The sequence below is a fragment of the Collinsella aerofaciens genome, assembly GCF_964283865.1.
Lineage (GTDB): Bacteria > Actinomycetota > Coriobacteriia > Coriobacteriales > Coriobacteriaceae > Collinsella.
The window spans coordinates 115070-204921 of sequence record NZ_CAXYLS010000004.1 but is presented as its reverse complement, the minus strand read 5'-3'; the positions used below and the strand labels follow the sequence as shown (position 1 = coordinate 204921).

Genomic DNA, 89852 nt, shown 5'->3' with positions numbered 1-89852 from the left:
GGGTGGGGGAAGGGGTGGGGAAAGGTGTTGAAAAATGGGGCGGTTCCCCATATTATTAATGACGTCGACAGGCGGGGTGGTTCCCCGCGTACGTGCCATCTGAGTAACCGAGGGGAGGGCGCACATGGGAATGACTGGTGCATACGAGCGCAATCTCGATGCAAAAGGTCGTCTGTCCCTGCCTGCACCCCTTCGCGAGGAGCTTGGAGAGCACGTTCGCGTGTTCAAAGCCCTGGATGTCGATGCTCTGTACGTGTTCTCTGCCGAGGCCTTCGATAAGTGGGTCGAAGGACTCTTCGCGGGTCGTGAGGGCCACGAGGGTTTTAACCCGCGTGACATTAATGACCAGAAGCTCATGAGGGCGATCAACAAGCGCACCACGTCGATGGACGTGGACAGCGCCGGTCGTATCGGTCTTTCCGAGTCTCTCCGCAAGCAGGCGAACCTCGACCGCGAGGTCACGGTTGTGGGCAACTACGACCACCTTGAGGTTTGGGATCGCGCCGCGGCCGATGAGGACGATGACGATGAGGCCCTGCTGGACCTCTTCTTCTCGTAAGGGCAAGGCACGGGTAACGGATGGAGCGTGGGATCTTGACACAAGAATATCGGCATGAACCTGTCATGCTCGGCGAAGTGCTTGAGTCGCTGCGGCTAAAGAGCGGCTCCGTTGTCTGCGATTGCACCCTTGGCGGTGCCGGCCATTCGGTAAAGATGGCTGCGCAGGTGGGGGAGACGGGTCTTTTGCTCGGCGTCGATCAGGACGACATGGCCCTCGAGGCCGCTGGCGCCCGTCTGGACCGCGAGGTTCCCGGCGTTCCGCACCAGCTGCTGAAGGGCAACTTCGGCGACTTGGACGAGCTGCTTTGCTCGGCCGAGGTGCCCGGGGTCGATGGCTTCCTGTTCGATTTGGGCGTTTCGTCACCGCAACTCGATATCCCTGGAAGGGGCTTTTCGTATAACGAGGACGCCCTATTGGACATGCGGATGGATCCGGGTAATAACACCTTAAACGCAGCTGAGGTCATCAACACCTATAACGAACACGACCTCGCTCGGATTCTACGCGTCTACGGCGAAGAGAAGTTCGCCTCGCAGATCGCGCGCGAGATCGTGCGCCGCCGCGAGCAAGAACCGATCGAAACCACCGGCCAATTTGTCGAGATCATCAAGGCGGGTATCCCGGCTGCCGCTCGTCGGCATGGCGGACACCCGGCCAAGAAAAGTTTCCAGGCCATTCGCATCGAGGTCAATCACGAGCTCGATGTGCTCGAACGAGGGCTTGATGCCGCCACCAGGTGGCTCAACCCGGGCGGACGTATCTGCGTCATCTCATATCACTCGCTCGAGGACCGTATCGTAAAGAACCACTTTAAGGAGATGAGCCAGGGGTGCACGTGTCCGCCGGAGATTCCGGTGTGCGTGTGCGGCAACGTGCCGATACTCAAGGTCATCACCCGCAAACCCTTGGTTGCACAGCCTGATGAGGTTGAGCGCAACCCTCGGGCGAGATCAGCCAAAATCCGCGTGGCGCAGCGTCTGTAGGCGCGACCGCGTGATATTGGACCTCCCGCTCGCACCATAAACGAAGCTTAAACACACTACCAACGTACTCGGGATGGGAGGCGGCATATCATGGGCTACAACACTTCAAGCGCAGCACTCGCCTATGATATGAACGCCATGCCCGCCTATCGTGAGACGCCGCAGGCCCCCGTTGCTCCCCGTGAGCAGCGCACGCCGCGCTTTGATGTCTACACGGGCGCGGGCCGTCAGGCAAACCAGGCGGTAAGCCCGGTTTTCATGAGCGTTCTTAAAACGTTTTGCATCATTGCGGCTATCTTCATGACGATCGGCGTCGCCCGCGTGGCGCTCGCCGGTGTTACGGCCCAGGTGCTCAACAGCAACGCCGAGCTTACCAATACGCTCGAAAAGGCGACCGATGAGAGCTCCGACCTGGAGGTCATGCATTCGGTCTATGGCGCCGACACGCGCATTCGCGACCTTGCGGGCGCTTATGGCATGGTGGAGCCCAGCGAGAGCGTTACACTTGACTTTTCGCAGGATGCAGCCGCGGGCGCCAACGCGACCGCGACCGCTCAGTAGCAAGACGGTAGCTGAGTATGACAAATGACTATCGCCGCGGTTCCGATGGGGGCCGCGGTTCTGGACGTCCCTCGTCGCGGGGACGTTCTGGTTATCAAGGAACGGGTCGGCAATCTTACAACGCCGGGCAGTCCCGTGGCAACGACCCGGCGTCGCGACTTCGCGGCTCGGGCGGCCCTCAAGTGCATAACACCAGGTCGCGCAAGAGTTCGTCGACCGAATGGCTCACGGGCACGCCTCTGCCTCGCCGCAAAGCCGTCATGGGCTTCATTGGGCTTGGCTTGGGCTTGGGCGTCTTTCGCCTTGGCGACTATCAAATTGTCGAAGCCGATAAACTGCGCGAGCGTGCCGATGCGCGCCGCCTGCTTGCGCAGACCCTCTATGCCAAACGTGGCACCATCTACGACCGCAACGGTAACGTGCTGGCGTCGTCGGCCGAATGTCGCAACATCGCCGTGAACCCCCAGCTTGTCGAGGATGTTGACAAGACGGTGTCGGCGCTGGTCAAGGCAACTGGAATCGATAAAAAGACCTGCCGCAAGCTCGTTGAGTCCGATGGAACCTGGGTGTATATCAAGCGCCAGGTGGACGAAGACGACGCTGCGGCGCTGGAGAAGAAGAACCTGCCCGGCGTGCTTTTTGAGCAGGCCATGAAGCGCGTATATCCATACGGCAATCTGGCATCGCAGGTGCTGGGTGTAGTGAATGTAGACAACGACGGCTTGACGGGTCTCGAAAAGCAATACAACAAGCTTCTGACCGGCACGAACGGTTCTCTCGTACGCGAGCGCGCGAGGGACGGCAGCTATATCGCGGGCGGTGCCTATAAAAAGGTGGCTGCGGTCGACGGCGTTGATATCGTGACGACGCTCGACGTCAATATCCAGCGTGCGGCCGAGGATGCCCTGGCAGAGGCTGTCGAGAAGACAAAGGCCAAGAACGGCTCGGCGCTGGTCACCGATCCTACGACAGGCGAGATCTTGGCAGCCTGCTCGTATCCGACCTACGACCAGACCAATTTGGAAAACGCCAAGACCGAGGATATGAACCTGCGCCTGGTCACCGACGCCTACGAGCCCGGCTCGGTCTTTAAGACGCTCGTGGCGGGCGCCGGCTTCGACTTGGGCGTCGTGCGGTCGAGTACGTCGTTTGAGGTGCCGGCGAGCATCAAGGTGGGCGACGATACCGTCACCGATGCCGACAAGCGCGACTACGCCATGACCATGGATGTGCGCGAGATGATGCGCCGTTCGTCCAACGTGGGATTTGTCCTGGTGGGGCGCAAGATCGGTGCCGACGACTTTGCCGCCTATGTGGACAAGTGGGGCATCGGTCACAGCTCGGGTGTCGATTTTCCGGGCGAGAGTCTGGGCATCGTCAAGGAGCGTGACCAGTATGACGGCGCCACGCTGGGCTCGATGAGCTTTGGACAGGCGCTGTCTGTCTCGCCGATTGAGATCGCACGTGCCGTGGGCGGCATCGCCAACGGCGGCGTGATGATGACCCCGCACTTCTATAAGTCCAGCAAAGGCGACGAGAAGGACTGGGGCGAAGGCGAGCGCGCGATTTCGGAGGATGCCGCATCCCAGGTGACATCGTGCATGCAGACGGTCGTGTCGGAGGGAACGGGCGTTGGCGGCGCGGTTGACGGCTATGACGTGGCGGGTAAGACCGGTACGGCCGAACGCGCCGACGAGAACGGCGGCTACCTCAAGGAGAACTACATGTCGTCCTTTATGGGCTTTGCACCGGCACAATCGCCCAAGGTGCTGTGTTATATCACGCTCGACGGAACGCCGAGCGGCTCAGATGCCGCTGCGGTGCCGTTCCAGTCCATTATGGCCAACGCGCTCGACGTGCTGGGTATCCCGCACACGAAGTAGGGGGTTACAATCTTTGGGGCGTGGTTTGTTGTCCCATATGAGGGGTGTTCACATGCCCTGCACCACGCATGCGCGGCGCTGGGATACAATACGCCGATAGCATTATTTAGGTTTACAGGGGAGCTGCAATGATAGAGATCGCCGTCAACAACCTCGCGGCCGCAACAGGGGCCCGAACCGTGACGGGAGAAGTCGATCGGGTATGCCGCGGGTGCGTTATCGACTCGCGCCAGGTCGAGGAAGGGACGATTTTCGTCGCCTTTCCCGGTGAAAACGTCGACGGCAATGATTTTGCTTCCCGTGCGGTCCAGTCGGGTGCCGGCGCCGTCGTGATGACGCGTGAGCCCGAGGCCGAGCTGGTCTCGCTGGCGCAGGACAAGGGCTGTGCCATCTTGCTGACCGATGATCCCGAGGAGTTTCTGCTGCGTTTGGCGCATGCGTATCGCCTGGAGCTTGGCTGCCTGGTCGTTGGCATTACCGGCTCTATCGGCAAGACAACGACCAAGGACGTGCTCGCCGCGGTGCTCGCCAAGCGCTATCGCGTTTGGGCAACCAAGGGTAACTACAACAACCTGATCGGTATGCCGCTCACGGTGCTGGCGGCCCCTGCCGACACCGAGGTTCTGGTGCTCGAGATGGGCATGAACCATTTCCACGAGATTGAGCGCATGTCTCAGTCCGCCAATCCCAACCTTGCCATCGTGAGCAAGATCGGCACCTCTCATATCGGCATTTTGGGCAGCCGCGAGAACATCGCCCGCGCTAAGGCCGAGATTGTACAGGGCATGTGCGCCGCCGGCGACTATTTGCCGCTGCTGGTTTTGGGCGGCGAGGACGATTTTACGCCGTTCATTCGCGATACGTTCGCCCAGCCTGCTGGTATCGACGTGATGCTGGCCGGTGTCTCTGACGATGATGAGGTCCGCGCCCGCGACGTTCGCGTTGATGACGAGGGCCGTCCGGTCTTTACGCTCGATTTTGGTCAGGGCGAGACAATCGATACCATGCTTGCCATCCCCGGCGTGCAGTCCGTTCCTAATGCCGTTAAGGCCGCCGCGGTTGCCTATCGCCTGGGCGTGACGCCCGAGCAGATCGATGCTGCCTTTAGGGGCCTCACGATCACCGGTCACCGCCAGGAGATCAAGCGCGCCAAGAGCGGTGCCCGCGTCATCGATGACTCCTATAACGCCAGCGCCGAATCGATGGCAGCCGGTCTCGACCTGCTGCGCTCGCTTTCGTGCACGGGGTCTCGCATGGCGATCCTGGGCGAGATGGGCGAGATGGGCGATGAGGCTCCTCGCATGCATGAGCTCGTGGGCGCTTATGCCGCCGCCAAGAAGCTCGACATGCTGGCGTGCGTGGGTGGTGAGCTGGCCCAGCTTATGGCCGATGCCGCACGCATGATGGGCATGGACGAGGACCGCATCCAGGTGTTCTCCGATTATCAGCAGGTGCTCGACCGCATGGGCGGCGCGCTTGAAAAACATGATGTTGTACTGGTCAAGGGTTCCCGCTTTGTTGAGCTCGACCGCTTTGTGGAAGGTGTGTGCTAGCCCATGTTCGGCAATCCCTCGTATCCAACGTATCAGGCTTTTTTGGGGCTTGGCATCGCCGCAGCCATCGCGCTGCTGCTCATGCCGTGGTGGATCAAGCTGCTCAAGGTCGAGGGTATCGGCCAACAGGTTCGTGCCGACGGCCCCAAGCGTCATTTGGTTAAGCAGGGAACGCCCACCATGGGTGGCGTTGTCATCCTCGTCGCGATCTCGCTGACCTGCCTGCTGATGGGCAAGCTCACCACCGAGCTCGTACTCGTGCTGCTCGCCACGCTGGCGACCGGCGTGCTGGGCCTGATCGACGACCTGACCTCCGTTACGCATGGGCGCTCGCTCGGTCTGACGCCCCATGCCAAGATGATCGGCCTAACCATTATCTGTGTCACCTTTACGGTACTTGCCGTCAACTGGTGCGGCGTCGCCCCCGAGATTCGTTTTCCCGGTGGGTTGACGATCGACCTTGGCGTGCTTTCGACCACCATCTGCGGCTATTCGTTCCCGTGGCTCTATATTGTCTTTTGCTGGTTGATGATTGCCGGTCTTTCTAATGCCGTGAACCTGACCGATGGCCTTGACGGTCTTGCTGGCGGCACCTCCATGATCGCCATGCTCGCCATGGCTGCCATGGCGTTTCTGCACGGAGACGTGAACCTGTCCATCTTCTGCACCGCGTGTGCCGGTGCCTGCTTGGGCTTTCTGTGGTTCAACTGCTATCCGGCGAGCATCTTTATGGGTGATACCGGCTCGCTTGCTCTGGGTGCCGCGTTTGCCTGTACGTCCATCATGACTAACACCGAGGTCGTCTCCCTCATCATCGGCGGCCTGTTTATCGTTGAGACCCTGTCGGTCATGATTCAGGTTGTCTACTTCCACTTTACGCACAAGCGCGTCTTCCTTATGGCGCCCATCCATCATCATTTCGAAAAGAAGGGTTGGGCCGAGACCAAGGTCGTCATCCGTTTTTGGATTATCGCTGCGGCATTTGGTGCCGTTGGCCTTGCTCTGTTCTTCCAGTTGGGATAGTGGTCTTTCATGCCTCTTGCTGAAGTCTTTAGCCTGCTCGTTTTGGGTCAGGGCAAATCCGGTCTCGATGTCGCCCGCTGGGCGCTGGCACATCCCGAGCGCGTAAGCGCCGTTACCGTGTATGGCGGCGGCACCTCTGAGCCCAATGACGCCACGCGTGCGCTCGAGGCTGCTGGTGCGTCGTTTGTCTATGGGACCGAACAGGTCGAGGGCGCCTATGACGCATGCGTGACGTGCCCGGGCATCTCGGAGTTCTCGGGCTTCTTTAAGGCCGGGCGCGAACATGCCGCCCAGATTATGGGTGAGCCAGAGTTTGCCTATCGCCTGTCGCCCGATAACTGGATTGCCATCACGGGCACCAACGGCAAGACGACCACCACGTCGCTGACCGATTATCTGCTCAAGGCTGCCGGCGAGGCCAGCGTAGCTGTCGGCAACATCGGCGAGCCGCCGGTCAACGAGATTGACGGCCGAGCCCGCAACGAGTGGTTTGTGGCTGAGCTCTCGAGCTATCAGATTGCTACGACCACCGAGCTCCACCCTCGTGTGGCGGTGCTGCTCAACATCACTCCCGACCACTTGGGCTGGCATAAGAGCCATAAGAACTATGCGCTTGCCAAGATCAAGCTGTTTGACAATATGGTCGATGACGATCTGGTGGTTGTCGACGTCGAAGACGCCGGCATTCACGAGTTCGATGAGTACATCTATACGCCGGGTCGCCGCATCTGCAAGGTCGCTTTTGACGAGCCCGAGGGTGCAGACGCCGCCTTTGTGCGCGACGGCAAAATGGTCGTGCGCCTGAAGGGCGTCGAGACTCAGCTTGTCGCCACGTCCGAACTCAAGATCTCGGGCCATCACAATGTTATCAATGCCCTGTGCGCTGCCACGGCTGCCCTGGCAGTCGGTGCCGATGTCAATGGTGTCTGCCGCGGTCTGGCCTCGTTCCAGCCGCTCGAGCACCGCGTGGAGCCGTGTGGCGAGATTGACGGCGTGCGCTACGTCAACGATTCCAAGGCGACCAACACCGATGCGGTCGAGAAGGCGCTGACGGCATTTCCCGATGACGACGTGATCTTGCTGCTCGGCGGCCACGATAAGGGCACGCCGCTCACGGACTTCGCGCGCGTTGTTATGGATAACGTACGCTCGGTCGTCTGCTTTGGCGATGCGCGCGAGCGCTTTACCGCCGCTATGGACGAGGCCGATGTCGATGGCGATGTGGATATTGCCCAGGCGGATGACCTGCGCGATGCCGTGGACGTCGCCCGTTCGCTGTCGAGCCGTGGCGACGTGATCTTACTTTCTCCTGCCTGCTCTTCGTTCGATGAGTTCTCGGGCTATGAGGAGCGCGGCCGCGTGTTTAAGGACTATGTGGCGCAGCTTGCCGCTGCGGCGAAATCGCAAATGGAATAGGGGTTGCCGGTGAGAGAGGAGAGCCCCCGACAAGGTATGAGGAGGCCCGACTCGGACCGTGCTTCCTCGCGGCGTAGCACACCGCGTTCCGGTCGCGGCGGGCAGTCGTTTAGCGAACGCTATATTGCCGGCGTTCCCGCCCGCATCATGCGCCCCCGTCTGATATTTATGGCCTGCCTGTTTACTTTGGTGTGCTTTGGTCTGCTGATGGTGTACTCGGCGTCTTCGGTCGAGGCGCTGCACGAGAATGGCTCGGCGACGTTTTTCCTGGGTCGACAGGCCGCGTTTGCCGTGGTTGGTGTTCTGGCGCTGATTGCCATCGTGCGCGTTTTGCCGGACAGCTGGTTTGGGGAGGATGTGCTTAGGATCTTCCTTATCGGCATGATAGGGCTACTGTTTCTGGTGTTCTTGGTGGGCAGCGGCAGCCGTGGCGCCACGCGCTGGCTCAACATCGCCGGTATTCAGTTCCAGCCTTCCGAGTTTTTAAAGCCATTTGCCATTGCGTATTCGGCCATCATGCTTGATCGCTTCTTTTCGCCCGGTGGCAACATAAACGAATTCCTTCGCAAGATGGGCATCTACCTGGGTATTTCGCTCTTTCTGATCTTTATCCAGCCCGATTTCGGTACTGTCCTGATCATCCTGTTGACCCTCATGTGCATGGCGTTGTTTGCGGGTCTCGACCCGAGATTTATCATCGGCGTGCTAATCTTCGGCATTCTCGTGATCGTGATTGCACTTGTCGCAGAGCCGTACCGTATGGTGCGTATTCAGGTTGCCTTGAACCCTTGGGCTGACGAGTATGGTGACGGCTATCAGGCCACGCTTGCCATCATGGCCTTTGCCTCGGGCGGTCTGTTCGGCCGTGGCATCGGCAACTCAACCATGAAGTACTCGTATCTGCCCGAGGCGCACAATGACTACATCCTGGCCATCATTGGCGAGGAAGTCGGCTTTGTCGGAACCGTGCTGTTCTTCTTGGTGTTTGCGATGCTGATCTACTCGGCGTTTCGCATTGCCGAGCAGGCGACCGATCGTCGGGGCGCGCTTATGGCGTCTGGCTCCGCGGTCATTCTCGCGGTGCAGTTTTTGATTAACGCGCTGGGCATCCTCAACGTGTTTCCCATGACGGGCAAACCGTTGCCGTTTATTAGCTACGGCGGTTCGTCGATTATTGTGTCGCTTATGCTTGCCGGGTTGATCCTGCGCGTTTCGTACGAGAGCGCCCGCCGCGATGAGTATGACCGCCGCCGTGAGAGCTTTGCCGTTATGGACGAGAGCACCGCCGGCGTGGCCCATGTGCGCGGTGAACGACCTTCGCGTAGCGGCTTTACCGTTCTGGATGGTTCTGCATCCGAGCCGGCAGCTCGTCCACGCTCGCGAACGGCTCCGCAAGGTCGTCCGCAGCGCCCCAGCCCTCGCAACGCGGGCGGCGGATATAATCGAATCGATTTGAACTCGGACCCGTCGGCGCGTCTGCGCACCGACGACCAGGGACCGCGTGTACGAAGGGACTACCATGACCGATAAAATGACCGTTGCTATTGCAGCCGGCGGCACGGCAGGACACATCAACCCCGCGCTCGCCTTGGCCGAAGAACTGCGTGACCGTGGCCACCACGTTGTGTTCGTGGGCCAGTCGCGCAAGCTCGAGGGTCGTTTGGTCCCCGAGGCTGGGTTTGATTTTGTGCCCATTACGGTCACGGGCTTCGACCGCTCCCGTCCTTGGACGGCGCTGACCTCGCTGTGGCGTGTCAATAAGGCCAAGCGTGCGCTCGCCAATCATTTCTCAAAGGTCGGCAAGCCCGATGCCGCCATCGGTTTTGGTGCCTATGTCGAGGTTCCGCTGTTGGGGTGGTGCAAGGGCGCAGGCGTTCCGTATCTGCTGCATGAGCAGAACTCTGTTCCGGGCCTGGCCAACAAGATGATGAACTCCCACGCCGCCCGCGTGTGCATCTCGGTGCCGGCAGCGCGTTCGGTCTTTGAGCGCGAAGGTGACCCTGACCACGTGCTCATGACCGGCAACCCCGTACGTCGCTCGGTGATCGAGGGCGATCGCGATCGTGGCCGCAAGGCACTTGGCGTTCCCGAGGACGCTACGCTGCTGCTCGTCTTTGGCGGTTCACTTGGCGCCCAGCACCTCAACGAGCGCGTGACTTCGCTCAAAAACGAGCTGCTTTCGCGCAAGAACCTCTATGTGTTGCATTCGACGGGTGCCGACGGCTTTGAGGAGACCGAGCGCGCTTTGGCGCTGACGCCCGAGGAGGCGAAGCGTTACCGCGTCCAGCCTTACATCGACAACATGGGCGATATGCTGGCTGCTGCCGATTTGGTGCTCTCGCGTTCGGGTGCATCGAGCGTGGCCGAGATCGCTGCGCTCGCCGTGCCCTCGGTGCTCGTGCCGTATCCGCATGCGACGGCCGACCACCAAACCACCAATGCTCGTTATCTGGTCGACGCCGGGGCCGGCGTGCTCTGCGCCGATGCCGATATCGACGGTTCTGCCTTTGCCGATGAGCTGCTGCACCTGGTCGATGACGCGGCGGCGCGCGACGCCATGCGTCAGGCGGCGCGTGGTCTGGCTCAGGATAGAGCCGCCGCTCTTCTGGCGGATGCGGTAGAGGGTTTGCGTTAGTTAGACGGGATATCTTCGGTCGCCCTCGCGCTGATGCGGTAGGTGCGGTACAGTTAACGGGTTACAGGCAGTGTTTACGCAAGGAGTACACGAGCACATGGCTGATTCCCAGACTGCAACCTCCGCGCCCGAGTTTAAGAGCGCCCACTTTATCGGTATCGGCGGCGCCGGCATGAGCGGCATCGCCCTCGTTCTGCACGAGCGCGGTTATGCCGTTACCGGCTCCGACCTTAAGACGTCACGTTATATCCGCCAGCTTACCCGCGCTGGTGTGAAGGTGCATGTGGGCCATGAGGCCGCCACGATCGACGAGGTCAAGCCCGACGTGGTTGTTGTCTCCACCGCTATTCCGGAGTCCAACCCTGAACTCGTGCGTGCTCGCGAGCTTGGTATTCCCGTGTGGCCCCGTGCCAAGATGCTCTCTGCTTTGGGCCACGGCTACACCACCGTCGCTGTTGCCGGCACGCATGGCAAGACCACCACGTCTTCGATGTGTGCCACCATGCTCGACCGCATGGGTCTGGATCCGAGCTTCCTGATCGGTGGCATCGTTGAGGGCTATGACACGAACGGCAAGAACGGCTCGGGCGACTACTTTGTCGCCGAGGCCGACGAGTCCGACAGCTCCTTCCTGTTCCTGAACCCCAACGTAGTCATTGTGACCAACGTCGAGGCCGACCACCTCGATCACTACTCGGGTATCGAGGAGATCGAGGCAACTTTCGCCAAATTCATGAGCCTGGTGGGCGAGGACGGCACCGTCATCGTCTGCGGTGAGGACCCGCATCTGGTCGAGCTCGCCAAGTCGACGGGCCGTCACGTGCTTTCCTACGGCTTTGCCGAGAGCAACGACATCGTCTGCATGCACCCGGATGTCAAGGGCATCCAGAGTGACTTTATCGTTCGCTTTGAGGACGGCACTGAGCGCGCTGTGGAGATCAAGAGCAATCCCGGTCGCCACAACATGCTCAACGCCACGGCGGTGCTCACCGTCGCCCATGTCCTGGGCCTTGACATCGACGCCGCCGCCAAGGCGCTCTCGAGCTTTGAGGGCGTCCGCCGTCGCTTTACCCACGTGGGCGATATCGATGGCATCACCGTGGTCGATGATTACGGCCATCACCCCACCGAGATCAAGGCGACGCTTGCTGCCGCTTCGTCGCTGGGTTACAAGCACGTCGACGTCGTGTTCCAGCCGCACCGCTATTCGCGCCTGCAGGCCCTGTGCGACGACTTTGCCGATGCATTTGCCAATGCCGATAAACTGCTGCTGATTGATGTGTTCTCGGCTGGCGAGATGCCCATTCCGGGTGTCACCTCTAAGATGCTCGCCGATACCGTGCGCGCCAAGCATCCTGGCAAGGAGGTCGTGTACTGCTCCAGCCGTCTTGAGCTCAATCAGGAGCTCGAGCAGATGGTGGGCGAGGGCGACCTGCTGCTCACCATGGGTGCCGGCGACGTTACGACCGTCGGTCCCGAGTTCATTGAGTATCTGACTGCCAAGAAAGACGCTTAAGTCTAATGGGTCTGTTTAACGCCGTCATGGCGCTCTCGGGCATGATCGACACGGATGTGATCGAGGACGAGCGCCTTGCGCGTCATACGAGCTATCGTATCGGCGGCAAGGCCGACCTCTTTGTGACGTGCCATAGCTATCATGCCCTCCGCCGCGCCGTGGCGGTGCTCGATCGCGAGCAGGTGCCGTGGGTCATCATCGGCAAGGGCTCCAATCTGCTGGTTGCCGATGGCGGTTATCGCGGTGCCGTCATTTCGCTCGGACGTGAGTTCCAGCGCACGGTTGTTGCCGATGACGGTTGTACGCTGACGGTCGGTGCGGGCGTGATGTTTGCGCGCCTGGTCAACGATGCCCTGTCGCGTAGCCTCTCGGGCCTTGAGTTTGCCGTTGGCATTCCCGGTTCGGTCGGCGGTGCGATATCTATGAATGCCGGCACGCGGACCGAGTGGATTGGCTCGCTGGTTGAGGATGTCGTAACGTTTGACCCGGCATCCGGTATCAAGCATTATGCGGGGTCCGAGATCTCTTGGGGCTACCGCGAATGTAGCCTTCCCCGCAATGAGATCATCCTCGAGTGCGTGCTCAAGCTTAAACCGGCGCCCAAGGCCGACATTCGCGAGCGCATGGAGCGGTACCTTACAAGGCGCAAGCGTACGCAGCCCATGGGTCGCGCATCCTGCGGGTCTGTCTTTCGCAACCCGCCCGATGCGAGTGTGGGCAAGCTTATCGAGGATTGTGGATTAAAGGGTTTTTCGATTGGCGGCGCGGAAGTTTCGCCCGTTCACGCTAATTTTATCGTTAATAACGGAACTGCCTCGGCCGATGACGTTGCCGCGGTTATCAGACATGTGCACGGAAAGGTGAGGGAGGCGTATGGCATCGAGCTCAGACCGGAAGTTAAATTCCTCGGCTTCTAGAGCATCGAAACCCACCTTCCGCCGCGCCGGAGGGCGTTCCGGCGCGCCTGCCAAACCTCAACGCAATACCGTCGCGCACTCTAAGTCTGTCGGGCATGCTCGACAGACCAGTCGTCCGGTCGTCGGCTCGCAGCTCGGTAATCGTCCGGCCGCAAAAAAGTCCTCGCGTCCCTCGGTGACGTCAAAGCCTGTTATGGGCGCCAAGCCTGCCCGTCCCATGGCAGCTCCCAAGCCCTCGACGGGAACTAAAGCGGCGCGTCCAGGTCTCACGCTGGGCGCATTGAAACCGCGCTCGCTGACATCGGTGCCGGCTACCGCCAAGAAGCCTTCGAGTAAAAAAGGTTTCAACCCGTTATCTTCACTTGGAGCGATGGCAAATAAAACATCAGACGCCGCTTCTGTCGTTACAGGCAAAGGCAAAATCGTGGGCGGCGTTCTGGCCGTCTTGGCCGTGCTCGTCGTCGTTGCCATCGTGGTGATCAACTCTGGACTGTTTACTGCCACTGATATTCAGATTCAAGGCAGCGAGCATGTGACGAAGCACGATGCTATCCAGCTGATCGACTTGCCCGAGGGAACGTCGCTTTTTAACGTCGATCCCGACCAGATTACCGAGGATCTCAAGCAGAACCCGTGGGTTTCGGGCGTGGATGTCCAGCGCCAGTTTCCCCATACGCTTATCATCACGCCGACGGAGCGTAAAGTTATCGCCATTGCGTATATCAGCTCCGACGACCTTGCCTGGGCTATCGGAGACGATGACACCTGGATCGCCCCGCTGTCGACGTCGGTCGAAGTGGACGACCAGGGCAACGTCATCACGACAGGGCAGGGCTCAAATACCTTGACCGGAATCGATGCCGCGCTGGCGCTCGCCAAGCATTATGGCGCGGTGTTGTTGACTGATGTCTCGGCGGATGTCGCTCCGGTTTCCGGCCAGGCGGTGAACTCCAAAGCCGTTAAGGCCGGCCTGGATTATGTGCGTGGTTTTTCGAGCGAGTTCTTGGGACAAGTCAAGGATATTTCCACGCCTTCGGTCGAAGCCATCTCGGCAAACCTCAATAACGGCATTGAGGTGTCGCTGGGCGATTCGGACGATATCGCCAAGAAGGAACGCGTAGTCACCAAGTTGCTTTCGCAGGTAGAGGGCGTAACGTATATCAATGTGCGCTCTCCGGGCAACTACACATTTAGGAATGCTCCGACCTCGTAGCGCTGGTTGATGCTTTGTTGAGGGGCCATACCACGCCGTTTATCTGGTTTGTTTGGTTTTCACGGTCAATTATTTGACTGATACGTTCATAATGTGCAAACATAATACGGTTTACCTTTGCATTTACTTTCAACCTGAAGGTTAATGTGCGCAGGGGTCGACCCATGCTATGGCTATAACCTTTGTTCGGAGGACCGACATGCACGAGACAGAGATCAACAACTACCTTGCCGTCATTAAGGTGGTCGGCGTCGGCGGCGGCGGTACCAACGCGGTCAATCGAATGATCGAAGAGGGCATCCGCGGCGTCGAGTTTGTTGCCATCAACACCGATGCTCAGGCACTCGCGATCTCTGATGCCGATATCAAGGTGCACATCGGCACCGACCTTACCCGCGGTCTGGGCGCCGGCGCCAATCCCGAGGTTGGCCGCAAGGCTGCCGATGAGTCCCGCGACGACATCGCCGAGGCGCTCGCTGGCGCCGACATGGTGTTTATCACCTGCGGCGAGGGCGGCGGCACCGGTACCGGCGCTGCTCCCATCGTTGCCGATATCGCGATGAACGAGGTCGGCGCACTGACCGTCGCCGTCGTGACCAAGCCCTTCACCTTCGAGGGCCGCAAGCGTAAGAAGAGCGCTGAGGAGGGCATCAAGACCCTCTCCGATTGCGTCGACACCATGATCGTCATTCCTAACGATAAGCTGCTCGACATCGCCGAGAAGAAGACCACCATGCTCGAGGCCTTCGCGATTGCCGATGGCGTCCTTTCCCAGGGCACCCAGGGCATCACCGACCTCATCACCGTCCCCGGTATCATCAACCTGGACTTCGCCGATGTTAAGACCATCATGAAGCAGGCCGGTACCGCCATGATGGGTATCGGTACCTCTTCTGGGGATACTCGTGCCGTCGACGCTGCCCAGCAGGCCATCTCCAGCCCGCTGCTCGAGAGCTCCATCGATGGTGCCACGCGCGTGCTGCTCTCCATCGCCGGTTCCAAGGACCTGGGCATCCAGGAGATCAGCGACGCCGCCGACGTTGTCGCCAACGCCGTCGACCCCGAGGCCAACATCATCTTCGGTACCGTTGTCGACGAGTCCCTGGGCGATCAGGTGCGTATCACCGTCATCGCTACGGGCTTCTCCGACTCCAACGTCAACCGTCAGGATGAGCTCTTTGCTGCTCAGCAGTCTCAGAGCAAGGCCGCTGCCTCCGCTGAGCCGCAGCGCACCGCTCCGGCTGCCAGCCCGGCTCAGGCCGCTCCGACCCGCAACGTCGGTGGTACCGAGCTGCCCAACTTTGGCAACGACCAGTTCGAGCTTCCCGACTTCCTGAAGCGCGGTAGCTTCTAGTTCGTTTTTCTCAACGACCTGCACGGGGTGTGTCCATTTGGATGCACCCCGTTTTGTTTCTCGTTTGTAAACGAAAGCCTCCAATCTCCTTACGTTCCCTTTACGTTTGGTCCCTACCGCTGCGGGTATCCTTTTAAGGAAGTATGACAGCCGTATAAACGCGGACTGCGCGGCGACGCCGCGGTACTTGTGTTATTAGGAGGCTTTAGTATGGCAGCACGTGCGGACAACGTTTCGCGTGTCGACCATGATGGAGTTACGTTGGTGGAGGGCGCGACATCCGATGTCCGCTTTGCCTTTACCGAGCGCACCGGTGGCGTTTCTGAAGATGCGTACTCCTCGCTCAACCTGGGCTCGCATGTAGGCGATGACCCCTTTGCTGTTCAAGAAAATCGTCGTCGAGCGCTCGAAGCTATGGGCGCCACTGAGTGCGAGCATAATCTGCTCGTGCCCAATCAGGTACATGGTGACCATATCGTTACGGTGACTTCGAACGGCGCCGACGATCTTGAGGCTGTTCGCGAGCAGATTGCCGAGGGCTGCGATGCCATCGTCTGTACGGCCCATGACGTGCCCGTGCTGCTCTGCTTTGCCGACTGCGTTCCCGTGGTGCTGGTGGCCCCTGGCGGATTTGCCGTGGTGCACTCCGGTTGGAAGGGCACGATTGCACGTATTTCTGCCAAGGCGTGCCAGGCGCTTTGCGATGCTGCCGGCTGCGATGCGAGCGACGTTTCCGCCTATATCGGCCCCCATATCTTGGCTGACGAATATGAGGTATCCCAGGAACTCATGGATCGCTTTGCCGTCGAGTTCTCTTGCATCGATGCGAGTGCCTCTCGCATGCTCGATCTTTCCGCTGCCATTTGTGAGGCGCTGGTAGATGCCGGTGTGGACGCGGATAATATCGTGGATACCCAGCTTTCGACTGTGCGTCAGAACGACCGCTTTTATTCCTACCGTAACGAGGACGGCACCTGTGGGCGCCATGCTGCGATCGGCGTGATGCTATGAGAAAGATCGTATCGGTCCTGAGCGCCGCTGTGCTTACGCTTACGCTGTGCGCCTGTTCTTCGGGATCTTCTACCTCTTCCATTACCGTGGCCGGCTCCACGACCTGCCTTCCTATCGCCGAAATTGCGGCAGAGGGCTTTAAGGAGGAGACCGGCATCGACGTGCTCGTTTCCGGTTTGGGCTCTTCCGCTGGCATCGAAGCCGTCAGCGCTGGCACGGCCGATATCGCCAGCTCCTCCCGTGGACTCAATGCCGACGAGCAGGATCTGGGCCTGACTCCCATCGTCATTGCCCACGACGGTATCGCGGTCATCGTGAACGAAGACAACCCCGTCGATAACCTCTCGACCGAGCAGCTCCGCGATATCTATGCCGGCAAGATCACCAACTGGAAAGAAGTCGGTGGCGAGGACCTGAGGATTCAGGTTATCAACCGAGATGAGGCGTCTGGCACGCGTGAAGCCTTCCGCACCATCGTGATGGACGGCACCCCGTTCGATCGCCGCTCCGCCGTTCTTTCGGGCACGGGCCAGGTGCGCGACGTGGTATCTCGTTCGCGCGGGGCTATCGGCTACATTTCGCTGGGCTTCGTCGATAGCCTCAACGCCAAGACCTCGGTCAAGGCCGTCTCGGTCAATCATGTTGAGGCGTCCGAGAAGACGGTTGCGAGTGGCGGCTATCCCATCTCGCGCGACCTTTACTTCTTTGTGAAGGGTGCGCCTTCGCAGCAGGCGCAGGATTACATCGACTACGTGACGTCCGAAAAGATGGACAAGCAGATTCGCGAGGCGGGCTTTATTCCCGTCACCAACGACGAGAAGGGGAGTGAGTAGCATGGAAGCACAGGAAAACTCCCAGACTGAGCAGAATGCTCAGGCGCCCAAGAAGCGCGAGCTGGCGCTCGTATCGCGCAGCACCTATATCAAGGAGAAGGCGCTGCAGTGGATTTTCTTTGCCTGCGCGTTCTTGGCGGTTGTTACCGTCATCCTGATTTTTGTCTTTACCACGTACTCGGCGCTGCCCGTCTTTACCGACATCGGTCTGGCGGACTTCTTTAGCTTTACGTGGGCGCCCTCTGAGGGCCACTACGGCATCGTGTCGCTGCTTGCCGGCTCGGGTCTGGTGACCGTCGGTGCGCTCGCCATGGGTGTGCCCCTAGGCGTGGGCACGGCCGTGTATCTGGTCGAGATCGCCAGCAAGCGCGTGCGCAAGCTCATCAGCCCTGCCGTTGACCTGTTGGCCGGCATCCCTTCTATCATCTATGGCTTCTTTGGCATGATCATCATCCGTCCGTTTATCGCGCAACTGACCGGTGGTCTTGGTTTTGGTGCGCTGACGGCGTGGTTCGTGCTTGCCATCATGATCGTCCCTACCATCACCACGCTCACCATCGATGCCCTCAATTCCATTCCCATGGGTATTCGCGAGGCATCGTATGCCATGGGTGCTACTAAGTGGCAGACCATCTATAAGGTCGTGCTACCTGCCGCCAAGCTGGGTATCGTGGATGCCATCGTGCTGGGTATGGGCCGTGCCATCGGCGAGACCATGGCCGTGCTCATGGTCGTGGGTAACGCCCCGGTTATTCCCGACAGCATTGCGAGCCCCATCTCGACGCTCACGAGCCAGATCGCGCTCGACATGAGCTATTCCTCGGGTCTGCACCGCTCGGCGCTGTTCGGCATGGGCGTGGTCCTGTTTATCATCTCCGCCACGCTGGTGGGCGTCGTCCGTCTGATTTCCAAGAAGAAGAGGGGGTAGGCTATGTCCGATTCCGTTGACACGACGGTCGATACGACCTCGTCGCGCGAGCGCATCAAGCGTGCCCTTTCCCATGGCAAGAAGGGCCGCATCAACAAGGACCTGTCCAACAAGATCATGCTTGGCGTGTTCCGTGCCGCGGCATACATCACCACGCTGGTGCTTGTCGCTATCATTGCCTATGTGGTCATTAACGGCCTGCCGCATATCTCGCTCGACTTTATCTTCGGTTGGCCCCAGGGCGTCAACGCCGAGGGCGGAATTTGGCCCACGATCGTCTCGACCGTCTATGTGACGGCGCTCGCCATGCTTATCTGCACGCCGATTGCTGTGCTGGCAGCCGTCTATCTGGCCGAGTACGCCAAGCAGGGCAAGGTCGTCGAGCTCATTCGCTACGCTGCTGACGCTTTGGCCTCGGTGCCCTCCATCGTTATGGGCCTGTTTGGCTACGCCTTGTTTGTCGAGGCCATGGGCCTGGGCCTTTCGATGGTCTCGGCCGCTCTGGCGCTCGCGCTCTTGATGCTTCCCATTGTCATGCGCACCACCGAAGAGGCCATTCGCGCCGTCCCGCGCTATATCCGTTGGGGCGCGTACGGCCTGGGCGCCACCAAGTGGCAGGTTGTCTCCAAGATTGTGCTTCCTTCTGCCTTTGGCCGTATTGCCACGGGCATCGTCCTCGCCATCGGCCGCGCCATTGGCGAGACCGCGGTGGTGCTCTACACCATGGGCCAAGCCATCAATCTGCCTATTTCGCCGCTCGATTCCGGCCGCCCCATGACGGTTCACCTGTACCTGCTTGCCAACGACGGCATCAACATGAACGCAGCCTACGGCACCGCGCTCTTGCTGATGGTGATCATTCTGGCCTTCAACCTGTTTGCGCGCTTCCTGTCGCGCAAGCGTCGCTAGTTAAGGAGTCCCATGTCCGTTTATCAGTCCGCTCCCACGCTGGAGCAAGCGGCCATTACGGCCAAGGATTTCAACTTTTGGTACGGTGACTTTCATGCGCTGACGGGGCTTGACCTCAACATCGCCAAAAACGCCATCACTGCCTTCATTGGCCCTTCGGGCTGCGGCAAGTCGACGTTTTTGCGCTGCATCAACCGCATGAATGATCTGATCGAGGGTACGCGCGTCGAGGGCACCATGACGCTCGACGGCAATGATATCTATGCCGAGGGCGTCGACCCGGTCGACCTCCGTCGTCGCGTGGGCATGATCTTTCAGCAGCCCAACCCGTTTCCCAAATCCATCTACGAGAATGTCGCCTTTGGCCCTCGTCTACAGGGTGTGACTAGCAAAAGCGACCTCGATGACATCGTGGAAGAATCGCTCAAGCGCGCCAACCTCTGGAAAGAGGTATCCAATCAGCTCAACAAGGATGGTTTGGCGCTCTCGGGCGGTCAGCAGCAGCGTCTGTGCATCGCGCGCGTGCTTGCGGTGCAACCCGATGTTCTCCTGATGGACGAGCCCTGCTCCGCCATCGACCCCACGTCCGTCTCTAAGGTCGAGGATCTGATGGCCGAGCTGGCGCCCGAGATGACGATCATCATCGTCACGCATTCAATGCAGCAGGCAGCTCGTATCAGCGACTACACCGCATTCTTCTTGCAGGAAGTTGCCGGCGAGCCCGCCACGCTCATCGAGTATGGTCAAACCGACGCGATCTTCACCAGCCCGGTGGACTCGCGGACGGAAGACTATATCACCGGCCGCTTTGGCTGATCGGTGCGACTAGTCCCAAGCCGATCGGACCTAGTCCGGTGCGTATTCACTGTGCGGGCGGCATGACCGCACCCAACTGATTGGAGTGAACCATGCGCAAACTGTTTTCCCGTCAGCTCGTCGAGGCCCGTCACGAGATGCTGAGCATCTATGAGGCCGTCGATCTGGCCCTCCACGATGCCGTGAAGGCCTATGTGACCGACGACCGCAAGCTCGCCACCAAGACCAAGAAGCGCACGCTTTCGATTGACGCGCGCTGCGCCAACCTGGAGGCCGTCTGCTACAACCTGATCGCCACGCAGTCACCGGTCGCCTCCGACTTCCGCCTGCTTCAGACGATCATCTACGTCGACTTTAACCTGCAGCGCATGACCGATAAGGTCCGTCAGATCTGCCGTGCCACGCGTCATATGATCAAGGCCGACATCTCGCTGCCCAAGGAGCTTGTCGGCACGGTTGAGGCCGAGGCTGAGGCCGTCTACCAGGTGCTAGGCTCGTCGCTTTCTGCGCTCGTCACCAACGACATGTCCATCATTTGCAACCTGGCCGTCGAGGACGAGCCGGTGCACGCCGCCTACGAGAAGTTCTTCCGCACCTTTAACCGTATGGATACGGGCGACTTTATGGACGACGACAGCAACTATGACGACCTGCGCCGCGCCATCATGGTTTCGCGCTACCTCGATCGCATCGCTTCCATTTCCATCGATGCCGCTTGCCGTCTGACCTTCCTGTTGACTGGTCAGCGTATGAACGCCGGCGATATCGCCCGTGTGGACGAGGATGAGCTCGAGAGCATGCGCGTGCCTTCGGGCGAGGGTGTTATCATGAGGCCCGCCGTCGACGCGCGTTACGTTGCCAAGGTGCCCGCCAACGAGGTCAGCGAGGGTCTTCGCTACCTGCTCGATCATCTTGAGGACGAGGACGATGGCGAGGACGACGAGGAGTAAGTAGCCCCGTTCGTCGAAAGATTGTAAATACCTAAGTGAGCGCGGCCTTGCACATGCGGGGCCGCGCTCTTGCGTTAGCATGGGACTACTTGTTTGGCTGTCAGCGGAGGCGATTGGCAATGGATAACTATTTGGATTTGATGCGCGCTCGCCGCGAGCAGATTCTGGAACGTTTTTATGCGGCGCTCGATCGCGCGGGCCGCCCCCACGACGCCGCGCGCCTCATTGCCGTGTCCAAGACCGTTGGTGTCGATGAGACTGTTGCTGCCATCCAGGCGGGGTATCGCCATTTTGCCGAGAACCGCCCGCAGGAGCTGGTTCGCAAGCTCACGGGTCTGGCGGAGCATCAGGAGCTGCCCGAGGTGCGCTTCGATATGATCGGCAACCTGCAGACCAATAAGATCAATGCGGTGCTGGGCTCAGCCGAGCTGATTCACTCGGTGGGTTCGCTGCATCTGGCACAGGCGATCTCGAGCCGTGCTGTCCGCAAGATTGAGGCAGGCGAGCTCGCCGGCCCCCAGCGTGTGCTCATCGAGGTCAATGTGAGTGGTGAGGAGTCGAAGGGAGGCTTTTCGCCCGATGAGATTCGCGCCGCCGCGGGTGAGCTTGCGGAACTTGAGGGAATTTGCGTACAGGGGCTTATGACTATGGCGCCCCGGGGGAATAAGGATGTGGCACGCCGCACCTTTGCGGGGCTTCGTGAGCTGAGGGATGAGCTGGAGGCGGCGCATCCCGATTTGAACCTGCCTGAGCTTTCCTGCGGCATGAGCGAGGACTTTGAGCCTGCCCTTGAGGAGGGCTCTACGCTCGTTCGCCTGGGCAGGGTAGTATTTAGCCCGGAGTTTGCAGTAAAATAAGGCTCTGAAGTGCGCACTGATTATCGGGGCGCCTGCACTAAACCGCGAGAGGACACAACCATGGGCTTCCTTGACGAGATTAAAAATAAGATGCACCTGGGCGGCCAGCAGGGTTACGACCAGGGTTATGGCCAGGACGACGACTACGGCTACGATGACGGCTATGACGATAGTTATCAGGGCAACGGCTACAGCGGTGCTTCGGGCGAGGGCTTCTACACCCAAGACGAGCCGAGCAACGGCCTGCTTGGTCAGACGCGCCGCGGTGAAGCTGAGTCGGTTGCCGTGTATACGCGCTCCGGTCAGCTGGTCGGCGATGACTCCCGCCATGCCACGACGTATAACCCGCCTTCGCGCTCGCAGGACAGCGTTGCGAGCGGTTATCGTCCTGGTGCCTATGACACGCCGTCGAGCTACGCCGAGAACACCCGCGCCCGTGCCGCCGCTGCACCCGCGCCTGCACCGAGCGATGCCTCGGCCTATGCGAGCAATATCATCAACGCCACGCCGCAGCTGCCGGCCTATGTCCTGCGCCCCGAGAGCTATGACGACGTGGAGACCGTGGTGCGCCGCGTTCGCACCAAGCAGCCTGTCGCACTGATTTTTGTTGGCGTTCGCACCGAGGTCGCCAAGCGCGTCCTGGACTTTAGCTATGGCTTTGCCTGTGGCCTGGGCGCCACGGTCAAAGAAGTGGGCGATCGCGTATTCATGGTGCTGCCCGCCGGCTGCGAGGTTAAGGATTCGGACCTCAAGAAGCTTCGTGCCGACGGCTACCTTAAGTAAACCCAAGACGAGGAGATTCTCATCAACATCTACACCATTGTCCAGCTGGTCAACACGCTGTTCAACTTCTACTCCACGCTCATCGTGGTCTATTGCTTTATGACGTGGATTCCCATGAAGCAGGGCGGCCTGCTGCAGGATATCGCTGCAGTGCTCGATAGCGTCTGCGGCCCGTGGCTCAACCTCTTTCGTCGGTTTATCCCGCCGATGGGCGGCGTTGATTTTTCGCCGGTCGTTGCGATTATTGCGTTGCAGTTGGTGCAGAGGCTGATTCTGCAGCTTCTTATAGGTATACTCGTATAGAACTGACTTAGTAACTTACGTCGGGCGTGTAGCGCCGAGGCGATGAAAAAGGAGACTTGTTATGGCTATTACCCCTGCAGACATCCAGGCTCAGACTTTCTCTGAGGCCAAGCGTGGCTACGATCCTGCCGAGGTCGACGTCTTCTTGGAGACGCTGTCCTCCGAGGTTGACGCTATGCTTGCCAAGATCGTTGATCTTAAGGGTCGCCTGACCGCCACCGAGCAGCAGCTTGCCGACGCGCAGGCTCAGCTTGCCCAGGCTCAGGATGCCACCGCCCAGGCCGTTCCTGCCGCCCCCGTGGCTGCTCCCGCCCCTGACTTCTCCGCTCAGGAGCGTCAGATTTCCGCTGCTCTGATCGCTGCCCAGCAGACCGCTGAGACCATCGTCAACGATGCCAACGAGAATGCTGAGCGTATCCGCAACGAGGCTGACGCCAAGGCCCGCGAGGTTATCCGCCAGGCCCTGACCGAAAAACAGGCCGAGCTCGAGGAAATCGATCGTCTTAAGGCTTCCCGCGAGGAGTTCAAGGCCGAGTACCTCAAGCTCATCCAGCACTTCATGGATGATGCCCAGAACTCCTTCCCGGCCGACCTCATGGCCTCCACGCCGGTCGGTTCTGCCGCTTCTCCTGCGGTGACTGTTCCCGCCGAGCCGCTGCCCGTCGCTGACCCGGTTGTCCCCGTGGCCGATCCTTTCGCCCCGATCGACAACTTTGCCGCCGACGACCTGGACTAACATTCGGCCTACAATTTAGTGCCTAGAAAGGACCCGCAGCTTGCGGGTCCTTTTTTATGACTGTGCCGGGGTGCGTAACATAAAAAACCGAGCCCTGCACATAGTGGCGCAGAACTCGGCGAACGGGTGAGCGGTCAAGGGTAGGTTTTAAGGCATGTCCCAATAATCTACTTGAGGAGGAAGTTGGAGAGGGGAATGGTGCGGGCCTCGCGATGCTCGGGATCGGCGATGTGGTCGGCGGGATAGCCACAGACGAGCATGTGATAGGGATAGACGCCCTCGGGCAGGTTGAACTGCTCGCGGGCTAGCTCGGGCTTAAAATGGCATACCCAGCACGTTCCCAGACCTTGCTCCTCGGCCTCCATCATCATCTGATCGCAAACAATCGAGGTGTCGATGGCACTCGAGTTCATCTGGTCATAGGGGCGAACCCAAGCGTCGCCGGTAACGCTGCAAATAAGGAAGACAAGCGGAGCCCCAAAGATGGACCCATCACGAGCAAACCGAGGCTGACAAGCAGCAGCCTTCTCCAACAGCTCAGGCGTATCCAGCACCATCACACGGGCTGGATGATTATTACAAGCAGAAGGAGCAATACGCCCAGCCTCAACAATGGCATCCACAACAGTTTGCTCAACAGAACGATTCTCAAACTCGCGACAAGAATACCGAGACCGAGCCAGATCCAAATAAGACATACAAGCCCTCCAACAATTAAAAATCAAACAAACCCAAAGTAACCCAAACAGTACCCAAAGCAGCAATCAGCCAAACGCTCATCAAGGGCCAAAGTGTCCGAACGGGTACCAAAGGTCCCTTCAGCCAAACCCCCGTCGCGCTAAATCTATCAGCCAAAGTTCCCAATGGTGGTGCATAAGGGAGCGGGCCCGGCCACTAATAACCTTTTGAACGACTCTGCTTGCAGCCGGAGTGAAAAAGGTTATTAGTGGCCGGGCCCGCGACCGGTGGGACATGTACCCCCAATTAACTGTTCTTCATGACAATCGAATCCACGACATCGGCCACATTCTCGCAGCAGTCGGCGCAGTACTCCAGAAAGGCGTACACGTCACGCCAAGCGATGACCTCGAGCGGGTCCTTGCCGTTAACGTGCAGGTTACGCATGGCGTTGATGTAGAGTTCGTCTGCCTCGGACTCGATGGTGTTGATCTGGATGACGAGCTCGCGCAGCGTTTTGGACTTGCGGTAGTTGGGAAGCTCGACCATAAGGTCCTTCATGGCGCGGCAGGCATCGGTTACCTTGTGGGCGATGACGATGGCGTCGGGATGGATGCTCTGAATGTTGGTGAAGTAGACGCGCTGCACGACGCCCTCGATGCGGTCGAGCACGGTGTCGAGTGAGCAGCTCATCAGATCCAGATCCTCGCGTTCGAGCGGGGTGATAAAGGCGGTGAGCAAGGCGTCTTCGAGCTCATGGTGCTTCTTGTCTGCCGCATGCTCAATCGCGTGCATCTCCTCGAGCATGTCGTGGATCTGCGCGGGGTCAAAGTTCTCAAAAATCTTGGTGAGCAGCTCGGCGGCCTGGACGGCAAGGTCGGCGCAGGCGACGTAGTTGTCAAAGTAGAACGAATCGGGTTTCTTTGCCATGAGTGGGTCCTTTCGAGGCGAAGACGGGTGGGCGAAGTTTTGCGGTCCGGATGGACGCTCGGTGTGGCTAGAGGAACATCATGAACAGCTTGGCCATGACAAAGCTGATGAGTCCGCAGGCGGGGAAGGTGAAGAACCAGGTGAACATCATGTCCTTGACCACGCCGAAGTTGATAGCCGAAAGGCGCTTGACGGCACCGACGCCCATGATGGCGCAGGTCTTGATGTGGGTGGAGGACACGGGGATGCCGGTAAGGGTGGCAAGCAGCAGGTTTGCGGCGCCCGCGAGGTCGGCGGAGAAGCCCTGGTACTTTTCGAGCTTGACCATGCTCTGGCCGACGGACTTGATGATGCGCTCGCCGCCCACACTGGTGCCGATGCCCATGGTGGCCGAGCACAGCAGCATGATCCAGATGGGGATGCCGGCGTCGCCGACGCTAGTCTGGCCGTTGGCGAAGGCGACACCTAAAAAGAGCACGCCGATGAACTTCTGTCCATCCTGCGCGCCGTGCATAAAGCTCATGGCCGCAGCACTCGCGATCTGAGCGTATTTAAAGAAGACATTGGCACGTCGCCTGTTGGCGGCGGCGAAAAGAATCGAGACGAGTTTGCACAGGATCCAGCCCATGACAAAGCCCAGACCGATGGAGAGCGCCAGGCCGTAGATGACCTTCATCCACTCGTGGACGTTGACGCTGTTCGCGCCGCCGAGGGCGATGGCAGCACCGGTCAGGCCGGCGATAAGGCTGTGGCTTTGCGAGGTGGGGATGCCAAAACGCGACGCTGTGGCGCCGTAGACGACGATGGAGAAGAGCGCCGCGCAGAGGCACGCGAGTGCCATGGTGCTGTTTCCGCCAAAGTCGACGATATGTGAGATGGTGTTGGCGACGCTCGCGTTAAAGTGCGTCATGATGAGCACGCCCAAGAAGTTGAATGCGGCGCTCATGAGGATGGCGGCGCGGGCGGGCATGCAGCGCGTGGTGACGCAGGTCGCGATGGCGTTGGGCGCGTCGGTCCATCCGTTGACGAAGATGGCGCCGAGCGCGAGGATCACGGTGACGGCAAGGACTGGGTTCGACACAAGCTGGCCGAGGAAGGTTGAGAACGTTACGTCCATATATGGGCTTTCTCGATATTTGCAGACTCGTTACAAAAACATGATAAATCGTATCACCTCCTGCGGGTTTCTTTACGGAGTTCTGATGGGAGAAGTGAATTTTTTGGTACTAACATTGAATATTAGCCCTGTTGACCGTGGTCGTTCTTTTTGCTAACACGCCATACGGACGCGTGCGTTCGCTCCGACACTCCAAAACCACAGTCTGTTCGCTTTACAACATGCAAACATGCGTTCGATAATAGGGCCATGGAATATCGACAGACAGACGGCAAAACTCGGCGCGTGCACAAGCAGTATGTGGACGTCGTGGCTCGCATTCTCGCGGGCGGACAGGTTGTGCCGGTTACCGTCTGCTGGGTTGACGGTCGCTGCTTTACGATTGACGAGATTGTCTCGTCCACCGGTTTTGGCCTGACGGTTCACGGCATTCGTACGGCAACCTATAAGGTACGTTTTGGCGGACATGCGACCGAGTTGTATCTAGAGGACCAAACGCGTGAGCGGGCGGACGGCTCGCAGGCGCACGTGATGCGTTGGTGGGTCTGGGCTTTTGATCGTACGCTCGAGGGCGAGCGCCGCAGGTAAGAGCGCGCGGCATTCGGGTACAATGGCAGGAATCTTGTCACCTACGGCGCTGTTGTGGCGCTTTTTGAAAGGACGAAGTATGAACGATATCCAGGGCTATCAGAACGGCCCCGTCGAGACCGGCGCAAGTCGCGCCAAGGAGATGTCGCCGCGCGCGTACAATCTCGCCATATCTGCCCTGATCTTCTTGGGCTTTTGCGCCATGGGTGCCGGCGCCTACTTTACGAGCACCATGTCGTTTGCGCGCATGATGATGAGCGGCGCCGCCCTGCCACTGGTCTTTGGCTCGTTTATTTTAACCATCGTCGGCATGGTCATGATGTCGGCTGCTGCGGGCAAGCAGTCCGTGGGTCTGTCCCTTGTGGGCTACGTAATCTTTGCGAGTACCTTTGGCCTGACGGCGTCGTTTGGTCTTGCCAACTACGACCTGCCTACCATTAACACCGCCTTTATCGCCACGGCCGCCATCACCTTTGTCTTTGGTGCGCTGGGCGTGACGTTCCCCAAGTTTTTCCAGCGCGTATATGGCATCGGCTTTGGCGTTCTGCTCGCCACTATTCTGGTTGAGATCGTGCTGATGTTCATGGGCGTCTCGCAGACCATCACCGACCTGATCGTGATCGTGGTGTTCGCCGGCTTCATCGGCTACGACACCTATGTGGCAACGACGGTGCCGCCCACGCTGCCCAACGCCGTGCTCATGGCATCCAACCTGTTCGTGGACATCATCAACGTGTTCCTGCGCATTCTGAACATCCTCGGCCGTCGCGATTAAAGCGCGGCATTGCGATGCTTCCTGCTGGACACGGTAAAACGATGCGAAAGGCGGTCCTTCGGGGCCGTCTTTTTTGTGCGCGGCGGGGTATCATGGATGGGAAAAGCCGATAGCGGCAGCGACAGGAAAGGTGGCCACGTATGGCAGACGTCGACAACAGGAACCGTAACCGCAGGTCCAACCGAGCGGGTCAGCCCAATCCCAAGCGCGAGGCCCGTGCCAAGGCCGCCGAGCGTCACGTGGCAACTGTGTCCGAAGCGTGCGCCAAGGATATCGAGCGTTCGCTTGCCGGTGTTCGCGAGTTTGACGGTATGCCTGCCGGCTTTGTCGCGGCGATGAAGGCCAAGGTTCAGAGTGCTGTGGCTCCCGAAGAGCAGGTCGCCGAGGACGTCGAGAACGCGGAGACTGCCGAGGTCGAGGCGGCGCCCGAGACCGAGGCGGCGCCCGAGCCCGTCGAGGAGCCTGCCGAGGAAATCGCCGAAGCTGAGTCCGCGCCTGCTGAGGAGCCCGCTCCGGTCCTGCCCGAGGTCACTGTGCTTGATGCCTCCGCCACGCAGGCAATCCTCGATAACGGTCGCGGCTATGCGCAGTTCTGCGACATGGCCGTGCTCGCCTTTGCCTCGTTTACCAATCCGGGCGGTGGATATATTCAGGGTTATCTGGGCCAGGAGGCCACGCTGTGCGCCGATTCGTATCTGTACAACGTTCTCGATAGGCAGCGTAAGTGGTACGGCGAGAACCGTCGCCGCAACATCAACTGCGAGCTCTATCGTAACCGTGCCCTAGTGGTGCCTGCGGTGCGCTTCGACCGCAACCACGTGCATGCATACGCCGACGTGATCGTGGCCGCCGCGCCCAACGTTAAGCGCGCCCGCCAGGAGTATCGCGTGAGCGACGATGCTCTGCTGGATGCCCTGCGCGACCGCATTCGCTTTGTGCTCGCCATCTGCGACGAGTTGGGTCGCGAGAAGCTCGTGCTGGGCGCATGGGGCTGCGACAACAACGGCTTTGATGCCGAGGCCGTGGCCGAGCTCTTCCGCAAGGAGCTCGCATCGGGCGACTTCAAGGTCAAGCAGGTCTTCTTTGCCGTGCCCTCTACGCGCTGGGACGAGGACTTCGCCAAATTCGAGCACGTGCTGGCAAACTTCCCCGAGCGAAACGAGGAGTCCTATGCTCAGGTTGCCGCCCGCGCCGCAGCCGCCCGTGCCGCCGAGCAGGCTCAGGCCGCTGCCGAGGATGACGAGGATGACGACGACTGGCGCAAGTACCTGTAAACGGTGCTCGTGATGCGATATACCGAGCCGACGGGAGAGGCTGCTCCTGTCGGCTTTTTATTGAGTGGGGAGCTTACGATGAAAAACGTTCTGTGCTTTGGTGACAGCAACACCTATGGTTACGATCCGACGGGCATGCGCGACGGTACCGCGGTGCGCTATGCGCAGGATGTGCGCTGGTGTGGCGTGGTCCAACGTGACTTAGGCGAGGGCTGGCATGTAATTGAAGAAGGCCTCAACGGCCGCACGACGGTACGCGACGACATGTGCCATCTGGACACTAACCTCAACGGCATTCGCGCGCTTCCGATGCTGCTCGAGGCTCATAAGCCGCTGGACGCCATTGTGATCATGCTGGGCACCAACGACTGTAAGACGGTCTTTAACGTGACAGCTTCCGATATCGCCCGTGGCGCCATGGCGCTGATTCGCGCCGTCCGCGCGTTTCCGTGGACCGACGCTGCGCCTTGCCCGCGCATCCTGCTGATGGCTCCTATCAAGATCAAGCCGCAGATCGCCGATGTATATATGACCGATTTTGACGAGCGTTCCGTCGAGGCATCTGAACATTTTGGCGAGTACTATGCGCACGTGGCCGAGCAGTTTGGCTGCGACTTTTTGAATGCCGCCGAGTTTGCCGAGCCGGGCGATATCGACTATCTGCATATGATGCCCGAAAGCCACGAGAGCTTGGGACATGCCGTGGCAGCCAAGCTCAAAGAGATGCTCGGTGAGTAGCACGGCCCCAAACCACCACAGAGTTCCCCTTGCGGGGGCTTGTTTCGTTTGTTTGTCTTGATCTGTAACAGTTCCAAGGCCGAAAACGGGCTAGATGTTACAGATTAAGATTATTTAGGTCGATATCGATTGTTTGTCTTGATCTGTAACATCTAGGGTCGATTTTGCCGAGTTACTGTTACAGATCGAGATGTTTGTGGGAGCCACCGCAAAGGTGCCTGTCCCCTTTGCGGCGGTTTTGGGCTGCGAATCTTAATATTGCCACATGTGGTTGACGGGGCCGGAGCCTTTGCCCATGTTCAGGCCGGCGGCCAGAGCGCCTGTCAGGTATGCCTTGCCGGCGTTGACGGCATCGGCAAGATCCATGCCCTGGGCCAGCGCGCAGGCGATGGCGGACGAAAGCGTGCAGCCGGTGCCGTGTGTGTTGTCGGTCTCGATGCGCTTGTGGCGGAACCACGTGGTGAGCGGATCGCCCAGATGGTTGCCCTCGTCATCGAGTGGCGCGGGTTCGGCCAATACATCGTTGGCCTCGTTGACAAGATGCCCACCCTTAACGAGGGATGCGCAACCAAAGCGGCGGGTGAGGAGCATGGCAGCATTTTGCTGTGTGCGCTCGGAGTCGACCTCGTAGTCAAGCAGGGCCATGGCCTCGGGAATATTGGGCGTGATGACGGTTGCTAGTGGGAACAGGCGGCGGGTGAGCGCCTCGGCGGCATCTTCGGCAATCAGCCGTGCGCCCGAGGTGGCTACCATGACGGGGTCGACGACCACGTTTGTCGCGTTCCAGGCGCTCAGGCGGTCGGCGATAACCTCGATAATTTCGGCAGAGGAAACCATGCCGATCTTGACGGCGCTGGGGCGGATATCGTCAAATACGGCGTCGATCTGCGCAGCGACGATATCAGGGGAGATATTCTGCACGGCGGTGACACCGAGCGTGTTTTGTGCGGTGATGGCGGTGATGGCCGTCTCGGCATACAGGCGGTGCGCCGTGATGGTCTTGATGTCGGCCTGAATGCCGGCGCCGCCGCTGGAATCGGATCCTGCGATGGATAGAACGGCAGGTACCTTACTGCGATCCATGTTCGCTCCCTTGTTCGGTCGGAATCAAATGGGTCTTTAAGCCAGCATTATAAAGATGCCCGGGCCGGCTCTATGACGAACCCGGGCGAGCGATGCAATCTTTACGCAAATGTAAGCAAATGTTCACACGTCAACAATTGACGAACACCATGTTACCGATTGTGGCTCCGGTGACGAGTTAGTCCTCCATGCCGAGGTCGATCGTCGTGCCTTCGAACACCTTGTTAACGGTGCGGACGGCGCACATCTTGCCGCACATGGTGCAGGTGCCCTCGGTGGCGGCGGGGGATTCTTCGTAGCGTTTCTTGCCGGTGACCGGGTCGAGAGCACACTTCCACATGGCATCCCAGTCGAGCTTGCGGCGTGCCTGGCCCATCTTGTCGTCCATGTCGCGGGCGTGCGGCACCTTCTTGGCGATATCGGCGGCGTGCGCGGCGATCTTGGTGGCCATGAGGCCGTCGAGCACGTCCTTGGCGTCGGGCAGGCACAGGTGCTCGGCGGGCGTCACGTAGCACAGGAAGTCGGCACCGGAGCTGGCGGAGATGGCGCCGCCGATGGCGGCGGTGATGTGGTCGTAACCCACGCCGATATCGGTCACCAGCGGCCCGAGCACATAGAACGGGGCATTGTGGCACAGGCGCTTCTGCAGTTTCATGTTGGCGGCGATCTCGTCGAGCGCCATGTGACCCGGGCCCTCGACCATGACCTGGACGCCGGCGGCCCAAGCGCGCTTGCACAGCTTGCCCAGCTCGATCATCTCGGCGGTCTCGGTGGCATCGTTGGAGTCGTAGAGGCAGCCCGGGCGGCAGGAGTCGCCGAGCGAAATCGTCACGTCGTACTCGTGGCAAATCTCGAGCAGCTCGTCAAAGTACTCGTAGAAGGGGTTTTCGTTGCCGGTGACCTCCATCCAGCCAAACAGCAGCGAGCCGCCGCGGCTCACGATGTTCATCAAGCGGCCGGTCTCCTTAAAGGTCTTGGTGACCGACTTGTTGATGCCGCAGTGGATGGTCATAAAGTCCACGCCGTCCTCGGCGTGCGCGCGCACGACCTCGAACAGGTCATCCTTGGTCAGCTTGACCAGCGGCTTTTCCATATAGCCGATGGCGTCGTACATGGGGACGGTGCCCACCATGAGCGGTGTCTCGTCGATGAGCTGCTGGCGGAACTGGCGCGTCTTGCCCGAGTTGGAAAGGTCCATGATGGCGTCGGCGCCAAAGTCCTCGGCGATCTTGACCTTCTTCCATTCCTCGGCGGCATCGGCCTTGTCGCCCGAGATGCCCAGGTTGACGTTGACCTTGGTGGACAGACCCTCGCCGACACCAAAGGCGCGCATGCCCTTTTTGATATGCACGATGTTGGCGGGAATGGCGATGCGGCCGTCGGCCACGCGCTCGCGGATGTACTCGGGGTCGCGATGCTCGCGCTCGGCAACCTCCTTCATCTGCGGTGTGATCTGCCCGGCGCGGGCGAAGTCGATTTGCGTGACGAGCTTGGGCTCGGTCTGTGTGCTCATTGGCACGGCTCCCTTCGTTGGCATTACCCATATCAGGTTTGCGGGTCAGGGCGGGCGCGCCCAATCTCAGCCTGCCGTCTTGTCCTGCAAGCTCCCCGTTTATGTAATGGGCTCAAGTATAGCTCGAATGGGTACGATTGGCCTAACGAGCGTGCCTGTGGGGAGGCGAACATGGAAGACAAGCATCTATATCGAGAGACGCAATGGGATGTATCGGCCGAGGAAAGCCGTGCGCACCATGGCCTTGTCGCGATTGGTTTTGCGGTGCTTGCCGTGCTGGTGATTGCCTTTTGTATCTGGACGTTTGGCGGTCACGGCGGCGCTGCATGGGAGTTCGAGGCCGACGATGCCCTGCCGATCATGACAGTGAAGGTTACGGGCGGCAATACCGTTGCCGCGCCGGGCGACTATTGGTATTCGCGCGATGGATTTGTCCAGCTTCAGCTGAGCGGTGGGTCTATTCCTGGTGAGGAAATCGAACGCGTGACGTATGATGCGGCGCTCAAAACGCTGACGGTGAAGCTCAAGAATCAGGGCGACGTGCCTACGACTATGGATATCGCGCTGACGGAATGGCGCTTGGAGCCCCCATCGGGTGTTGCGGTGTCCGAGGTAGAGCACGTTAAGATTACCTACCAAGATGGCTCGACAAACGAAGTTGCCAAAGCCGACGGCTTGGCGGAATAGACGCCGTGCCTAGGCAGCACATTCAAAAGTAGCGGTGGTCCTACAAGGTCTGTTCGTTCAGGAAGACCAAAGTGTTCTTATTTGAAAGCTCGGGAAAGTGACGATAACCAACGTCAAACGCGGTGAGCCCGCTTACATCCTCGAGCTTGTTTTCTGCCATCCAGCGCACCATGGAACCACGTGCCTTTTTGCTGGCGGTCGAGCGCTGGATGGGCTTGCCGTTGCGGATGCCTTCGCCAAAGAGGCACGTGACGACCGTGGCGTCGCCCGCGAGATGGGGCAGAACGGCTTTGGCGTACTCTACGCTGGCGAGGTTGACGATCGTGGTGTTTGAGCCTGCCGGGGCGATAGCCCGCGCGAGCTTGTCGCTCCAAAACGCATAGAGGTCTCGGGCATCGTCAACGGCGAGCTTCGCGCCCATCTCCAGCCGATATGGTTCGACGGCATGAAAGGGGCGAACGCACCCGTAGAGGCCAGAGAGGATCCACAGGTGGCTTTGCAGCCATGCGAGCTGCGCGGAATCCATCACCTCGGGCGCCATGCTCTGGTATTGAATGCCGTGGTAGGACATGACGGCAGGGGAGAGGTGACAGGCGAGTGCGGGATTGTCGAGATCGCCGTTTTTCAGGATGGGCCCGAACTCATGCAGGGTGTTGAGGCAAGGCCCCAGCAGTTTGTCACTCACGTTCCATAGCGCCTGCAGGCTGTCGCTGCCTTCATTCCGCTCGATATCTAGCAGTGCGCGGTGGAGGCGAGCCGTCTCGCGCGCAAAGGGTGGAATGCCCAGGACTTCAAAAGCATCTTGGGCCGCGCGCATCTGCTTGGCGGGCGAAATGACGACCTGCAGCATGGACTCTCCTCTGCCAAAAAGGAAGTTGCGGTGGAATCGGTCTGTTTTGGCCGTTTATGGGCCAGTTTAGTCTGTATTTCACCGCAACTGATGAAGGGTTGGTTACGCGCGCTCGATGAAGGCCTTGTAGCCGCGATAGGCCTCGTAGATATCGGCCTTGTTAGCGACCTCCCACAGGGCGTGCATGGACAGGACGGCAACGCCAGAGTCGATGACGTTCATGCCGTACTTAGCCATGATGTATGCGATGGTGCCGCCGCCGCCCGCGTTGACGCGACCAAGCTCGCAGGTCTGGAAGTCCACGCCGGCCTCGTCCATGATGTCGCGGATGAGGGCCACATACTCGGCGTCGGCGTCGTTAGAGCCGCCCTTGCCGCGGCTGCCCGTGTACTTGTTAAAGCACAGGCCGCGACCCATAAAGGCTGCGTTCTTGGTTTCGAACTTGCCGGCGTAGCCCGGGTCGAAGCCGGCGGACACGTCGGAGGAGAGCATGCGGCTGCGGGCGAGCGCGCGGCGCAGGGCCAGCGGGCTATCCTCGCCGGCGAGCGTCATGATCTCGGCGACGGTGTTCTCGAAGAAGCGGCTCGTCATGCCGGTGGCACCTACGGAACCGATCTCCTCCTTGTCGACGATGAGTGTGATGCTCGTGCGCTCCACGTTGGCGACGTTGATCTGGGCGAGCATGGACGGATAGGCGCAGACACGGTCGTCGTGGCCATAGCCCAGAATCATGGAGCGGTCGAGGCCCATGTCACGGGCGGGGCCGGCGGGCACGACCTCGATCTCGGCGGAGAGGAAGTCCTCCTCCTCGACGTCGTACTGCTCCTTGAGGATATCCAGGAACATCTGCTTGACGGGCTCCTTGGGGGCATCCTTGTCGTCCTCGTCAAACTTGACGGGGCGGCCGCCCACGATCACGTCGAGGATCTCGGCGTCGACGGCGTCCTTGGCGGGCTTGGCCATCTGCTCGCTCGAGAGGTGGATCAGCAGGTCGGAGATGGTAAAGACCGGGTCGTCGGCCTTGTCACCGATGTTGATGTCGACGGTGGTGCCGTCCTTTTTGCAGATGACGCCCACGAGTGCGAGCGGGGAAGCGACCCAGTGGTAGCTCTTGACGCCGCCATAGTAGTGCGTGTCGAGATAAGCCATGTCGCCGGCCTCGAAGGCGGGGTTCTGCTTGAGGTCCAGGCGCGGCGAGTCCACGTGGGCGCCCAGGATGTTAAAGCCCTGCTCGAGCGGGGCGGTGCCCAGGTTGACGAGCATGAGGTCCTTGCCGTGGTTGGCGGCGTACACCTTGTCGCCGGCCTTGAGCGCGCGGCCCTCGGCGATCACGGTCTCCAGATTGACGTAGCCCGCCTCCTCGGCCATCTTGATACCGGCCTTGACGCACAGGCGCTCGGTCTTGTTCTCACTCAAAAACTGCTTATAGCCGCGGCAAAGCTCCTCGAGCTCCTCGATCTGCTGTGGCGTGTACTTTTTCCATGCGCTGGGACGCTCCATGACGCAGGCTCCTTTCGGATCGATCGTGCTGGTTGATGTACCGTGAGCCATCGTATCACGCGCGGGCCCGCGGCGGCAGGGAAGCCTGATGTGCGGTGGCCGCGGGGCGGGGAGCGTGTAAACTGGTGTGAGCAAACCGTGCCCAGCCCAAAGCGAGGTATTCAATATGTCTGAAAAGCGCCGTACCTTTGCCGTCATCGACGGCAACTCGCTCATGCATCGCGCCTTCCACGCCGTGCCGCCGACCATGAACGCGCCGGACGGTCGCCCCACCAACGCGATCTTTGGTTTTCTGAACATGTTCCTCAAGATGATCGATGCCTTTAATCCCGACGGCGTTGTCGTGGCGTTTGACAAGGGCAAGCCGCGCGTGCGTATGGAGATGCTGCCGCAGTACAAGGCGCAGCGCCCGCCCATGGACCCCGACCTGCACGCGCAGTTCCCCATGATTAAAGATCTGCTTGCCGCGCTCAACGTGCCCATTTTGCAGTCCGAGGGCTGGGAAGGCGACGATATCCTGGGAACCATGGCGCGCCTGGGCGAGGAGGCCGGCTGCGACATGCTGCTGGTGACCGGCGACCGCGACATGTATCAGCTCGTGACCGAGCACGTCAACGTGGTCTCGACTCGCAAGGGCCTGTCCGACGTGGCGATCATGACGCCCGAGAGCGTGGACGACCTGTATCACGGCATCACGCCGGCGCTCGTGCCCGATTTTTACGGTCTGAAGGGCGATACGTCGGACAACATTCCCGGCGTACCGGGCATCGGCCCCAAAAAGGCGAGTGCGCTCATCGCGCAGTACGGCAGCCTTGACGAGGTCATCGCGCATGCTGACGAGGTCAAGGGCAAGATGGGAGAAAACCTGCGCGCACACATCGACGACGCGCTGCTGAGCCGTAAGGTGGCGACCATCCGCACCGATGCGCCCGTCGAGCTCGACTTTGACGAAACATCCTTCCCAGCGTTTTCTGCCGATGAGGTTTCCGCGGCGCTGGGTACGCTTGGTATCACCGCCATGCAGAACCGTTTCTTGGCGCTGATCGGCGGCGAGGGTGGCGCTGCTGCCAGCACGTTTGAGATTCCCGCCGTTTTGCGCGCAGCCGCCGGCGATGCTGGCGCGCTTGGTGCCGTTGCGGCTGAGGTCTCCCGCGTGATTGATGCCGGCGAGTGGGTCGCCGCCGTGGTGGACGATGACAAGGAAGAGGGCGCGCTCTTTGGGCTGACGCGCACGCTGTGGTTGGCGACGTCCAAGGGCCTGTTTGCGCTCGAGGAGGGCGACAGCGGTGCGGCGGCTGAGGTTGAGGGCTTCAACTTCGCCCACGGCGTGATTGCCGGCGTGCTCGCGCGTCTGTTTATGGAAGGCCGTGTGGCGAGCCCGGATATGAAGGCGCTTTTGCATGAGCTTTCGCCCATCGATTCTTCTGAGCTCGAGCTCATGGATCCGCTGGCAGTCGATTCCACGCGCATCTTCGATACCGTTGTTGCCGCCTACCTGTTGGATTCCGACCGCTCCGAGTTTGACGAGGTGTATCTGGCCGATACGTATCTGCAGATGGCGCTGCCTGCGGCGCGCGGCGCAGAGGGTGCTGGCGAGGACGCTCCTGCGCCCGCCGCTCGCACGGCGGCCTTGACGCTGGCGCTGGTTGCACCGCTGCGTGACCGCATGGCCCGCGAGAACGCCGCCAACGTGTTCGATGGGATCGAGATGCCGCTCGTGCCGGTGCTTGCCAAGATGGAGCGCGCGGGCATGCTCGTGGACCCCGACCGCCTGCACAGTCTGTCCGAGGGCCTGGCGACCCAGATTGCCGATGTCGAGCGCAGCATTCGCGACCTGGCCGGCGACGAGACCTTTAACATCGGCAGCCCCATGCAACTCTCGCACGTGCTGTTTGATGTTATGGGACTTCCGACCAAGGGCCTCAAAAAGACCAAGCGCGGCTACTATTCGACCAACGCCAAGGTGCTGAGCGACCTTGCCCACGACCACGAGATCGTGCGCCTGATTTTGGACTGGCGTGAGAAGTCCAAGATTAAGTCGACCTATCTGGACACGCTGGGCCCGCTGCGCCGTGGTGACGGGCGTGTGCACACCACGTACAACCAGACCATCACCGCGACGGGGCGTTTGTCTTCGAGCGACCCCAATCTGCAAAACATTCCGACGCGCTCGGAGCTGGGGCGTACCGTCAAGACAGCGTTCTCGGCGGGCGAGGGCAGCGTCTTTTTGGCGGTGGACTACTCGCAGATCGAGCTGCGCCTGCTCGCGCATCTTTCGGGTGACGAGCACCTGGTGCGCGCCTTCAACGAGGGCGAGGACTTCCATGCCGAGACGGCCGCGCGCGTATTTGGCGTGCCGGTGTCCGAGGTGACACCCGACCTGCGTAGCCGCGCCAAGGCCGTGAACTTTGGCATCGTGTACGGCCAGCAGGCCTATGGACTGTCGCAGTCGCTGCACATCTCGATGGCCGAGGCGCGCGATATGATCGATCGCTACTACGAGGCCTACCCGGGCGTGCGCACGTTCCTCGACAATGTGGTGGCGCGAGCCAAGCAGACGGGCTATGCCGAGACCATGTATGGCCGCAGACGCCATATTCCCGAGCTCAAGGCCAAAAACCCACAGCTCCGCGGCTTTGGCGAGCGCACGGCCATGAACCACCCCATGCAGGGCACCGCCGCCGACATCATCAAGATCGCCATGGCCCGCGTAAGCCGTCGCTTGGAAGAAGAAGGCTTTGCCGCCCACATGATCCTGCAGGTACACGACGAACTGGACTTTGAGTGCCCCGTCGACGAAGTCGAGCGCCTCACCGCCATGGTCCGCGACGTCATGGAACACGTAGTAGACCTCCGCGTACCGTTGATCGCCGAAGCCAGCACCGGCATAACCTGGGCCGACGCGAAATAGGGAAGCACTCCGTAAGGCAAGCTCGCCCAAGACGCAAGCCCCCACATACTTAAGATTTGGGACAAACACTACTGATTAATTTGTCCCACAGTAACCAAAACAGAGGGGAGCCCCTCCCAACAAGGAGCTCCCCTCTGCTCAAATCATTTCAGCTAAGTATCTAGACACTCAAGACGCCATCTTGGCGCCCGGCCGGGTCCGACGAGCCCCGTTAACGAGCCGCCAAGATGGCGTCGATGAGCGTCAGTACGCCCCCGTCGTTGTTGCTCGGAATGCGCCATTTGGCATGCGCGTTCATGTGCTCCTCGGCATTGTCCACGATAAAGCTATGCCCGACGCGCTCCAGCATGGGGATGTCGTTGTACGTATCGCCCACGGCAGCGGCGTCGGCGATATCGATGCCCAGGCGCTCGCAGAGATGTGCTACGCCCGACCCCTTGTCGACGCCCAGGTTCATGAAGTCGATCCACTCGCGCCCGGCGTTCGTGACGTAGAGCTTGTCCGAGAACTCGGGGCTGTAGTCCTCGCGAAACGCTGGCTCGGCATCGTAGGCGGGGAAGAAGATCGAAATCTTGTTGGACTCGATATCAAGGCCCTCAAAGCTATCGACGTAGTTGATCGTGTTGTAGTACACGCTGATCTCGTCGTGGTACTGATGGTCGCGGGCGAGCACATAGAACTCGTCGTAGCAGCACAAGACGGGAACGGCACGCGGGTCCTCCGAGGCACGGGCGAGCACCTGCTGATACAGCGCCACATCGATGTTGCTCTTATAGATATAGCTGCCGCGATAGATGACGCAGGCTCCGTTGTCGGGACAAAAAGCAAGGCGGTTCTTAATGCTCTCGAACATTTCCTCGAGTTTGGGGGCGGGGCGTCCGCTGGCGGGGCAGAATACAATGCCTGCGTCGGCGAGCTTGTCCAGGCGCTCATCAAGACCCTGCGGCAACACGCGCTTGTCGGTGAGCAGCGTCTTGTCCATGTCGACGGCGAGAATCTTAATGCTTCCGATATTGGTGTCCGATTCGTAAGTTTGCATAAAAGCGCGCCTTTCGTTTCGAAATTGTTTCAGACGTTATAACCATCAACCAGTAACTGAGCGTATTGTCGCAGGAACGGAGCGTATTTGCACCACGCTTCACAAAGTAATGAAAAAACTTTTCAGAAATTTGAATTTGTCGCTTGTGCTGCGGGCACTTTAGCGTAATATAGCGACCATCGAAAACGGAGACGGAAATACAACCGCTTACCGAAGAAAAGGTACCGTTTACGATATTAGAATTGCGCCCGGCGATAGGTGAAAGGAGAGGCAGATGCAGTTCGTAAAGATCATCACCACTGCAGATAATGCCATCCGACGCCAGCGCGCAATTTCCCGACGACGATAACAATCGTCTCTGTCCGCATGGGGCGAATTGCCTCAACAGAGTCATTTTGAGGTCGTTGGGTTTTAGCACGATATAAACGCATGTTTCTAGGGCATGCTGTGCTGCTTTTTGCTATTTAACCTGATATTGCACGGTTTTTTGACCTCGAAATGACTTGCAACTGACCGATGTTCTAACTAGCTACCAAGGGCGAAAGGAAACAGCCATGAGCAAGAAAAAAGTCGTTCTCGCATATTCCGGTGGTCTTGATACATCCGTATGTGTCAAGTGGCTCCAGGACGAGAAGAATCTCGATGTCGTTTGCGTCTGCGGCAACGTGGGCCAGGAGGAGACCGGCTTGGATGCCAAGAAGCAGAAGGCGCTTGACCTGGGCGTTCTCGATTGCCAGGTGCTCGACCTGCGCGACGAGTTCTCCGATGAGTTCCTGACTAAGGCCATCGCCGCAAACTCCATGTACGAGAACAAGTACCCGCTGCTCTCCGCGCTGTCTCGCCCGCTGCTCGCCAAGAAGCTTGTCGAGGTCGCTCACGAGTTTGGCGCGACCTACGTCGCCCACGGCTGCACCGGCAAGGGTAACGACCAGGTTCGTTTTGAGGCTGCCGTCAAGGCCCTCGACCCCGAGCTTAAGGTTATCGCCCCGGTTCGCGAGTGGGATCTGAAGTGCCGTCCCGATGAGGTTGCCTATGCTCACGCCCACAACGTGCCGGTTCCCGAGGGCGCCAACGACAACCCCTATTCCATCGACGACAACCTGTGGGGTCGCGCCATCGAGTGCGGTCACCTGGAGGATCCCTGGAACGAGCCGCTCGACGACGCCTGGGTTATGACCAAGAACCCCGAGGACACGCCGGACACCCCGACCTACACCGAGATTGAGTTTGAGGCGGGCAAGCCCGTCGCCGTCGATGGCAAGAAGATGAAACTCTCCGAGATCGTCATCGCCCTCAACAAGATTTCAGGTGACAACGGCTTTGGCCGTCTCGACCTGGTCGAGGATCGTCTGGTGGGCCTCAAGAGTCGCGAGTGCTACGAGGTTCCTGGCGCCCTGACGCTCATCACCGCCCACAAGGCGCTCGAGGACATCTGCGTCGAGGGCGACCTGCTCAAGACCAAGATTAAGCTCGAGCAGGATTGGGCCACCGCCGTGTACAACGGCCAGTGGTACAGCCCGCTCAAAAACGCGCTCGATGCCTTTATGGCCGACACCCAGAAGTGCGTGACCGGCACCGTCCGTCTGAAGTTCTTTAAGGGCAACTGCCATGTCGTCGGCCGCAAGAGCCCGTTTAGCCTGTATGACTACGGTCTGGCTACCTACGACCGCGACACTACGTTTGACGAGAAGGCCAGCGCCGGCTTTATCGAGATCGATACGCTGTCGCTCAAGACGTGGGCCAAGGTCCAGGGCCCCAGCTCTGCTGCCGCCCAGGCCTAGCGCCTCCTTCCTTTGGTATCCGCGCGGCCCATCCGCGTGATACATAACGGGCGCATGGGGTCCCTGCCTTTCGTTATGCTTGCTGACACTTCTTAACATCGGTGGCCCCTACGTTCCGCCCGCATATATGATGCCGCGTCTGCGGCTGAGTCCGAGCCCCGCCGGGGTTGTCCGGCGGGGCTCCTCCTATCAATTTGACGGCCCTGCGCCTATATATATGGGGAGTATCCATTATGTTCGATGCTATCGCGCATGCTTTACTTGCCCTCGCGCCCGAGTTCGATGCTGCAAAGGTCGAGGACGTTCCTATGAGCCTAAAGGCCTGGATCGATGGTTCGCAGGGCAACATTCGGAGGGAGACGTTGGGCGCCAAGTGCATGGCGCGTCACTTCTTTGCAAATTAGCTATAGGGCCTCGCACATGGTGGGGAATATGCAAAACTAGCGGTTGAGAAATCGCTTCAGCGACAGGGCGCATTGCTTTGGGCGCTTGTTTTGGGATTTGATGAAAGGGGACGGTTCCATGGCTCTTTGGGGCGGTCGTTTTGAGGCGGGCGTGGCCGAGGTCACGCAGGAGTTTGGCGCGTCGTTGCCGGTTGACAAACATCTCTATAAGCAGGATATCGCCGGATCTAAGGCACATGCCAAGATGCTGGCGGCCCAGGGCATTATCAGCACCGAGGACGAGCAGGCGATTGCCGAGGGCCTGACCGGAATCGAACAGGATATCGATGCCGGCAACTTCACCTTTGATATCAACGACGAGGACATTCATATGTCCATCGAAAGCGAGCTGACGCGTCGTATCGGCGAGGCTGGCAAGCGCTTGCATACTGGGCGTTCGCGCAACGACCAGGTGGCGACCGATACGCGCCTGGGCGTCAAGGCGCTGGCCAAGGAGCTCATGGAGGTCAATCTTGAGCTGCGCCATGTGCTGGTGGATGCGGCCAAGAAGTACGACAAGGTGATTCTGCCGGGCTACACGCATATGCAGCACGCTCAGCCCGTGCTGCTCTCGCATCATCTGCTGGCGTATTCCTGGATGTTCGCGCGCGACTTTACGCGCCTGAAGGCCGCCTTTGACGCCGCCGACAACTGCCCGCTGGGTGCTGCAGCGCTTGCCGGTACGAGCTATCCGCTCGATCGCCAGATGACGGCTGCCGAACTTGGCTTTGCGGGCGTGATTCCCAACTCGCTCGATGCGGTTTCCGACCGTGATTTCCTGCTCGATCTGCATTACGCCGGATCCGTCATGGCGATGCACCTGTCGCGTCTTTCCGAGGAGATCGTGCTGTGGTCGAGCTCCGAATTTGGCTTTATCACGCTTTCAGACTCCTACTCCACCGGCTCGTCTATCATGCCGCAGAAGAAGAATCCCGACTTTGCCGAGCTTATCCGCGGTAAGAGCGGTCGCGTGTACGGCAACCTGGTGCAGCTGCTGGTAACCATGAAGGGCCTGCCGCTCGCTTATAACAAGGACTTGCAGGAGGACAAGGAGGGCGCGCTCGATACCGCTCACACGCTCATGCAGTGCCTGTCCGTTATGGCCGGAATGATTTCGACCTGGACCGTCAACGAGGATGCCATGGCGCGCGAGTGCGGCGTGGGGCATCTTGCCGCCACCGATGTTGCCGATTACCTGGCTAAGCGTGGTCTGCCGTTCCGTGAGGCACATGCCGTGGTGGGCCATCTGGTCCTGATGTGTGAGAAGCGCGGCTGCAATCTTGAGGACCTGCCGTTTGAGGTGTTCCAGGAGGCAAGCCCGCTCTTTGAGCGCGACATTACCGAGGCGCTCGACATCCCGTCGATTATCGCCGCACGCACGACCGAGGGCGGTACCGCCCCTGCCGCCGTTGCCGTGCAGCTGCAGCGTGCCGAAGCGCAGCTCGTGGGCGACGAAGGCGTGTTTGGATCGCTAACCAAGGTTGTCGAGATGGGTCACGGGGCAAAGTAGAGGTTTGGCTGAAGACGTATTGTCCATTTATTGATAAATCGTTTTTGCTTTACGGGCGTCTGCTGATGCGGGCGCCCCTATTTTGCTGCTATGGGGGAGGGGCTTGTCGAGAACTTCTGTAGGACCTTTGGGCAGGTTGTGAAGGGGGTACGTTCGCGGGTGGCAACCGACCGCCCGCTCTGTTCGATGTGGTTGATGAGCGGGCGGATGGTACTCTAATCGGGCTTCGAAACAGAAGTGACACATATGGAGCGCTTTAATAAATTGCAGCGTTTCAATAAACAGCTTTTTGTTTAACTGCAGCTAAAACTCTGTTACGATGCAGTCCAGGCGGGTGCCGGAATGGGACTTGGGCACGCGCGAACCTACTTGAAAGGCTACCTTATGGCTATCGAGAAGACCTTCATCATGATTAAGCCCGACGCTGTGCGCGACCGCAAGATCGGCGAGATCGTTGCTCGTATTGAGCGCAGCGGCCTTGTCATCGAGCGCATGGAGATGACCACGCTCGAGCGCGCTACCGTCGAGGAGCACTACGCCCATCTGGCCGACAAGCCCTTCTTTGGCGGTCTCTGCGACTTTATGACGAGCGGTCCGGTCGTCAAGATGGTCGTTTCCGGCCTCTCCGCTGTTTCCAAGATGCGCACCCTTATGGGCGCTACCAACCCGCTTGATGCTGCTCCTGGCACCATCCGCGGCGACTTCGCTGTCGATGTCAACGCCAACGTGATCCACGGCTCCGACTGCCTGGAGAACGCCGAGATCGAGATCAAGCGCTTCTTTGGCTAAACCAGCTTTGACTCCTTAAAGCTGTTAGCGTGTGGCTTGGGCGCCGCGGAATTCCAACCGCGGCGCCCTTTTATTCCGGTAGATTTTTAGTAAACGCATAGAAAACTACTAAAGAGCCCCCGTCCGGATGTTTCTTCCGGGCGGGGGCTGGCGCTAGCGTATGGCTTTGTAAGTCTTTAGGCCTCGTCGACAATCTTTAGTCCGCGGGTCTGGTCGATCTCGTTGAGGAGATTGACGCGACGCTCGTGGCGGCCGCCCTCAAACTCGGCGTCGAGCCATTCGTCGACAATCATCTTGGCGAGCTCGGAGCCCACGACGCGGGCGCCAAAGGCCAGCACGTTGGTGTTGTTGTGCATACGGGAGAGCTTGGCGCTGAAGGGCTCGGAGCACACGACGGCTCGTACGCCCTCGACCTTATTGGCGGCCAGGCTGATGCCGACGCCGGTACCGCAGATCAGGATACCCAGGTCGACGTCACCGTTGGCCACGGCCTTGCCCACCTTGTAACCGGCGATGGGGTAGTCGAAGCTCTCGGGGGTGTCGGTGCCATAGTTCACGACCTCGCAGCCGCGCTCCTTCAGGTGCTCGGAAATGATGTTCTTGAGCTCGACGGCGGCGTGGTCGTTACCGATACCGATCTTCATGAGTGGTTCCTCTCTGGTCCGTGCGGCGGAATTGCTAAAGGTTTTACCGCGTTCGACTGCATGATAACGCGACTTTTGTGTAAACGCTCGGGCGTTTTTTGGTCAAACGCTTTAGCATGCAACAAGACCTGCTTTTCATGAATGAATGCCGCCAGTTTGTGCTTGAGCGCCGTCCGCCGGAACCATGGTTGCGGTTTTTGATGCATTGTTATCAAATAAAAGGGCTAATTATTTTCGAGAGCCCAGCCCGTTATGCAAGCAGGAGATACCTATGCCTACCGATTCCATCCGTGATGCCGCGTTTTGCGATGTTTTGAACCGCGAGCTTGTCTGTGCACTCGGCTGCACCGAGCCCATTGCCGTTGCCTATGCAGCGGCGCTGGCGAGCCAGACGCTCGGTTGCGAACCCGATCATATGGATGTTGCCTGCTCGGGTAACATAATCAAGAACGTTAAGAGCGTGACCGTGCCCAACTCGGGCGGTATGCACGGTATTGAGGCCGCGGCCGTGCTGGGTGCCGTGGGCGGCGACGCTAAGAGCGCGCTTGAGGTGCTCGAGAGCGTTAACGATGAAGACCGCGCTCGTGTGGCCGAGCTCCTCGCCGACGCTGGCTACTGCGATGTGTCGCTTGTCGAGGGTGTGCCCAACCTCTACATCAAGGTGACTGCGACGGCCGGGGGCCATACCGCGGTCGTCGAGATTACCGATCACCACACTAATGTCACGTGCCATACGCTCGATGGTATTCCGGTATGCGGCAAATCGGCGGGGGAGTGCGCCGCCTGCGCCGAGCGCGTGGTGGCCGAGCGTGCGGCAGATAACGCCGATACGCCCATGTCCATTGATTCCATCATCGACTTTATCGAGGACGGTGACATTGAGGGCGCCCGCGCTGCCGTTGAGCGTCAGATTGAGCTGAATGGCGCAATCAGTGCCGAGGGCCTTGCGCACGCTTGGGGTGCCGAGGTTGGCCGTACGCTGCTGGGTGCTCGTGCCGATGACGTTGCCTGCCGGGCCCGTGCCCGTGCGGCCGCCGGGTCCGACGCCCGCATGAACGGCTGTGCGCTGCCGGTCGCCATTGTGTGCGGCTCTGGCAATCAGGGCATTACCTGCGCACTGCCCGTCATGGAGTATGCCGAATACCTGCGCTGCGACCACGAGCGCCTGGTGCGCGCCGTGATGCTGTCCGATCTTATCGCCGTGCATATCAAGAGCTATATTGGTGCGCTCTCGGCGTTTTGCGGTGCTATTTGCGCTGCGTGCGGTGCCGGTGCTGCGATTACCTGGCTGTGCGGTGGCACGCGCGAGCAGATTGGCGCGACGGTTTCGAACACGCTCGGTAACGTTGGCGGCATCGTGTGCGATGGCGCCAAGGCGAGCTGTGCCGCCAAGATTTCCGCTGCCGTCGATGCGGCGATTCTGGGCCACGATATGGCCATGCAGGGCCGCGGCTTCCGCGCCGGCGAGGGTCTGATCCAGGATACCGTCGAGGAGACGATCGCGAGCATGGGCTATGTGGGCCGTGTGGGCATGAAGGATACCGATGTCGAGATTCTCAACATCATGATCGGCAAGACCATCGTCGACTGCTAGGGGCTCTGGGGCACTGCATCTTGTTGTTGAAACTATCGCGCTTGTGGCTGTAAAGCACCTGTCTGCATTGCGGACAGCGAGGATCTCGCGGTATGTCACCAGGTCGTTCTCGTGCTTGATGCGCTCGAGGACGGTTGCGACAACAAGCGCCGCTATCGCCGGCAGGAACGCCGCAGCCGCGGCGACGCCGGCGCCCCAGGTGCCCTCCATCCACTTAAACGCCGGCGACAGTATCAGTGCGAACGCCACCGCCAGCAACGCGAGCATCAGCACGGCCAGCCATAGCATCCGCGTTCCCATGCGCTTGCGATCTCTTTCGACTGCCTCTTCCATAACGGTCACGTCTCCCTTCACGAGCGTGTCTATGGAGGTGCCGAATAGGATGCTCAGCATGAGCAGGCTCTGGACGTCCGGATACGTCTTGTCCCGCTCCCAGTTCGAGATCGTCTGACGCGACACGTAGAGTTTCTCGGCGAGCTGTTCTTGGGAGAGCCCCATCGCCTCGCGCCTCGTCTTTGCTCACCGGCACGTCGAGCGTCTCACCGAGGGCGACGAGCATCTCCGCGTCGGGCACCGAGAGCCCGCGTTCCCATTTGGAAACCGTCTGCCTCACCACGTTCGGCTTGAGCGCGAGCTCCTCCTGCGATAGCCCTTTCGATTTCCTGAGGGCCTGGATGTTCTCGTTCAGCATGGTGGATCCTTTCTCTCGCCCGGTTCCTACGTTACCGCAATGCTGCCCGCAGATGGTCCGTTGCCGCAAGCAACGGGTCGTAACATCGGCGGGGATTGTTTGAGTTCACAGGGGATGCAAGCTCCTTATAATATGACGTCCATTTAATCTACCTGCGGTTTGCAACCATAGGGTGCCTGCAGGTTGCGTAAAATGAAGCCTCAAGTTGGTGGTTTCCGCCATGTGGCTACCGTAGTGTGTAAGTCGCCGGCAGGAAAGCACCGAACGCTGGGATGCCGCGCCCGCGCCGTCGCCGTGAGCCAAGATCATGACGCCCGAGCGGTCGCTCCCAGCCAACGAGAGGACCTACTATGAGCTTCCGTACCAACCTTCAGTATCTGCGCGCCGAGCGCCATATGACCCAGGAGCAGCTCGCCATGCTGCTTGGGGTGTCCCGCCAGTCCGTCACCAAGTGGGAGGCCGAGAAGTCCTACCCGGAGATGGATAAGCTCATCAAAATGTGCCAGATTTTCGAGTGCTCGCTCGATGACCTGGTGCAGGGTGACCTTACCGATCGCGCTCCGGCACCCGCCGTCGCTACCGTGCCGCCCGGTCCCGCGACGGATGTGTGTGGCTATGACGACCACATGCGCTCGTTTGCCAAGCGAGTTCCCACGGGTGTCGCCGCGTTTATCCTGGGCGTTGTGGGGCTCGTGCTTTTTGAGGAAGGGACGGCTCTGCGCGGCCTGTTCAATAGCAGTATGGCTGCAAGTTGGGGCGAGCTTCTGGGGCTGGCCGCCCTGTTCTCCGGCGTGCTTGTGGGCATTGGCATCTTGGTTTCTGCTGGCATGGAGCACTCTGCTTTTGTGAAGGCGCATCCCTTTATCGAGGATTTTTATACTGACGATGATCGTCTTCAGGCGCGCCAGGTGCTGGTACGCGGGTTGGTTACCGGGCTCATGCTCATCATGATGGGGGTTCTGCTGGGCAACTTCATCGAGCATGAGTCTGGCGCGGAGGCTCCTGCGGGCGCTGCGCTGCTCGCCCTGGTCGCGGTGGGCGTATGGCTGATTGTCCATGCGGGCATGATGTACGGTCGCGTGGATATCGATGAGTACAACCGCGATGCGGTCGAGGAACTCGAGGTTGAGGACATCGCCCGCATCGATGTTCCTGAAGCGGTGCGCAACGAGCTGCGCTCCGCAAAGCGCACGCACGAGAAGATCGAGGCTGCTTGCGGTGTCATCATGCTCGTTTCCACCATCGTTGCGCTGAGTTGGCTGTTTTTGGGTCCTTCGTTCGCTGGGACCACATGGGACGCCATCGGTAGTGGGCGTCAGGCGGCCGATTCCATCGTCGGCTACTTTTGGCTGCCTTGGCCAATTGGAGGCATTCTCTGCGGCATCGTCAGCATTCTCATGAAGGCCTTCGGAAGGGACCGTTGAGTAGCTGGAATTTTACTAGTGCTTGCAGTCAATTTGAAGTCTTCGGCTGCGGGCACCTTCGAGTCCGCATCACGAGCGCACACCGCCGCCCAAAAGCGCTGATTCTTGACGCGCGTGATGCGGACTTCGGCAGATGCTGCCTCTAGTTCAGCAACCCCCACACGGCAAAGCCGAGTGCTCCGCCGATGGCGGCCGCGGCGATGAAAGTCAGCAAGTCGTACGCCAGTCGATGCTTCGTCGGCCACGCGCGGCGGGGGAGTGCCCGCGGATCGCGCTCGATGTTCGCCTCGCCGTTCATGAAGGCGAGGATCTCGCGGTATGTCACCAGGTCGTTCTCGCGCTTGATGCGCTCGAGGACGGTTGCGACAACAAGCGCCGCTATCGCCGGCAGGAACGCCGCAGCCGCGGCGACGCCGGCGCCCCAGGTGCCCTCCATCCAGTTAAACGCCGGCGACAGTATCAGTGCGAACGCCACCGCCAGCAACGCGAGCATCAGCACGGCCAGCCATAGCATCCGCGTTCCCATGCGCTTGCGATCTCTTTCGACTGCCTCTTCCATAACGGTCACGTCTCCCTTCACGAGCGTGTCTATGGAGGTGCCGAATAGGATGCTCAGCATGAGCAGGCTCTGGACGTCCGGATACGTCTTGTCCCGCTCCCAGTTCGAGATCGTCTGACGCGACACGTAGAGTTTCTCGGCGAGCTGTTCTTGGGAGAGCCCCATCGCCTCGCGCCTCGTCTTTATCTGGTTGCTGATGTCCATCGTCACCTCCCGGTCGTGAAGGAGCGTCCCGCGAACACATCGGGTGCGCTATCGAATCTGTTGTACATCATATGCGGCAAGGCTTGCCGGGCGCTGCAAAAATTGTTTTGCATGGGGTTTACCTGCATGATTGTTGCTGCGATGCGTGCCATCGCCGCGGGGAGATCTGGCTTGTGGAGGCTTGCGGGGCGATGGCTTAGCGATGTTGTCGAGCAGTCGTCCAGGTGCGCAGGCCCATGGCGGCGTAGCCGATTGCGGTATAGGCAACCCCATGGAACGCAAGGTCCTGGCTGCCCTCGACCGCGAGGGGAAACAGGAGCGCGGGTCCGATTCCGAGCGCTGCGGGTACCCAGAAGAGCGTCCTCGCGGAGTTCGCGGCGAGCAGACCGAGGGTGATTGCAGTTGCGGGGAGCACGGGGTAGATCAGCGCCATCATGGCGATCATGCCGGCATCGGATGGGACGACGCTCACCAGGAGGACGGGGATTGCCCAGCAGACGCCAACGATTGCGATCAATGCGATGAGGGACGCGCGTACGGTGACGTTCATGGGGCACCTCCTAACGGGAATCGCCCCCCATTCTGGCATACATCTTCAGAATGGGGGGGCTAAGGGGGATACCATTTCGGGGAACGGGTGCGTACCCGCGCTTTTAACTCAGCATCTTGGCGAGCATGCCGATGCCGACGCCCACCAGTCCGCCGGCGATGGCGCCGATGATGATCTGCACCGCGTTGCGCGTGCCCTTGACCCAAGGGTTCATCTCGCGCTCACGGCGCCCCTCGAGCGTGTCGCGATCGACCTGCTCGCCGCGGCTAAACGCCAACACCTCGCGGTACGTGACGAGGTCGTGCTGCTTCTTCATGCGTTCCATATACACGAACGCCACGAGCATCACGACGAGCGCCACGGCGGCAAACGCCGCGGTGGGCGCGATGTGCATGCCCCAGCCCCATTCGAACTGGAACGCCGCCCACGCGCTCAGCACCAAAAACACGACCGCGCTCACGACCGTGATTGTGGAGAGGGCGTTGTACTTCTTGGCCGCTTCGTTCATTACCTGTGCCATGGTTTCCACATCTCCTTTGATGAGGGAGTCCACGGTCACCCCGAACACGTTGGAAAGCAGCAGCAGGCTCTGGACATCCGGATACGTACGGCCGCACTCCCAGTTGCTGATGGTCTGGCGCGACACGTAGATGCGCTCCGCCAGATCGTCTTGGGACAGTCCGAGCTCCGTGCGATGCTCCTTGATGTGCGAGCCCAGCTCCATGCGTTTGCTCCCTAGAGGGTCGGGGTGACCCCTGTCGAGAGCCACCATGTCATTGACGCGAGCATCGTACCATCAAAGGTCTTTATATTTGACCCCCACGGGGCAAAATCGAGCTGTCAAAAGGCTTTATATACGACATCTAGCTGGGAAAAGAACGGTCTCCAAAGGCGGGTGCCTCCGGGGACCGGTTGGTGCGTATAGAGGGGGCGAGCTTGCTTTGGGTTGGTGTTGGCCCCGCCGCTCGGCTCGACTTTGGAGCGGCGGGGCTCAACTCTGCCTCGGCGCTGGCGAGGCAGAGCGCGGCTTTGCCCCGACGTCGGCCGCGCCCGAGCCCTGTCTTCCCGGCTTAGCCCTCCTCGCCTTTGGGCGTGCCCTTGAACGAGGGCTCTTTCTTTGGCAGCCTTCCCGCGCGTTTGAGGGCGTCTCGCAAGATCCATTCCACCTGACCGTTGGCGCTGCGCATCTACGAGTACCAGCGCCCGCTTGAGGGGACGAGCAGAACCCCCCAGCTCCTTCATGCGCTTGAGCGCGCGGATGTTCGCCTCGGGGATGGCGTGATTGGAGTCGAGGAAGGTCTCGTCCATATCGCCTGCAACAAGGCGGTACATGCTAGTACACCATGCCCATGGCCTCGCGCACCTCGGCGAGCGTGGCCTCGGCGACCTCGTTAGCGCGGCGGTTGCCCTCGTGCAGGACGTCCTTGACGTAGTCCATATCCTGCACGAGCTCCTCGCGGCGCGCGCGGATGGGGGCGAAGTGCTCGTTGACGGCCTCGGTCACGCACTTCTTGAGCTGGCCGGAGCCGCCCATGCCGATCTCCTCGGCAATCTCGACCTCGGAACGACCGGTGCAGATGGCGGCCGTCGAAAGCAGACCGGACACGCCGGGGCGGTTCTCGGGATCGAATGTGATCATGCGCTCGGAGTCGGTCTGGCTCTTCTTGATGCGCTTGGCCGTCTCCTCGGCGGTCATCGAGATGTTGATGGCGTTGCCGTAGCTCTTGCTCATCTTGCGACCGTCCAGGCCCGGCAGCAGCGGGGTCTCGGAAAGCAGCGCTTCGACCTCGGGGAACACCTTGCCGTAGCGGTTGTTAAAGCGGCGGGCGATGGTGCGGGTGAGCTCGATGTGCGGCAGCTGGTCGCGGCCGACGGCACGACGTTGCCCTTGCAGAACAGGATGTCGCAGGCCTGGTGCACCGGGTAGGTGAGCAGAAGGCCGGTGAGCTCATGGCCCGAGGCCTTCATCTCGGCCTTGACCGTGGGGTTGCGAGCCAGCTCGGCCTCGGACACCAGCGACAGGAACGGCAGCATGAGCTGGTTGGCGGCGGGCACGGCGGAGTGCGCGTAGATCATGGTCTTGTCGGGGTCGATGCCGCAGGCAAGGTAGTCCATGACCATGTTGTACACGTTGTCCTGGATGTGCTCGGTCGTGTCGCGGTCAGTGATGACCTGGTAGTCGGCGATGAGCACGTTGGTGTGCACGGCCATGTCCTGCAGCTCGACACGGCTCTTGAGCGTGCCGAAGTAGTGGCCGAGGTGCAGGCGGCCGGTGGGGCGGTCGCCGGTGAGCATGGTGTACTTCTCGGGGTGCTGCGGCAGGTCGGCGCGGATCTGGTTGCTGCGCTCGAGGCTGACCTCATAGCTGAGCTCGTTGGGCATGCTGTCTCCTTTTGGGTTGAGTGCCCGGCCGGCATTGTCGGTCTTGGTTGAAGATGAAGCTACCAGAGAAACGGCGTCTCTTGCCGGAATCAACGATGGTTTTCGCCTTGTCGTCCCGCAGGGTCGTTTCCCTTCTTGGGAAGGAGCCCCTCGATATGCTCGAGCCGCTCCTCATGGGCCACGTGCGCCGCGCGCTCCTCGGCGGCGAAAGCGGGGTCTTCGGGCGTGACGGTCTCATCTCGCTGAGTCTTGGGATTGTAGTGGTGACGCAGTACTGGCTCAAACAGGTGCAGGCGCGCGGCGAATAGCGCCGAGCACGCGAACAGCAAGAGGAAGATCACCACGCGGGCTCCCACGGGGACCTGGTTGATCACCATGGCGCCGAGGGAGAGCAGTAGACACCATGCGTAGATGAGCAGGACCGCCTGGCGCTGGTCGTAGCCCTCCTGGATCAGGCGATGGTGGATGTGGCCCTTGTCGGCCTCACCCATGTGGACCTTAATTACCCTGAGCACGTGGTGGGCATCCCCGCCGAGGAGATGAAGGCCAAGCTCGACGCACACGACCTTAAGCTCAACGGCACGGCTCTTCGCTTTCGCAGCGATTTTATCAATGGGGACCTGGGCAACCAGGATCCCGCGCTCGCTGGAGAGGCGCTTAAGCTCTGCTATGAGGCCTGCGATTACTGTCGCACCTGCGGCGGCGATACCGTGACGATCTGGCTCGGCCACGATGGCTTCGACTACAGCTTCCAGATCGACTACACCCACGTGTTTGACAACCTCGTTAAGGCGTTCCAGGCGGTCTGCGACTATGCGCCCGACCTGCATATCTTCATCGAGTACAAGCCCTATGAGGAGCGCAGCTACGCCTATATCGATACGATGGGCCTCACCGGCATGATCCTCAACGCGGCGGACCGCGAGAATCTGGGTGTCACGCTCGATTACTGTCACATGCTCATGAAGCACGAGAACCCCGCGATGGCTACCGATATCTTCGGCCGTGCCGGCAAGCTCTACGGCATTCACCTCAACGATGGTTACGGCGTGATGGACGACGGACTCATGATTGGCATGGCTACGCCTGTCAAGATGCTCGAAATGCTCTTCTATCTCAAGAAGTACGCCTTTGACCGCGCCGTCTACTTCGATACGTTCCCGATTATCGAGGATGCGGAAGGGGAGTGCGCTCATAACCTCGTTATGATGAAGCTTATGAATGACGCCCTGGAAAGCGTGGGCCAGGAAAAGATTCAGTCCGTGATCGATGCAAACGATGCGCTTGCAGCGGCCGCGCTCGTGCGCGAGCCCTTCTGCACGATGGGGGGTAATCATTATATGAAACGCGATTGGGAAGCTACTGCCAAGGGCATTCTTGCCGCCGTGGGCGGCCCCGAGAACATCTCGGGCATGACGCACTGCGCCACTCGTCTTCGCCTGAACCTACGCGACGATTCCAAGTGTGACGACGCGGCCGTCAAGGAGGTCGACGGCGTGGTCAACACCGTCAACTCGGCCGGCCAGTATCAAGTGCTGATCGGCACCGAGGTGCCCAAGCTCTATGAGAAGTTCGAGCCGCTCGTCAAGGGCTCGGGCGCCGAGGTCTCCACGAGCACCTCCTCCGATGAGGGTATCGTCTCCAGGATCTTCTCTGCTATCTCGGGCGTCTTTGCTCCGCTGCTGCCCGCCATGGCCGGCTCCGGTATCCTCCGTGGCCTGCTAATCCTTGCGGTTCAGCTTGGCCTTATCACCGAGGGCACGGGTACCTACACCATCCTCTACACCCTCTCGATGAGCGTGTTCTACTTCCTGCCGGTGCTTCTAGGCTTCTCCTCGGGCAAACGCTTCGGTGCGAGCCCGTACCTGTCGGCTCTGATCTGCGCCTGTTTGCTCTATCCCGATTTTATCGGCTTGATGGGCGATGCGGGCAACGGCGCCATGAGCGAGTTCTTCGGCATCCCCGTGGTGCTCATGAGCTACAACTCCACCGTTATCCCGGCCATCATCGCCATCTGGGTTTACTCGTTCCTCTATAAGTTCCTGGATGAGCATGTGCCCGAGACTCTCAGGCTCGTCGTGCTCCCCGCGGTCTCGCTGATCATCATGGTTCCCGCCACTATGCTCGTGATTGGTCCCTTGGGCGTCTATGCCGGCGAGGGCATTGCCTTCGTGGTCAACTGGCTCATCGCCCGCTCCAACGTACTTGCTGGCATCCTGGTGGGCGGCGGCTGGTCCGTGCTCGTCTCGATGGGTATTCACTGGGCCGTCAACCCTATCATGATCAACAACATCGCTTCCAACGGCTTCGACTACATTTGCCCGGCCACCTTTGCCTGCAACTTTGCCGTTATCGGCTGCGCCCTCGGCGTCTTCCTCAAGGCCCGCGACCAGAAGCTCAAGAGCTTTGCTATGACCGGCGCCGTGACCATCTGCCTCTCTGCCATCATCGAGCCCACGCTCTTTGGCATGCTCCTCAAGAATAAGAAGCTCTTCCTGGCTCAGATTATCGGCGGTGCCTGCGGTGGCGCGTTCCTCGGCGTTTTCAAGGTTGTCACCACTGCCTTTGTCTTTGGCTCCGTCACCACGTTCCCGGCCTTCGTCTCCTCCGATCCGATGAACTTCGCCTTCGCCATGATCGGTATGGTTATCTCGGCTGTTGTCGTCGGCGTGCTCGGCTACATCTTCACCGGTAAGGACGATCAGCTCGCCTAGTCTTGCTTTGAGGCCCCACACCATGTGTCCAAGGCTAAGACCGACTTCCATCTAATAAAGGGTCGCTGTTTATATCGCAGCGGCCCTTTTTTGCTTTTGATTGACATGATTGGAGTAAACTTTGAAAACAGATGAAAAGGACGGAACGCCGATGATTCCGTATGAGCGCATGAACTGATTCTCAATAAGCTTAAGGAGGTCGATCTGCTCAAGATCGACGAGCTCGCGGCCTTTATGCCCGATGTGTCGATGTCTACGCTTCGCCGTGACCTCAAAGAACTTGAGAAGCGGGGGAGCATCGAGTATCTGACCGGCGGCGCGGTTAAGTTGCATTCCGCGGCTCACGAGGCGAGCGTTTTTGAGAAGGGTGCGCAGCGGAGCAGCGAGAAGGACCTGATCGCGCGTTGTGCGGCGGCGGAGGTCGAGGACGGTGAGACGGTCTATGTCGACTCCGGTACCACCGCGATGGCGCTCCTGAGCCTGCTCGTCGACAAGCCGGTGACTATCTACACCACCAACGGCTATGCATGTTGGTTTACGGGCGAGCTTGCTGCTAAGGTGGTGGTAATTGGCGGCGACTTCAACCCCGTTACCTGCTCGCTCACCGGTCCTATGGTTGAGAGCGCGCTGCGCGAGCTGTACTTTGACCGGGCGTTTATAGGTGTCAACGCGGTGGACGAGGACCGCGGCATCATGACGCCAGGTTATCCCGAGGCTATCAAAAAACGTATCGTGATGCAGAATTCCCAGGCGAGTTACGTGCTCGCCGATAGCTCCAAGTTCCACGTGTTTTCAAATGTAAAGGTGTGCGACCTGGAGGGCTTTACTGTTATTTCCGACAAGCGCGACGCCAAAATCGGCGAACGCGTCAAAATGATCACGGCCTAGGACACTGGGGCATCGCATCTTGCCCTCAAGCCGTTGCCCACGTAACGAAGCGTGAGGCAAACGTGCGCCCCATTCCTGATTTGGGGACTAGCTTAGTTCGTCGGCTACTTGGTGCTCGTAGAAGGCTTCGACTACGGCGTTAAAGTCGCGGGCGAAGTCTTCCATGGTTCCGCGCCAGGTGGCGAGTCCCGGCTTTCCCTGGCCAACATAGGCAGTTTGGATACCGCAGGCGGGACTGGGGAAGTCGCGCTTGGGGTCGTTGCCTACCATAAGGACCTCGTGCGGCTCGAGCCCCATTGCCTGCAACTGCTCGAGGTAATAGGTGGCATCGGGCTTGCAGCGGGTGGCATTTCCCATGTGCGTCACGAGCTCAAAGGGGGCGTCGGCCAGGTCGCCCCAGCCCATACGGCACTCAATAGCCCCCTGGGGAAAGCTGGGGTTGGTGAAGAGTGCACAGCGCAGCCCTGCGTCCTGTACGGCCTGGAGTGCGGCGTGTGCGCCCGGCATGGCATGGGCGTTGATGACGTCGTCATTCTTGTACGGAAGAATCTCACGGTCGTAGTAGGTAAACGCCTCGTAGATGAGGGGGTCGGAGAGGCATATGCCACACCTGCGCTCGACCTCGGTCTGGTAAAACTCAAGATTGGTGCGATTGTCCGCACCGCTGCGGCGATTGGCGTTGAGATCGACTAGGATAGTGCCCAGGCGCGCCATCGTACCGCCGCGGCTGCGACGTCCGATGTTCGCGAGCATCGACGATACATCCTTAAAATAGCGAAGGATGAATGCGTTGAGGTTGATGCTAAGAAGCGTCTCGTCCATATCGAAAACGACTGCTTTGAGCACGCGGGCGCCTTTCTCGAAAAATCGTTCCAGAATCGTATGTCTGGGATACTTTACCCCAAAGCCGTATATCTAACTGTTTATCGTCAACTTGTGGAGACAGCCGTCCATAAGATTGCGAAAAAGTCTCCATACGGGTAAAAAATCGCAGTTCACGCTTGAAATCGAAGTGATTTCCCCGTAACCTATACGAACGTGATTGCATAAGCGTCACATTAGTATCTGTCGGCTCCCGAGTGTTCCTAAACGTTGTGTGCTTGTCGCACCCTTCTGTAGGTCCTAGCAATCGGGGCCCCGTAGTTCGAAAGGGGTCCACCTTTGAGTGAGATTCAGAACTCGTCCATTTTCTCTCTTGACGATGTCAACGAGGAGGAGATGAACAACCTCATCGACGGTACGATTACCGACTTTGATGAGGGCGATCTCGTTAACGGCACTGTCGTTAAGATCGAGCATGACGAGGTGCTCGTTGACATCGGATTCAAGTCCGAGGGCGTTATCCCGGTCCGCGAGCTGTCCATCCGCAAGGACGCTAACCCTGCAGACATCGTTGCACTCGGTGATCCCATCGAGGCCCTGGTTCTCCAGAAGGAGGACAAGGACGGTCGTCTGGTCCTGTCCAAGAAGCGTGCCGAGTACGAGCGTGCTTGGAACCGCATCGAGGAGAAGTTCAACTCCGGCGAGAACGTCGAGGGCGAGGTTATCGAGGTTGTCAAGGGCGGCCTCATCCTCGACATCGGCCTGCGTGGCTTCCTGCCCGCTTCCCTCGTCGACCTCCGTCGCGTCAAGGACCTCACCTCCTACATGGGCACCCGCATCGAGGCCCGCGTCATCGAGATGGACCGCAACCGCAACAACGTCGTCCTCTCCCGTCGCGTCGTGCTCGAGGAGTCCCGTAAGGCCGAGCGCTCCGAGATCCTGTCCAAGCTCAAGCCTGGCATGCGTCTCCAGGGCACCGTTTCCTCCATCGTCGACTTCGGCGCCTTCGTCGACCTCGGCGGTATCGACGGCCTCATCCACATCTCCGAGCTTTCCTGGAACCACGTCAACCATCCTTCCGAGGTTGTCAAGGTCGGCCAGGAGGTCGAGGTCGAGGTTCTCGACGTCGATCTCAACCGCGAGCGCATCTCCCTGGGTCTCAAGCAGACCACCGAGGATCCGTGGCGCGCACTGGTCAAGAAGTACCCCGTCGGCGCTATCGTCGAGGGCACTGTGACCAAGCTTGTCCCGTTCGGCGCTTTCGTCGACCTGGGCGAGGGCATCGAGGGCCTGGTGCACATCTCCGAGATGGCCAACAAGCACGTGGACCAGCCTTCTCAGGTCACCCACGTTGGCGACAAGGTTCAGGTCAAGGTCATGGAGATCGACCTCGACCGTCGTCGTATCTCCCTGTCCATGAAGTCTGCTGCTGAGACTCTGGGCGTCGAGATCGAGGTTACCCCGCTGCCTTCCGAGAAGAAGGACGAGGAGACCGACGCCGAGTAAATCGGTTTGACGATCACTTGTTTTAAGGGATCCGTCCGTAATGGACGGGTCCCTTTTTGCATTTGGCACCGAGATGCGCAATGCTGCCGGGCTGTCCACAGGCTATTGGATTGTCGGTGCATGAAAAAAGCCGACATCCCGCCTCGGGGAGGAGGCGGGAACACACCGAGTAGACGGAGGGGTGCGGAGCGCGGTCGCGTCTCGACTGACGACGTTGCCCATCGACAGGATCATTGTAACGCATGGCGGTTCTTGGTTTATCGTGTCGAGCGTTTGCGTTGTGCCATTGCCTGCGGTAACGGTGTGTTACACTCTTGCACTGCTGAGTGGGCCAGACGGTCGCGCGATGTGCTGCTTGCAGTACGCGTGAGGAAAGTCCGGGCTCCAGAGGGCGGGATGCCGGCTAACGGCCGGGCGGAGTGATCCGACGGAAAGCGCCGCAGAAAAGAAGACTCCCACCTGCGCCGCAAGGCGTAAAGGGAAAAGCTGAAACGGTGGTGTAAGAGACCACCAGCGTCGTGGCAACACGGCGGCTTGGCAAGCCCCATCCGGAGCAAGCGCGAATAGGAACGCTATGGGCCGGCCCGGTCCGCGTTCGGGTAGCGTGCGTGGAGCTGCATGGTAACGTGCAGACAAGATAAATGACCGTTCACGACAGAACCCGGCTTATCGGCCCACTCAGCTTTTTTGTTGACGCTGCGAACCCGTCAGCGCGGCAATCTGCCTTTCAAGCCTTCGGGCATGACCATAAGGTCAATGCCCTCGGCTTTCAAGGCACCTTGCTCGCGCTGACGGGTTCTCGCTTTCGTTGACGGAATCATCGGCGTTGTCATTCTTTTTACTAGGGTTATCGTATTATTGAGGCTGTTTGTTGCTTTGCTTGTTGTTGAGGGGCTTTGTTGGACAGCTTTTTTACTCTGCAATCGAATATTGAGGCTTCGGGCGAGTTTGTGGACCGCAAGAGCAGGTTTATTGCCCAGCTGGTCCATATTGAGTCCGAGGACGAGGCGAATGCCTTTATCGAGATGGTTCGCAAGCGTCATTACGACGCTCGACACAATGTTTCCGCGTGGATTTTGGTCGATGGACGCGAGCGCCAGAGCGATGATGGTGAGCCGAGCCACACGAGCGGTATGCCGACGCTCGAGGTGTTGCGCGGTGCGGAGCTCAAAAATGTTTGCTGCGTAGTGACGCGCTATTTTGGCGGCACGCTGTTGGGGCCGGGCGGCCTGGTTCGCGCCTATACTGCGGCGACGCAAGCGGCGGTGGCCGCGGCTCAGGAGGCCGGGCAGATCGTCGAGATGACGAGTGTCGTGCCTGTTGACGTGCATGTGGCCTATCCGCAGTATGAGCAGGTGCTTCGCTTGGCCCAGGATTCCGGTGCCAAGGTTTCGGATACCGAGTACGCGGATGCCGTGACACTTCATTTGGTGTTTAAGGCGGGGGAGCAGGGGTCGTTTTGCGCTAAGATGCGCGAGCTTATGGCGGGGCGCGAGGAGATTGAGGTCAGCACTCCCGAATTTGCCGAGTTCTAACGGCGACGGTCGGCGTGCTTTTGGACGGATCCCAAGCACACCGACCGTCGTTTTATGTCGCTGCCGTTTACTCGGCGAGCTGCTTTAGTACATCACAGGCGATTTCGACGGCATCGTCGATGCAACCGGGACAGCTGCGGAGCGGACCCTTGTCCGATCCGATGCCCTTGAGCGTGCCGCAGACGGTCGTCGTGTTCTTCTCGCCAAAGCGCTTGGCAATCTCGCGCGACAGTTTGTAGGTCTGGCCCTTGGTCTTGGGGTTTTCCATGCCATCGCTCATTACAAAGCTCATGATGGCCACGGCGCCCGAGATGGCACCGCAAGTTTCGGTCATGCCGCCCATGCCGGCGCCAAAGCCCTCGGTGAGGGTAAAGGCGACCTGGGGGTCGAGCCCGACGGCGGGCGCGAGCGTGCAGGCGACGGCCTGCGCGCAGTTAAAGCCGCGGGCGTGGTATTCGGCAGCCTGAGCCTGGCAGGTGGCAGTGTTGAGCTGAGTGGTATCAATCTGCTTCATCGGTGTCTCCTTGATTGCGGTGTACCCGCCTATGGTACCCTTGCTGGCGCATTCGCTTATCGAGACCGCAGTGCATATCTCATTGTTTTTCGCCATCGAACACTTTCTTAAGATTTGGGACAAATAAACCTGATTAATTTGTCCCAATTAATTTGTCCCATAACCTATCGGCGGGATGGGTTGAGAGGGGTGCGGGGTAGCGGTATTGTGAACCGAATAAAACAAAACCCAAGTAAGGGAGTTGGATATGTGCGAGCAGACTATCGGTACCACGTGCGTTCAGGGCGGCTATCATCCGGGCGATGCGGAGCCGCGCCAGGTGCCCATCTACCAGTCCACCACGTGGAAGTACGACACGTCCGAGCACATGGGCAAGCTGTTTGACCTAGAGGAGTCGGGCTACTTCTACAGCCGTTTGCAGAACCCCACGTGCGATCTGGTTGCCGCCAAGATCTGCGAGATGGAGGGCGGCACCGCTGCGATGCTCACGAGCTCGGGCATGGCTGCGAATTTCCTCGCGATCTTTAACGTGGTCGGTGCCGGCGATCATGTGGTCGCGAGCTCTGCCATTTACGGCGGTACGTATAACCTGCTCGCCCACACCATGGGCCGCATGGGCGTGACCTGCACGTTCGTCGCCCCCGACTGCACAGATGAGGAGCTCGAGGCAGCCTTTGAGCCCAATACCAAGCTCGTCTTTGGCGAGACGATCGCAAACCCCGCCCTTGCCGTGCTCGATATTGAGCGCTTTGCCAAGGCCGCGCATGACCACGGCGTGCCGCTGATGGTCGACAACACCTTCCCGACGCCCGTGATGTGCCGTCCCTTCGAGTGGGGCGCCGACATCGTTACGCACTCCACCACCAAGTACATGGATGGACATGCTGCCTACCTGGGCGGCGTGATCGTTGACCACGGCCAGTTTGACTGGATGGCCCATGCGGATAAGTTCCCGGGTCTCACCACGCCCGACGAGAGCTACCACGGCGTGACGTATGCCGAGAAGTTCGGTCGCGAGGGTGCCTTCATTACCAAGGCCACCGCGCAGCTCATGCGCGACCTCGGCCCCATGCAGAACCCGCAGGCGGCCTTCTTCCTGAACAGCTCGCTCGAGAGCCTGCATGTACGCATGCCGCGTCATTGTGAGAACGGCCTGGCCGTTGCCAAGTTCCTGCAGAGCCATCCCAAGGTACGCTTCGTGAGCTATCCGGGCCTGGAGGGCGATAAGTACTATGACATCGCTCAGAAGTACATGCCCAACGGTACCTGCGGCGTTGTGAGCTTTGGCTTTAACGGTGGTCGCGCGGCGGCCGAGACCTTTATGAAGAGCCTCAAGCTCGCCCAGATCGCCACGCACGTGGCCGACGCCCGCACTTGCTGCCTGCATCCCGCTAATGCCACGCATCGCCAGATGAACGATGAGGAGCTCATCGCCTGTGGCATCTCCGCCGACATGGTGCGCCTGTCGTGCGGCCTCGAGGATACGGCCGATCTGATTGCCGACCTTGAGCAGGCACTCGAGCAGTGCTAGGCTAGCGTTCGCATAAGGCGCCGATGCTGGCAGAAAGCTTCGGCGACCTTTCGTTCCGATTCCGTAGGCGGGACCCCAATCGCGACTGTTTGTAGGCGATTGGGGCCCCGTTTTTGCGTTGCGCCACTCGAAAGGATGGATATGGAGAAAACCGCAGAGCAGCTGCGCCGCGAGCACATTGCCCTTGAGGGCGAAACCCATGGCAAGAACAAATGGGCGATTCTGTTTACCGTGCTCATCATGACGTTTATGTCGTGTCTGGATTCGACCGTCGTGACCGTGGCGTTGCCCGTGATGCAAAAGGAGCTGGGCGTGGGCCTCGACCGCATCCAGCTGGTGAGCTCGGTGTACCTGCTTGCGACATGCGTGGCTATGCTGCCGTTTGGCCGCTTGGGCGACGTGCGCGGCAAGGTGGGCGTATTCCAGCTGGGCGTCATCGTTTTTACGGCCGGCTCGCTGCTTTGCGGCCTTTCGAGTTCGCTCGAAGTTCTTATTCTGGCACGCATTGTGCAGGGCGTCGGCTGCGCGGCGGCCATGGCTAACAACATGGGTATCATCACCGAGTCGTTTCCGGCGCGCGAGCGCGGTCGTGCCATGGGTATTCTCGCGACCTTCGTGGCCCTCGGCATGATGTGTGGCCCCGTGCTGGGCGGCATGCTGGTGGCAAGCTTTCCCTGGGAGAGCATCTTCCTCATCAACCTGCCCATTGGCGTCATCTCGTTTATCGTGGGGCTCTATACGCTGCCGCATGTTAAGCCGGAGGCTGGCGAGCGCCCCATGTCCCTGATCGAGGCTGCTCGTCGCTGCTTTGCAAATTCGGCCTTCACCATCAACCTCGCCTGCATGCTCATCGTGTTCGTTGGTATTGGCGCATCAGAGTTTATCCTGCCGTTCTATTTTCAGGACGCCCACGGCTTTGGTTCCGACATCTCTGGACTACTCTTTTTGGCGTTGCCGATGGTGAATGCCTTTATCGGCCCGCTTTCGGGTACGGTTTCGGACCGTGTTGGCTGCGAGGGCCCTACGGCGGTCGGCCTAGGCGTGTACGTATGCGGTCTCTTTGCGGTAAGCACGCTCGACGAGCACTCTTCTATCCCTGTGATCGTGTGTTGCGTCGCGTTTATGTCGTGTGGCACGTCGATTTTCCAGAGTCCCAACAACTCGCTGTACATGGGTTCGGCCCCGCGCGAGGCGCTCGGTTTTGCGGGCAGCCTGGGTAGTCTGGCGCGCTATGCGGGTATGGCAGTGGGCATTACAGCGGCGTCGCATATCCTGTATGGGCAGATGAGCGTGGCGATGGGTGAGGCCGTGACCAGTATTGTTGCAGGCCGTCCGGATGTGTTCCTGTTTGGTTTTCGTTCGGTGTTCTATGTGTTGATGGCTGTGGCCGCTGTGGGCTTTGCGTTCGCCATGGTGCGTTTTGTGAGGATGCGCGCCCGCCATTAGCGTGTTGGGAGGCTGTCTGCCACGATTCGCGCCGTCTCAAAAAGACTCGTTTGTGGTGCGATGCGGCTTGTGGGGCGGGCGGGGGTCGGTCCGTGGTAGACTATCGAACAACGTTTATTAATCGCGCGGTATCGTTGCCGCGAGAAGGGGTTGCGCCATGCAGGAGCTTGAGGATCGTATTCGCCATGACGGCATCGTAAAGGCCGGTAACGTCCTTAAGGTTGATGCCTTCCTCAACCACCAGTGCGACGTTGAGCTGTTCGACCACATGGGCGCCGAGTGGGCCCGTCTGTTCAAGGATGTCGAGATCAACAAGATCCTGACGATTGAGGCTTCGGGCATTGGTATGGCTTGCATCGCGGCTCAGCATTTTGGCGGCGTGCCGGTGGTTTTTGCCAAGAAGGCACAGTCCATCAACCTCGACGGCGAGCAGTATGCCACGACCATCTACTCCTTTACCAAGCAGAAGGAGTACCCGGTCATCGTCGGCAAGCGCTTCCTGTCCGAGGGCGACAAGGTCCTGATTATCGACGACTTCCTGGCCAACGGCTGCGCACTCGAGGGCCTTATCAAGATCTGCGAGGCTGCGGGTGCCGAGGTTGCCGGCATTGGCATCGCGGTGGAGAAGGGCTTCCAAGGCGGTGGCGATAAGCTCCGCGAGCGCGGCTTCCGCGTCGAGAGCCTGGCCCGTATCGCCGATATGGACTGCGACACCGGCGAGATCACCTTCGCTTAAGCGCGTAACACAAGCGATTGGTATGCGATGTGACAAAGGGACTTTCCCTTTGTCACATTTTTTGTATGAGGGGAGGTTTTGTATGAGGGGAGGTGTTGATATGGATGAGAACAAGATGGGATGGCGCGAGTATGCGCGCTATGCCGAGATGTCGGTCGAGAGGTTGGCACGCGACTGCGAGGTTCAGGTGTTTCGCGCGACAGGTCCGGGCGGACAGGGCGTGAACACGACGGACTCGGCGGTGCGTATGAAGCATGGGCCCACGGGGATTGTTGTGACGGCGCGCGAGAGCCGTAGTCAGTTTCAGAATCGCGCGAGCTGCCTGCGTAAGCTGCGCGCAGAGCTTGAGCGTCGTGGCCGTCCGCCGCGCCGTCGCGTCAAGACCAAAGTGCCCCAGCGATCGCGCCAGCGCAGGCTCAACGACAAGCACTTCAATGCGATTAAAAAGGCTAACCGTCGCAAGCCGGGCGGGGAGGAATGATCTTCTCAATAAGTTGCGGTGAAATAGGGGCTGTTTCGCGGCTTTAACTGCATAAACAGTCCCTATTTCACCGCAACTTAGGTGGGGTTAGCGGGTTGGGTGCCAGACTTGGAGGGCGCCGGGTAGGATGTCCACCTCGATGCGCGAGGCGATAATGGGCTCGCCGTCGGCCTGGATGGGGTAGTTGGGCTCCTCAAAGGTAAGCTCAGCATGGCGACAGCGGCGCATGCGAACCGGTGGCAGCTTGGTGTGGTGGCCGTCTTTGGCCGAAAGGAACATAGGTAGGGCTACCGCGCGAGGGACGGGGCCGCAGGCGTAGCAGACGTCGAATATACCGTCACAGGGGTCGGCGTCGGGACAGATGCGATAACCCGATCCATAGGTAGGGCCCAGCTGAATCGCCATGATGATCGCCCTCACGCGCTCGGCAGGCGTCCCGTCAAAGCTGACTGTCATGGGGTAGTTGCGATAGCGTAGGCCAAACTGCTCAAGTCCCGAGAGGGTGTAGAGCGGCGCGCCTGTCAAGCCGGTCTTTTTGCGCAGCTCGGTGGTGCCCAGGCCAATAGCGGCATCGATGCCGACCGAGAGCGTCTGGTCGTAGTACTCAACGGTAGCCTCGCCGCTGCCGCTTGCAGGGCTCCACGAGCGAATGCGCCCGACGTCCTGACGCTGCAGCTCGCAGGTGAGCAGCGCGCCAAAATCCTTGCCGGAGAAATCGTCGATGTCGAGCGTCTGGGCAAAATCGTTGCCGGAGCCCACGGGCAGGACGGCAAGAGCGGGGCGGGCGTCCTCCTCTTGCGTCATAAGCCCGTTGACGACCTCGTGGATCATGCCATCGCCGCCAAGGGCGATAACGGTGCGATAGCCCTGAGCCTGTGCGGCAAGTCCCTTGGCATGTCCCATGCGCTCGGTTAGCATCAGGTCAAACTGGGATGCGCGTGCAGTCATGTCCAAAAAGCGCTGCAGGCGCTCGGCAACTTCATGCGCCGCACCCGACTGGGCGGCTGGGTTGGCGATGATGAGCGTGCGACCAAAATCAGTTGCGTGCATGGGGTGACTCCCGGCGTATGACGTGACGGTGCGGTCGCGCTCAGGTCGAATTGCCCCCGATTGTGGCTGCACGGCGAATATTTACGTCTACTCTATCAGGTCGTTGTGGCGCTCGATAGCATCCGCTACCGTACCGCCCTCATCCACAATAAGCGAACGGCGCTTGGGTGAGATGATGCGCTGGGCGGGGTACACGCCGCGGTGTCCGCCGGTTAGGTAGCTGATAAAGGCCACGATGACAAAGAACCCGGCGGCCGTGCCGTGGAACAGGTCGATGGCCATCATGCAGGTGGTGATGGGCACGTTGAGGCCGGCGCAGAACACGCCGAGCATGCCGAGAGCCGCCAGAAAACTGGGGTCAAGCCCGGTAAGGCAACCGATCCAGCCACCGAGTGCCGCACCGATGCCAAACAGGGGCGTGACCTCGCCGCCTTGGAAGCCCGCGCCCAGGGTAAGCGCTGTGACGACCAACTTGATGGCTGCGTCCGCCAGGGTGGTGTTGCCTGCAAATCCGGCGCCGGAAAGCCACGTGGAAAGGCCGGCGTAGTTCCAGGCGTCGAGGAGGGCATAGGCGGCCAAAACCACGAGTGCGCCTATGAGTGCGCGGACGAGGTAATTGGTGATAAAGCGACTGTACAGGCTTTTGACGGTTCGAACCGACCACGCAAAGAGGCGTGCCGTCAGGCCGAAGATAATGGCGCTGATAACAACGATGACAACCGTCCGTGGTGTCATGTTGGGAACGCTGGCGATGACATTCGCCTCGTACTCGGTTCCCAAGGCAAGCGACGTAAAGTAGCCGGTAAACGAGGCGACCAGGCAGTAGATGCCCGCGGTGTAGTCGATCTTGCCGATAAAGCACATCTCCATGCCAAAGAAAGCTCCAGCAAGGGGCGAACCGAATACGGCGCCAAAGGCCGACGAGATGCCGGCGAGCATGAGGTCGTGGTGGTCATGCTTTTTGAGGTGGGCGAGGCTCGAGATGTTGCTGGCGATGGTGCCGCCAATCTGCACCGCGGCTCCCTCGCGACCGGCCGATCCACCCGTTAGGTGCGTGAGCGTGGAGCAGACGAAGGTGAGGACGGCCATGCGCATATGGATGAGGCGTGTGCCCAGAGCGGAGTCGATGACCAGGTTGTTGCCTCGTTTGGCAGCAAGGCCGTGGTTTTTGTACACCCATGCGGTGGCAATGCCCACAACGGGAAGCAATGCGTAGACCCACGCGTGGTGCTCGCGATAGTCGGTCGCGATATTCAGCGAGGCCAAAAACGCCCAAGCGGCAACGCCCATGGCGAGCGAGACGATGACGACGAGCGCGAGCAACTTGGCGCTCGCGAGTAGGTTGCGGGCGTTGCGGCGCGTGTCGGCAGCCAAGAGATGCTCGGAGCGGGTGAGCTGTTGCCTGCCTGCCATGATGACGTCATTAAGGGAGAAAAAGCCGCCGTCGTCGAGCGACTGGGAATGATCCTGCGCCTCGTTTGCGCTTTCGGGTTTGTCGTTATGAGCCATACGTTCCTCTTTTAGGTTGCAACACGAGCATTATAGAACGTGCCATACGTGACAAACCGGCAGGTTGGTTTTGGTTTTGTTTCGCGGCTTGCGGCCGACAGATGTATTCGCGGCCGCGGGCCAGGTCTTGAGCAGGCGGCGAGGGATTATACTGAGATAAACATAAAGAATCGGCGCTTTTGTTGCGCGCCGCAGCATGCTAGAGGTGCATATGGCTGAGAAACTCATTCCGTTGGAGGACGCACAGGCGATCGTCTTGTCGCACGTGAATCGCACCGAAGTTGTCGAGATTCCCGTGTGGCAGGCCGTCGGTCTTCCCTTGGCCGAGGACGCGGTGGCCGATATCGACATCTCGCCGTTTTCCAACAGCGCTATGGACGGATATGCCGTGCGCTCGTCGGACTTGGCGCAGGCATCTGGCGAGGCGCCGGTGACGCTCGACGTTATCGGACACGAGGCCGCGGGCCATGTGTTTGAGGGCGCAATCGGCGCGGGTGAGACGGTCCGCATCATGACGGGCGCGCCGGTACCCGAAGGTGCCGATGCCGTGGTGAAGTACGAGATCGTCGATGTGCTCGATGGCGACGGCAACGAGGGCTCGCGTGTGAGGTTCTCGGCGCCTGCCAAGGTGGGGGAGAACGTTCGCTCTGCCGCCGAGGAGGCGCATGCCGGCGATATCGTGATGCGTGTCGGCGAGGTTGTGGCACCGGCGGGCGCCGGCTTGCTGGCGAGCGCCGGGTATGCGAGCGTGAAGGTGCATGCCGCTCCGCGCGTGGGCATTATCTCGCTGGGGACGGAACTGGTCACGCCGAGTAAGGTACCGGCGCGCGGTCAGATTCGCGATTCCAACTCGTCGGCGTTGATGGCCGAGGCGCTCGATGCAGGAGCCGAGCCCGTGTTCTACGGCATTGCGCCCGATGATGAGCAGGCGATTGCCGAGCTGGTGCATCGTGCCGTGCAGGAGTGCGATTTTGTCATTACGAGCGGTGGCGCCTCGGCGGGCGATTACGATTTCGTGACGGCGCTCGTCCGGCGCGAGGGCGAGGTGCTGTTTGACCGCATTTCGATGCGTCCGGGCAAGGCCATCACGTTTGGCTTGCTCGGCGGCAAGCCGTATCTGGGGCTTTCGGGCAATCCCGCGGCGGCGTATGTGGGCTTTGAGATGCTCGCGCGCCCGGCGATTCGCAAGATGCGCGGTTTTGCCGAGGGGGCGCGTCCCGTGCAGCAGGCGACGCTCACGCACGGCGTGAAAAAGCGACAGCATCGCCGCTTCTTCGATCGCGCCACGGTTTTGCGCGACTCCGAGACCGGTGAGCTGTTGGTGACCGAGGCCAAGACGCAGAATTCGGCGTTGCTCGGCACGATGCAGCGGGCCAACTGCCTGTTGCGTATTGACGAAGGTCCGTGCGAGCTCAAGGCGGGCGACGTCGTGGACGTTGTTCGCGTCGACCTGCCCGAGGGCGCCGTGTTGTAGGAGGAATGCTATGGAGCTGAAGATATCGATCGTGACGTGCTCGGATACGCGCGATCTAGCCCAGGACGAGGCTGGAGCCGCACTCGAGGAACTTATCGAGGCGCAGGGCTGGACGGTCGTCTCACATGTGGTCGTGCGCGACGACGTCAGCGAGATCGGTGATGCTATTGTGGAAGCCGCCGATGAGTGCCACGCCAATGTCGTGCTCACCTGCGGCGGCACGGGGCTTTCGATGCGCGATGTGACGCCCGAGGCGACGCGTGCCGTCTGCGATCGCGAGGTGCCGGGTATTGCCGAGGCGATCCGTGCGTACTCGATGACCAAGACGCGCCGCGCCATGCTCTCGCGCGCTATTTGCATGCAACGAGGTCATACACTTGTCGTAAACTTTCCCGGTTCTACGAAGGCCGCTCGCGAAAGCTGGGAGGCCATAGCGGACCAGCTGGAGCATGCGGCTCAGATGACAGCGGGCGGCGGACATACCAACTAAGCGATTTACCTGCGGCGGAGCGACCTGAACGGCTGCTCCGCTTTTTATTTGCGCCCAAGAGGACGGCATTCTGTAGGCATGCCTGAAACTATATTCTCAGAAGAGAATAATTTCTCATAATCATTATTCGCACCGAAGTATAATCTAATTACAGAATAAAGCCCGCGGTCGGGTACCCGGGCACAAGGTCCGAAAGGGTTGAATATGTTCGATATGGTTTCTCGCCGCGGATTCGTCTCGCTTTCTGCTGTCGCCGCTGCCGGCCTTGGCCTTGCCGGCTGCTCCGGCAACAAGACGTCTGGGCCGACTGGCTCCGATGCAGGTTCTGCTAGGGCATCTTCCAAGAAAGCTGTCGAGCTGCAGGTCTTTGCCGCCAACTCGCTCGAGAAGGCTCTGCCCAAGGTCCAGGAGCTCTACACCGAGCAGTTCGGCGCCACATTTGCAGACACGCAGTTTAAGGCTTCTGGCGACCTCGTTGAGCAGATGCGTGCCGGCGCCACGGTCGACGTGCTTATCACCGCTTCCAAGGGCACCATGGATGACGCCGAGGCCGCCGAGCTCGTCGATGCCGGCACACGTGAGGATATGTTCGTCAACGACCTTGTGATCATTCGTGCTGAGGGTTCCGACACCAAGATCGAGGCCATCGCCGACGTCGCGAATCTGGACGGCAAGATCGCCATTGGCGACGCCAAGACCGTCCCCGCTGGCAAGTACGCCAACCAGGCACTGGCTTCTGTGGGCCTCTACACCGGTACCGAGGGCGACGACGGCGAGTATGCTCCCGAGATCGCCGACAAGGTAGCGCTGGCCGACAAAGTTGGTACCGCTGCGGCCTACGTCTCTACGGGCGACTGCGTGGCAGGTTTTGTCTGCAGCTCTGATATCTTCCGCTATGACGGCATCGAGGAGGCCTTCGTGTGCCCCGAGGACTCGCATAAGCCCATCGTGTATCCGGGTGCCGTTGCCGAGATCTCCGAGCATGCCGACGAGGCCAAGGCGTTCATCGACTTCTGCCTGTCCAGCAAGTCCGCCCAGAAGATTTGGGCTAAGTACGGCTTTGAGCTTTCCGCGTAGTGCGGCTTGGCGCGATAATTCCATCGTTTTGTGTTTCACTCCGTCCTTGTATTCGCTTGGAGCTTTTCGTGCTTAATAGATTTCGCATGCTTGTCGCCTGTGCTTTGACCTTCGCGCTTTGCTGGGTGCCGGGATTTGCGCTTGCTGGGGACGCTGAGGACGGGGCCCAGGTTGCTGCGACCACTCATGGGCTTTCCTATGGGATCGAGGGTTTTGAGCGGTTGGCCAAGGGGACCACTCGTGCCATGGAGGGCCAGCCTGAGGGCTACCGGTTTCCCGTTGACGAGGACGTGGACCTTGTAGTGGCGCCTGCTGCCGATCGCGTTGTGGTGTGGATATCGCCCAAGGCGGTCGAGAAGTATGGATTGGATCCGCAGGACAACGAGTGCGTATCGGGTCTCAAGGCCCTCGTCTGTAAGCTCGACAGCGCAAACTCCATGGGAGGTGCGCAGCTAGGGGACGTGGATCTTCCTTGGTATGTCACGGCGGAAACAACGTTTGATACCGGCGGGTATACCTATGGCTTTGACGAGCGCGGTGCGGATGGGGACCGCTATGTGGTGATTGCATCAGCCTCGGGTGATGCCAAGGGCGGCGCGCGTTGGCTTGATAGCGCTCAAATGGTAGAAGCATCGTCTGTCGTGTTGCGGGATGAGCAGGGGCCCTTGGCCTCTCTGGCCTCCTTTTTGGGCGACATCGACTATCGCCCGTTTTGGGTGTCCATTAAAACGAGCGGCCTTGCCCTGCTGATCTCCTTTGCGCTGGGCCTGTTCGCCGCGTGGAAGACTATGGGTACCTCGAGTCGCATCAAGGGCCTGCTCGATTCGGTCTTTACGATTCCTATGGTGCTGCCGCCCACGGTCTGCGGCTTTCTGCTCCTCATGCTGTTTGGCCGCTCGACCGGGGTGGGCCAGTGGCTCATCGAGCGCGGCATCTCGATCGTCTTTACCTGGCCCGCGGCGGTCATTTCGGCCGTCGTTGTGTCGTTTCCGCTGGTCTACCGCACGGCGCTCGGAGCCTTCGAGAGCCTCGACACGCAGATGCTCGATGCCGCGCGAACCTTGGGATGGTCCGAACGTCGCATCTTTGCCAAGCTCATGATGCCGCTCGGCTGGCCCTCAATCGCGGCGGGCACGGTGCTCGCCTTCGCTCGCGCGATGGGCGAGTTTGGCTGCACCCTGTTCTTTGCGGGCAACTACGCCGGCATTACCCAGACCATCCCCATCGCCATCTATTTTGAGTGGATGGGCGGCAATACGTCGGTGGCCCTCTTTTGGGTCGCCGTCGTGATCGTGTTCAGTTTCCTGGTCATTCTGTTCATCAATATGTACACGGCGCATTCGCAAAAGTACCGCGAGCGCGGCCTGTCCCGCGCGGAGCGCAAGCAGATCAAGCAGCTGGGCGACCAGACCGATTCGCTCGACCCAGTCGGCGGCGATGCGCTGCGTATCGATCGCGAGGCGCTGGCCGAGCTCATGCGCGATGACACGGTCGCAAAGGGAGGTCGTTAAGCTATGTCGTTCGTTTTGGATATTAAGAAACGTTATCCCGGGTTTGTTCTCGACATGCAGCTTGAGGCCGGCGAGGAGTGCGTGGCGCTGCTCGGCGCCTCCGGATGCGGCAAGAGCTGCACCTTGCGCTGTATTGCCGGCGTGGAGACGCCCGACGAGGGCAAGATCGTCGCCAACGGCGTAACCTTCTTTGACTCGGTGGCGGGCATCAATCTGTCGCCCCAGGAGCGCAAATGCGCCCTGCTGTTCCAAAACTATCAGTTGTTTCCCAACATGACGGTGGCCGATAACGTATGCGCCGGTGTAAAGGACGCGGGCGACGCCGCCGCGCGCAAAAAGCTTGCAGAGCACTATCTGGGCATTTTCGGTCTGGCTGATTTTGCCGACCGCTATCCCGCGCGACTCTCGGGCGGCCAGCAACAACGCGTGGCGCTTGCGCGCATGGTGGCGGCGCATCCAGGCATTTTTATGTTCGACGAGCCCATGAGTGCGCTCGATTCCTATCTTAAGAGCGCGCTCGAGCAGAACATGCTCGACCTGTTCGATGTGTGCAACCGCACCGTGCTCTACGTGAGCCACGACATCGACGAAGCGTGTCGCCTGTGCCAGCGCATCTGCGTGATGCATAACGGGCATGTGGAGGAGATCGGCTCCGTCGAAGATGTAGTCCGCCGGCCGCAAACCTTGGCCGCGCTGCGCTTGACGGGCTGCAAGAACACAAGCCGGGCGCGCAAGATCGGACCCCAGGAGGTCGAGGCCCTCGATTGGGGCATGACCTTTAATGTAGGTCGTGAGGTGCCCGACGACGTGGCGTACCTGGGCATTCGCGCGAGCTACTTCCATGTTGACAATCGCGCCGAGCGGGGCCGCAACAGCTATGATTTGCACGTGGCCCGTGTGAGCGATTCGCGCTTTGAGCGGCTGGTGCTGCTGGACGCGCCGCGTGCCGATGCGCTCACGCGTCTGCAGTGGAAGGTCAACAAAGTGGGCATGCCTGTCGATGAGCTGCCGCAAGCAGGCGAGACGCTGCGCATGCATTTTGATGCCAGCAGGATCCATTTGGTTTGTCGATAGCGCCGGGTAGTGCCGTCGGGGGATATAAGCCTCGGCGGCTTTGTTTTGCCGTTTGTCGAATGAGGAATGACAAATTCTTATCAATTAAGATAATTATTTATTAATCGACGGCACACGACACTGTCGTACGAATGTCAACGGTGTTCGCATGGTCGATGACCGTTGATATAGTTGACCTTATCTTGTAAAGGAGGGTGCGCACATGCCGCAGACGACATACATTCGCCGCGTTGCCGCGCGTGCCCTATATATGGCTCGGAGTCGCATATGAGCAGGTATGTTCACGGCTCCGGGAGAGACGACGCACAACTAAATAATCGACCGCAAAGCAGGTTCCCTAAAATTCCGGGTTTGAGCACGGCCGGGCTATCGCCGTCCGTCGTGCATCGATACCGTTGTTATCCGTTTTTGGTTCGAGAGGGGAACCGTCATGGCTGAAGAATTTGATTTCCATCCGATGTGGGAGAGCCTCGGCATGAATCTTGCCGACCACGATATGCTGCTGGGTGCCGTGGGCCAGATGTACGGGGACATGTTCCTGTCACAGAACAACCGCCCTAAGTCAACGTCCTACCTGGACTTTGTAGCCACCAACATCCATAGCGGCCGTATTAAGGAGATGCTCGACAAGAAGGAGGCCGGCGAGGCCACCAAAATCGTGGGCTCGTTCTGCGTGTACGTGCCCGAGGAGATCGTGCTTGCCTGTGACGGCATTCCCGTTGGTCTGTGCTCGGGTGCCGATTGGGCAACGGACAAGGTTGAGGAGCACTTGCCGCGCAACACTTGTCCGCTTATCAAGAGCTTTGCCGGCTTTAAGCTGGGTGAGGTCTGCCCCTACATCGAGTCGAGTGACTTGGTGGTAGGCGAGAACACCTGCGATGGCAAGAAGAAGGCCTACGAGTTTTTTGCCACGCAAAAGAACATGTACGTCATGGATATTCCCAACGTGCACGACGAGTCGACGCTCGTGACCTGGAAGGCCGAGGTTAAAAAGCTCGCCGCCACGATTGAGGAAGAGTGCGGCGTCACGATTACGCCAGAGCGTCTGAAGGCCGCCATCCACGCCGTCAATGAGAAGCGCCGCGCCCTGCAGCGCCTCGCTGCCACGCGCGCTGCCGACCCTGCGCCCATCAGCGGTCTCGACAGCCTACTGACCGTTCAGGCCGCCTTTATGGACGACACGCCGCGTCTGACCGGAGCTATTAACGATATGGCGGCTGAGTGCGAGCAGCGTGTCGAGGTCGGCGAGGGCGTGGCGCCCAAGGGGACCAAGCGCATCCTGTACACCGGCACGCCCATGGCCGTGCCCAACTGGAAGCTGTTCAACCTCATCGAGAAAGCCGGCGGCGTTGTGGTAGGAGAGGAGTCCTGCACGGGTTCGCGCTATTACAAGGACCTGGTCGACGAGTCCGGCGAGACGGTCGACGAGATGCTCGACGCCATCGCCGAGCGCTACTTTAAGATCAACTGCGCTGTCTTTACGCCCAACGACCAGCGTATGAAGGACATTGTCCAGATGGCCAAGGACCTGCATGCCGACGGCATTGTCGACGTGGCCCTGCAGTTCTGCACGCTCTACGAGATGGAGTCGTTTGCCGTGGAGAAGGCCGCCGAGGAAGCCGGCATTCCGTTTATGCACATCACGACCGACTACGCCGGCGAGGACGCAGGCCAACTGCAAACCAGGATCGAGGCTTTCTTGGAAACCATTTAGGATTATCCGTCCCGGTGGCTTCCCCAGGCACCCGATCTTGCCGTTCAAACCGTCGCTTGCGTACCAGAAGTACGTGGCGCTCCTCTTTCACGGCAACCTCGGGCACCTGGGAAAGCCGTTTCCTTGGTTGGTTAAAAGGTTTGTTAAGGAGTTATATGTCGGAATATATTGAGCAGCCGTTGCCGTCCACGTTTGAGGAGTTCAACGAGCAGCGCAAGGCGGCGTTTATTCGCGTCAAGGATTATAAGCAGGCGGGTAATCGCCTGGTCGGCTTTTTGTGCAGCTATACGCCGCTCGAGATTATCGATGCCGCGGGGGCTGCGAGCGTGGCTCTGTGCGGTACGTCCGATGAGGTGATTCCCGAGGCCGAGATGGTGCTGCCGGCAAACCTGTGCCCGCTCATCAAGTCGACCTACGGTTTTGCCTACTCGCAAAAGTGCCCGTTTACGTACTTTAGCGACATGATCATCGGCGAGACCACCTGCGACGGCAAGAAGAAGATGTACGAGCTGCTCAACGAGCTCAAGCGCACGCACATTCTGCATCTTCCGCAGGGTCGCGATCGTGCCTACGAGCGTGAAGGCTGGTACGAGGAGTGCCGCTTGCTCAAGGAGGAGCTCGAGGGCTTCTACGGCATCACGATTACCGACGATGACCTGCGCGCTGCCGTCCGTCGCCGCAACCGCTTGCGTGCGGCCCAGCTCGAGATGTTTGCACTGCAGGCTAACCAGCCGGCGGCCATGAGCGGCGTCGACCTGATGAGCACCATGTTTGCCGGTACGTTCAGCTTTGATATCGAGGCCTATACGCAGCAGCTGGAGCAAAAGGTTGGCAAGCTGCGCGAGGCCTATGACGCGGGCGAGCGCCCGGTTGCGGCAGATGCCAAGCGCATTCTGATCACCGGCTGCCCGGTGGGCGGCGTGATCAACAAGATAGGCCGTACTATCGAGTCCAACGGCGGTGTGGTCGTGTGCATGGACGACTGCTCGGGCGAGCGCACGGCGGCCATGATGATCGACCCGGAGGCTCCCGATATCCTGCGCGCCATCGCCGACCGCTACCTGGATATCAACTGCTCGGTCATGACGCCCAACGACGGTCGTATGGAAAACACGCTGGCCATGTGCGAGAAGTATCATGTCGATGGCGTGGTAGAGAGCGTGCTGCAGGCCTGCCACACCTTTAACGTGGAGAGTGCGCGCATGCAGGAGGCTGTCGAGGATGCGGGTATTCCGTATATGAAGATCGAGACCGACTACAGCAACGGTGACATGGGCCAGATCGAGACGCGCATCGCCGCCTTCATCGAAACCCTGTAGGACAAATGCGGCAAAGGGATAGCTGCTTTGCCGCATAGAAGGAGGATGCCGTGGTTGGCATTGGTATCGACATAGGCTCGACGGCCGCGAAGGCTGCGGTGGTGGAGACGGACAGCGCCATTGCGTTGACCTGCGTCATGCCGACGGGGTATTCGTCGGTCGATGCGGCCGAGCGCCTACGCGGTGAACTTGCCGCAGCCGGCTATGACGTGACGGGCGACGATGTTCGCGTGGTCGCGACTGGCTACGGCCGTGTCGCGGTGCCCTATGCCAACAAGGTGGTGACCGAGATCACCTGCCATGGTGCCGGTGCGGTCCGCCTGTTTGGCGAGCAGGGCACGGTGATCGACGTGGGCGGCCAGGATACCAAGGTCATCCAGCTCAAGGGCGGTCGCGTGGCCAAGTTCGCCATGAACGACAAGTGCGCCGCCGGCACGGGGCGTTTTCTGGAGATCATGGCCGACCGCTTGGGCATTACCCAGCAGCAGATGGCAGACCTCGCCCGCACCGGCGAGCCTACCAAGATTTCCAGCATGTGCACGGTGTTTGCCGAAAGCGAGGTTATCAGCCTGATCGGTCGCGGTGAGCCGCGCGAGAACATTGCGCGTGGCGTGATCGACAGCGTGGTCTCGCGCGTGGCGACCATGGCCGGACAGGCCGCGGGCGCCCCGTACTACCTGACCGGTGGCCTGTGCGAGAACGCCTTCGTGGTGGAGCGGTTGGGCGAGCTACTGGGGTCGCCGGTGACCACCTCGCCCCAGGCTCGCTTTGCCGGAGCGATCGGCGCGGCGATTCGCGCACAGGCGCTCAATTAATGCATCCGCCTTGGGCTCGCATTCATGCGTATACTGGGAGGAACTGATTGACCTATGAGAGGAGGAATCGATGGCTGACGATATCATGAAGCTCACGCAGATGACCGCCGCGAGCGGTTGAGCCGCTAAGTTGGCTCCTGGAGCCCTCGCCCAGGTCCTGGGCGACTTACCCAATGTGCATAACGACAACCTGCTCGTGGGGTTCGATACCTCCGACGATGCGAGCGTCTTCCGCGTAGGGGAGAACCTGGGGCTCGTGCAGTCCATCGACTTCTTCCCGCCGATGGTCGACGACCCGTTCCTGTTTGGCCAGATCGCCGCGGCCAACTCGCTGTCGGACATCTACGCCATGGGCGGGCGGCCGAGCCATGCCATGAACCTGCTCTGCATACCCAGTTGCCTGGGTGTTGAGGTTGCCGGCCAGATTCTGGCGGGCGGCGCCGACAAGTGCGTCGAGGCGGGCTGCTCCATCGCGGGCGGTCACACCATCAACGACGACGAGCCCAAGTACGGCCTGTCCGTGAGCGGCTTTGTCGCGCTCGACCGCATGCTCGCCAACAGCGGCGCGCGCGCTGGCGATGTCCTGTTGCTGACCAAGGCGATCGGCTCTGGCATCATCACCACGGCCATTAAGGGCGAGCTCATCGAGCAGGACGAGGCCGCAGCCATGTTTGACTCGATGCGCACCCTCAACGAGGCGCCGATTCGTCTGGCCGAGGGACTTGAGCTTCACGGCTGCACCGATGTCACGGGCTTTGGCCTGATCGGGCACGCGTGCGAGATGGCCGAGGGCTCAGGTGTGCAGATTGAGCTTGTGTCGGGGGCGGTGCCGCTCTTTGACCAGGTGCTCGACATGGCACGTCTGGGCATTATCCCCGCGGGCTCCTACCGCAACCAGGACTTCTTTGGCCCGCGTGTGACCGCCGACGAGGACCTGGAGCCGGGCATGCTCGACGCGCTGTACGATCCGCAGACGTCTGGTGGCCTGCTTATCGCGGCGCCCGCGGCGGATGTGGATGAGCTTGCGCGTCGTTTACATGCCGAGGATTGCATCGCCGCCGTTATCGGTCGCGTGTGCGAGGCGGTGCCGGGCGGTCCTGCTGTTCGCGTTGTGCATTAAAGAAAACCGTTTATGCGACCGCCTACTGTTCTGGGCGGTCCCTTTTGAAAGGATGTAGCTATGTCTACTAAGATTGAAGTCAATGCCATGGGCGATGCCTGCCCGCTGCCCGTCGTCAAGACGCTTAAGGCGCTCAAACAGCTTGACGGCGAGGGTGCCGTGGTGACCTCGGTCGATAACGAGACCGCCGTCAAGAACATCTCCAAGATGGCGCAGGAGAAGGGCTGCACGGCCTCGGTCGAGAAGGTTTCTGACGCCGAGTGGCACGTGACCGTGGCGACCTCTGGCGCCATTGCCATGGCCGATCCCGAGCAGGATGGCGCTGCCTTCTGTGATGCCAGCGCCGGCAAGGGCAGGCTCGTCATTTCCGTCTACACCGACTGCATGGGCCGTGGCGACGACGAGCTGGGCCACAAGCTCATGAAAGCGTTTATCTTTGCCGTGACGCAGCAGGAGGAGCTGCCCGCGACCATGCTGTTCTACAACGGCGGCGCCAAGCTCACCGTTGAGGGCTCGCCGGTGCTCGACGACCTGAAGGGCCTGGCCGAGCAGGGTGTCGAGATTCTCACCTGTGGTACCTGCCTCGACCACTATGGCATTAAAGACCAGCTTGCGGTGGGCGAGGTCACCAACATGTACGTGATCGTGGAGAAGATGGAGCAGGCCGTGCGCGTCGTGCGCCCGTAGCGTATTGGTTGGAGTTGCCATGAGGGAGAAGCGCCCGGCGCTTGTCATCACGTTTCCCACCACGGCGGCCGCCATGGGCTGCGAGTCCCTGTGCATCGAGCGCGGCCTTCCCGGGCGAACGATTCCCGTGCCCGGGGAGGTCGCTGCCGGCTGTGGTCTGGCGTGGAAGGCGTTGCCTGCCGATGAGGAGCTGCTGCGCGGCGAACTCGCCGCGGCGGGCGTTCCCACCGAGGGCTATACCGTGATTGATATGTGGGAGGTCGTGCGATGATCTACCTGGATAACGCGGCGACGACCATGCACAAGCCGCAGACGGTCATCGATGCCGTGACGCAGGCGATGTGCTCGCTCGGCAATGCCGGGCGCGGCGCCACGTCGGGTGCCCTCGATGCCGCTCGTACGATTCACGGTTGCCGTGCCAAGCTCGCGCGCCTTTTAGGTTGCCCGAGGGCGGACCATGTGTGCTTTACGCCCAACTCTACGGCGGCGCTCAACACCGCCATCTGTGGCGTGGTGCGCCCCGGCGACCGCGTGGTCACGACGGTGCTCGAGCACAACTCCGTGCTGCGTCCGCTCAACCGCCTGGCAGCGGAGCGGGGTGTGACCGTTGAGCATGCGGGCTGTGACGCGAACGGCGTGCTCGACTATGACGAGCTCGAGCGGCTGGTCACGCCCGGTACGCGTGCCGTGGTGGTGACGCATGCCTCTAATGTGACCGGCAACGCGGTCGACATTGCGCGCGTGGCGGCCTTGGCACATGCCGCGGGTGCGCTTGTGATCGTCGATGCCTCGCAGTCTGCCGGTACGGCGCATATCGATATGCAGGCCATGGGGCTCGACGTGGTGTGCTTTACCGGCCACAAGGGGCTCATGGGTCCGCAGGGGACCGGCGGCCTGGCCGTGGCGGAGGGCATTGACGTGGCCCCCTGGGCCATGGGCGGTACGGGCGTGCACAGCTTTGATCCGCTGCAGCCGCTTGAGTGGCCCACGCGCCTGGAGGCGGGCACGCTCAACGGCCACGGTGTCGCCGGCCTTTCTGTCGGCCTCGACTTTATCGAGGCCCAAGGTGGGGTCGAGGCGATTGCGGCGCATGAGCGAGCACTGGCGGATCGCTTTCTCGCTGGCGTGCGCGAAATCCCGGAGATCAAGCTCTACGGTGCCTTTGACCAGCCCGTGCGCTCGGCGATCGTTTCACTCAACGTGGGCGATATCGATTCGGCCGAGATTTCGGACGCGCTCATGCAAGGGTGGGGGATTGCGACGCGCCCCGGCGCCCACTGCGCTCCGCTCATGCACCGCGCGTTGGGGACCGAGCGCCAGGGTGTCGTTCGCTTCTCGTTTGGGTATTTCAACACGGACGAGGAAGTTGACGCCGCGATTGAAGCTTTGCGCGATTTAGCTTGCTAAAGCGTATATACTTGCGGGATGGGCCTTTTGCCCGTCCCGTTTTTGTTTCGACCCGAAAGGTGGTCCCATGGCCTCATCCGCGCCGCGCGGCCTGCGCTCCGACCATGTCGTTACCGTCGGTATCGCCCTGTTCTCGATGCTCTTTGGCGCCGGCAACCTTATTATTCCGCCGCTGCTGGCGCTGCAGGCAGGTTCTGCCACGCCGGTCGCCATGCTCGGCTTTCTCATTGCCGCCATCGGCCTGCCCGTCATGGGCTTTATCGCCGTGGCACTTGCCGGAACGGCGCGCGAGCTTGCCGGCCGTGTGCATCCCAAGTTCGGCGAGTTCTTTGTCGCGGCGGTGTATCTGGCTATCGGCCCGTGCCTGGCCATTCCGCGCACGAGCTCCACGGCCTTCGAGATGCTGGTGCCGCTGTTGCCCGAGGGCGTCTCGCTCGGCACGGCGCGCCTGGTGTTTGCCGTCGGCTTCTTTGTCGTCGCGTTTGCGCTCACGCTGCGCCCGGGCGTCATCACACGCGTGCTCGGCCGCATTACGGGCCCCGCGCTCATTGCGCTCATCGTGCTGGTCGTTGGTGCTGCCGTGATCTCGCCGCTGGGTCCCGCTGCCGCGCCGCAGGCCCCCTACGATGCTGGCGCTGCCGTGCAGGGCTTTCTGACTGGCTATCAGACCATGGACCTGCTCGCGTCGCTCGCCTTTGGCATCATCATCGCCGAGACTATCCACGAGCTGGGGGTTACCGATGACAAGCGCGTTGCCTTCGAGATTTCGCGCTCCGGCGTGATCGCCGGTGTGCTCATGGCCATCATCTACTGCGGCCTAGCACTTGCCGGCGCGCAGCTCGGCACCGTGATGCCCGATGCCACCAACGGTGCCGCCATCCTCGCCCGTTCCGCCTCCATGCACTTTGGTCTTGCCGGCACGGTCGTGGTCTTTGCGATCTTTTTCCTCGCCTGCATGAACGTGTGCATCGGCCTTATCAGCTGCTGCTCGCGTTACTTCTGCGAGACGTATGTGGTTAAAGGGGGAGCGGAGGCTTCCGAGGAGGCCATGCGCCGTCCCTTTGCGGTTCTCGCCTTTGTGTTCGCGACGTTTTCGTGCGTGCTCTCCAACGTGGGTCTCGACGTGATCCTCATGTTCTCGGTTCCCATGCTCAACGCCCTGTACCCCGTCGCCATCGTGCTGGTGCTTATGGGTCTGGTACACGGTTTTTGCGACGCGCATCCGCAGGTGTGGGTCTGGGTCGGCGGCGTTGTCGCTGTCCAGAGCGTGATCACCTCGGTTCGTGATGCGTTCTTTGCTGGCGCGTGGCTGCCGTTTGATGCACTGCCGCTGGCAGACATTGGAGCCGCGTGGGCGCCGGTTGCCATGGTGGCGTTTGCGATCGGCCTGCTCCACAGCCGGTTTGTCGCACATTCGAGGAGCTAGGGTATCGTCGCTTGCACAGGCGGGGAGTCTCCCCTATAATTTCCTTCGCTTTGGGACACGCAAGGTTTAGACCTTAGCTGCTCAACACCTTCGGGACGTGGCGCAGTTTGGTAGCGCGCCTGCTTTGGGAGCAGGATGTCGCAGGTTCAAATCCTGTCGTCCCGACCATATCTTGCGGGCGTAGTTCAATGGTAGAACCCCAGCCTTCCAAGCTGATGACGCGGGTTCGATTCCCGTCGCCCGCTCCATAAGAATTGTTTTAACGGCTTTGGTTTCCTTTGGGAATCAGAGCTGTTTTCGTTTACGCGCCGGGCGACGGGAATCGAACCCGTCAGGGTGCAGAGCTGAGAAAATGCGTGAGCATTTTCCAGCGCAGCACGCAAGGGCCGAAGGCCCGCAGCGAAACAAGGATTTGCGAAGCAAATCCTTGGACTTTCCGTCGCCCGCTCCAAGCTATATAATCGCAGGCCAATATGCTAATTTGGCTCGCGTTTATTTTTATACCGTCCGACCTCGCGGGGCAAATGAACCAGGAGCGTTTGTCCCAAATCGTATGAAAGTAGTGATTGCCATGGCACAGAGTAAGGCAGAATATCCCACCTCCGATTGCCTGGCGCCCGCCGCGATCGAGGCCAAGACTGAGGCCGCCGGCGTTACCAAGGCTAACCTGCCGGTCTCTAAGGCCTTTTTGCTCGCTATGTTCGCTGGTGCGTTCATCGCCTTCGGCGGCCTGTTCTTTACGGTCTTTCTGAGCGATCCCACGCTTGGCTGGGGCGCCCAGCGCTTCGTGGGCGGTCTTGCTTTTTGCCTGGGACTGGTGCTCGTGCTCATTTGCGGCGCGGAACTGTTTACCGGCAACTCGCTTATGGTCTGCGCGCTTAAGAGCAAAAAGATCACGCTCGTCCAGATGCTCAAGGCTTGGGCTATTGTGTGGATCGGCAACTTTGCCGGTGCCCTGTTGGTCGTCTTTTTGGTTTACATGGCGGCCATTTACAAGCTCAACGGCGAGGCCGTCGCCAACGCCATGGTGAGCGTCGCCGCCGGTAAGGTCACGATCGATGCCGTCACCATCTTCTTCCGTGGCATTCTGTGCAACATCTTTGTGTGCTTGGCCGTGTGGATCGGTACCGCCGGCAAGACCGTGGTCGATAAGGTCGTGGGTATTTTGCTGCCCATTGCCGCCTTTGTGGCCTGCGGTTTTGAGCACTGCGTTGCCAACATGTACTTTTTGCCCATGGGCATTTTGATGCACTCCTGCGGCTATGGAGCCGATATCGCCGGCGCCGATGCCCTTAACGCCGCCGGGCTGGCGCTCAACCTTTCCGTTGCCACGCTGGGCAATATCGTGGGTGGCGCCCTGATCGTGGCGCTGGGCTACTGGTTTATCTACGCCAACAAGCAGGCCTAACCGATCAAAAAGGGACAGGTTTATTTTGGCAGGTTTTGGACGAGGCGCTGCGCCGTCTTGTCGCGAGCTGCCATAATGGACCTGTCCCTTTTGTATGCGCGTCGCCACTTTTTGGCCGATGACGACCAAGGGGGACCTGCTTTTTATTGAATATGTCGAAAGGCTTTCCATGAGCGACTGCGAATCCATGCCTGCCGAGGTGCGCGACCGCCTGCGCTCCATTCCCGCCGTTCACGAGCTGCTGGTCGAGTGGCCGGTCATGAAGGCTGCCGGCGATGCGGGCGACACGATTGCGCGCGAGGCGATCGACGCCGAGCTCGATGCCGAGCGCGCGGCGATTCGCTCTGGCGCTCCTGCTAGGAACAAGCGCGAGCTTGCCTTGGCCATCGAGCGGCGGTGCCACCGACTGTCGCTGCCGACCCTGCGCCCTGCTGTCAACGCGACGGGCGTTGTGATTCACACCAATCTGGGTCGTGCCCCGCTCGCTCCCGCAGCGGTGCAGGCGGTGACCGATGTCGCCCGCGGCTACAGCACGCTTGAGTATGACGTCGCGACCTGTGCCCGTGGGGGTCGCAAAGAGCATGCCGCGCGTCTGCTGCGCACGCTCACGGGGGCGCAGGACGCCCTGGTTGTCAACAACAACGCCGCGGCGGTGCTGCTGGTGCTTGCCGCGCATGCGTGCGGCAAAGAGGTCATCGTGAGCCGTGGCGAGCTTGTCGAGGTGGGCGGCAGCTTCCGCATTCCCGATATCATGGCGGCTTCGGGTGCCAAGCTTGTCGAGGTGGGCTCCACCAACCGCACGCATCTGGATGATTACCGAAGCGCCATTACGCCCAATACGGCGATGATCTTGAAAGTTCATCCTTCTAACTACCGTATCGAGGGTTTCCACGAGGAGGTTTCCGCGGCGGAGCTTTCTGCGCTGGCGCATGAGCACGGGCTGTTACTGTACGAGGACCAGGGCTCGGGCGCTTTGCTTACAGATGAGGTGCTCGTCGATGCTGGGGAGAAGCCCACGTCCGCCTCGCTTTGCGCCGGCGTTGACGTCGTCTCGTGCTCGGGCGACAAGCTGCTCGGCGCCTCGCAAGCGGGCATTATTCTCGGTAGCGCCCAGGTAATCGCCGCCTGTGCCTCGCATCCGCTTATGCGCGCGCTTCGCCCCGGCAAGCTCACGCTCGCGGCGCTCGAGGCCACTTTGCGCCTGTATGTGACCGGATCCGATACAGCGCATCGGGAGATCCCGGTGCTCAACATGCTTTCCGGCGCGCCGGCTCCGCTCGAGCGTCAGGCCAAGCGCCTGCATGACCGCATGCTGCGCAAGCTTCGCGAGTCTCAGTGTGAGGAGGCGGTGGAGCTGCAGGTTGTCGAGGGCGTGTCTGCTCCGGGCGGCGGTTCGCTGCCGACCGTCGAGCTCCCAACTTTTTGCGTTGCCGTCTGTCCCGTCGATGGGCGTCTATCCGCCGATGGCCTAAAGCGCGCTATGGTACAGGAGCCCGATACGCCGGTTGTGACGCGCGTGCGGCACGACCAGGTGCTTTTTGACGTTCGCACGCTTTTGCGCGACACCGACCTTGACCTGTGTGCGTCTGCGTTGGCGGATGCCGTGCGGGCAGGTTTGCGTCGATGACCGCGCGCGAGCTTGTCGAATGTCCCGTTATCGTCGGAACGGCAGGACACGTCGACCACGGAAAGTCGGCCCTTATCGAGGCGCTGACCGGCAAAAATCCCGACCGTCTGGAGGTCGAACGGCGCCGAGGCATGACCACTGAGCTCGGCTTTGGCGAGCTCGAGCTTCCCAGCGGCAAGCTTGTCGGCCTGGTCGACGTGCCCGGGCATGCGCACTACCTGCGCGCGATGGTACAGGGTGCCACCGGCGTGGACGTTGCGTTGCTGGCGGTTTCGGCCGTTGAGGGCGTGATGCCGCAGACCCGCGAGCACGTTCGGGTTCTGAAGCTGTTGGGTGTGACGCGCATGGTCGTCGCACTCACGATGCGCGATTTGGCCGACCACGAGATTGCCGCGCTGGCGGAGCTCGATGTCGAGGCGTTTCTGGACGGGACCGTGTTTGCGGGTGCCTCTATAGTGCCGGTGTCCTCCAAGACGAGCGAGGGCCTGGACGAGCTGCTTACGACGCTCGATAACACGGTTTGTTCGTGCTGGTCGGAGCATCTGGAGGCGACCGCTGGCTCGGGCGCCGCGCCCCGTCTTCCCATCGACCGTTGCTTTAGCATCCGCGGCACCGGAACCGTCGTGACGGGTACGCTGCACGACGGTCCCGTTTCGGTTGGCGATGAGCTCGTTGCGCTGCCGTCGCAAACGCGCTGTCGCGTGCGCGGGGTGCAGGTTCACGGGGATACCCAGTGCGCGGTTCCCGGCCAGCGCGTCGCCCTGAACCTGGTGGGCGATGGCGTGGCGGGCCTCAAGCGCGGCGAGATGCTCGGCGTCGAGGGTCGCGTGGGCCAGACGCTGCGCTTTTTGATGCAACTGACATATGTGGGGCGCGATGGCGTGCGAGCCGGCGTTCTTGCTTCGGGTACACGCGTGCACGTTATGGCGGGCACGGCTGAGGTGCTCGGCCGCATTATGCTTTTAGACGACGAGCCGCCTATTGCGGTCGGCGAGACGCGTGTGGTGCAGGTGCGCCTGGAACGGCCGCTGCCGTTGCGCGCCGGCGATCATGCCGTCATTCTGTCGTATTCGCCGATTTCGCTGCTTGGCGGCGGACGCGTCCTGCTATCGCGCTGTCGCCGCGCGCGGGTCCTGTCGGCGGGGGAGCGCGCGTTGTATGCGGCGCTTGAGTCCGGAGATGTCGCGGACGGCGTACACGCGTGGCTGGCGCTGCAAACGCTGCCTGTTGCTGCTGCCGGTGTTGCCGCAGCGCTCGATCTTGTTACCGGCGAGGTCGAGATCGTTTTGCGTGGGCTTGTGGACCAGGCTGCCGTGTGCGAGCTTGCTGCGGGCGGTGCGGTGCTCTACGCAGATGCCTCGGCTCTCGATGCTGCAATGGATGTGCTGGCTGCGGCCTTGTCCTCCATGCACGCGGCGGCTCCCAAGGAGATCGGCTTTACGTCCGGTGCGGTCGCGCACGCGGCTTGGCCGGGCGCCGGTAACGATGTCGCGATGGCACTTATTGCCGAGGGCTGTGCACGTGGCGTGTGCGCCGTCGACGGTGCCGAGGTGTTCGACCCGCATTCCGCCGCCGCGGCGATACGCGTGGTGCGCGAGGCTGGCCAGCGTATCGTGGCCCTGCTGGATGAGGCCGGTCTTAATGCGCCGACGCTTCCCGAGGTGAGCGAACAGTTGCAGCTCGATCGCGACACCATGACGCGTGCACTGCGCGAGCTTTCGCTCAACCACTCGATCGTTAAGGTCGAGCGCGACGTTGCCTTGTCCGCCGCTGCCGAGGCCCATGCGCGTGAGGTTGTTGCGACGGCTATCGAGGCTGCTGGCGGCGCCGCCACCACGAGTGTGCTGCGCGAAGCCCTGGGCGTGTCGCGCAAACGAACCATTAGCATCTTGGAGCACCTGGATGCCGTGCGCTTTACAGTACTCGACAAGGAGTCCGGCGGTCTGAGATCGCTGCGTTAGCGGTTTCCGCATCGCTCTTTTCGGTTGTGGTCTGTTGGGTTTGGTAAAATACCGCCACGTTTGGGAGCGGATGGGCTCCGGTGGGCCCCGCGGTCTTCAAAACCGTTGTGAGGCGTGCAAAACGTCTTGGATGTGTTCGATTCACATCCGTTCCCGCCAACGCATCTCGCCAAAACCACCACAAAGGTGCCTGTCCCCTTTGTGGTGGTTTCGAAACGTGCGGGAAACAGCTTCGAAACACGCGATTTGCTCGCCATGCGGTCAAAAAGCTATCTACCTGCATCGTAATCAAAATGAAACATCCGCTCGTTGCCTTATTCGTAACTTTGTAGCAACAGTGCGATATTATCCATACTCGATAAAGCTCACGGCGCATGGGGCGCCGCGAACGACACCTTTCTTTTCCATCAATTGGAGGAAGCATGAGCTACACGCAGAAAGTTCTCGACGAGCTCAAGGCCCGCTATCCCGAGCAGCCTGAGTTCATCCAGGCCGCGACCGAGATCCTCGGCACCATCCAGCCGGCGCTCGACGCCCACCCCGAGTACGAGGAGGCCGCCCTGCTGGAGCGCCTCGTCGAGCCCGAGCGCATCGTCATGTTCCGTGTTCCCTGGGTCGACGACCAGGGCAAGGTTCAGGTCAACCGCGGTTACCGCGTCGAGTTCAACTCTGCCATTGGACCCTACAAGGGCGGCCTGCGCTTTAACCCGACGGTCACCCTGGGTATGCTCAAGTTCCTGGGTCTGGAGCAGATCCTCAAGAACAGCCTGACCACCCTTCCCATGGGCGGCGGCAAGGGTGGCTCCGACTTTGACCCCAAGGGCAAGTCCAACAACGAGATCATGCACTTCTGCCAGTCCTTCATGACCGAGCTCTATCGTCACATCGGTCCCAACACCGACGTTCCCGCCGGCGACCTGGGCGTTGGCGGCCGCGAGGTTGCCTACATGTTCGGTCAGTACAAGCGCCTGACCAACGAGTGGACCGGCGTCCTCACCGGCAAGGGCCTCTCCTTTGGCGGTTCGCTCGCCCGTACCGAGGCCACCGGCTACGGTCTGGTCTACTTTGTGGACGAGTACCTCAAGAGCCGCGGCGACTCCTTCGAGGGCAAGAACGTCGTCGTTCACGGTTCCGGTAACGTCGCCATCTACGCGGTCCAGAAAGTCGCCCAGCTCGGCGGCAAGGTGCTCGCCTGCTCCGACACCCATGGCTGGGTCGAGGATCCCGACGGCATCGACTACACCGTGCTCGAGCATGTCTACAACAAGAAGCGCTCTGGCCACGACAAGGGCGTCACGCTCGCTATGTACGTTGACGAGAAGCCCAACGCCGTGTGGCACGAAGGCGACGGCCGCGGCGTGTGGCAGCTGCCCTGCGATATCGCGCTGCCCTGCGCTCGCGAGAACACGCTGCTGCTCGAGGACGCCCAGGCGCTCGTCGCCAACGGCTGCAAGGTGGTCGGCGAGGGCGCGAACATGCCCACGACCATCGAGGCCACGACCTACTTCCAGGAGAACGGCGTCGCCTTTATGCCCGGTAAGGCTGCCAACGCCGGCGGCGTGCTCGTGTCCGGCCTGGAGATGAGCCAGAACGCCGAGCATCTGTCCTGGACCTTCGAGGAGGTCGACGGTAAGCTCGAGCAGCTCATGCGCGGCATGTTCCACAACGTGGACGACACCGCCAAGGAGTATGGCCAGGAGGGCAACTTCGTCATGGGTGCCAACATCGCCGGCTTCCTGAAGGTCGCCGACGCCATGCTCGCCCAGGGCGTCTGCTAAATCCTGCTCAACATAGCTCCACACAGCACCAGCTGATGCGTCTAAGGCTCTCGGCAATTCCTGCCGGGAGCCTTTTTCTATGGTGGCGAGGGCCGTGCGCCCTCGTTTGGTACACTTAGAGGTACTGGACAAGTAAAGAGATGGGGGAGAACGTGCTCAAGTTCGGTACCTACGTCCGTGTTGGAAACGCGGCCGAAGCCTATGAGCTCTTGCAGAAGAACCGCAACAACAAGATTGTGGGCGGCGGCATCTGGATGCGCCTGGGATCGCGCCGCGTGGCGACGGCGATCGACCTTTCGGCCTGCGGACTCGATCAGATCGAGGAGACCGAGACCGAGTTTCGTATCGGTGCCATGTGCACCCTGCGCCAGCTCGAGCGCCATGCCGAGCTCAACGCGCTCGTCAACAACGTATTTGAGTTTGCCGTCCACGATATCGTGGGCGTGCAGCTGCGCAATACCGCCACGGTGGGTGGCAGCATCTACGGCCGCTTTGGTTTTTCGGACGTGCTCTCGGCCTTTTTGGCGCTCGACTCGTACGTTGAGCTGACGGGTGCCGGCCGCGTGCCGCTCGCCGAGTTCGTGGATATGGGCTACGTGCGCGACGTGATCGAGCACGTCGTGGTCGTTAAGCACGATTACCGCGCAAGCTACGAGGCCGTGCGCAAGGCCGCGACCGATTTCCCCTCCTTAAACGTTACCGCCGCCTGGTGGGATAACAGCTGGCATGTCACCGTGGGCGCCCGTCCGCTGCGCGCGACCCTGCTGCAGGGCGGGGCATGTGGCCTGGTGAACGAGCAGCCTTCCGAGGACGAGCTGCGCGCCCTGGCCGCGTCCGTGCGCGCGCTGAGCTATGGCACCAGCATGTGGGGCTCGGCCGAGTACCGCCGCCGCATCTCGGCCCCGCTTGCCGTCCAGGCCGTGCGCCGTGCCGCCGGTATCGAGCTTTCGGCCGCGCTTGCCCGCGAGCTCGAGACCGTTCAGGTCCCTAAATATGCCACGGACGAGTATTCTTGCCGCCGCGTGCCCGGCGTCGATTCTAGCGAGGTGCGCTAATGGCTGCCAAACTCATCGATCTTTCCTTTACGCTCAACGGCCGTAAGGTCAAGGTTCAGATTGCCCCCGACGCCATGCTCTTTTCGCTTTTGCGCGAGCAGGGTTGCGCGTCGGTGCGCTGCGCCTGCGAGACCACCAACTGCGGCCTGTGCACGGTGTGGCTCGACGGCGATCCGGTGCTGAGCTGCTCGGTTCCCGCCGCGCGCGTCGAGGGCCGCTCCATTACCACGCTCGAGGGCCTCAAGGCCGAGTCCGAGGCGCTCGCCCGTGCGATGGCTGCCGAGGGTGCCGAGCAGTGCGGTTTTTGCGCCCCCGGCCTTATCATGAACGTGCTGGCGCTTGCCCGCGCCGCCAAGGAGGACCCGAGCCTCGTCGCCACGCGCGAGGAGCTCTCGCGCCAGCTCGCCGGCAACCTCTGTCGTTGCAGCGGCTACGAGAGCCAACTGCGCGCCATCGTCCGCTTCCTTAACGAGTCCGGCGTACAGGTGGGCTTTGAGATGCCCGAGCTGCCGGTCAACGATACCAGCTCTGACGGCGTCTCGTACAAGCAGATCACCCACAAGCAGCCCAAGAAGGACTCGAAGGCTCTGCTCGAGGGCCGTCCCGTCTACACGGGCGACATGGTGCCCGCCGGCGCGCTCATCGTCAAACTCAAGCGCAGCCCCTATGCCCGCGCCAAGATCCGCTCCATCGATACGTCGCGCGCCCTGAAGGTGCCCGGCGTCGTGGGCGTCTACACCTACGAGGACGTGCCCAAGCGCCGCTTTACCATCGCCGGTCAGAGCTATCCGCAGCCTTCGCCCTATGACCGCCTGATTCTCGAGAACCTCGTCCGTTACCAAAACGAGGAGGTGGCGATCGTCGCCGCCGAGACCGAGGAGGCCGCCGACAAGGCACTCAAGCTCATCAAGGTCGACTACGAGGTGCTTGAGCCCCTGCTCGACTTTACCCAGGCGCTCGATAATGACATCGTGGTTCATCCCGAGGGTGACGTGACCTTTATGTTCCCGCAGGGCGGCGACGTTGCTCGCAACCTGGTGTGCAGCGGTACCAGCGACTTTGGCGACTTGGATGAGGCCTTCGCCCAGAGCGACATCGTCTTTGAGCGCACCTACACCAGCCAGGCCACGCAGACCGCGCCCATGGAAACCTTCCGCGCCTTCGCGACGACCGACGCGTTC

General features: G+C 60.5%; 78 protein-coding genes, 3 tRNA genes, 1 other RNA gene and 5 pseudogenes (1 of these 87 cut by a window edge). 66 read left to right on the top strand and 21 right to left on the bottom strand.

The window, feature by feature from the left end; genetic code table 11:
* Positions 1-124: 124 nt before the first annotated feature.
* The 23 genes from ACRX4W_RS04620 (at position 125) to ACRX4W_RS04510 (ending at position 23742) form a co-directional block, all read left to right on the top strand.
* Positions 125-559, top strand: a complete 435-nt coding sequence (locus ACRX4W_RS04620) for a division/cell wall cluster transcriptional repressor MraZ (protein WP_006234269.1) — start codon at positions 125-127, stop codon at positions 557-559.
* A gap of 20 nt (positions 560-579) precedes the next feature.
* The gene (gene rsmH, locus ACRX4W_RS04615; RefSeq protein ID WP_432299403.1) at positions 580-1545 is read left to right on the top strand and encodes a 16S rRNA (cytosine(1402)-N(4))-methyltransferase RsmH; all 966 of its coding nucleotides are present in this window, start codon (positions 580-582) and stop codon (positions 1543-1545) included.
* Positions 1546-1635: 90 nt separating this feature from the next.
* On the top strand, positions 1636-2106 hold the full coding sequence (locus ACRX4W_RS04610) for a hypothetical protein (protein WP_022094483.1): 471 nt from the start codon (positions 1636-1638) through the stop codon (positions 2104-2106).
* A gap of 182 nt (positions 2107-2288) precedes the next feature.
* On the top strand, positions 2289-3989 hold the full coding sequence (locus ACRX4W_RS04605; RefSeq protein ID WP_334203902.1) for a peptidoglycan D,D-transpeptidase FtsI family protein: 1701 nt from the start codon (positions 2289-2291) through the stop codon (positions 3987-3989).
* 128 nt (positions 3990-4117) lie between these two features.
* Positions 4118-5542, top strand: coding sequence for a UDP-N-acetylmuramoyl-tripeptide--D-alanyl-D-alanine ligase (locus ACRX4W_RS04600; protein ID WP_432299400.1), 1425 nt, complete (start codon positions 4118-4120; stop codon positions 5540-5542).
* 3 nt (positions 5543-5545) lie between these two features.
* Complete coding sequence (mraY, locus tag ACRX4W_RS04595) at positions 5546-6565, top strand: phospho-N-acetylmuramoyl-pentapeptide-transferase (RefSeq protein ID WP_089571579.1); 1020 nt, start codon at positions 5546-5548, stop codon at positions 6563-6565.
* Positions 6566-6574: 9 nt separating this feature from the next.
* Positions 6575-7981, top strand: coding sequence for a UDP-N-acetylmuramoyl-L-alanine--D-glutamate ligase (gene murD / locus ACRX4W_RS04590; protein ID WP_117647214.1), 1407 nt, complete (start codon positions 6575-6577; stop codon positions 7979-7981).
* A 36-nt stretch (positions 7982-8017) separates the two neighbouring features.
* Entirely contained in the window at positions 8018-9511 is a 1494-nt protein-coding gene (gene ftsW, locus ACRX4W_RS04585; RefSeq protein ID WP_117647216.1) for a putative lipid II flippase FtsW, read from the top strand.
* Positions 9501-10616, top strand: a complete 1116-nt coding sequence (murG, locus tag ACRX4W_RS04580) for an undecaprenyldiphospho-muramoylpentapeptide beta-N-acetylglucosaminyltransferase (protein WP_117647217.1) — start codon at positions 9501-9503, stop codon at positions 10614-10616. The genes ftsW and murG overlap by 11 nt, the downstream gene beginning before the upstream one ends.
* A 97-nt stretch (positions 10617-10713) precedes the next feature.
* Positions 10714-12132 carry a UDP-N-acetylmuramate--L-alanine ligase gene (gene murC / locus ACRX4W_RS04575; RefSeq protein ID WP_117636008.1) on the top strand — a complete coding sequence of 473 codons (1419 nt, stop codon included), beginning with the start codon at positions 10714-10716 and terminating at the stop codon, positions 12130-12132.
* A gap of 5 nt (positions 12133-12137) precedes the next feature.
* Positions 12138-13049, top strand: a complete 912-nt coding sequence (gene murB, locus ACRX4W_RS04570) for a UDP-N-acetylmuramate dehydrogenase (protein WP_117636007.1) — start codon at positions 12138-12140, stop codon at positions 13047-13049.
* Between the two features lie 424 nt (positions 13050-13473).
* On the top strand, positions 13474-14262 hold the full coding sequence (locus ACRX4W_RS04565; RefSeq protein ID WP_231501570.1) for a cell division protein FtsQ/DivIB: 789 nt from the start codon (positions 13474-13476) through the stop codon (positions 14260-14262).
* 199 nt (positions 14263-14461) lie between these two features.
* Entirely contained in the window at positions 14462-15616 is a 1155-nt protein-coding gene (gene ftsZ / locus ACRX4W_RS04560) for a cell division protein FtsZ (RefSeq protein ID WP_055251674.1), read from the top strand.
* A gap of 210 nt (positions 15617-15826) precedes the next feature.
* Positions 15827-16627: a purine nucleoside phosphorylase YfiH/LACC1 family protein gene (locus tag ACRX4W_RS04555; RefSeq protein WP_089571585.1), complete on the top strand. Its 801-nt coding sequence runs from the start codon at positions 15827-15829 to the stop codon at positions 16625-16627.
* Positions 16624-17460, top strand: coding sequence for a phosphate ABC transporter substrate-binding protein (locus ACRX4W_RS04550; protein ID WP_117803367.1), 837 nt, complete (start codon positions 16624-16626; stop codon positions 17458-17460). Before ACRX4W_RS04555 ends, ACRX4W_RS04550 begins: the two co-directional genes overlap by 4 nt.
* 1 nt (position 17461) lies before the next feature.
* Positions 17462-18388 carry a phosphate ABC transporter permease subunit PstC gene (gene pstC, locus ACRX4W_RS04545; protein WP_089571587.1) on the top strand — a complete coding sequence of 309 codons (927 nt, stop codon included), beginning with the start codon at positions 17462-17464 and terminating at the stop codon, positions 18386-18388.
* Positions 18389-18391: 3 nt separating this feature from the next.
* Positions 18392-19297, top strand: a complete 906-nt coding sequence (gene pstA / locus ACRX4W_RS04540) for a phosphate ABC transporter permease PstA (RefSeq protein WP_006234250.1) — start codon at positions 18392-18394, stop codon at positions 19295-19297.
* Between the two features lie 12 nt (positions 19298-19309).
* Positions 19310-20113, top strand: coding sequence for a phosphate ABC transporter ATP-binding protein PstB (gene pstB / locus ACRX4W_RS04535; protein ID WP_117776691.1), 804 nt, complete (start codon positions 19310-19312; stop codon positions 20111-20113).
* A gap of 92 nt (positions 20114-20205) precedes the next feature.
* Positions 20206-21063: a phosphate signaling complex PhoU family protein gene (locus tag ACRX4W_RS04530; RefSeq protein WP_117800724.1), complete on the top strand. Its 858-nt coding sequence runs from the start codon at positions 20206-20208 to the stop codon at positions 21061-21063.
* A gap of 119 nt (positions 21064-21182) precedes the next feature.
* Entirely contained in the window at positions 21183-21920 is a 738-nt protein-coding gene (locus ACRX4W_RS04525) for a YggS family pyridoxal phosphate-dependent enzyme (RefSeq protein ID WP_124786324.1), read from the top strand.
* 60 nt (positions 21921-21980) lie between these two features.
* Positions 21981-22703 (top strand): cell division protein SepF, encoded by a 723-nt coding sequence (locus ACRX4W_RS04520; protein WP_055251691.1) that lies wholly within the window; start codon positions 21981-21983, stop codon positions 22701-22703.
* Between the two features lie 15 nt (positions 22704-22718).
* A complete protein-coding gene (locus tag ACRX4W_RS04515; RefSeq protein ID WP_164473347.1) occupies positions 22719-23006 on the top strand; it encodes a YggT family protein in 288 nt (95 codons plus the stop codon).
* A 61-nt stretch (positions 23007-23067) separates the two neighbouring features.
* Positions 23068-23742: a DivIVA domain-containing protein gene (locus ACRX4W_RS04510; RefSeq protein ID WP_006234242.1), complete on the top strand. Its 675-nt coding sequence runs from the start codon at positions 23068-23070 to the stop codon at positions 23740-23742.
* A 167-nt stretch (positions 23743-23909) separates the two neighbouring features.
* Here ACRX4W_RS04510 and ACRX4W_RS04505 read toward each other — a convergent pair whose 3' ends face one another.
* The 3 genes from ACRX4W_RS04505 to ACRX4W_RS04495 all read right to left on the bottom strand — a co-directional run bounded on the left by ACRX4W_RS04505 (position 23910) and on the right by ACRX4W_RS04495 (position 26467).
* Positions 23910-24440 (bottom strand): nitroreductase family protein, encoded by a 531-nt coding sequence (locus ACRX4W_RS04505; protein WP_161194758.1) that lies wholly within the window; start codon positions 24438-24440, stop codon positions 23910-23912.
* 286 nt (positions 24441-24726) lie between these two features.
* Positions 24727-25350: a DUF47 domain-containing protein gene (locus ACRX4W_RS04500; RefSeq protein ID WP_161194757.1), complete on the bottom strand. Its 624-nt coding sequence runs from the start codon at positions 25348-25350 to the stop codon at positions 24727-24729.
* 67 nt (positions 25351-25417) lie between these two features.
* On the bottom strand, positions 25418-26467 hold the full coding sequence (locus ACRX4W_RS04495) for an inorganic phosphate transporter (protein ID WP_117786663.1): 1050 nt from the start codon (positions 26465-26467) through the stop codon (positions 25418-25420).
* Between the two features lie 249 nt (positions 26468-26716).
* Between ACRX4W_RS04495 and ACRX4W_RS04490 the strand changes: the two genes are divergently transcribed.
* The 4 genes from ACRX4W_RS04490 (at position 26717) to ACRX4W_RS04475 (ending at position 29842) form a co-directional block, all read left to right on the top strand.
* On the top strand, positions 26717-27055 hold the full coding sequence (locus tag ACRX4W_RS04490) for a hypothetical protein (RefSeq protein WP_117854961.1): 339 nt from the start codon (positions 26717-26719) through the stop codon (positions 27053-27055).
* Between the two features lie 79 nt (positions 27056-27134).
* A complete protein-coding gene (locus tag ACRX4W_RS04485) occupies positions 27135-27830 on the top strand; it encodes a Bax inhibitor-1 family protein (RefSeq protein WP_161194714.1) in 696 nt (231 codons plus the stop codon).
* Positions 27831-27970: 140 nt separating this feature from the next.
* Positions 27971-29104 (top strand): TIGR02452 family protein, encoded by a 1134-nt coding sequence (locus ACRX4W_RS04480; RefSeq protein ID WP_124786319.1) that lies wholly within the window; start codon positions 27971-27973, stop codon positions 29102-29104.
* A gap of 78 nt (positions 29105-29182) precedes the next feature.
* Entirely contained in the window at positions 29183-29842 is a 660-nt protein-coding gene (locus ACRX4W_RS04475) for an SGNH/GDSL hydrolase family protein (RefSeq protein ID WP_161194715.1), read from the top strand.
* Positions 29843-30094: 252 nt separating this feature from the next.
* Here the strand turns inward: ACRX4W_RS04475 and thiD are convergent, their stop codons facing one another.
* Complete coding sequence (gene thiD, locus ACRX4W_RS04470; protein WP_117800350.1) at positions 30095-30925, bottom strand: bifunctional hydroxymethylpyrimidine kinase/phosphomethylpyrimidine kinase; 831 nt, start codon at positions 30923-30925, stop codon at positions 30095-30097.
* 178 nt (positions 30926-31103) lie between these two features.
* Entirely contained in the window at positions 31104-32438 is a 1335-nt protein-coding gene (gene thiC / locus ACRX4W_RS04465) for a phosphomethylpyrimidine synthase ThiC (protein ID WP_117798206.1), read from the bottom strand.
* A gap of 171 nt (positions 32439-32609) precedes the next feature.
* On the opposite strand from thiC, the gene ACRX4W_RS04460 reads away from it, so the two are divergent.
* Positions 32610-33125, top strand: coding sequence for a hypothetical protein (locus ACRX4W_RS04460; RefSeq protein WP_124786317.1), 516 nt, complete (start codon positions 32610-32612; stop codon positions 33123-33125).
* Positions 33126-33165: 40 nt separating this feature from the next.
* Here the strand turns inward: ACRX4W_RS04460 and ACRX4W_RS04455 are convergent, their stop codons facing one another.
* Together ACRX4W_RS04455 and ACRX4W_RS04450 are read right to left on the bottom strand one after the other, a co-directional pair.
* The gene (locus ACRX4W_RS04455; RefSeq protein ID WP_117647252.1) at positions 33166-33975 is read right to left on the bottom strand and encodes a YaaA family protein; all 810 of its coding nucleotides are present in this window, start codon (positions 33973-33975) and stop codon (positions 33166-33168) included.
* Positions 33976-34077: 102 nt separating this feature from the next.
* Positions 34078-35475: an aminopeptidase gene (locus tag ACRX4W_RS04450; RefSeq protein WP_117655131.1), complete on the bottom strand. Its 1398-nt coding sequence runs from the start codon at positions 35473-35475 to the stop codon at positions 34078-34080.
* Between the two features lie 166 nt (positions 35476-35641).
* On the opposite strand from ACRX4W_RS04450, the gene polA reads away from it, so the two are divergent.
* Entirely contained in the window at positions 35642-38386 is a 2745-nt protein-coding gene (polA, locus tag ACRX4W_RS04445; protein ID WP_432299389.1) for a DNA polymerase I, read from the top strand.
* 211 nt (positions 38387-38597) lie between these two features.
* On the opposite strand, the gene ACRX4W_RS04440 is transcribed toward polA, so the two are convergent.
* A complete protein-coding gene (locus ACRX4W_RS04440) occupies positions 38598-39425 on the bottom strand; it encodes a Cof-type HAD-IIB family hydrolase (protein WP_117736402.1) in 828 nt (275 codons plus the stop codon).
* 554 nt (positions 39426-39979) lie between these two features.
* Between ACRX4W_RS04440 and ACRX4W_RS04435 the strand changes: the two genes are divergently transcribed.
* From ACRX4W_RS04435 to ndk, 4 genes are all read left to right on the top strand, one after another.
* Positions 39980-41206, top strand: coding sequence for an argininosuccinate synthase (locus ACRX4W_RS04435; protein WP_124786315.1), 1227 nt, complete (start codon positions 39980-39982; stop codon positions 41204-41206).
* Positions 41207-41439: 233 nt separating this feature from the next.
* A complete protein-coding gene (locus ACRX4W_RS04430; protein WP_158555286.1) occupies positions 41440-41610 on the top strand; it encodes a hypothetical protein in 171 nt (56 codons plus the stop codon).
* 118 nt (positions 41611-41728) lie between these two features.
* Positions 41729-43159 (top strand): argininosuccinate lyase, encoded by a 1431-nt coding sequence (argH, locus tag ACRX4W_RS04425; RefSeq protein ID WP_432299386.1) that lies wholly within the window; start codon positions 41729-41731, stop codon positions 43157-43159.
* Positions 43160-43543: 384 nt separating this feature from the next.
* On the top strand, positions 43544-43948 hold the full coding sequence (gene ndk, locus ACRX4W_RS04420; protein WP_055251725.1) for a nucleoside-diphosphate kinase: 405 nt from the start codon (positions 43544-43546) through the stop codon (positions 43946-43948).
* A 176-nt stretch (positions 43949-44124) separates the two neighbouring features.
* Here ndk and rpiB read toward each other — a convergent pair whose 3' ends face one another.
* Positions 44125-44592: a ribose 5-phosphate isomerase B gene (rpiB, locus tag ACRX4W_RS04415; RefSeq protein ID WP_432299384.1), complete on the bottom strand. Its 468-nt coding sequence runs from the start codon at positions 44590-44592 to the stop codon at positions 44125-44127.
* Positions 44593-44863: 271 nt separating this feature from the next.
* Between rpiB and ACRX4W_RS04410 the strand changes: the two genes are divergently transcribed.
* Complete coding sequence (locus ACRX4W_RS04410; protein ID WP_124786313.1) at positions 44864-46186, top strand: L-cysteine desulfidase family protein; 1323 nt, start codon at positions 44864-44866, stop codon at positions 46184-46186.
* Between the two features lie 366 nt (positions 46187-46552).
* On the opposite strand, the pseudogene ACRX4W_RS04405 reads toward ACRX4W_RS04410, so the two are convergent.
* Both ACRX4W_RS04405 and ACRX4W_RS04400 read right to left on the bottom strand, forming a co-directional pair.
* Positions 46553-46690: pseudogene (locus tag ACRX4W_RS04405) on the bottom strand (helix-turn-helix transcriptional regulator); the annotation flags it as partial.
* A gap of 28 nt (positions 46691-46718) precedes the next feature.
* Positions 46719-46877, bottom strand: a pseudogene (locus ACRX4W_RS04400) (helix-turn-helix domain-containing protein); the annotation flags it as partial.
* A 350-nt stretch (positions 46878-47227) separates the two neighbouring features.
* Between ACRX4W_RS04400 and ACRX4W_RS04395 the strand changes: the two are divergent.
* On the top strand, positions 47228-48301 hold the full coding sequence (locus ACRX4W_RS04395) for a helix-turn-helix transcriptional regulator (protein ID WP_124786312.1): 1074 nt from the start codon (positions 47228-47230) through the stop codon (positions 48299-48301).
* A 142-nt stretch (positions 48302-48443) separates the two neighbouring features.
* Here ACRX4W_RS04395 and ACRX4W_RS04390 read toward each other — a convergent pair whose 3' ends face one another.
* From ACRX4W_RS04390 to ACRX4W_RS04365, 6 genes and pseudogenes are all read right to left on the bottom strand, one after another.
* Complete coding sequence (locus ACRX4W_RS04390; RefSeq protein ID WP_432299382.1) at positions 48444-49064, bottom strand: helix-turn-helix transcriptional regulator; 621 nt, start codon at positions 49062-49064, stop codon at positions 48444-48446.
* Positions 49065-49260: 196 nt separating this feature from the next.
* Positions 49261-49614 carry a hypothetical protein gene (locus ACRX4W_RS04385; protein WP_118094091.1) on the bottom strand — a complete coding sequence of 118 codons (354 nt, stop codon included), beginning with the start codon at positions 49612-49614 and terminating at the stop codon, positions 49261-49263.
* 103 nt (positions 49615-49717) lie between these two features.
* A complete protein-coding gene (locus ACRX4W_RS04380) occupies positions 49718-50338 on the bottom strand; it encodes a helix-turn-helix domain-containing protein (RefSeq protein WP_118226807.1) in 621 nt (206 codons plus the stop codon).
* 346 nt (positions 50339-50684) lie between these two features.
* Positions 50685-50801 (bottom strand): annotated as a pseudogene (locus tag ACRX4W_RS04375) (Arc family DNA binding domain-containing protein); the annotation flags it as partial.
* A 146-nt stretch (positions 50802-50947) separates the two neighbouring features.
* Positions 50948-51996, bottom strand: a pseudogene (trpS, locus tag ACRX4W_RS04370) (tryptophan--tRNA ligase).
* 89 nt (positions 51997-52085) lie between these two features.
* A complete protein-coding gene (locus ACRX4W_RS04365) occupies positions 52086-52487 on the bottom strand; it encodes a hypothetical protein (RefSeq protein ID WP_241154580.1) in 402 nt (133 codons plus the stop codon).
* Here ACRX4W_RS04365 and ACRX4W_RS04360 point away from each other — a divergent pair.
* Both ACRX4W_RS04360 and ACRX4W_RS04355 read left to right on the top strand, forming a co-directional pair.
* Positions 52464-54710: a PTS transporter subunit EIIC gene (locus tag ACRX4W_RS04360; RefSeq protein WP_432299379.1), complete on the top strand. Its 2247-nt coding sequence runs from the start codon at positions 52464-52466 to the stop codon at positions 54708-54710. The genes ACRX4W_RS04365 and ACRX4W_RS04360 overlap by 24 nt on opposite strands.
* A gap of 174 nt (positions 54711-54884) precedes the next feature.
* A complete protein-coding gene (locus ACRX4W_RS04355) occupies positions 54885-55598 on the top strand; it encodes a DeoR/GlpR family DNA-binding transcription regulator (protein ID WP_369832477.1) in 714 nt (237 codons plus the stop codon).
* 87 nt (positions 55599-55685) lie between these two features.
* On the opposite strand, the gene ACRX4W_RS04350 is transcribed toward ACRX4W_RS04355, so the two are convergent.
* On the bottom strand, positions 55686-56444 hold the full coding sequence (locus ACRX4W_RS04350; RefSeq protein ID WP_432299377.1) for an HAD family hydrolase: 759 nt from the start codon (positions 56442-56444) through the stop codon (positions 55686-55688).
* A 315-nt stretch (positions 56445-56759) separates the two neighbouring features.
* Between ACRX4W_RS04350 and rpsA the strand changes: the two genes are divergently transcribed.
* The 3 genes from rpsA (at position 56760) to ACRX4W_RS04335 (ending at position 59461) form a co-directional block, all read left to right on the top strand.
* Positions 56760-57926: a 30S ribosomal protein S1 gene (gene rpsA / locus ACRX4W_RS04345; protein WP_432299375.1), complete on the top strand. Its 1167-nt coding sequence runs from the start codon at positions 56760-56762 to the stop codon at positions 57924-57926.
* A gap of 323 nt (positions 57927-58249) precedes the next feature.
* Positions 58250-58611, top strand: an RNA gene (rnpB, locus tag ACRX4W_RS04340) — RNase P RNA component class A.
* A 211-nt stretch (positions 58612-58822) separates the two neighbouring features.
* Positions 58823-59461 carry a YigZ family protein gene (locus ACRX4W_RS04335; RefSeq protein WP_432299374.1) on the top strand — a complete coding sequence of 213 codons (639 nt, stop codon included), beginning with the start codon at positions 58823-58825 and terminating at the stop codon, positions 59459-59461.
* 67 nt (positions 59462-59528) lie between these two features.
* Here ACRX4W_RS04335 and ACRX4W_RS04330 read toward each other — a convergent pair whose 3' ends face one another.
* Positions 59529-59975 (bottom strand): C-GCAxxG-C-C family protein, encoded by a 447-nt coding sequence (locus tag ACRX4W_RS04330; RefSeq protein WP_118226798.1) that lies wholly within the window; start codon positions 59973-59975, stop codon positions 59529-59531.
* A 247-nt stretch (positions 59976-60222) separates the two neighbouring features.
* Here ACRX4W_RS04330 and ACRX4W_RS04325 point away from each other — a divergent pair, with 247 nt between their 5' ends.
* The 4 genes and pseudogenes from ACRX4W_RS04325 to ACRX4W_RS04310 form a co-directional block, all read left to right on the top strand.
* A complete protein-coding gene (locus tag ACRX4W_RS04325) occupies positions 60223-61506 on the top strand; it encodes an O-acetylhomoserine aminocarboxypropyltransferase/cysteine synthase family protein (protein WP_195535369.1) in 1284 nt (427 codons plus the stop codon).
* A gap of 141 nt (positions 61507-61647) precedes the next feature.
* Positions 61648-62952 carry an MFS transporter gene (locus ACRX4W_RS04320; RefSeq protein WP_432299371.1) on the top strand — a complete coding sequence of 435 codons (1305 nt, stop codon included), beginning with the start codon at positions 61648-61650 and terminating at the stop codon, positions 62950-62952.
* 157 nt (positions 62953-63109) lie between these two features.
* Positions 63110-63688 carry a xanthine phosphoribosyltransferase gene (locus ACRX4W_RS04315; RefSeq protein ID WP_117790618.1) on the top strand — a complete coding sequence of 193 codons (579 nt, stop codon included), beginning with the start codon at positions 63110-63112 and terminating at the stop codon, positions 63686-63688.
* A gap of 169 nt (positions 63689-63857) precedes the next feature.
* A pseudogene (locus tag ACRX4W_RS04310) lies at positions 63858-64169 on the top strand (peptide chain release factor-like protein); the annotation flags it as partial.
* Between the two features lie 87 nt (positions 64170-64256).
* Here the strand turns inward: ACRX4W_RS04310 and ACRX4W_RS04305 are convergent.
* Together ACRX4W_RS04305 and ACRX4W_RS04300 are read right to left on the bottom strand one after the other, a co-directional pair.
* Positions 64257-65219, bottom strand: coding sequence for a diacylglycerol/lipid kinase family protein (locus ACRX4W_RS04305; protein ID WP_432299369.1), 963 nt, complete (start codon positions 65217-65219; stop codon positions 64257-64259).
* A gap of 87 nt (positions 65220-65306) precedes the next feature.
* Complete coding sequence (locus ACRX4W_RS04300) at positions 65307-66728, bottom strand: chloride channel protein (protein WP_432299367.1); 1422 nt, start codon at positions 66726-66728, stop codon at positions 65307-65309.
* A gap of 211 nt (positions 66729-66939) precedes the next feature.
* Here ACRX4W_RS04300 and ACRX4W_RS04295 point away from each other — a divergent pair, with 211 nt between their 5' ends.
* The 22 genes from ACRX4W_RS04295 to ACRX4W_RS04190 form a co-directional block, all read left to right on the top strand.
* Positions 66940-68202, top strand: coding sequence for a molybdopterin molybdotransferase MoeA (locus ACRX4W_RS04295; RefSeq protein WP_432299365.1), 1263 nt, complete (start codon positions 66940-66942; stop codon positions 68200-68202).
* Between the two features lie 10 nt (positions 68203-68212).
* Complete coding sequence (locus ACRX4W_RS04290) at positions 68213-68692, top strand: MogA/MoaB family molybdenum cofactor biosynthesis protein (RefSeq protein ID WP_195535375.1); 480 nt, start codon at positions 68213-68215, stop codon at positions 68690-68692.
* A 204-nt stretch (positions 68693-68896) separates the two neighbouring features.
* Entirely contained in the window at positions 68897-69769 is an 873-nt protein-coding gene (gene modA, locus ACRX4W_RS04285; RefSeq protein ID WP_432299362.1) for a molybdate ABC transporter substrate-binding protein, read from the top strand.
* Between the two features lie 68 nt (positions 69770-69837).
* Positions 69838-71280 carry a molybdate ABC transporter permease subunit gene (gene modB, locus ACRX4W_RS04280; RefSeq protein ID WP_432299360.1) on the top strand — a complete coding sequence of 481 codons (1443 nt, stop codon included), beginning with the start codon at positions 69838-69840 and terminating at the stop codon, positions 71278-71280.
* Between the two features lie 3 nt (positions 71281-71283).
* Positions 71284-72354: a sulfate/molybdate ABC transporter ATP-binding protein gene (locus ACRX4W_RS04275; protein WP_432299358.1), complete on the top strand. Its 1071-nt coding sequence runs from the start codon at positions 71284-71286 to the stop codon at positions 72352-72354.
* 430 nt (positions 72355-72784) lie between these two features.
* Complete coding sequence (locus tag ACRX4W_RS04270) at positions 72785-74068, top strand: double-cubane-cluster-containing anaerobic reductase (protein WP_432299356.1); 1284 nt, start codon at positions 72785-72787, stop codon at positions 74066-74068.
* A gap of 155 nt (positions 74069-74223) precedes the next feature.
* Positions 74224-75387 carry a double-cubane-cluster-containing anaerobic reductase gene (locus tag ACRX4W_RS04265; protein WP_432299355.1) on the top strand — a complete coding sequence of 388 codons (1164 nt, stop codon included), beginning with the start codon at positions 74224-74226 and terminating at the stop codon, positions 75385-75387.
* 50 nt (positions 75388-75437) lie between these two features.
* The gene (locus tag ACRX4W_RS04260; RefSeq protein WP_432299353.1) at positions 75438-76202 is read left to right on the top strand and encodes an acyl-CoA dehydratase activase; all 765 of its coding nucleotides are present in this window, start codon (positions 75438-75440) and stop codon (positions 76200-76202) included.
* Positions 76203-76272: 70 nt separating this feature from the next.
* Complete coding sequence (gene selD / locus ACRX4W_RS04255; protein WP_432299351.1) at positions 76273-77322, top strand: selenide, water dikinase SelD; 1050 nt, start codon at positions 76273-76275, stop codon at positions 77320-77322.
* Between the two features lie 60 nt (positions 77323-77382).
* The gene (gene yedF, locus ACRX4W_RS04250) at positions 77383-78009 is read left to right on the top strand and encodes a sulfurtransferase-like selenium metabolism protein YedF (RefSeq protein ID WP_117635744.1); all 627 of its coding nucleotides are present in this window, start codon (positions 77383-77385) and stop codon (positions 78007-78009) included.
* A gap of 19 nt (positions 78010-78028) precedes the next feature.
* Positions 78029-78280, top strand: coding sequence for a putative Se/S carrier protein (locus tag ACRX4W_RS04245; RefSeq protein WP_022095212.1), 252 nt, complete (start codon positions 78029-78031; stop codon positions 78278-78280).
* Positions 78277-79416 carry an aminotransferase class V-fold PLP-dependent enzyme gene (locus ACRX4W_RS04240; protein WP_432299349.1) on the top strand — a complete coding sequence of 380 codons (1140 nt, stop codon included), beginning with the start codon at positions 78277-78279 and terminating at the stop codon, positions 79414-79416. Before ACRX4W_RS04245 ends, ACRX4W_RS04240 begins: the two co-directional genes overlap by 4 nt.
* 67 nt (positions 79417-79483) lie before the next feature.
* The gene (gene brnQ, locus ACRX4W_RS04235; RefSeq protein ID WP_432299347.1) at positions 79484-80842 is read left to right on the top strand and encodes a branched-chain amino acid transport system II carrier protein; all 1359 of its coding nucleotides are present in this window, start codon (positions 79484-79486) and stop codon (positions 80840-80842) included.
* 91 nt (positions 80843-80933) lie between these two features.
* Positions 80934-81010: transfer RNA gene (locus ACRX4W_RS04230), tRNA-Pro, on the top strand.
* A gap of 6 nt (positions 81011-81016) precedes the next feature.
* Positions 81017-81090: transfer RNA gene (locus ACRX4W_RS04225), tRNA-Gly, on the top strand.
* A gap of 323 nt (positions 81091-81413) precedes the next feature.
* On the top strand, positions 81414-82250 hold the full coding sequence (locus ACRX4W_RS04220; protein WP_432299345.1) for a formate/nitrite transporter family protein: 837 nt from the start codon (positions 81414-81416) through the stop codon (positions 82248-82250).
* A gap of 169 nt (positions 82251-82419) precedes the next feature.
* The gene (selA, locus tag ACRX4W_RS04215; RefSeq protein ID WP_432299344.1) at positions 82420-83877 is read left to right on the top strand and encodes an L-seryl-tRNA(Sec) selenium transferase; all 1458 of its coding nucleotides are present in this window, start codon (positions 82420-82422) and stop codon (positions 83875-83877) included.
* On the top strand, positions 83874-85838 hold the full coding sequence (selB, locus tag ACRX4W_RS04210; protein ID WP_432299342.1) for a selenocysteine-specific translation elongation factor: 1965 nt from the start codon (positions 83874-83876) through the stop codon (positions 85836-85838). Before selA ends, selB begins: the two co-directional genes overlap by 4 nt.
* A gap of 62 nt (positions 85839-85900) precedes the next feature.
* Positions 85901-85997, top strand: a tRNA-Sec gene (locus ACRX4W_RS04205).
* A gap of 263 nt (positions 85998-86260) precedes the next feature.
* Positions 86261-87616, top strand: a complete 1356-nt coding sequence (gene gdhA / locus ACRX4W_RS04200; protein WP_432299340.1) for an NADP-specific glutamate dehydrogenase — start codon at positions 86261-86263, stop codon at positions 87614-87616.
* Between the two features lie 152 nt (positions 87617-87768).
* Positions 87769-88671 (top strand): FAD binding domain-containing protein, encoded by a 903-nt coding sequence (locus ACRX4W_RS04195; protein WP_432299338.1) that lies wholly within the window; start codon positions 87769-87771, stop codon positions 88669-88671.
* On the top strand, positions 88671-89852 hold the start of the coding sequence (locus tag ACRX4W_RS04190) for a molybdopterin-dependent oxidoreductase (protein ID WP_432299336.1). The gene runs 1650 nt beyond the window's last position; 1182 of the gene's 2832 nt are visible here — the first part of the coding sequence; it begins with the start codon at positions 88671-88673; the stop codon falls past the right edge of the window. Before ACRX4W_RS04195 ends, ACRX4W_RS04190 begins: the two co-directional genes overlap by 1 nt.

Coding starts and splice junctions, on each gene's coding strand:
- ACRX4W_RS04620 (WP_006234269.1), top strand. CDS start 125: ATGGGAATGACTGGTGCATACGAGCGCAATCTCGATGCAAAAGGTCGT.
- rsmH (WP_432299403.1), top strand. CDS start 580: ATGGAGCGTGGGATCTTGACACAAGAATATCGGCATGAACCTGTCATG.
- ACRX4W_RS04610 (WP_022094483.1), top strand. CDS start 1,636: ATGGGCTACAACACTTCAAGCGCAGCACTCGCCTATGATATGAACGCC.
- ACRX4W_RS04600 (WP_432299400.1), top strand. CDS start 4,118: ATGATAGAGATCGCCGTCAACAACCTCGCGGCCGCAACAGGGGCCCGA.
- mraY (WP_089571579.1), top strand. CDS start 5,546: ATGTTCGGCAATCCCTCGTATCCAACGTATCAGGCTTTTTTGGGGCTT.
- murD (WP_117647214.1), top strand. CDS start 6,575: ATGCCTCTTGCTGAAGTCTTTAGCCTGCTCGTTTTGGGTCAGGGCAAA.
- ftsW (WP_117647216.1), top strand. CDS start 8,018: ATGAGGAGGCCCGACTCGGACCGTGCTTCCTCGCGGCGTAGCACACCG.
- murG (WP_117647217.1), top strand. CDS start 9,501: ATGACCGATAAAATGACCGTTGCTATTGCAGCCGGCGGCACGGCAGGA.
- murC (WP_117636008.1), top strand. CDS start 10,714: ATGGCTGATTCCCAGACTGCAACCTCCGCGCCCGAGTTTAAGAGCGCC.
- murB (WP_117636007.1), top strand. CDS start 12,138: ATGGGTCTGTTTAACGCCGTCATGGCGCTCTCGGGCATGATCGACACG.
- ftsZ (WP_055251674.1), top strand. CDS start 14,462: ATGCACGAGACAGAGATCAACAACTACCTTGCCGTCATTAAGGTGGTC.
- ACRX4W_RS04555 (WP_089571585.1), top strand. CDS start 15,827: ATGGCAGCACGTGCGGACAACGTTTCGCGTGTCGACCATGATGGAGTT.
- ACRX4W_RS04550 (WP_117803367.1), top strand. CDS start 16,624: ATGAGAAAGATCGTATCGGTCCTGAGCGCCGCTGTGCTTACGCTTACG.
- pstC (WP_089571587.1), top strand. CDS start 17,462: ATGGAAGCACAGGAAAACTCCCAGACTGAGCAGAATGCTCAGGCGCCC.
- pstA (WP_006234250.1), top strand. CDS start 18,392: ATGTCCGATTCCGTTGACACGACGGTCGATACGACCTCGTCGCGCGAG.
- pstB (WP_117776691.1), top strand. CDS start 19,310: ATGTCCGTTTATCAGTCCGCTCCCACGCTGGAGCAAGCGGCCATTACG.
- ACRX4W_RS04530 (WP_117800724.1), top strand. CDS start 20,206: ATGCGCAAACTGTTTTCCCGTCAGCTCGTCGAGGCCCGTCACGAGATG.
- ACRX4W_RS04525 (WP_124786324.1), top strand. CDS start 21,183: ATGGATAACTATTTGGATTTGATGCGCGCTCGCCGCGAGCAGATTCTG.
- ACRX4W_RS04520 (WP_055251691.1), top strand. CDS start 21,981: ATGGGCTTCCTTGACGAGATTAAAAATAAGATGCACCTGGGCGGCCAG.
- ACRX4W_RS04510 (WP_006234242.1), top strand. CDS start 23,068: ATGGCTATTACCCCTGCAGACATCCAGGCTCAGACTTTCTCTGAGGCC.
- ACRX4W_RS04505 (WP_161194758.1), bottom strand. CDS start 24,440: ATGTCTTATTTGGATCTGGCTCGGTCTCGGTATTCTTGTCGCGAGTTT.
- ACRX4W_RS04500 (WP_161194757.1), bottom strand. CDS start 25,350: ATGGCAAAGAAACCCGATTCGTTCTACTTTGACAACTACGTCGCCTGC.
- ACRX4W_RS04495 (WP_117786663.1), bottom strand. CDS start 26,467: ATGGACGTAACGTTCTCAACCTTCCTCGGCCAGCTTGTGTCGAACCCA.
- ACRX4W_RS04490 (WP_117854961.1), top strand. CDS start 26,717: ATGGAATATCGACAGACAGACGGCAAAACTCGGCGCGTGCACAAGCAG.
- ACRX4W_RS04485 (WP_161194714.1), top strand. CDS start 27,135: ATGAACGATATCCAGGGCTATCAGAACGGCCCCGTCGAGACCGGCGCA.
- ACRX4W_RS04480 (WP_124786319.1), top strand. CDS start 27,971: ATGGCAGACGTCGACAACAGGAACCGTAACCGCAGGTCCAACCGAGCG.
- ACRX4W_RS04475 (WP_161194715.1), top strand. CDS start 29,183: ATGAAAAACGTTCTGTGCTTTGGTGACAGCAACACCTATGGTTACGAT.
- thiD (WP_117800350.1), bottom strand. CDS start 30,925: ATGGATCGCAGTAAGGTACCTGCCGTTCTATCCATCGCAGGATCCGAT.
- thiC (WP_117798206.1), bottom strand. CDS start 32,438: ATGAGCACACAGACCGAGCCCAAGCTCGTCACGCAAATCGACTTCGCC.
- ACRX4W_RS04460 (WP_124786317.1), top strand. CDS start 32,610: ATGGAAGACAAGCATCTATATCGAGAGACGCAATGGGATGTATCGGCC.
- ACRX4W_RS04455 (WP_117647252.1), bottom strand. CDS start 33,975: ATGCTGCAGGTCGTCATTTCGCCCGCCAAGCAGATGCGCGCGGCCCAA.
- ACRX4W_RS04450 (WP_117655131.1), bottom strand. CDS start 35,475: ATGGAGCGTCCCAGCGCATGGAAAAAGTACACGCCACAGCAGATCGAG.
- polA (WP_432299389.1), top strand. CDS start 35,642: ATGTCTGAAAAGCGCCGTACCTTTGCCGTCATCGACGGCAACTCGCTC.
- ACRX4W_RS04440 (WP_117736402.1), bottom strand. CDS start 39,425: ATGCAAACTTACGAATCGGACACCAATATCGGAAGCATTAAGATTCTC.
- ACRX4W_RS04435 (WP_124786315.1), top strand. CDS start 39,980: ATGAGCAAGAAAAAAGTCGTTCTCGCATATTCCGGTGGTCTTGATACA.
- ACRX4W_RS04430 (WP_158555286.1), top strand. CDS start 41,440: ATGTTCGATGCTATCGCGCATGCTTTACTTGCCCTCGCGCCCGAGTTC.
- argH (WP_432299386.1), top strand. CDS start 41,729: ATGGCTCTTTGGGGCGGTCGTTTTGAGGCGGGCGTGGCCGAGGTCACG.
- ndk (WP_055251725.1), top strand. CDS start 43,544: ATGGCTATCGAGAAGACCTTCATCATGATTAAGCCCGACGCTGTGCGC.
- rpiB (WP_432299384.1), bottom strand. CDS start 44,592: ATGAAGATCGGTATCGGTAACGACCACGCCGCCGTCGAGCTCAAGAAC.
- ACRX4W_RS04410 (WP_124786313.1), top strand. CDS start 44,864: ATGCCTACCGATTCCATCCGTGATGCCGCGTTTTGCGATGTTTTGAAC.
- ACRX4W_RS04395 (WP_124786312.1), top strand. CDS start 47,228: ATGAGCTTCCGTACCAACCTTCAGTATCTGCGCGCCGAGCGCCATATG.
- ACRX4W_RS04390 (WP_432299382.1), bottom strand. CDS start 49,064: ATGGACATCAGCAACCAGATAAAGACGAGGCGCGAGGCGATGGGGCTC.
- ACRX4W_RS04385 (WP_118094091.1), bottom strand. CDS start 49,614: ATGAACGTCACCGTACGCGCGTCCCTCATCGCATTGATCGCAATCGTT.
- ACRX4W_RS04380 (WP_118226807.1), bottom strand. CDS start 50,338: ATGGAGCTGGGCTCGCACATCAAGGAGCATCGCACGGAGCTCGGACTG.
- ACRX4W_RS04365 (WP_241154580.1), bottom strand. CDS start 52,487: ATGGGTGAGGCCGACAAGGGCCACATCCACCATCGCCTGATCCAGGAG.
- ACRX4W_RS04330 (WP_118226798.1), bottom strand. CDS start 59,975: ATGAAGCAGATTGATACCACTCAGCTCAACACTGCCACCTGCCAGGCT.
- ACRX4W_RS04325 (WP_195535369.1), top strand. CDS start 60,223: ATGTGCGAGCAGACTATCGGTACCACGTGCGTTCAGGGCGGCTATCAT.
- ACRX4W_RS04320 (WP_432299371.1), top strand. CDS start 61,648: ATGGAGAAAACCGCAGAGCAGCTGCGCCGCGAGCACATTGCCCTTGAG.
- ACRX4W_RS04315 (WP_117790618.1), top strand. CDS start 63,110: ATGCAGGAGCTTGAGGATCGTATTCGCCATGACGGCATCGTAAAGGCC.
- ACRX4W_RS04305 (WP_432299369.1), bottom strand. CDS start 65,219: ATGCACGCAACTGATTTTGGTCGCACGCTCATCATCGCCAACCCAGCC.
- ACRX4W_RS04300 (WP_432299367.1), bottom strand. CDS start 66,728: ATGGCTCATAACGACAAACCCGAAAGCGCAAACGAGGCGCAGGATCAT.
- ACRX4W_RS04295 (WP_432299365.1), top strand. CDS start 66,940: ATGGCTGAGAAACTCATTCCGTTGGAGGACGCACAGGCGATCGTCTTG.
- ACRX4W_RS04290 (WP_195535375.1), top strand. CDS start 68,213: ATGGAGCTGAAGATATCGATCGTGACGTGCTCGGATACGCGCGATCTA.
- modA (WP_432299362.1), top strand. CDS start 68,897: ATGTTCGATATGGTTTCTCGCCGCGGATTCGTCTCGCTTTCTGCTGTC.
- ACRX4W_RS04275 (WP_432299358.1), top strand. CDS start 71,284: ATGTCGTTCGTTTTGGATATTAAGAAACGTTATCCCGGGTTTGTTCTC.
- ACRX4W_RS04270 (WP_432299356.1), top strand. CDS start 72,785: ATGGCTGAAGAATTTGATTTCCATCCGATGTGGGAGAGCCTCGGCATG.
- ACRX4W_RS04265 (WP_432299355.1), top strand. CDS start 74,224: ATGTCGGAATATATTGAGCAGCCGTTGCCGTCCACGTTTGAGGAGTTC.
- yedF (WP_117635744.1), top strand. CDS start 77,383: ATGTCTACTAAGATTGAAGTCAATGCCATGGGCGATGCCTGCCCGCTG.
- ACRX4W_RS04245 (WP_022095212.1), top strand. CDS start 78,029: ATGAGGGAGAAGCGCCCGGCGCTTGTCATCACGTTTCCCACCACGGCG.
- ACRX4W_RS04240 (WP_432299349.1), top strand. CDS start 78,277: ATGATCTACCTGGATAACGCGGCGACGACCATGCACAAGCCGCAGACG.
- brnQ (WP_432299347.1), top strand. CDS start 79,484: ATGGCCTCATCCGCGCCGCGCGGCCTGCGCTCCGACCATGTCGTTACC.
- ACRX4W_RS04220 (WP_432299345.1), top strand. CDS start 81,414: ATGGCACAGAGTAAGGCAGAATATCCCACCTCCGATTGCCTGGCGCCC.
- selA (WP_432299344.1), top strand. CDS start 82,420: ATGAGCGACTGCGAATCCATGCCTGCCGAGGTGCGCGACCGCCTGCGC.
- selB (WP_432299342.1), top strand. CDS start 83,874: ATGACCGCGCGCGAGCTTGTCGAATGTCCCGTTATCGTCGGAACGGCA.
- gdhA (WP_432299340.1), top strand. CDS start 86,261: ATGAGCTACACGCAGAAAGTTCTCGACGAGCTCAAGGCCCGCTATCCC.